The 112,500-nt window shown below is 39.2% G+C and carries 81 protein-coding genes, 1 rRNA gene and 3 pseudogenes (1 of these 85 only partly in view); 29 read left to right on the top strand and 56 right to left on the bottom strand.

Annotated features, from left to right (window positions below; genetic code table 11):
- Both DPX34_RS13465 and DPX34_RS13460 read right to left on the bottom strand, forming a co-directional pair.
- Window positions 1-19, bottom strand: a 16S ribosomal RNA gene (locus tag DPX34_RS13465) (it extends 1,511 nt beyond the left edge of the window).
- A gap of 570 nt (window positions 20-589) precedes the next feature.
- Window positions 590-1,720, bottom strand: a complete 1,131-nt coding sequence (locus DPX34_RS13460; RefSeq protein WP_157964729.1) for a glycosyl hydrolase — start codon at window positions 1,718-1,720, stop codon at window positions 590-592.
- 265 nt (window positions 1,721-1,985) lie between these two features.
- On the opposite strand from DPX34_RS13460, the gene DPX34_RS13455 reads away from it, so the two are divergent.
- Together DPX34_RS13455 and DPX34_RS13450 are read left to right on the top strand one after the other, a co-directional pair.
- Entirely contained in the window at window positions 1,986-2,714 is a 729-nt protein-coding gene (locus DPX34_RS13455) for a YebC/PmpR family DNA-binding transcriptional regulator (RefSeq protein WP_111978966.1), read from the top strand.
- A gap of 169 nt (window positions 2,715-2,883) precedes the next feature.
- Window positions 2,884-3,216, top strand: coding sequence for an RNA-binding S4 domain-containing protein (locus DPX34_RS13450; RefSeq protein WP_111978965.1), 333 nt, complete (start codon window positions 2,884-2,886; stop codon window positions 3,214-3,216).
- A 260-nt stretch (window positions 3,217-3,476) separates the two neighbouring features.
- On the opposite strand, the gene purL is transcribed toward DPX34_RS13450, so the two are convergent.
- Window positions 3,477-7,373 (bottom strand): phosphoribosylformylglycinamidine synthase, encoded by a 3,897-nt coding sequence (gene purL, locus DPX34_RS13445; RefSeq protein WP_111978964.1) that lies wholly within the window; start codon window positions 7,371-7,373, stop codon window positions 3,477-3,479.
- 433 nt (window positions 7,374-7,806) lie between these two features.
- Here purL and mltF point away from each other — a divergent pair, with 433 nt between their 5' ends.
- Window positions 7,807-9,288, top strand: coding sequence for a membrane-bound lytic murein transglycosylase MltF (gene mltF, locus DPX34_RS13440; protein WP_232824736.1), 1,482 nt, complete (start codon window positions 7,807-7,809; stop codon window positions 9,286-9,288).
- A 151-nt stretch (window positions 9,289-9,439) separates the two neighbouring features.
- Window positions 9,440-9,565 carry a hypothetical protein gene (locus DPX34_RS22315; RefSeq protein WP_269815526.1) on the top strand — a complete coding sequence of 42 codons (126 nt, stop codon included), beginning with the start codon at window positions 9,440-9,442 and terminating at the stop codon, window positions 9,563-9,565.
- A gap of 38 nt (window positions 9,566-9,603) precedes the next feature.
- Here the strand turns inward: DPX34_RS22315 and tadA are convergent, their stop codons facing one another.
- Window positions 9,604-10,107 (bottom strand): tRNA adenosine(34) deaminase TadA, encoded by a 504-nt coding sequence (tadA, locus tag DPX34_RS13435; protein ID WP_111978963.1) that lies wholly within the window; start codon window positions 10,105-10,107, stop codon window positions 9,604-9,606.
- A 139-nt stretch (window positions 10,108-10,246) separates the two neighbouring features.
- Between tadA and DPX34_RS13430 the strand changes: the two genes are divergently transcribed.
- Window positions 10,247-10,675, top strand: coding sequence for a DUF3010 family protein (locus DPX34_RS13430; RefSeq protein ID WP_111978962.1), 429 nt, complete (start codon window positions 10,247-10,249; stop codon window positions 10,673-10,675).
- Window positions 10,676-10,803: 128 nt separating this feature from the next.
- Here the strand turns inward: DPX34_RS13430 and DPX34_RS22045 are convergent, their stop codons facing one another.
- The 13 genes and pseudogenes from DPX34_RS22045 to DPX34_RS13370 form a co-directional block, all read right to left on the bottom strand.
- Window positions 10,804-13,209, bottom strand: coding sequence for a methyl-accepting chemotaxis protein (locus tag DPX34_RS22045; RefSeq protein WP_438938520.1), 2,406 nt, complete (start codon window positions 13,207-13,209; stop codon window positions 10,804-10,806).
- 159 nt (window positions 13,210-13,368) lie between these two features.
- Window positions 13,369-14,025: pseudogene (locus DPX34_RS22355) on the bottom strand (HAMP domain-containing protein); the annotation flags it as partial.
- Window positions 14,026-14,930: 905 nt separating this feature from the next.
- Complete coding sequence (locus tag DPX34_RS13420; protein ID WP_232824735.1) at window positions 14,931-15,755, bottom strand: type IV pili methyl-accepting chemotaxis transducer N-terminal domain-containing protein; 825 nt, start codon at window positions 15,753-15,755, stop codon at window positions 14,931-14,933.
- Between the two features lie 135 nt (window positions 15,756-15,890).
- Entirely contained in the window at window positions 15,891-19,388 is a 3,498-nt protein-coding gene (locus DPX34_RS13415; protein WP_111978959.1) for a methyl-accepting chemotaxis protein, read from the bottom strand.
- Between the two features lie 110 nt (window positions 19,389-19,498).
- The gene (locus DPX34_RS13410; protein ID WP_111978958.1) at window positions 19,499-19,993 is read right to left on the bottom strand and encodes a chemotaxis protein CheW; all 495 of its coding nucleotides are present in this window, start codon (window positions 19,991-19,993) and stop codon (window positions 19,499-19,501) included.
- A 3-nt stretch (window positions 19,994-19,996) separates the two neighbouring features.
- The gene (locus DPX34_RS13405; protein WP_111978957.1) at window positions 19,997-22,102 is read right to left on the bottom strand and encodes a chemotaxis protein CheA; all 2,106 of its coding nucleotides are present in this window, start codon (window positions 22,100-22,102) and stop codon (window positions 19,997-19,999) included.
- A 4-nt stretch (window positions 22,103-22,106) separates the two neighbouring features.
- Window positions 22,107-22,469, bottom strand: coding sequence for a response regulator (locus tag DPX34_RS13400; protein WP_111978956.1), 363 nt, complete (start codon window positions 22,467-22,469; stop codon window positions 22,107-22,109).
- A 28-nt stretch (window positions 22,470-22,497) separates the two neighbouring features.
- Complete coding sequence (locus tag DPX34_RS13395) at window positions 22,498-22,776, bottom strand: STAS domain-containing protein (RefSeq protein ID WP_111978955.1); 279 nt, start codon at window positions 22,774-22,776, stop codon at window positions 22,498-22,500.
- A 97-nt stretch (window positions 22,777-22,873) separates the two neighbouring features.
- Window positions 22,874-23,494 carry an SCO family protein gene (locus DPX34_RS13390; protein ID WP_111978954.1) on the bottom strand — a complete coding sequence of 207 codons (621 nt, stop codon included), beginning with the start codon at window positions 23,492-23,494 and terminating at the stop codon, window positions 22,874-22,876.
- Window positions 23,487-24,389 (bottom strand): heme o synthase, encoded by a 903-nt coding sequence (gene cyoE / locus DPX34_RS13385; protein ID WP_111978953.1) that lies wholly within the window; start codon window positions 24,387-24,389, stop codon window positions 23,487-23,489. The genes DPX34_RS13390 and cyoE overlap by 8 nt, the downstream gene beginning before the upstream one ends.
- Complete coding sequence (locus tag DPX34_RS13380; RefSeq protein WP_111978952.1) at window positions 24,382-25,401, bottom strand: COX15/CtaA family protein; 1,020 nt, start codon at window positions 25,399-25,401, stop codon at window positions 24,382-24,384. Before DPX34_RS13380 ends, cyoE begins: the two co-directional genes overlap by 8 nt.
- Before the next feature lie 3 nt (window positions 25,402-25,404).
- A complete protein-coding gene (locus DPX34_RS13375) occupies window positions 25,405-25,941 on the bottom strand; it encodes a redox-active disulfide-containing membrane protein (protein ID WP_111978951.1) in 537 nt (178 codons plus the stop codon).
- Window positions 25,920-26,651: an SURF1 family protein gene (locus DPX34_RS13370; RefSeq protein ID WP_157964728.1), complete on the bottom strand. Its 732-nt coding sequence runs from the start codon at window positions 26,649-26,651 to the stop codon at window positions 25,920-25,922. The genes DPX34_RS13375 and DPX34_RS13370 overlap by 22 nt, the downstream gene beginning before the upstream one ends.
- A 30-nt stretch (window positions 26,652-26,681) precedes the next feature.
- Here DPX34_RS13370 and DPX34_RS13365 point away from each other — a divergent pair, with 30 nt between their 5' ends.
- Entirely contained in the window at window positions 26,682-26,888 is a 207-nt protein-coding gene (locus DPX34_RS13365; protein WP_111978949.1) for a DUF2909 family protein, read from the top strand.
- Between the two features lie 77 nt (window positions 26,889-26,965).
- On the opposite strand, the gene DPX34_RS13360 is transcribed toward DPX34_RS13365, so the two are convergent.
- From DPX34_RS13360 to lexA, 5 genes are all read right to left on the bottom strand, one after another.
- On the bottom strand, window positions 26,966-27,847 hold the full coding sequence (locus tag DPX34_RS13360; RefSeq protein ID WP_111978948.1) for a cytochrome c oxidase subunit 3: 882 nt from the start codon (window positions 27,845-27,847) through the stop codon (window positions 26,966-26,968).
- A complete protein-coding gene (locus DPX34_RS13355) occupies window positions 27,831-28,406 on the bottom strand; it encodes a cytochrome c oxidase assembly protein (RefSeq protein ID WP_111978947.1) in 576 nt (191 codons plus the stop codon). The genes DPX34_RS13360 and DPX34_RS13355 overlap by 17 nt, the downstream gene beginning before the upstream one ends.
- Window positions 28,406-29,995 carry a cytochrome c oxidase subunit I gene (gene ctaD / locus DPX34_RS13350; protein WP_111978946.1) on the bottom strand — a complete coding sequence of 530 codons (1,590 nt, stop codon included), beginning with the start codon at window positions 29,993-29,995 and terminating at the stop codon, window positions 28,406-28,408. The genes DPX34_RS13355 and ctaD overlap by 1 nt, the downstream gene beginning before the upstream one ends.
- 18 nt (window positions 29,996-30,013) lie before the next feature.
- Window positions 30,014-31,171 (bottom strand): cytochrome c oxidase subunit II, encoded by a 1,158-nt coding sequence (gene coxB, locus DPX34_RS13345; RefSeq protein ID WP_438938518.1) that lies wholly within the window; start codon window positions 31,169-31,171, stop codon window positions 30,014-30,016.
- Window positions 31,172-31,571: 400 nt separating this feature from the next.
- Window positions 31,572-32,192, bottom strand: coding sequence for a transcriptional repressor LexA (gene lexA, locus DPX34_RS13340; protein ID WP_111978942.1), 621 nt, complete (start codon window positions 32,190-32,192; stop codon window positions 31,572-31,574).
- A gap of 238 nt (window positions 32,193-32,430) precedes the next feature.
- Between lexA and plsB the strand changes: the two genes are divergently transcribed.
- From plsB to DPX34_RS13310, 6 genes are all read left to right on the top strand, one after another.
- The gene (gene plsB, locus DPX34_RS13335; protein ID WP_111978940.1) at window positions 32,431-34,866 is read left to right on the top strand and encodes a glycerol-3-phosphate 1-O-acyltransferase PlsB; all 2,436 of its coding nucleotides are present in this window, start codon (window positions 32,431-32,433) and stop codon (window positions 34,864-34,866) included.
- A 668-nt stretch (window positions 34,867-35,534) separates the two neighbouring features.
- A complete protein-coding gene (gene leuA / locus DPX34_RS13330) occupies window positions 35,535-37,085 on the top strand; it encodes a 2-isopropylmalate synthase (RefSeq protein ID WP_111978938.1) in 1,551 nt (516 codons plus the stop codon).
- Between the two features lie 59 nt (window positions 37,086-37,144).
- A complete protein-coding gene (leuB, locus tag DPX34_RS13325; protein ID WP_111978936.1) occupies window positions 37,145-38,233 on the top strand; it encodes a 3-isopropylmalate dehydrogenase in 1,089 nt (362 codons plus the stop codon).
- 134 nt (window positions 38,234-38,367) lie between these two features.
- Window positions 38,368-39,780, top strand: a complete 1,413-nt coding sequence (gene leuC / locus DPX34_RS13320; RefSeq protein WP_111978934.1) for a 3-isopropylmalate dehydratase large subunit — start codon at window positions 38,368-38,370, stop codon at window positions 39,778-39,780.
- Window positions 39,780-40,382: a 3-isopropylmalate dehydratase small subunit gene (gene leuD, locus DPX34_RS13315; RefSeq protein WP_111978932.1), complete on the top strand. Its 603-nt coding sequence runs from the start codon at window positions 39,780-39,782 to the stop codon at window positions 40,380-40,382. Before leuC ends, leuD begins: the two co-directional genes overlap by 1 nt.
- Window positions 40,383-40,661: 279 nt before the next feature.
- The gene (locus DPX34_RS13310) at window positions 40,662-41,843 is read left to right on the top strand and encodes an HD-GYP domain-containing protein (protein WP_111978930.1); all 1,182 of its coding nucleotides are present in this window, start codon (window positions 40,662-40,664) and stop codon (window positions 41,841-41,843) included.
- A gap of 37 nt (window positions 41,844-41,880) precedes the next feature.
- Here the strand turns inward: DPX34_RS13310 and DPX34_RS13305 are convergent, their stop codons facing one another.
- The 9 genes from DPX34_RS13305 to cobA form a co-directional block, all read right to left on the bottom strand.
- The gene (locus DPX34_RS13305) at window positions 41,881-42,714 is read right to left on the bottom strand and encodes a DUF481 domain-containing protein (protein ID WP_157964727.1); all 834 of its coding nucleotides are present in this window, start codon (window positions 42,712-42,714) and stop codon (window positions 41,881-41,883) included.
- A 256-nt stretch (window positions 42,715-42,970) separates the two neighbouring features.
- Entirely contained in the window at window positions 42,971-44,152 is a 1,182-nt protein-coding gene (locus tag DPX34_RS13300; protein WP_111978927.1) for a phosphoglycerate kinase, read from the bottom strand.
- Between the two features lie 29 nt (window positions 44,153-44,181).
- On the bottom strand, window positions 44,182-45,216 hold the full coding sequence (gene epd, locus DPX34_RS13295; protein WP_111978925.1) for an erythrose-4-phosphate dehydrogenase: 1,035 nt from the start codon (window positions 45,214-45,216) through the stop codon (window positions 44,182-44,184).
- A 199-nt stretch (window positions 45,217-45,415) separates the two neighbouring features.
- Window positions 45,416-47,407, bottom strand: a complete 1,992-nt coding sequence (tkt, locus tag DPX34_RS13290; protein ID WP_111978923.1) for a transketolase — start codon at window positions 47,405-47,407, stop codon at window positions 45,416-45,418.
- Window positions 47,408-47,812: 405 nt separating this feature from the next.
- Window positions 47,813-49,534, bottom strand: a complete 1,722-nt coding sequence (locus tag DPX34_RS13285; protein ID WP_111978922.1) for a bifunctional protein-serine/threonine kinase/phosphatase — start codon at window positions 49,532-49,534, stop codon at window positions 47,813-47,815.
- An 89-nt stretch (window positions 49,535-49,623) separates the two neighbouring features.
- Window positions 49,624-51,102 carry a NarK family nitrate/nitrite MFS transporter gene (locus tag DPX34_RS13280; protein WP_111978920.1) on the bottom strand — a complete coding sequence of 493 codons (1,479 nt, stop codon included), beginning with the start codon at window positions 51,100-51,102 and terminating at the stop codon, window positions 49,624-49,626.
- 33 nt (window positions 51,103-51,135) lie between these two features.
- Window positions 51,136-51,462 (bottom strand): nitrite reductase small subunit NirD, encoded by a 327-nt coding sequence (nirD, locus tag DPX34_RS13275; protein ID WP_111978918.1) that lies wholly within the window; start codon window positions 51,460-51,462, stop codon window positions 51,136-51,138.
- 109 nt (window positions 51,463-51,571) lie between these two features.
- Window positions 51,572-54,127 (bottom strand): nitrite reductase large subunit NirB, encoded by a 2,556-nt coding sequence (gene nirB / locus DPX34_RS13270; RefSeq protein ID WP_111978916.1) that lies wholly within the window; start codon window positions 54,125-54,127, stop codon window positions 51,572-51,574.
- 16 nt (window positions 54,128-54,143) lie between these two features.
- A complete protein-coding gene (gene cobA, locus DPX34_RS13265; RefSeq protein WP_111978915.1) occupies window positions 54,144-54,974 on the bottom strand; it encodes a uroporphyrinogen-III C-methyltransferase in 831 nt (276 codons plus the stop codon).
- Between the two features lie 440 nt (window positions 54,975-55,414).
- Here cobA and DPX34_RS13260 point away from each other — a divergent pair, with 440 nt between their 5' ends.
- Complete coding sequence (locus tag DPX34_RS13260; RefSeq protein ID WP_111978914.1) at window positions 55,415-58,093, top strand: molybdopterin-dependent oxidoreductase; 2,679 nt, start codon at window positions 55,415-55,417, stop codon at window positions 58,091-58,093.
- 98 nt (window positions 58,094-58,191) lie between these two features.
- On the opposite strand, the gene DPX34_RS13255 is transcribed toward DPX34_RS13260, so the two are convergent.
- The 4 genes from DPX34_RS13255 to DPX34_RS13240 all read right to left on the bottom strand — a co-directional run bounded on the left by DPX34_RS13255 (window position 58,192) and on the right by DPX34_RS13240 (window position 62,524).
- A complete protein-coding gene (locus DPX34_RS13255) occupies window positions 58,192-58,671 on the bottom strand; it encodes a C1orf53 family protein (protein WP_232824734.1) in 480 nt (159 codons plus the stop codon).
- Complete coding sequence (locus DPX34_RS13250) at window positions 58,671-60,455, bottom strand: ABC transporter transmembrane domain-containing protein (RefSeq protein ID WP_111978913.1); 1,785 nt, start codon at window positions 60,453-60,455, stop codon at window positions 58,671-58,673. Before DPX34_RS13250 ends, DPX34_RS13255 begins: the two co-directional genes overlap by 1 nt.
- Window positions 60,456-60,470: 15 nt before the next feature.
- Window positions 60,471-61,109 carry a 3'-5' exonuclease gene (locus DPX34_RS13245; protein WP_111978912.1) on the bottom strand — a complete coding sequence of 213 codons (639 nt, stop codon included), beginning with the start codon at window positions 61,107-61,109 and terminating at the stop codon, window positions 60,471-60,473.
- Between the two features lie 560 nt (window positions 61,110-61,669).
- A complete protein-coding gene (locus tag DPX34_RS13240; RefSeq protein WP_157964726.1) occupies window positions 61,670-62,524 on the bottom strand; it encodes an inositol monophosphatase family protein in 855 nt (284 codons plus the stop codon).
- Between the two features lie 384 nt (window positions 62,525-62,908).
- Here DPX34_RS13240 and DPX34_RS13235 point away from each other — a divergent pair, with 384 nt between their 5' ends.
- Both DPX34_RS13235 and DPX34_RS13230 read left to right on the top strand, forming a co-directional pair.
- Window positions 62,909-65,302 (top strand): TonB-dependent receptor plug domain-containing protein, encoded by a 2,394-nt coding sequence (locus DPX34_RS13235; RefSeq protein WP_111978909.1) that lies wholly within the window; start codon window positions 62,909-62,911, stop codon window positions 65,300-65,302.
- Window positions 65,303-65,601: 299 nt separating this feature from the next.
- On the top strand, window positions 65,602-67,149 hold the full coding sequence (locus DPX34_RS13230) for a BNR-4 repeat-containing protein (RefSeq protein ID WP_111978908.1): 1,548 nt from the start codon (window positions 65,602-65,604) through the stop codon (window positions 67,147-67,149).
- Between the two features lie 422 nt (window positions 67,150-67,571).
- Here the strand turns inward: DPX34_RS13230 and DPX34_RS13225 are convergent, their stop codons facing one another.
- From DPX34_RS13225 to DPX34_RS13200, 6 genes and pseudogenes are all read right to left on the bottom strand, one after another.
- On the bottom strand, window positions 67,572-68,483 hold the full coding sequence (locus DPX34_RS13225; RefSeq protein ID WP_111978907.1) for a transporter substrate-binding domain-containing protein: 912 nt from the start codon (window positions 68,481-68,483) through the stop codon (window positions 67,572-67,574).
- A 381-nt stretch (window positions 68,484-68,864) separates the two neighbouring features.
- Window positions 68,865-69,281 (bottom strand): annotated as a pseudogene (locus tag DPX34_RS13220) (transposase); the annotation flags it as partial.
- Window positions 69,282-69,521: 240 nt separating this feature from the next.
- Window positions 69,522-69,731 (bottom strand): BrnA antitoxin family protein, encoded by a 210-nt coding sequence (locus DPX34_RS13215; RefSeq protein ID WP_111978904.1) that lies wholly within the window; start codon window positions 69,729-69,731, stop codon window positions 69,522-69,524.
- Window positions 69,724-69,975: pseudogene (locus DPX34_RS13210) on the bottom strand (BrnT family toxin); the annotation flags it as partial. The pseudogene DPX34_RS13210 and the gene DPX34_RS13215, both read right to left, overlap by 8 nt.
- A gap of 690 nt (window positions 69,976-70,665) precedes the next feature.
- Window positions 70,666-71,418, bottom strand: coding sequence for a hypothetical protein (locus DPX34_RS13205; RefSeq protein WP_111978902.1), 753 nt, complete (start codon window positions 71,416-71,418; stop codon window positions 70,666-70,668).
- A gap of 70 nt (window positions 71,419-71,488) precedes the next feature.
- The gene (locus DPX34_RS13200) at window positions 71,489-71,944 is read right to left on the bottom strand and encodes a hypothetical protein (protein ID WP_157964725.1); all 456 of its coding nucleotides are present in this window, start codon (window positions 71,942-71,944) and stop codon (window positions 71,489-71,491) included.
- A 377-nt stretch (window positions 71,945-72,321) separates the two neighbouring features.
- Here DPX34_RS13200 and DPX34_RS13195 point away from each other — a divergent pair, with 377 nt between their 5' ends.
- Window positions 72,322-73,986, top strand: coding sequence for an apiosidase-like domain-containing protein (locus DPX34_RS13195; RefSeq protein ID WP_198673705.1), 1,665 nt, complete (start codon window positions 72,322-72,324; stop codon window positions 73,984-73,986).
- A 170-nt stretch (window positions 73,987-74,156) separates the two neighbouring features.
- Here DPX34_RS13195 and DPX34_RS13190 read toward each other — a convergent pair whose 3' ends face one another.
- Window positions 74,157-76,610, bottom strand: a complete 2,454-nt coding sequence (locus tag DPX34_RS13190) for an alpha-galactosidase (protein ID WP_232824733.1) — start codon at window positions 76,608-76,610, stop codon at window positions 74,157-74,159.
- A 439-nt stretch (window positions 76,611-77,049) separates the two neighbouring features.
- Here DPX34_RS13190 and DPX34_RS13185 point away from each other — a divergent pair, with 439 nt between their 5' ends.
- From DPX34_RS13185 to DPX34_RS13175, 3 genes are all read left to right on the top strand, one after another.
- Window positions 77,050-77,322 (top strand): putative quinol monooxygenase, encoded by a 273-nt coding sequence (locus DPX34_RS13185; RefSeq protein WP_232824732.1) that lies wholly within the window; start codon window positions 77,050-77,052, stop codon window positions 77,320-77,322.
- A 413-nt stretch (window positions 77,323-77,735) separates the two neighbouring features.
- Window positions 77,736-79,082 carry a GH1 family beta-glucosidase gene (locus tag DPX34_RS13180; RefSeq protein WP_111978897.1) on the top strand — a complete coding sequence of 449 codons (1,347 nt, stop codon included), beginning with the start codon at window positions 77,736-77,738 and terminating at the stop codon, window positions 79,080-79,082.
- Between the two features lie 110 nt (window positions 79,083-79,192).
- Window positions 79,193-80,542 carry a glycoside-pentoside-hexuronide (GPH):cation symporter gene (locus tag DPX34_RS13175; protein WP_111978896.1) on the top strand — a complete coding sequence of 450 codons (1,350 nt, stop codon included), beginning with the start codon at window positions 79,193-79,195 and terminating at the stop codon, window positions 80,540-80,542.
- 589 nt (window positions 80,543-81,131) lie between these two features.
- On the opposite strand, the gene DPX34_RS13170 is transcribed toward DPX34_RS13175, so the two are convergent.
- Together DPX34_RS13170 and DPX34_RS13165 are read right to left on the bottom strand one after the other, a co-directional pair.
- The gene (locus DPX34_RS13170; protein ID WP_111978894.1) at window positions 81,132-82,517 is read right to left on the bottom strand and encodes a hypothetical protein; all 1,386 of its coding nucleotides are present in this window, start codon (window positions 82,515-82,517) and stop codon (window positions 81,132-81,134) included.
- Window positions 82,518-82,679: a hypothetical protein gene (locus DPX34_RS13165; RefSeq protein WP_157964724.1), complete on the bottom strand. Its 162-nt coding sequence runs from the start codon at window positions 82,677-82,679 to the stop codon at window positions 82,518-82,520.
- Window positions 82,680-82,800: 121 nt separating this feature from the next.
- Between DPX34_RS13165 and DPX34_RS21755 the strand changes: the two genes are divergently transcribed.
- On the top strand, window positions 82,801-82,995 hold the full coding sequence (locus DPX34_RS21755) for a hypothetical protein (protein ID WP_157964723.1): 195 nt from the start codon (window positions 82,801-82,803) through the stop codon (window positions 82,993-82,995).
- Window positions 82,996-83,377: 382 nt separating this feature from the next.
- Here DPX34_RS21755 and DPX34_RS13160 read toward each other — a convergent pair whose 3' ends face one another.
- The 10 genes from DPX34_RS13160 to DPX34_RS13115 form a co-directional block, all read right to left on the bottom strand.
- Window positions 83,378-83,830, bottom strand: a complete 453-nt coding sequence (locus tag DPX34_RS13160; protein WP_157964722.1) for a hypothetical protein — start codon at window positions 83,828-83,830, stop codon at window positions 83,378-83,380.
- A gap of 139 nt (window positions 83,831-83,969) precedes the next feature.
- On the bottom strand, window positions 83,970-84,215 hold the full coding sequence (locus tag DPX34_RS13155) for a hypothetical protein (RefSeq protein WP_111978891.1): 246 nt from the start codon (window positions 84,213-84,215) through the stop codon (window positions 83,970-83,972).
- Between the two features lie 311 nt (window positions 84,216-84,526).
- On the bottom strand, window positions 84,527-86,014 hold the full coding sequence (locus DPX34_RS13150) for a tryptophan halogenase family protein (protein ID WP_111978890.1): 1,488 nt from the start codon (window positions 86,012-86,014) through the stop codon (window positions 84,527-84,529).
- Between the two features lie 57 nt (window positions 86,015-86,071).
- Entirely contained in the window at window positions 86,072-87,094 is a 1,023-nt protein-coding gene (locus tag DPX34_RS13145; protein WP_232824731.1) for a cupin-like domain-containing protein, read from the bottom strand.
- Window positions 87,095-87,178: 84 nt separating this feature from the next.
- The gene (locus DPX34_RS13140; RefSeq protein ID WP_111978889.1) at window positions 87,179-87,913 is read right to left on the bottom strand and encodes a SapC family protein; all 735 of its coding nucleotides are present in this window, start codon (window positions 87,911-87,913) and stop codon (window positions 87,179-87,181) included.
- A 126-nt stretch (window positions 87,914-88,039) separates the two neighbouring features.
- On the bottom strand, window positions 88,040-89,584 hold the full coding sequence (locus DPX34_RS13135; protein ID WP_111978968.1) for a tryptophan halogenase family protein: 1,545 nt from the start codon (window positions 89,582-89,584) through the stop codon (window positions 88,040-88,042).
- A 175-nt stretch (window positions 89,585-89,759) separates the two neighbouring features.
- A complete protein-coding gene (locus DPX34_RS13130) occupies window positions 89,760-92,876 on the bottom strand; it encodes a TonB-dependent receptor (protein ID WP_438938519.1) in 3,117 nt (1,038 codons plus the stop codon).
- A gap of 267 nt (window positions 92,877-93,143) precedes the next feature.
- Window positions 93,144-94,160, bottom strand: coding sequence for a LacI family DNA-binding transcriptional regulator (locus DPX34_RS13125; protein WP_111978887.1), 1,017 nt, complete (start codon window positions 94,158-94,160; stop codon window positions 93,144-93,146).
- Between the two features lie 469 nt (window positions 94,161-94,629).
- Window positions 94,630-96,660: a hypothetical protein gene (locus tag DPX34_RS13120; protein ID WP_111978886.1), complete on the bottom strand. Its 2,031-nt coding sequence runs from the start codon at window positions 96,658-96,660 to the stop codon at window positions 94,630-94,632.
- A 106-nt stretch (window positions 96,661-96,766) separates the two neighbouring features.
- Window positions 96,767-100,402 carry a TonB-dependent receptor gene (locus tag DPX34_RS13115; protein ID WP_111978885.1) on the bottom strand — a complete coding sequence of 1,212 codons (3,636 nt, stop codon included), beginning with the start codon at window positions 100,400-100,402 and terminating at the stop codon, window positions 96,767-96,769.
- Window positions 100,403-100,900: 498 nt separating this feature from the next.
- On the opposite strand from DPX34_RS13115, the gene DPX34_RS13110 reads away from it, so the two are divergent.
- The 6 genes from DPX34_RS13110 to DPX34_RS13085 all read left to right on the top strand — a co-directional run bounded on the left by DPX34_RS13110 (window position 100,901) and on the right by DPX34_RS13085 (window position 107,775).
- Window positions 100,901-101,506, top strand: coding sequence for a GntR family transcriptional regulator (locus DPX34_RS13110; RefSeq protein WP_111978884.1), 606 nt, complete (start codon window positions 100,901-100,903; stop codon window positions 101,504-101,506).
- A gap of 184 nt (window positions 101,507-101,690) precedes the next feature.
- Window positions 101,691-102,716: a LacI family DNA-binding transcriptional regulator gene (locus tag DPX34_RS13105; protein WP_111978883.1), complete on the top strand. Its 1,026-nt coding sequence runs from the start codon at window positions 101,691-101,693 to the stop codon at window positions 102,714-102,716.
- Between the two features lie 802 nt (window positions 102,717-103,518).
- Window positions 103,519-104,502, top strand: coding sequence for a cytochrome-c peroxidase (locus tag DPX34_RS13100; RefSeq protein WP_111978882.1), 984 nt, complete (start codon window positions 103,519-103,521; stop codon window positions 104,500-104,502).
- Between the two features lie 24 nt (window positions 104,503-104,526).
- The gene (locus DPX34_RS13095) at window positions 104,527-105,153 is read left to right on the top strand and encodes a cupredoxin domain-containing protein (protein ID WP_111978881.1); all 627 of its coding nucleotides are present in this window, start codon (window positions 104,527-104,529) and stop codon (window positions 105,151-105,153) included.
- 15 nt (window positions 105,154-105,168) lie between these two features.
- A complete protein-coding gene (locus DPX34_RS13090) occupies window positions 105,169-105,744 on the top strand; it encodes a cytochrome P460 family protein (RefSeq protein ID WP_111978880.1) in 576 nt (191 codons plus the stop codon).
- Window positions 105,745-107,775 carry a HAMP domain-containing methyl-accepting chemotaxis protein gene (locus tag DPX34_RS13085; protein ID WP_111978879.1) on the top strand — a complete coding sequence of 677 codons (2,031 nt, stop codon included), beginning with the start codon at window positions 105,745-105,747 and terminating at the stop codon, window positions 107,773-107,775.
- An 88-nt stretch (window positions 107,776-107,863) separates the two neighbouring features.
- On the opposite strand, the gene DPX34_RS13080 is transcribed toward DPX34_RS13085, so the two are convergent.
- Window positions 107,864-108,151 (bottom strand): hypothetical protein, encoded by a 288-nt coding sequence (locus DPX34_RS13080; RefSeq protein ID WP_111978878.1) that lies wholly within the window; start codon window positions 108,149-108,151, stop codon window positions 107,864-107,866.
- A 163-nt stretch (window positions 108,152-108,314) separates the two neighbouring features.
- Complete coding sequence (locus DPX34_RS13075) at window positions 108,315-108,662, bottom strand: hypothetical protein (protein ID WP_111978877.1); 348 nt, start codon at window positions 108,660-108,662, stop codon at window positions 108,315-108,317.
- Window positions 108,663-108,899: 237 nt separating this feature from the next.
- Here DPX34_RS13075 and DPX34_RS13070 point away from each other — a divergent pair, with 237 nt between their 5' ends.
- The 3 genes from DPX34_RS13070 to DPX34_RS13055 all read left to right on the top strand — a co-directional run bounded on the left by DPX34_RS13070 (window position 108,900) and on the right by DPX34_RS13055 (window position 112,478).
- Entirely contained in the window at window positions 108,900-109,466 is a 567-nt protein-coding gene (locus DPX34_RS13070) for a YfaZ family outer membrane protein (protein ID WP_111978876.1), read from the top strand.
- A gap of 390 nt (window positions 109,467-109,856) precedes the next feature.
- The gene (locus DPX34_RS13065) at window positions 109,857-112,007 is read left to right on the top strand and encodes an ATP-binding protein (protein WP_111978875.1); all 2,151 of its coding nucleotides are present in this window, start codon (window positions 109,857-109,859) and stop codon (window positions 112,005-112,007) included.
- A 183-nt stretch (window positions 112,008-112,190) separates the two neighbouring features.
- A complete protein-coding gene (locus DPX34_RS13055; protein WP_111978753.1) occupies window positions 112,191-112,478 on the top strand; it encodes a transposase in 288 nt (95 codons plus the stop codon).
- Window positions 112,479-112,500 lie beyond the last annotated feature (22 nt).

Genomic DNA, 112,500 nt, shown 5'->3' with positions numbered 1-112,500 from the left:
TGATCAAACTCTTCAAAAAAAGTAAATCTGGGTCTCAATGAATTCTGATTTGCAAACAAATAAATTAATATTCGTTTTGTTTTGACCGTGTAAGTCACTCAGAGAACATTAAGTTAATTTTATATACTTAATATTTGCGAGTGCTCACACAGATAAGTAAGCTACCAAATTGTTAAAGAGCCATCTTTCGATGTTCGCTGCAAGAGTTGCCTCGTTGAGCGGGATGCGAATAATACGCTTCCTATTTTCAATGTCAACACTTTATTTTAAATTGTTTTTTAGCTTTCTAAAAAACTGTCTAAACTGTGTTTCATTCGGAGTAAGCATTTTACATTAAAACCTTAACCCGACTGACTTAGCGGCGTTGCCTGCCTTGTCTGTGGGGGCGCATTATAGGGATTTAATCTCACCCGTCAACACTCTTTTTCAATTAAATTAATCTTTTTTTACATTGATTAAATAGCACTCACTCGGTGTTGTAAAATACAGCTTTTGATATAAAAATGTTATTTTTTAGTTCACATTTGATAACAGGTTTAGATTAACTATCTCTATGTTGTTTCTTTATCGCAATGAAGGGACGAGATAATTACTCCCAGCCGATAGCCTTTAATACTTCTTCTTGTTTAAACCATGTGCCATCTGTTATTTCACTAATCCATTCTTGTTTAATTTTTTCACTTAATTGTATGCGGGAATCTGTTTGATTAAAAAATTCGACGTCTTGCCACATTGATTTGGCATCCCAATCATCATTTATATAGGCAAGCATTCTGATATTTGGATTTTTGTCGATTCGTTTAAATAATGGAGAAAACCAATTAGTCCATGCCCGTTGACCATCTGCATCATTATCTTTGCTTAAATCAAAATCAACGGGGGTTGCTTCGGCAATCATAACCGGCTTTTTGTGTTTTAGTGCTAAGCTTAATAAACCTTCACCTGAACTTTTAAAATGTGAATATGCCATCCAATCAACAAATTCATCACCTGGGTAAAACTTTAGCAGTTCGCTTTCATTACCTATTCCATCAGTCTGCCATACATAAGCACAATTTTTCACGCCTTGTGCGTCAAGCTGACTCACTATATACCTAAAGGTATTAATATAGCCTTTAGGATCAAGTGGATGTTTAGTCCATTCCGCATTAAATTCATAACCAATGCGTAAAAAAGTCGGTACGTTCGTTTTTACTATCCAATTTGCTAATGTATGTAAACTTCTATCATATTTACCGCTTTGTATTGCTTCATAGTCATTAGAAATAAAATAACCAATTGATAATAAAGGAGTTGTATGAGAAAAACCGGTATGATTGACCGTTAATTTAGCATTTTTAACTTCGCCTAAATTATTGAACGTTTCAGTCAAGCCTCTGTTATCTTGTATATGCAGGTAAGTTGTTAAACCTACTGGTAAATCATCTAATTCTGGATCGTCCATATAACCCTGGTCATATACCGATCCTTTTTCAACAATCCCACCAATAGCGACCATGTCTTGTCCCACGATCAACATAGTTTGATCGCCCATCGGCTCAAACAAGGGTAAACGAGATGTCACGGGATAATTTATCAAGCCATCTTCATCTAGCTCTGGTAAATCTACATCTCCAATATTTAGTTCTTGAGTGTTAGTTGTATCTGCATGATTAGGGATAAATTGATCCTCATTGCTACCACAATTAACCAATGTAAAACAAAATAGTATTTTACTCATTACAATAATATTCCTGACACGCGACATAATTAAGCCCTACTGTAAAAATCAGTCTTTCAGTTAAACAAGATTAAATGCCTAACAAAATTACTATTTATTGTTTTCATTGCGTGTTTTTTTACTCACCCACTTACATTAACCAGTAAAAAATTTAACGTACAAATCACTAAATGAACCTCTATAGGCGGTACTAGCCAATATAGGCAATAAACTGCTAGAATTACGGCATTATTTTTTCGGGTAAAGTTAACAAGAGCATTCTTTAATGGGCAGAAGTTTTGAAAACCGCAAAGCGTCAATGGCTAAAACACAAGGCGCAAAAACAAAAGTTTATTCTAAATACGGAAAAGAAATATACGTATGCGCTAAAAATGGTGGCGGCGATCCAGATAGCAATTTGGCCCTACGTCAGTTAATTACTAAAGCGAAGAAAGACCAAGTTCCAACTCACGTTATCGACAAAGCTATTGATAAAGCCGCTGGCGGAGGTGGTGAAGACTACGAAAATACACGCTATGAAGGTTTCGGCCCTGGTGGCTGTATGGTTATCATTGATTGTTTAACAGATAATACTAATCGAACAATTAAAGACGTACGACAAGCATTCACTAAAACGGATTCAAAAATTGGTGCGCCGGGTTCGGCCATACATATGTTTGATCACCAAGCTGTATTCCAATTTGAAGGCGAAGATGAAGAAGCGGTATTAGAAGCCTTAATGATGGCCGACGTAGATGTTGCAGATATCGAATGTGAAGATGGTATTATTACGGTTTTAGCTGCGCATACTGAATTCTTTAAAACGAAAACAGCATTAAACGAAACCTATCCTGATTTGGAATTAAAAGTAGAAGAAATAACTTACGTTCCGCAAACATCGGTTACCGTTACTGGTGATGATATTCCATTATTTGAGAAGTTCTTAAATATGCTTGATGATAGTGATGATGTACAAGAAGTTTACCACAATGCGACAGTCGAAGGTGAAGCGTAACTTCCGACGACTGCCATAAAATCAAACTGATAAAATAGAAGCTTGATTTACGGTGATAATTTCTCGCAATAAATAACTTTAAAACCAGCGTTTATCGCTGGTTTTTTTATTTAGCTTATGACTATCTTTTAAAAAGATAGATATAGCGACTGACGATTAAGGTTAAAAAATGTCTATTATTTATATCAACCGCGAACCGGTTGAACTGTATAAAATACTTAAATTTGAAAATTTAGTTGAAGGTGGTGGGGAAGCTAAAATTTTAATATCTGAAGGCTATGTTGCCGTAAATGGTGAAATCGAAACGCAAAAACGCAAAAAGATTTATGATGGAGATGTTATAGAATTTGATGAATTGCGCTATGAAATAAAACGTGAAGAAGGTGTTTTACCTGCAGAAAAGCCATCTGAAGCACAGCAAGCTGCCAATAAAAAAGTTAAACAAGAACAAGACGCAATAAAAGCAGCGATAAAACCTCGCCGCGGCAGTATTAAATTTTAATCTGATGCATCATAAGTAAGTTAGTGCATAACAAGGCTAGCTTGCTTTTAATTATTCAGCCGCGCGACTCAGAATGACGAGCCCTTCTGCGCCATCAATAATTAAGAACCTTCATATTCATTTAGTCGCGTTATCGTCAATAACATGACCTAAACTCTATATACTTAATACTATTATCCGACATAAAATATAAAAGCCCCGTTGTATCTTTTAACAGGGCTGAATATCAAAATACAACTTTGCCTAAAACGGCTCAGTATTTAAGCAGTAAATACACGAGCATTACGGAACATGCGAACCCAAGGGCTATCTTCTTTCCAGTCATCTGGATGCCAAGAGTTTGTTACAGAGCGGAATACACGTTCAGGATGCGGCATCATCGCTAATGCACGACCGTCGGCAGATGCAACCCCTGTAATACCTTCTGGTGAACCATTTGGATTAGCCGGATAATTCTCAGTCACTTGACCATAGTTATTCACATAACGTAAGGCAACTGCGCCTGATTTATTAAACGCGTCGAACGCCGCTTGATTAGCAAATTCAGCACGACCTTCACCATGAGAAACCGCAATCCCCATACGAGACCCCGTCATACCATCAAAGAATATCGAATGACTATCTTGAACTTCAACTAAGCTGTAACGCGCTTCAAAACGTTCTGAATTATTACGCACGAAACGAGGCCAAGCTTCAGCACCCGGTATTAATTCTTTTAACGTTGATAACATTTGGCAACCATTACAAATACCTAATGAAAATGTATTATCGCGATTAAAATATTGCTGGAACTGGTTACGTGCACGTTCGTTAAATAAAATAGATTTAGCCCAACCTTCGCCAGCCCCTAGTACATCACCATAAGAGAAGCCACCACAAGCAACTAAACCATGGAAATCATCAAGCGCAATACGACCTTCAAGAATATCACTCATGTGCACATCATGTGATTCAAAACCGGCACGATTAAACACCGCTGCCATTTCAACATGAGAGTTAACACCTTGCTCACGTAACACTGCAACCTTAGGCTGTAAGCCTTTTGCAATATAAGGAGCAGCTACATCTTCATTAATATCAAACGATAAGTTAGCGTGTAGTCCCGGATCAGCTACATCCGCTTTAGCATCATGTTCTTGTTGAGCGCAAGCAGGGTTATCACGAAGGCCTTGCATTTTATGAGTCGTTTCAGCCCACATTTGACGATAAGTAACGCGGAGTTCGTTAATAATAGTTGCATCATCGCCTTGTGTGATCACAATGCGATCATCATCGTTCAAAGTACCTAAGTCATGAACTAAATCAACAATACCATGCTGTTCAAAAACAGCTAATACCGCATCAAGCTCATCAGCCTTAACTTGAACAACAGCACCGAGTTCTTCACTAAATAAACTATTAACGGGGTGATCGTTTAATTCAGCAATATCAACACTAATACCGGTTTTGCCAGCAAAAGCCATTTCAGCTAATGTCACAAATAAACCACCGTCAGAACGGTCATGATAAGCTAATAGTTTACTATCGCTAACTAACGCTTGAATCGCATTAAAGAAACCTTTAAGTGCTTGAGCATCATCAACATCAGGCGTTGTTTCACCTAACTGCTTATATACTTGGGTTAAACATGAGCCACCTAAACGGTTTTTACCTGCGCCAAGATCAATAAGTAATAAACGGCTATCGCCTTTGTCCGTTCTAAGCTGTGGGGTAACTGTTTTACGCACGTCATTTACACGACCAAATGCAGTAATAATTAACGAAAGAGGAGAAGTTACAGAGCAATCTTCACCATCTTGTTTCCATGCTGTTTTCATTGACATAGAGTCTTTACCAACCGGAATAGTTATTCCTAATGTTGGACATAGCTCTTCGCCAATAGCTTTTACGGCAGCATACAAACCCGCATCTTCACCTGGATGTCCAGCAGGGCTCATCCAGTTTGCTGATAATTTAACGCGCTTTAAATCGCCAATATCAGAGGCTGCAATATTAGTTAATGATTCAGCAACAGCCAAACGAGCCGAAGCGGCAAAGTTTAGCAAAGCAACCGGCGTGCGCTCACCAATAGCCATTGATTCACCATGATAAGTATCAAGTGCCGCGGCGGTTACCGCAACATCAGCAACAGGTACTTGCCAAGGGCCAACCATTTGATCACGGGTTACCATACTTGTTACAGAGCGATCACCAATGGTGATTAAGAAGGTTTTTTCGGCAATGGTCGGTAGGCGTAATAAACGAGCGGCAGCATCTTGCACAGAGATAGTTGATGAATCAAAATTATCACCTTTAGCCTGTAATGACGTTGCCTCACGGCTCATTTTAGGCGCTTTACCTAATAAAACGTCCAGTGGTAAATCAATTGGCGTATTATCAAAATGTGAATCAGCCAGCGATAAATGATGCTCTTCTGTTGCTTCACCTATAATGGCATATTGTGCTCGTTCGCGTTTACAAATCTCTTCAAATTTAGCAAGGTCTTTTTTATCAACGGCTAATACATAACGCTCTTGAGATTCGTTACACCAAATTTCGAGCGGCGACATGCCCGGCTCATCATTCGGTACATCACGTAAATTAAATTTACCACCAACACCACCATCATGTACTAACTCAGGCATGGCATTTGAAAGCCCACCAGCACCAACATCATGAATAAATGAAATAGGGTTTGCATCCCCTAACTGCCAACACTTATCGATAACTTCTTGACAACGACGTTCCATTTCAGGGTTTTCACGTTGCACTGAAGCAAAATCTAAATCTTCAGCCGACTCACCAGACGCCATTGATGAAGCGGCACCGCCACCTAAACCAATGTTCATCGCTGGGCCACCTAAAACAATTAAGTGAGCGCCAACAGGGATCGAACCTTTATCGGTATGGCTTGCTTTAATATTACCTAAACCACCCGCCAGCATAATCGGTTTGTGATAACCACGCACTTCTTCACCTGCATGGCTATTTACTTTTTCTTCGTATGTGCGGAAATATCCCGTGATCGCAGGTCGGCCAAATTCATTGTTAAACGCCGCACCACCTAATGGTGCTTCAAGCATAATTTCAAGTGGGGTAACAATACGATCAGGCTTACCAAAGTTTTCTTCCCAAGGTTGTTCAAAACCAGGAATACGTAAATTTGAAGTCGTAAAACCAACTAAACCCGCTTTAGGTTTAGAGCCTCGACCGGTTGCACCTTCATCTCGAATTTCACCACCCGAACCTGTTGCAGCGCCAGGGTAAGGAGAAATAGCGGTTGGGTGATTATGCGTTTCAACTTTCATGAGAATATCAATCGACTCATGATTGTACTCATAAATACCACTTTCAGGATTAGGATAAAAACGACCCGCTTCGCTACCTTGCATAACCGCCGCATTATCTGAATAAGCAGATGTTACATAATCAGGTGTTGTTTCCATGGTATTTTTGATCATTTTGAACAATGATTTAGGCTGTTTTTCACCGTCAATTGTCCAATCCGCATTGAAAATCTTATGACGACAATGCTCAGAGTTTGCTTGCGCGAACATGTAAAGTTCGATGTCATTAGGATTACGATCTAATTTAGTAAAATTAGTCACTAAATAATCGATTTCATCTTCCGCTAATGCAAGGCCTAGTCGAGTATTAGCTTCTACTAATGCTTCGCGGCCGCCGTTAATGATATCAACAGAAGTATGTGGAGCCGGTTCAGCGTGAGCAAACAAAGCTTCGGCTTGAGATAACTCGACAAAGCGCACTTCCATCATGCGGTCATGGATCAACCCCAACAATGCTTTAGTTTGCTCACTCGAAAGTGAAGCGGAGGTTTCAACATAATAAGCAATACCACGTTCAACGCGTTTAACAGCTGTTAAGCCACAGTTTTTAGCAATGTTAGTGGCTTTAGATGACCAAGGTGAAATGGTGCCTGGTCGTGGTGTTATTAAAAATAATTCACCAATAGGGTCGTGTTCTTGAATAGTCGGACCATACGTTAACAGCTTTTGTAACTTAGCTTGCTCATCAGCCGATAATTCAGCATTTACATCAGCAAAATGCATGTATTCAGCATAAATATTAGTTACTGGAATTTGTAGCTCTTCAAAGCTGGCTAAAAGCTTATTAACACGAAACTCAGAAAGAGCTGGGGCACCACGAAGGATTTCCATAAACAAAATCACCTAAAGAAAAATAAATAGAATTTGGTATTGTTCACAACATTTGCAAGCTAACCTTCCACAGCAAAAAATGATGTAGGGCGCAAACGTTTAAAGTTTGAACAAATTTGGTGGCGTATTATAGCCGCAAAACTGCGCTTTTAAAACCAAGTAACCAAACACCGATAGACTATTTTATTCATGTTTATGTATCACATTTAAAAACAACAGCAAACCAAGAAAAAAGTCCACCGCCAAGTGAGATAAAAACAAAGAAATAACAAACCTTTACGTTATAGCCAAAAGGCATTCTTAAGGTTAAATAGATCTCAATATTAATGTTACGTTAATGTAAAAAAGCGTATAACTGACTCATATTTGGTTTGACCTAACCTATTCGCTTAGTTAATCTGCGGGCTCATCATCTGTATACATAGGTTCGTTCGTGATTTTAAGTCAGACTCAAAACAAATTATCGATATCCATTCAAGTTCGTTTATGCTTGATTATCTTTACTATTTTTTGTTTTTCAGGCTGCAATAACGACAAACCTTTAAATCATGCAGAACGCATAAAAAAAGCGGGCGAAATAAAAATTGGCACCCTGTATGGCCAAACAACCTATTACATCAATGCGGATGGCCCAGCGGGCTTTGAATATGAATTAATGGCCGGTTTTGCCGAATACCTTGGCGTAAAACTCAATGTTGTGCCTGCGTACCATTTGCGTGAAATATTTCCGCGCTTACAACGACAAGAAATCGATTTTATTGCTGCTGGTATAACCGTAACACCAGAACGACTTACACATTTTCGTTTTGCACCGCCCTATAAAAACATCAGTCAAAAATTAGTATTCAAACAAGGAAACACCCGGCCAAGAACATTAAATGATCTAAATGGCACGCTCGTTGTTACGCAAGATAGCAGCCATGCAGAATGGCTCACGGTACAAAAAGAAGCATATCCAGATTTAACATGGCAAGAAACGGCAGAGCAAGATCCAGAAGAGTTGATGCAAGCGGTTATCAATGAAGAAATAGCTTATACCATTGTCGATTCTCATCATTTAGCGGTCAACCGACGAGTTTCGCCAGAATTAAGCATCGGCTTTACATTCAAAGATGAAGAACAATTAGCCTGGGCATTTAATCAATCACAAGATGATTCTTTATATGCCTTATTTATTGAATACTTCGGCATGTTAAATCAGACCGCAACATTGACGACCTTAGAAGATAAATATTATGGCCATGTGGATAAGTTTAACTATGTTGATACTCGTAAATTTCTACAGTCCGTCGAGAAAAAACTACCTAAATATGAGCAATGGTTTATGCAGTACGCCGAGCAATATGATCTTGATTGGCGTTTATTAGCCGCCATTAGTTATCAAGAAAGTCATTGGAACCCTCGCGCTAAATCACCAACAGGGGTGCGCGGAATTATGATGCTCACTCAACCAACCGCTAAACAAGTTGGCGTAACGAACAGACTCGATGCACAAGATAATATTCGAGGCGGTGCAAAGTATATCGCAAGCTTAATAAAGCGGATCCCTGACAGAATAACAAATCCCGACCGACTTTGGTTTGCGCTCGCGTCCTATAATATCGGTTTAGGGCATTTAGAAGACGCGCGCGTTTTAACTCAGCGAGATGGTGGTGATCCAGATAAATGGGTCGATGTTCGAGAGCGCTTACCTTGGTTACACAAAAAGCGTTATTATAAAACGACTAAATATGGCTACGCACGTGGTAATGAAGCCATAACTTACGTTGCCAATATTCGTCGTTATTATGATTCACTTGTTTGGCTCGCGACACTTGAAGAAAGAAACAACGTAAACGATCAAGCAGTGCCCGAGGTCGATGAAGAAAAACAACAAACAGCCCCCGTTTTAGACAGCAAAAAGGCCGAAATTTAAGCCAAAATGCGAAATAACGGACAAAAGCAGGCATTTAACGCATACCGATTTGCACTCACACCGGATAGGTGATAATTTGAACAATACCTTCATTAAATTGTAATAATAAAAGGTTTAAATCTAGATACATAAATAAAGGAGATACAACTATATGTATAAACGAAATGTAAAAAGCGCAACACAGCGCAAACGATTATTAAAGAAGACACATTCAAAAGTAGTTTGGCGTCGAATTAACTTTGCCAACAAAACCATGAGTGAGTTAGATGAAGCCTAAACGCTTTTGATAACCCGCTCTTACCGACCTTAACAATATTAACCCTCTTTTCTTTTTTGCTTTTTCAACGCTTTAATCTCAGCTCTTCTACGTTTAAAAAAATCAGAAATTTTTTGACTACACTCTTCAGCTAATACACCCGACGTATACTCTATTTGGTGATTAAGCTGCGAATGTGCAACCAAATTCATAATAGACCCAACCGATCCCGTTTTTGCATCTGTAGCACCGAAGACTAAACGTTTTATTCGACTATGAACAAGCAGCCCCGCACACATAGAACAAGGCTCTAATGTGACATAAAGCGTACAATCAGGTAAGCGATAGTTATTAAGTTCGGCACCAGCAGCCCTTATAGCGACCATCTCAGCATGAGCAGACGGATCGCTTAACAAAATAGATTGATTATACCCAGTTGATACCAAATTATTATTACAAACAACAACAGCCCCCACCGGGATTTCATTTATACCTTCAGCGTTATCAGCTTGCGCTAGTGCTAAACGCATCCAATATGCATCATCATGCTCTATATTATCCAATCGAACCCCAGCTTGAATCTAAAAGGCGTCATTTTAGCGCTGACCTCATCATTTTTCAGCTTTAAACTCGCAATTATTTTCCTGCAAGCGGGTTCCCTGTTAAACTTCTCTGTATATATAGATTAACGGAACAACATCAATGAGAGTATGTGGCGTAGAATTTAAGGGCAACGATGCCGTCATTTCAATTTTAGAAGATAACAAAGGTTTATTTAATATACTCGACGTGCGTGTCGCTAGAGTCGCGGTAGAAAATGCAGAAGACGCTGAAGCGATGCAAAAATTTCAGTTTTCTTTTAAAAAATTAATGCAAGATTATCAGGTTGATAAAGTCATTATTAGAGCTCGTCCGATGCGTGGCAAATTTGCAGGCGCCGCAGTCGGCTTTAAATTAGAAGCAGCCGTTCAATTGTGCACAGATCTCGATGTTGAATTAATTCAGCCAACTGAAATAAAAGCATTATCAAAACGAAATCCTTTACCTATCGACTTTAAAGAAACAGGTTTAAAAGTATTTCAAGAAGCCGCATTTACAGTTGCTTACCTATACTTAATGCAAAATTCATAATGATGAATTGTGTATAAAATAAGCCCTAAACAAAGTATTGTTTAGGGCTTATTTATATCACGTTATTACCACTGTTTAGTCATTCCCATCATCGTTAACAAGTGTTCTGCTATTAACAACGATTAGCGTTAAAAATCATCCCAATCATCATCGCCTTTGAAAGAAAGCGCAGTCGCGGGCTTATCGTTATAAGAAGAGTGAGAAGAACCGTTCATTTTATTGTCTTTTGATGCGCTCCCTTGTTCAATATAGTTTTGTTCACTATTTCGTAACGTTTGATCAAGTGTAAAAAACGCTAAAAGCTGACGCATCGATCGAGCTTGCTCTGACATGGATTCTCCAGCGGCAGCGGCTTCTTCAACTAAAGCGGCATTTTGTTGTGTCATAGAATCCATTTGAGAGATCGCTTTATTAACCTGTTCAATACCCGCACTTTGTTCTCGCGAAGCGACCGAGATCCCTGCAATCGTCTCACCAACTTTTTCAACCGCTTGCACTATTTCTTGCAGCGTTTTACCAGACTCATTCACTAAACGGGTACCGCCCTCAACTTTAGCAACACTATCTCGAATTAAGTCTTTTATCTCTTTTGCCGCTTCAGCTGAGCGCTGAGCTAAATTTCTGACTTCACCCGCAACAACAGCAAAACCACGACCTTGCTCACCGGCTCTTGCCGCTTCAACAGCGGCATTCAAGGCAAGTAAATTGGTTTGAAATGCAATTTCATCAATAACACCAATAATATCGGCAATTCGTTTACTCGCCTCATTGATTTCAGCCATGCTGGTTACCGCTCGCTCAACAACTTCACCACCTAAAGAAGCTTTAGATTGTGCATCGGTAGCTAACTCATTCGCTAGCGTCGCATTATCAGCATTTTGTTTAACCGTACTCGTCATTTCTTCCATTGATGACGCCGTTTCTTCCAATGACGACGCTTGTTCCTCTGTTCTTTGACTTAAATCAGCATTGCCTTGTGCTATCTCATTCGCACCTGATGCAACCGTGGTCGCCGATTGGTTTACTTGACTAATAATCTCAGTTAATTTCACTGCTGTGGCATTCGCATCATTTTTTAACTTAGCAAATGCGCCTTGGTATTCCCCGTTTATTCGCTTAGTTAAGTTGCCATGCACCATCGCATCAAGCATGTCGACGGTTTCATTAACGATAGCTTCACTCGAGCTAACTAAAGTGTTTAATCCGTTACTCAAACCAGCAAAAAAGCCTGATTTACCATCCGTCGGTATCCGTTGAGTTAAATCACCAGAAGAAGCTTGATGCACCAAATTATCAATTTCTTGTTCAATCGCAATCTCGGCCGTACGATCTGTCCACTCAACAACGGTCCCAATTCGCTCACCTTCTTTATTTGTCATTGGGTTAGCAACTAACTTGAAAGTTAAAAGCCCAACCTTGATTTCGGTACTAAAGGTATTCGTTAACGAACTAATCACTGATTGCTGATGTTTTGGTGATCGATGAAAATCATCCATATTTTGTCCCATCAACTCTTGAGCTTTAAATTGAGGTAAAGCTTTTTGAATTTCAGGTTCTGCACTGCGCATCATATTTTCAATGGCAGAGTTTAAATAAATGATTTTGTTATTCGCATCTGCAATCATTGTATTGGTCGATACACAATCTAAAGCCTGTCGAACACGCAGGTTTTCATTTGCAATATCAAGATCTTTTGCCGCTCTCGCTAACTCTTCGGTTAAATCTCGCCATTCAACAACGGTTCCAACCCGTCCACCTTCATCTGAAAAGACCGGTGTTGCGGTTAAATCAAAGGTTAACCCCGCTATTTTAATTTGTGTCTGATAAACCTGAGTTAAATCTGCCAGCATCTTCCGCTGGTGTGAAGAGGATGTATGAAAATCATCGATACAACGCCCCATAAGAGATTCAACACTAAAAGATGGAAGTTGAGTTTTCAGTTTATCTTCATTATCTTTAAGCATATCGATAACCGAGTTATTCAAATAGATAATATTAAGGTCAACATCAGCCATCATGACATTAGCTTGGCAACGATCAAGAGCGGTTTTAACGCGTGCATTATCAGCTGCAATTTCAGCGTCAGCACGTGCTTTTAGTGTTTCATCAGTTAAATCACGCCACTCATACACACACCCCATTTTTTGCTTGTCAGCGTCATATATAGGTGAAATAACAACATCAATGACTAAACCATCAAATTCTAAATTAACGACATAAGATGCATGAACCTGATTAATTGGTTTAAATAAACCGAGGCTCAAAGCATGTAAATTTGCGATAGCCGCATCGACAATTTTATTAGGGTTAAACGTTGGCACGAGCTTTTGAATGTTTGTTGCGTATTGATTAAATAAACAATTGAGAGCTTCATTTTCATAAATAATGAAACCATCCGTATTGACAACCATAACCGCCGCATTACAGGCATCTAGCGCTCGCTTAATTCTTAGCGCAGCTTGGGCTTGTTGTTTTGCTTTTTGAGCAACAACTTCCGATTCTTGTTGTGCAACAGAAGCATCACGAGCCGACATTTCAGCTTGTTCAGCAGATGCCTTGGCTTTTTCACCAAGGGCTAATGCATCTTTTTCTGATTTTTTTGCTTCTTTGGCAGCAAGTTCAGCTTGCTGGGCGGCTTCTTGCGCGATTGCCTGTTGCTCTTTGGTCTGACGTCCAGATTCCTCTATAGCATGCACCGCGTTATTCACATTACTCTCAAGCAAGGCCATATCGCCCGCTAAGTTTAAAGTTATACGCTGCCCCATGATTCCTTTACTTGTTTCATCTAAAACCTGACTTACAGAAGAAAAAGTAGATTGCAAATTATCCATTAATTGATTTAATGCTTTTGCCATTTGGCCAATTTCATTATTACTTGCATATTGGCTGCGATGATGTAATTGGCCTGTGTTTTCAACCGTACTCAATAATGCAGAAATAGCCTGAATTGGCTTTGCAATATTTTTAGCAAACAACAAACCCAACACCACAATTAAAAACAGCGCCACCGCCGCAATAATAAAGCTCGTATTAGTTAGTTGATGAGTTGCTTCTAAGGCTTCTTCAGTCTTTATTTCAACATTAATAAACCACTTCAACCCAGCAATATTTAGCGCACCATAGGCGATAACCGCAGGTTTGCCATCTGCATTTACGCCCAGCTCTGCACCTTCCTTACCACTAATCGCGTTATTAATCGATTCAGTGGTTAATTTTGCGAGCGGGTCATCTTTAAAACTAGCCGCTAAAGTTCGATGTTTAACATTTAAACTTGAATCACTACGGGGGAGCGCATCAGCACCATACAGATAAGCATCACCAGATTCACCCAGCCCTTGCCTATTACCCATAATGTCTTGGATCGGACCATAAGGTAATTGAAAAACGAGAACGCCGGTTAATCCACCGTCACTGTATATAGGCGTTCCAATAAACGATGCAGGCGCATTATATGAAGGAAGATAACTTTTATAATCATGCAAAATAGTTTGCTTTTTAGCAATAACATCTTTAACCGTATTGGCAAAATTGGTATTTTTATAAGGCCCACTAAACAAAGAGGTTGCAAAATCAAGCTCTTTAAAAACCGAATAAACGATCGTCCCATTTTCAGGTTCGACTAAAAATATGTCATAAAAACCATAACGGTAAAGGGTGTTATTAAATAATTCATGGTAGGTATTATGAACCCGCGAATAAGTCGATTCATCAAACGCTCTTTGCAAACTATTTTTTTCGCCTAATGGATGCTCATTTTTTGCAATATAGTACGACTGTAAAGCAATAGCGTTTTCACTTAAAGAACTGAACATGTCATCAACTGGCGCTTCGGCCGCGTTTTCTTCTAAAAATTTGGGTGCAAATTGTTCTTCGTAATAAGAAAGTAACTCTGACTTCAATTCAACCGTATCGAGTTGAGCTAAATCATTATCCGTTCGGAATTTGACAAACGAGGCCTTAAACGCATTCATCGCACCAACCACACTTGGCTTTTCCGCTAAACTTTCGATATTCTCTCGTGTATTTTGTACGTACGCTTCAAGTGAGCTAATTCGTGCATCACGGATTGATACTAAATTTTGCTTCACAAGGGACGTTAACGAATCAGTCGCGATATTAGTGGCCGTTATACCTAAAAATAACATCGGAATGAGTCCAAAAAAGCTAAATGCTAAAACTAATTTCTGCCACAATTTTAAATTTTCAAGATAGGCGATCATTTATTACGACCTTTTAAATTATGTTAAACACAAAATTACTTAATAAATTGCACTGTTTTATTGGCTGAAAATAAAACATGCATGCTCTTAGATTGAATATGCTTAATTGTCGCATCATCACAAACGGCGTACGCGATATCCAATAAAGGCGCGAGTGAATCAATATATGCTTGCCAATGAGAGCGGGTTGCATTTAATAGCTGAAGTTCATTATGTGATGCAACTTTCTTCAAACGTAAATAATCATTGCCCACAATGAGCCCTTCAATAATATTATTGAATTCATTTATTGTGTTTATCGCTGAGTTTTTATTTTTGAAAAAATGGTAGTGGTAACAAACAGACAACGCTTGAGTCGCTATTTTTTGACTTAACATCCGTAATTTACCGGTTAAATTTACCCTTTGTAATAAGCTTTTGTTTTGCTGCGAGCTATTCGCTGATGATAAATCAATTACATATTGATGAGACAAAGCCAGTAATTTTGCCGTATTTTGCATAACGAGCTCAACTGAAGCTAAATCAGCCTTTTCCTCATTAATGATCTTCATGATGTTATCTGAGGTTGGTTGCCACAACGTTTGTATTTGAGCTAATTGCGGTTGCAATGCATCAGGTGATTTAGGAATGTTAAGCTTTAAATTTCCATTTCTTAAATGAATCAAAGAAACATCAAACAATGCATGGCTTTGCTGTAAGGCATTAAAAATAGATTTATTTGTTTGGCCAGAAGCAACAAGCAACACGTCTTTTGCTATTTTTTGCGTTAACATACGTTGCCTGCCCGCAATATCAATAGCTTCAAGGGTTTGAGCTTTCACATTTGTCACAAACAGTAATAGCAATATAAAATATTTCATGATAGGTATTTTATAAGTCCTTTTCATCACTCTGCATCTTAAAAACAAGGATATAAATTGCCCTTCAAGTAAAAAAAAGCTAAAGCAATATATGAAATGCTTTAGCTTTTTAGTCAATGAAGCGTTAATACATTATTAAAACTCTTCCCATTCGTCATCACTTTCAGAGAACGATAATCCAGTATTTTGAGTCTTAGGTTTTGGATCAAACTGTCGACTACTTGGTTTAGCCAAAGGTTCTCGGCTTACATATTCAACGTGTCGGCTATCGCCACCCGCCTCTACGGTAAAGAATGATAATAATTGGCGCATGGCACGAGCTTGCTCAGACATCGACTCACCCGCTGCGGACGCCTCTTCAACCAGCGCTGCATTTTGCTGAGTCATTTCATCCATTTGTGTTATAGCTTTATTAACCTGTTCAATACCCGCACTCTGTTCATTCGACGCAACAGAAATATCAGCGATCATTTGGCTTACTTTTTCTACTGCCTGCACGATATCTTTCAGTGTCGAACCCGATTCATTCACCAATGACGAGCCATCTTCAACTTTAGCAACACTATCGCGAATTAAGTCTTTAATTTCTTTCGCGGCTTCAGCTGAACGCTGCGCTAAGTTACGGACTTCACCAGCAACAACAGCAAAACCTCGACCTTGCTCTCCGGCTCTGGCGGCTTCAACCGCGGCGTTAAGCGCCAGTAAATTAGTTTGGAACGCAATTTCATCAATAACACCAATAATGTCAGCGATTTTATTACTTGCTTCATTTATTTCGCTCATGCTCTTAACCGCACGCTCAACAACTTGCCCTCCGGTTACCGCTTTGCTTTGCGCATCTGAAGCCAGTTCGTTAGCGATTGATGCATTATCTGCATTTTGTTTAACCGTACTGGTCATCTCTTCCATTGACGCTGCAGTTTCTTCAAGTGATGACGCTTGCTCTTCTGTGCGTTGGCTTAAATCAGCATTGCCTTGTGCTATTTCATCAGCACCAGATGCCACCGTATTCGCGGACTGATTAACACGGGCAATAATCTCAGTTAGTTTAGTGACGGTCGCATTGGCATCTTCTTTTAACTTACCAAATCCACCTTGATAATCCCCCTCTATTCTTTTAGTTAAATTACCATGTGCCATCGCATCTAGCATTTCAACGGTGTCGTTTATCACTCCCTCACATACACCAACTAAACGATTTAAACCGGTGCTTAATCCTTCAAAGAAACCAGACTTATCATCTGTTTTTATTCTGATCGATAAATCACCTGCAACCGCACTTTCAACAAGATGATCAATTTCTTTCTCAATTGAAACCTCAGCAGTACGATCGCCCCACTCTACAACGGTGCCAATTCGAGAGCCTTCATCACTCACGATGGGGTTGGCAACCAAACTAAAGCGGCGTGCCCCAACATTGATCTCAGTAGCAAATGTTGCCGATAAAGACTCGATTAAACGATGCTGGTGAGCTGGATTTTTATGGAAAACATCCATTTTTTGACCGAGTAAGTTATTCGCATCAAAATTAGGCAACGCTTGACGGATATCATTTTCAGCCGTCCGCATCATTGAATGAATGGCAGAGTTCATATAAATAATTTCATTATCAGCATTGGCGATCATGGTATTGGTCGTTACATTATCAAGCGCTTGTTTAACTCTTGAGTTTTCATCCGCTAAACGTTTTTGTTCCGTACTTAATACGAGAGCCTCTGTAATGTCATCCCACTCAACCACGGTGCCTAATTTGTTATTTTTTTCATCAAACACCGGTGTCGCAGTCAAATTAAAGGTTAACCCAGCAACCGTAATTTTAGTTTTGTATACATCTTTTAGCGCTTCTAACATGCCACGCTGATGTGCTGGTTTTTTATGGAAACTATCAACACAAGTGCCAATCAACTGACTTGCATTAAAGCTCGGCAATGCGGTTTTCAATTGCGCTTCATTTCGTTGCATCATATCTGCAACGGATTCATTTAAGTAAATAATGTTGAGATCATTATCCGCCATCATGACATTGGCTTGGCAACGGTCTAACGCTATTTTTATGCGTGCATTGTCTGCAGCCAATTTATCGTCTAACGCTTGCTTCGCTATCGCAGCGGTTACATCATCCCATTCAACGACAGTCCCTAATCTTGCGCCTTCATCATCAAAAACAGGTGTCGCAATCAAATCAAACGTTAAACCAGCAAGACTTAAACGAGTTTGATATACATCAGTTAATCCCGCTAATAAGCTTCGCTGATGAGCGGGGTTTTTATGAAAATCATCAACACATGTTCCAATTAAATCATTTGCATTAAAACGCGGTAATACCGTTTGTAATTGCGCCTGATTATGCTGCATCATCGCTTGAACAGAATCATTCAAGTAAACAATGTTTAAATCATTATCAGCCATCATTACATTGGCTTGGCATTTATCAAGAGCCGCTTTTATACGCGCATTCTCGGCTGCTATTTTAGCTAACGCATCTTTATGAGCTAGCTCTTCGGTCATATCAAGCCATTCAACAACCGTACCGATGCGTTCACCTTCTAAACTATGCCAAGGCGTCGCGATAAGTCTAAATGTTAAATTTCCTGCTTTAATATGAGTCGTATAGGGTTGTGCTAATGCTTTTAGCATTGTTCGTTGATGAGAAGGATTTTTATGGAAAATATCAACATTGGTTCCGACTAAGCTATCGGCATTAAAATTAGGTAAAACGGTTTTCAGCTCAACTTCACGCGATTTCAACATTTTCATGTTTTCATCATTTACAAACACAATGTTTAAATCGTTATCAGCAATCATTACATTGGCCTGACAAACATTAAGCGCATTAGCCAGGTCAGCGGTTTGCTTCGCTTTAACGTCTGATTTTTTTTGCTCTGTTATATCAGTTGCATATTTTACAACTTTAAATGGTTTACCACTCATATCAAAAATAGGATTGTAAGAAGCCTTTATCCATACTTCTTTGTTACCCTTGCCGATACGCTTAAAGTCGCCTGAAACAAATTCACCTCGATTTAAACGCTGCCAAAATTCTTTATATTCGGTGCTTTGTGCATATTCGGGTTCTACAAAAAGGCTATGATGCCGTCCTTGTATTTCTGACAAACTATAACCCACAGTTGATGTGAAATTGTCATTTGCGGTGAGTATATTACCTTCTAAATCAAACTCAATAACCGCTTGAGATTTACTTATCGCATTAATTTGGCCTGTGTTTTCTACGTTTTTTAATTTACGAGCCGTCACATCTGTCGCAATTTTGATCACTTTAAGCAAATTGCCACTATCATCAACAACAGGGTTATAAGTCGCTTGGATCCAAATTTCTCGTCCGCCATTGCCAAAACGCTTATATTCGTCAGTATGAAATTCTTTACGATTTAATTTAGCCCAAAATTCTTTGTATTCAGCACTATTAGCATAGCTAGGCTCAACAAATAAACTGTGATGTCGACCTTGGATCTCATCAAACCGGTAACCCATAACAGAAAGAAAATTACTATTGGCCGAGAGAATCGTTCCATTCGGTTCAAACTCTATAATTGCCAACGATTTATCTAACGCTGACAATACATGATCGCTAACGGTTTTAGCTTCTTCGACTTGTTTACTAAACCATCCCATGCGTCTTACCACCTTATATTTGTTAATAGATACTGAAATTTTTACCTTCAGTTTTAAATAGCATCACTACCTTGCTAAAACACAATTTGTTAAATTGGCACTAAATAATGTCAATCTAATATGTTGTTCAGGTCTAATAAAATAAGCATCTTATTCTCAACTTGACCTAACCCTTGAATAAATTCACTGTTTTGATTATCACCAAGTTCAGGCGATACATTAATTTGACTTCGTTTCAGGGCATGTACATCAGAAACCGCATCGACGACTAACCCCATAATTTTATCTTTATCGTCTTGGCGTAATTTAACAACGATCACGACGGTAATTTGACTGTACTCGGCATTAGCCAAACCAAAACGCACGCGCAAATCGATAACGGGCACAACGGTGCCACGTAGGTTTAATACACCTCGAACATAATCAGATGAATTGGGAATAACAGTGCACTTTTCCCATCCTCTAATTTCTTGTACGCGAAGAATATCAACGCCGTACTCTTCACCATTCATTAAAAAAGTTAAGTACTGCTGAAACTCATCAAAATAGTCTTGCTCATTAACGGTTGACTCAACCAATCGAGCGTTCAGTTCATCTATATTCATAATTTATCTAGCTCCAGCATCTTGTTTCCCCGCAAGAGCGTTTACCCGTACCGCTTTACGTAAACCGGCTAATTTGACTAAACCAATGATGTCGATAATTAAGGATACCGTGCCATCACCAAGAATGGTTGCCCCTGAAATACCATCAACTTTACGATAATTAGCTTCTAAACTCTTAATTACAACTTGCTGCTGCCCAAGCAATTCATCAACCCAAATACCAACTTTGCCATTGTCGCTTTCAACAACAACGAGTAGCCCTTCAGTTAATTTAGAGCAATCGGCTTGGTGATTAAAAGCTTGATGTAAACGAATAATCGGTACGTATTCATCACGAAGGCGCAAGACATCATATTCACCGCCAACATTATTAACTTTGCTTGGGTCAATCTGTAATGACTCAATAATATTGATGAGTGGAATGATGTAGATATGATCGGCTACGCGAATTAATTGGCCATCTAATATTGCTAACGTTAGGGGTAAGCGAATAGTAAATGTAGAGCCCTTTCCTTTTACCGATTGCAATTCAACAGAACCATTTAATGCTTGAATATTACGTCGAACAACATCCATCCCAACACCGCGGCCAGATAGGTCACTGACTTCATCGGCAGTCGAAAACCCAGGTTCAAAAATAAGTTCATTAATTTGCTGTTCGCTTAAGTCATCTGATTCTTTTATCAAGCCATTTTCGATGGCTTTCGATTTAATTTTGTCAGTATTTAAGCCTTTGCCATCATCGACAATTTCAACAACAACATTACCACCTTGATGATAAGCATTTAAAGTTAACGTACCGGTTTCTTCTTTACCCGTTGCCAATCTTTCTTCAGGTATTTCAATACCATGGTCCATCGAGTTTCGAACTAAATGCACCATCGGGTCAGAAATTTTTTCCATTACCGTTTTATCTAATTCGGTATTTTCACCGCGTAAAACTAAATTGATTTTTTTATTTAACTTTTTACTGGTGTCTCGAACTAAACGAGGAAACCGACTAAAAACAAAACTAATAGGCAACATACGAATACGCATAACACTTTCTTGTAAATCACGCGTATTGTGCGCAAGCTGCGCCATGCCTTCTTGAATACTAGCTAGCTTGCTTTTATCAAATTCACCATCCGTTAATTGCGTTAACATAGCTTGTGTAATAACAAGCTCACCAACCATATTGATTAACGAATCGACTTTATCAATACTGACTCGAATAGAACTAGATTCGGTAGCTTTAGATTGAGTTGCTTCTTTTTTAGGAGCCGGCGGTGGAGTAACTACTGCACTTGATTCAGTTGATGCATTAGTCAGATTTTCAGGCTTTGAATCTTGGGTGTTTTCTGTTTCGACAGGCAGTCTGTCACCAGCATCGTCTTTATTATCAACCAAATTTGATGACTGAGTAATTTCAATTTCTGATTCATCAATGATCCAATCAAAAATTTCAGCAATATCTTCTTCTTTACATTGCGATGTGAGATCGATTTGCCAGCTTAAATATAAATTATCAGGCTCAACTGCATTAAGCATCGGCACTAAACTTACATCTATTGCTATTTTTGCATCACCCAGCTCCGCAATTTCTTGCAGCATAAAAATAGGCTCGTTACCTGTTTTTAGTATATCAATACCGGGCTTTAAAGAGATATGCCAATGCGTATCAAGAGTTGAGGTAGCAGGTGTAACGTCGCTTGGTGCTTCATCATCACCTGGAGTCTCATCGCCATTGAGTATTTTTTCAAAAGCTAACTTGAGCGGTTGAGCTAATTCAACATCGGGCTCTTCGTTATTGCGCAAACAATTAAGCATGTCACGCATGCAGTCAACTGACTGTAAAAACAAATCAATTTGGTGCTGGGTAAGCAGTCGTCTGCCGTCGCGTATTTGATCAAGCAGTGTTTCTATAACATGCGTAAATTCAGAAACCGAATTAAAGCCAAAAGTACCACTACCTCCTTTTATTGAATGAGCAGCACGGAAGATTGTATTAATGGTTTCATTATCAGGCGTACCAGGCTCTAAACCCAGCAGTTCGGATTCCATGGCATCTAAGCCTTCAAAGCTTTCTTCAAAGAAAACTTCGTAAAACTGACTGAGGTCAACGCTCATAAATTTATCTCAAAACTTTATTTATCGTTGCTAATAATTGGTCTGGATTAAACGGCTTTACGATCCAACCTGTCGCACCAGCCGCTTTACCTGCTGATTTTTTATCTAAACCTGATTCCGTTGTTAACATCAGCATGGGTGTATATTTAAATTTATCGATTCCGCGTAATTCTTTAATTAACGTAATCCCATCCATGTTCGGCATGTTTACATCCGAGATAATGAGATCGAAATCTTGATTTTGAGCTATTGCTAAAGCATCTACACCATCTTTAGCATCTGTCACATCAAAACCCGCTTTTTTTAGAGTAAAAGACACCATCTGGCGCATCGATGCTGAATCGTCAACTGCAAGAATTTTTTTCATGTAGCAATTCCTATTAAAATGTTTTTTATTATTGAAGTGATAAATAGTCGGTAAGAGCAAGAGCTTTTACAGCAGAAACAAAGGCGGAACTTGGCGACTCCCAATGTATAGTTAAGTCGCTAACCGTAAGTGATTTTTTTAACGAGACCAAAAGCTGTATGACAGCGGAATCGATTTTAACAACTTGACTTGCGTCAATTGTAATTGAAGAGCCTAGTAAATAGACTTCGTTCAATTCATGTAGCAAAGTATCTGCTTGTGCAATTGTCGCGTTTTCGGTTAAAACAACCGTTATTTCATCAGCCATAATGATTAGTTATTCAATAGTTTAAGTTTGATTTACAAACTTTGTTATCACCCTAAATCAATATTAGAACGCCTGTGGAAATTTGCCATTTTTATAGTTAAATATTTTTTAAAAGTAGGATCAAACTTTTAAAATCAACCGATGGCGGCTGCTTTGTGAAATCAGGTTTGATTAATGCAGCTATGTTTCCTTCAGGGTTAATAAGTACGATTGAAGCTGAATGATTTACGAGGTAATTACTTTTATTTTCCCCTTCTGTCATTGAATAAACTAAGCCTAAACGCTGAGTAAAAGGTAATAATTGCGGGTGAGGCGCAGTCACGCCAATAAATTCAGGATGAAAGAAAGGTACGTATTCCTTTAAAACAGCAAGTGAGTCACGTTGTGGATCGGCGGATATCATCACCACTTGGACATTATCTTTTATTGCTTTTAATTCAGGATAAACAGCAGCTAGCGATAACATCGTTGTTGGGCAAATATCAGGGCAATGCGTGTAACCCAAAAACAAAAACGTCCAACGCCCAAGTAATTCGCTTTGCTGAAAATTCATTCCCGTATGCTGACTTAAATTAAACTCGCCTACAGGTCGAACAGGCTGATAAACCCTGATATTTTCTAAATTATCAGCGGGATCAGATTTAAATAAAAAAACCTGACTTAAGCTTCCTAAAAGCAAAGCAATAAGTAAAACAACAACATAAATTTTATTAGACATATAACATCATAAAGTGATCAACAAGTAAGGCAATAAACAATACCATTAAATGAGAAATTGAAAACTTAAATAATTTATAAGCTAAACCATCATATTCATTAAACTTTAATTGAATAGCCAAATATAAAAAATAGCTATTAAGTAAAACCGCACTCATTAAATATAAAAGACCCGACAAACCAAATAGCCAAGGAAACAATCCAACAACAAAGAGTAAAATGGAGTACAACACAATCATTGTTTTAGTAAACGCTTTACCGTGGGTCACAGGCAACATAGGGATCTTAGCTTTGGCGTAATCTTTTTCTCGATGGATCGCTAATGCCCAAAAATGAGGAGGCGTCCATGTGAAAACAATAATGACCAACAAAAAAGCATTGGGATCAATTTGATTCGTTATTGCGGTCCAACCAAGTAAAGGCGGCATAGCACCTGCGAGCCCACCAATCACAATATTTTGTGGCGTCGCTCGCTTTAAATATAAAGTGTAGATAACCGCATAACCGACTAGAGATGCCAAGGTTAAATGAGCCGTTAGCCAATTAACCATTAACCCTAAAATAAGATAACCTAAAGAGCCAATAATACCCGCAAAAATCATCGCATTAGTTTGACCAATACGCCCTTTAGCAACAGGCCGGTTATAGGTTCTAGCCATTAATAAATCAATACGATAATCGACAACATGGTTAATTGCAGCGGCAGCAGAAGCAAGCAGGCCAATGCCAATTAAACTCATTAACATTAAACCGATATCCGGTAGCGTCGGTAAAGCGAGCATCATACCGACTAAAGCGGTTAACAATATCAATAAAACCACTTTGGGCTTGGTAATTTCAACGTAATCATTAACGATTGATACGAGCTCTTGTGTATACGCTTGTTTATTAAGCATGCTCAACTCCTTGTTGGTTCGACTCACCTTTAAAACCAGCATTAAGTAAATAAAATGAAAAAACTAACGACGTTAATAACAAAAGTGCAAAAGCATTATGACTAACAGCAACAGCTAAAGGTAATGTAAACAAAATATTACTGACCCCTAAAGCGACCTGAGTGACTAACAAAACGCTTGTAATCAGAGTTAATTTTTTTATCACAACTGAAGACAGCCATCGATACTGTAAAATTAAAAACACAATAACAGCGACAGAAGTAATAATAGCCCAAACTCGGTGACTCACATGGATCGTTAACCGAGCGGCGTAATCGAGTACACCATACTCATATGATTCTGCAACGGGACTAATCAAAGAAAATGCTTGTGCCGGTTTTAACTGTTGCAACCAATCCCCTTGGCAAATGGGTAAATCCGTGCAAACCAAAGCGGCATAATTAGAAGAAGTCCATCCGCCTAATAATATTTGAATAACCAAAACCGCTAAAACGGTGATCGCACCTAATTTTAAATATTTAATTTTTGGAGGGCTAGGCGGTGAAAAAAGCTTAATTTCAAACGCGTTTAAACGAAACCACAGCAATGCGAGCAAGCAAAAAATACTAAATCCCCCTGCTAAATGCCCCATTACAACAACCGGCATTAAATTAAGCGTTACCGTCCACATACCGAGTGCAGCTTGAAAAATAACAACCGCTAACAATAAGGCAGTATGTTTTCGATACTTACGCAAACGCCAAGCCCAAATAGCGATCGCCAAGATGAATAAACCCAAAGTACCGGCCACATAACGATGGATCATTTCGTTCCATGCTTTATTCACTTCAATTTTTCGTTCAGGGAAAGCTTGCTGAGCCTGAGCCATATCAGCAGGCTTTGGCACCGTCAGCATACCATAACACCCAGGCCAATCAGGGCAACCTAGCCCGGCATCGGTTAAACGCGTAAACGCGCCAAGAATCACAACAATCAAGGTTAAAACAAGTGAAAAGGCGACGAGTTTTTTCATTAACTACCCAACCTTAGAAAGCTTTAGCATTTTATTTAAATCTCGCAACATATCGCGAGCAGCCATAATGGCATCTTGCTTTTCGATTCCTACGTGATAACGCATCATGACATTACCTAATGGATCAGCAACATATAAAGCGTTGGGTTGATCAGCTAAAAAGTTAAATTTTTCATGTGTAATGTTAGTCAGTAAAGTGACATCATATTGAGTTAGCATTTCAGATTGTTCTGTCAGCACAATAGATGAAACACGGTCTACATTTTTACCTAATGCCACTCTAACTTGTTGCAAAGCATACAAACTATTTTGGCATTCACTATCACAGTTATTTTTCGCTTTATACATAATTAACCATTTACCATTTACACTTTGTGGTACGGCTAAAGCATGTTGGCGAATAGGCTGTAACAATTCACCTTTATTCGTACTTGCGGGTGTAAACCAATTCATTTTTAACATGACAAAAGCACAAACAACAGGCAATACAAATGCGACAATAATCATACCTAACTGCGTTATTTTTTTATTTTTAGGCATATCTGTTTAAATCTCCAACAAGTTAATAAAAATAGAGTGGCGGCTAATGCAAACCATTGCACAGCATAAGCTTGGTGTTTCTCAGGCGACATCACCACAGGATGCCAATGAGATTTAAATTGCGTAAAACCACTATCATCTTGTAGTAAGACAAAAGGCTGTAAGATTAAGTCTAGCTCGTTAGCGATTTTTGCAACGGATAATTGATGCATTCTTTTTGGATAAGTACTACCGATTAAAGCGTCACTCATAAATGGGTTTTGTTCAGGAAAATGTACAATGGCGTTAAAACTAATAACATCAGCGGGGGGCTGCACGCGTTCAGCAGGGTTAAGTTGAATATCTGCAGCTATCCAGCCTAAATTCACTAACGCGGGTAAATGCCCCTGAGGATAAAAAAGCCCTATTACATCAAACCCTAATTGACCATCTACTATTTTATTTTCTATCAGCCAAGTGTATCGAACATCAAATGAACCTTTCACACGAACGGGAAAGTCTTGCTGTAATTCGGCGGGTAACGGTAAATGCAACAAATCTTGCTGTCCAAGACTGACCAATTGCTCTATTCGGAGTAATCTCGATTCTTTTTCAATAGAGCGCTCAAGCTGCCACCACCCAAGCTTGATTAAAATGCACAAAAGCAAAAAAATAATAACGACAGGGATAACTTGGATTTTCTGACAAAATGCGCCTACAGTAATTTGCAAGGCAACCTCTTTTTTATTAGTTAGCAGATTATGATCATTAAAATATTGATAGTTATATTATTTTTACTTGTTGTTTTTAGCTTATTTAAAGCACTTTTTATTATGTTAAAAGATGATAAAGCCGTTTCTATGAGTCAGGTTTTAGGAAAACGTTTAATTAGTTCTATTACTATTTTAGCCATTATTCTCATTTTTGCGTCATTAGGTGTCATACAACTCAACCCGACACCTATTTAATTTTAAACACGTCTACCAGATTAAATTTGACTACGATTTTGCTGGTTAACAAATCATTATTAACCAGTGCTTTACCATTAGATAATATAAACAAAGATAAATAACCCAAGCCAAACAACATCAACAAAATGCCAATACCAACTGGCGGCTTGAAAAGCGAAATGATTATCGGGACTAAAATGTCCTTTCATAACCCGCAGCAACATAACAATCAAAAATAGAGTTCCCATCGTAACGTGCATACCATGAAAGCCCGTTAGTAAATAAAACGTGTTACCGTAAATTCCCGAATCTAATTTTAAATCCATATCTTGATATGCATGCATATACTCAAGCACTTGCAAGCCTAAAAAAACACAACCAAAAGCGACCGTTGCGGCTAACAAAAGCGTTAGTTGAGTGCGCTTGTTTTTTTCTAGCCCAACATGAGCATAATGCAGGGTTACAGAAGAGGCTAATAGAATGAGCGTATTAATTAAGGGTAAGCCTCCCCAGCCCATCGCTGTTGTTTCGGTGCCATCAGGCGTTTTAATTAATGGCCAAATAACCTCAAACGCGGGCCATAATACTTCATGAGTCATTGCATTGTTATCAGCCCCTCCAAGCCAAGGTACGGATAATATGCGAGCGTAAAAAAGCGCACCAAAAAAAGCACAGAAAAACATGACTTCAGAAAATATAAACCAAATCATACCTTGTCGATAAGAGCGCCCTAATTGAGCATTGTACATCCCTGACATCGATTCTTTAACTTGGTCTCGAAACCAACCAAACATCATGAGTAACACCGAGATGATGCCAATAATTAAGACTATTTTCCCCCAACCGGGATCTCCTGATTGATGTATTTTAGCCACCGTTGTTCCGGCACCCAACGCAATTAAAAAAAGTGAAAAAGCCCCGACGATAGGCCACGGACTTTGTGCCGGTACATAATATTTATCAGAGTGATTCGACATTTCTCTTGCCCTCTTGAGAAACAGAAACAACCGCTCCCGTTCCTACTTTATATAAGGTATATGAAACAGTTAACAGCGATATAGAGTGAGGTAAGTCACGATCTAAATAAAACTTCATCGGATAAGTAACCGTTTCATTTGCTTCGAGTTCTTGCTGTTGAAAACAAAAACATTCCGTTTTATTCAAAAACAATGATGCTTGTCCTGGCGATACAGAAGGAATAGCTTGCGCATAAGCTTGTACATCACTTGGATTTTTTACCGTAAAAGCCACTTCAGATAATTGCCCAGGGTGTAATTGCACACGTTTAGTTAAGGCTTCAAACGTCATATTATTACCATTGGCAATCCGTGTAATAAATTCAACCGTAACCAAACGACTTTCATCAACCGTTTGCAGCTCGTCTTCAGATGCATTCACGACAACACGCCCGTTAATTCCGGTAATTTGACAAAAAACATCATATAAAGGCACAAGCGCAAAGCCAAAACCAAACATAAAGGCAACCGCTATACATAAACGATAAATCAGCTTTTTATTATCTGGCTTGGTTTCCATTATTTGATTTCCGGTGGCTTATCAAACGTGTGATATGGCGCTGGTGATGGTACTTGCCACTCTAGCCCCTCTGCACCTTCCCATACTTGAGTGTCAACCGGTTTGCCTTTTTTACGACACGCTTTAATCAATAGCGCTAAAAAAATAAGCTGCGATAACCCAAATGCAAAACCACCAATACTGATCCATTGATTAAAATCAGCAAATTGAATTGAATAATCCGGTATCCGACGAGGCATGCCGGCTAATCCCACAAAATGCATAGGAAAGAACAATAAATTAACCGAGATTAGTGAGCACCAAAAATGCGCTCTAGCCAGTGTTACGTCGTACATCACCCCCGTCCATTTTGGTAACCAATAATAGGTACCCGCAATAATAGAGAAAATAGCGCCAGTCACTAACACGTAGTGGAAATGTGCAACAACAAAATAAGTATCATGATATTGGAAATCAGCAGGCGTAATAGCCAGCATCAAACCGGAAAAGCCCCCAATAGTAAAAAGAATAATAAAAGCAATGGCAAATAGCATGGGTACTTCATAGGAAATAGAGCCACGCCACATCGTCGCCACCCAGTTAAAAACTTTCACCCCTGTCGGCACTGAAATAAGCATGGTGCAATACATAAAAAACAGTTCGCCAAATACCGGCATGCCAGTGGTAAACATATGGTGCGCCCATACCACAAAAGACAACAATGCAATGGATGCTGTTGCATATACCATCGACGAGTAACCAAATAATTTTTTACGGCTAAACGTCGGTACAATAGCAGATATCACACCAAAAGCCGGTAATATCATGATATACACTTCAGGGTGACCGAAGAACCAAAATATATGCTGAAACATAACGGGGTCACCGCCGCCCGCCGCATCAAAAAAGCTAGTTCCAAAAAACTTGTCAGTTAAAACCATGGTTACAACGCCTGCGAGTACAGGCATAACGGCAATAAGCAAAAATGCAGTAATAAACCATGTCCATACGAATAACGGCATTTTCATCCAAGTCATGCCAGGCGCACGCATGTTCCATATTGTAACAATGACATTGATCGCCCCCATAATGGATGAAATACCCATGATATGAACAGAAAATACAAACAAGGCCGTTGAATCACCTGAATAAGTAGTCGAAAGTGGCGCATAAAATGTCCATCCAAAAGCGGGTCCACCGCCCTCCATAAACAAAGACATGAGTAAGATAAGAAAAGCGAAAGGCAAAATCCAAAAGCTAAGGTTATTCATGCGAGGTAACGCCATATCCGGCGCACCAATCATTAAAGGGATCATCCAATTAGCTAAACCCGTAAACGCAGGCATCACGGCACCAAATACCATTATCAAACCATGTACCGTTGTCATTTGATTAAAAAAGTGAGGCTCTACAATTTGCAAACCCGGCTGAAATAACTCAGCACGGATCACCATCGCCATCGCCCCACCAATTAAAAACATAATAAAGGCAAACCATAAATAAAGTGTGCCAATATCCTTATGGTTTGTTGTATATAACCAACGCTTTATACCAGTGGGTATTGCGTGGTGTTCATCATGATCATCTTGCTCTTGAACGAGAGTTGTCATTATTATTCACCGCTCTTATTAGTTATTTTGCATGAATTCAAAAATATCTTTTACTTGCACTAAATCACCCGTGTTATTACCCCACGCATTACGTTCATAGGTTATAACCGCAGCCATTTCTTTTTTCGTCATTTGCTTACCAAAGGCCTGCATCGCGGTACCACCAACACCATTAATAACAACTTCGATATGTTGTTTAATATCACCAACCGCAATTGCACTCCCTGCTAACCCCGGAAATACGCCAGGTAATCCCATGCCATTAGGTTGGTGACAAGCCGCACATTTGGCCATGTAAGCTCTTTCACCTTCTGCCATTAATTCATCAAACGACATATTCATAGCCAGTAAGCGTTGCTCTTCTTCTTTTGCGGCTTGGCGACGAGAGACGTCTTGACTAAGCCAAAGCTCAAACTCGGCAGGCTCTTTAGCAATAACAACAACAGGCATAAAGCCATGATCTTTACCGCATAACTCGGCACACTGGCCACGGTAAATACCCGGTACATCTACGTTGGTCCATGCTTCATTAATAAAGCCCGGGTTAGCGTCTTTTTTAACCGCAAAATCAGGCACCCACCAAGAATGGATCACATCATCTGAAGTCATCAAAAATCGTACTTTTTTGCCCGTAGGAATAACCAAAGGTCGATCAACTTCAAGTAAATAGTTTTTACCTTTTGCCCATTGGTTGTTTATTTGCTCAGTTGGCGTTGCCAAAATACTGTAAAAATCAATATCATGATCCATATACTTGTAATGCCATTTCCATTGCGAGCCCGTCACTAAAATAGATAAATCAGGCTCACTCGCATCCTCCATCGCGATAAGGGTTTTTGTCGCAGGTATTGCCATTACAATTAAAATAATAAATGGGATAACGGTCCACGCGATTTCAACTTTTACACTCTCATGAAAATTCGCCGCTTTATGACCATTTGATTTACGATGAAAAAACATAGCCCAAAACATTAAACCAAACACAACCACACCGATCGCGGTACAGATCAAAAAAATCTGCATGTGTAAATCATAAACATCTGCGCTTATAGAAGTAACACCTCGGGTCATATTTAAAGGCATTGGTTCAGAACTTTCAGCCGCAAAAGCAAAACTGAATACATTAGATAATATGAGGGATATTGATATTTGTAGAATTGATACCTTGTTCTTCACCAAACAACTCCTCTTGTCGGCTAGAGAACTCAATCCGTATTAACATTTGTGACACGAATGAGTTTTAGCGTTCCAACTTTATTTTTATTAGATCTCTCGCTAAATACCTTCCAAATAACAAACTAGATAGCGATAGTGTTTTATTTTTATACAGGCTACTAATAGAAATTAGTCAACGAAGTGTTGTTCGTCCAACTTTTTTACGATTATTTAACATTAATTTAAAAACTAAAGTAATAACAAAAACAAGATAAAATTGGGAAGAGAGGAATAAGATATTAAAGACAAGAAAAATGAAAAAGGAATGACGAGGTATCAAATTTATATGCCTCAGGTATTAAAAGATGCAAGCTCCGCAACTTATAATTATTGAGGCATATAAATGATATAAATAAGTAGGTTACATCCAGGTCGTATTTCGGATCACACCAACCGCAATACCTTCAATTTCAAATGAAGTTGAATTAAGATCAACTTTGATAGGTGAAAATTCCGTGTTTTCAGCATGTAATTGAATAAGCGATCCGGTTTGCTCAAAGCGTTTTACCGTTACATCATCTTCAACGCGAGCAACAACAACTTGACCATTTCTAACTTGCGTCGTTTTATGTACGGCTAATAAATCACCATCCATAATCCCAATATCTTTCATACTTTCACCTTCTACACGCAACAAAAAATCAGCGCTAGGTTTAAATAAACTAGGATCAACTTGATAACGACTTTCAACATGCTCTTGCGCTAAAATAGGCGTACCAGCTGCAACTTTACCAACAAGGGGTAATCCCATTTCCACATTATTTTCATTCGCAGCGACTAAACGAATACCACGACTTGTGCCAGGCATAATTTGAATAGCCCCTTTACGCGCTAAAGCTTTTAAATGTTCTTCTGCGGCATTTGGCGATTTAAAACCGAGAGTCGTTGCAATTTCAGCTCGAGTTGGCGGCATGCCCGTATCATTAATATTATTTTTTATCAGTTGTAAAATTTCAGCTTGTCTTGGCGTTAATGGTTTCATAACAACATCCTATACCTTTAGTTAACTGTTAGTATATACAGGCTGTATAAAATCGCAAACTTGGAACCAATAATTATGCTTTGTATTAATATTGCACAGATAAAGTTCATTAATTATATTTGTTACGTATTTATCTATACGGCAGAACACATGAATATATAATTAATATGGTCAGATCCATGCTACGTGTTATCATAAGTGTTATATGAACATTGCTTTTTTTCTTAAAAAATAAATTATGAACGCTTTAAATTCTTTGCTTATTAACATCGTTAAATGGCCTTTTAGACCTTTGATCCGCACGAAAGTCATTCCTGCAAAACTCAGTGAATTATTGAGTGTTGATAACGATCGTTCAATTTTTTATGTTTTAAAAGAGCAATCACTATCTGATTTATTAGCGTTGCAGCGCGTGTGCAAAAAACAAAATTTACCCGACCCGTTTTCTCCTGTTAATTTAGAAGGTAAAGAATACACCCGCTACATTTGCTTAGATAAACTACCATCATCACTTCACCTTAAACGTAGCCCGACAGATGCTGAGCCGCAAGTTCATCAACTCTTAACGCAGCATAAAGAAAATCAATCGTTGGATGCACAATTAATACCGGTATTTTCGACTTGGGGCCGCTACCCCGGTAAAACAAAATCTGAAGCAGATCTGGTTTTTAATGACCAGAAAAAACCGAATGCATTAAAAAAATTCTTTATTGTTTTATTTTCAGGTCGACATAATTTAATTCAATTTAGCCAACCGTTATCTTTACGTGAAATTGCAGATGATCATGGTACCGATCATAAAATAGCGCACAAACTTTTACGGGTAGCACGTTTTCACTTTCAACGTCAACGGCTCGCTATTGCAGGACCTAAGTTATGGGATCGTTCTCTACTCATAAATGGCTTACTCGCTTCTCCTGCCTTAAAAAAAGTAATTGAAGATGAAGCCAAAACTAAAAACATTAGCACTCAAGAAGCCCGTGAACTCGCTAAAGGGTACTTAAATGAAATGGCGGCAGACTATCGCGAAAGTGTCGTTCGAGTCGGCGATAAATTGCTAACATGGATTTGGAATAAGCTTTATCATGGCATTCATATTAAAAACGTAGAAAACGTGCGTAAGTTAGCTCACGAAGGACACGAAATTGTTTATGTGCCTTGTCATCGAAGTCATATGGATTATTTACTTTTAACCTATGTTATCTATCACGAAGGTTTAGTGCCACCGCATATTGCAGCAGGCATCAATCTCAACTTTTGGCCAATGGGCCCTATATTTAGAAAAGGCGGTGCATTCTTTATGCGTCGTTCATTCCGAGGTAACAAGCTCTATTCCGCAGCGTTTAGAGAATATCTAGTTCAGCTAATGAGCAGGGGTTATGCCGTAAAATATTACCCTGAATCTGGCCGCTCGCGTACAGGCCGCTTATTAAAACCGAAAACGGGGATGCTTGCGATGACCGTACAATCGGCATTGCGGGGTCTTGACCGTCCTATTTCTTTAGTGCCTGTTTATATTGGGTATGAGCATGTAATGGAAGTAAGCACTTACATGAAAGAGTTAAGAGGCGAAGCAAAAGAAAAAGAATCGGTTTGGCAAGTCCTTGGTATTCTCAAAAAATTACGTCACTTTGGTCAAGGTTATGTCAACTTTGGTGAACCCATTAATTTGAACAAAGCGTTAACGGCAGCGAATCCGACTTGGCGTGACAATATTCACCCAACGACAATGCAAAAACCGACTTGGTTTCCAAGCTTTGTCAACGAAATGAGTCAGCAAGTCATGAGCCACATCAATCAAGCGGCGGCTCTTAATGGGGTGAATTTAACCGCCCTCTCTTTGTTAGCGGCGCCAAAACACTCATTATTTAGAGACGATTTAGAAACTCAACTCAAACTGTGTATCGCATTAGTTGAAAAGGACGCTCCTTTTCCACAATTAACATTACCGCCTGATACACATCAAAAAGTATTGCTCGACCACGCCATTGGCATGGAAAAATATAAAGTAGAAAAGGGTAAAACGGATATTATCTCACTGAGTGATGATGAAGCCATTTTACAAACTTACTACCGCAATAACATATTGCATGTCTATTTATTACCCTCACTCGCCGCAGCCTGCTTGATTTCACATAACGAATGCACACGAGACATGATACTCGCGCAATGGAAAATTATTTTAGGTGTGATGGCCGGTGAGTATTTTTTACGTTTTTCAGATGATGAGCTGCGCTTACATCTTGAGCATATAATAACAACTTTACTCAATCATAAATTGTTAACGCAAGAAGGCGATAAACTCACGGCGATTAAACACACGGAAGCAAAATATCAACAATTGCACCTTTTAAGTGTTTACGCGCAAGAAACCCTACAACGATACGCTATTGTTATCGCTGCATTTGAAGGCAAAAAAGCAATAACTCGGATTGATTTAGAACGCTCGGCACTCGATCATGCAAAACAACTTGCTAGGTTACACGATATTAAAGGGCCTGAATTTGTCGATAAAAGTATATTGAGCCAATTTGTTTTGAAATTACGCGAGCTTGATTATTTAGAATCAAACGATGAAGGCTTACTGCTCTCGACTGCACATTTAGATGCTTTACAAGACATCGTATACGCCCTAATTGAAGGTGACGTGTTAAATACCATACGTCACCCATAAACTATAGTCAAAGCGATCGGGTTTTAGGGGCCAGTTTCTAGTTCCAGACGAAACCGAAGTACTTACATCCATGTAAGCAAAGCCGTCAAAGCTACCGCGTCCTGCTCTCGCCCCTTACCTGCATCCATGCAGGCAAGCTTCGAGACCCCATGAGCATATACTCTACTATGTGATTGGGGCGAGTATGCGCTGACAATGAACCATAAAACCTGAGCGAGAAGACTATACATGCTGAAAACGCGATTTCGATTTAAACTGAGGTCGCGCGCCCTGAAAACCATTCGCTGTTTGTCAAACCATAACATTTCATGAATATTGACGACTCAATATACTAAAAAAATCTTGTTATATAACCCTTAGCTCTGATTATTAGCAAAGCGTTATTAAATTGCTGTAAATATTATTTGACTTCAAAGCCTGAAAAAACAAAAATACACCTATAAGTATTTAATTAATTCGACTTAGGACTTTTTTCTGTGAATACCTTCTTTTTATACGTTAACTTACTCAACCTGTCTCTCTTAAGAGCACGGGTGACTTGTTTCGTATAGAATATATCTACTGAGTCGAAACAAAAACCCGTGCCATGAGCGCGGGTTTTTTGTATATCCCCGCGGTGTGGCCATAAACCAAACTAAGCTAAATCAACCGCAATATTGGAGCTACCTATGTCAGACCAAGTTATAATTTTTGATACGACCTTACGAGATGGTGAACAAGCTTTAGCCGCAAGTCTTTCTGTTCGCGAAAAATTACAAATTGCCTTAGCCTTAGAGCGTCTTGGTGTTGATGTTATGGAAGCAGGTTTTCCTGTTTCAAGCCCGGGTGATTTTAAATCGGTTCGCACCATTGCAGAACATGTTAAAGGGTCGGTTATTTGTGGCTTAGCTCGAGCGGTTGAAAAAGATATCGACGCTTGTGGCGAATCATTAAGTGTTGCTGAACGCTTTCGTATTCACACCTTTATTTCAACATCAACTGTACACGTAGAATCTAAATTACGTCGCAGCTTTGAAGATGTATTAAATATGGGGGTGAACGCTGTAAAACACGCACGTAAATACACTGACGATGTTGAGTTTTCATGTGAAGATGCCGGCAGAACACCGATTGATAATCTTTGTCGTATGGTAGAAGCGGCAATCGATGCGGGTGCCACAACCGTAAACATTCCAGATACCGTTGGTTATACCATTCCAAGTGAATTTGGTGGCATTATTACCGACTTATTCAACCGTGTACCTAACATTGATAAAGCCGTGATTTCGGTACATTGCCATAACGATTTAGGTTTAGCCGTCGCTAACTCTATCGCGGCTGTTCAGGCAGGCGCAAGGCAAATAGAATGTACCATTAACGGTATTGGTGAACGCGCTGGTAACTGCTCGTTAGAAGAAGTCGCCATGATTTTAAATACGCGAAAAGATATTACCAAGGTATCAACGGGCATTAATACACAAGAAATTTATAAAACGTCACGTTTAGTGAGTCAATTATGTAATATGCCAGTGCAATCGAACAAAGCGATTGTCGGGGCTAATGCATTTAGTCACTCTTCTGGGATCCACCAAGATGGCGTATTAAAAAATAAAAATACGTACGAAATTATTACGCCACAAAGCATTGGCAAAAGCGAAACCAGTTTAAACATGACGTCACGCAGCGGACGTCATGTTATTAAACATCGCATGAGCGAACTAGGCTATAGCGATAAAGACTACGATTTAGATAATTTATATGAAAGCTTTTTAGTATTAGCCGATCGTAAAGGCCAAGTATTTGATTACGATTTAGAAGCCTTATTATATTTCAATCAACAACAAAAAGATGAACAGCATTATAAGTTGTTACATTTAAACGCCATATCTGGCACGCCTAAAACAGCAACAGCCGGTGTATTATTGCAAGTTGGCGATCAAGAGATAGAACAAGCGGCTAACGGTAATGGTCCGGTAGACGCCAGTTATCGCGCAATTTTAAATGCCGCGAACATTCCGGTTGAAATAGTTGATTATAAATTAGGTACAAAAACAGGCGGCGAAGATGCACAAGGCCATGCCAATATCATCGCAACCTACAAAGGTAAACGCTATCACGGCTTTGGTTTATCAACGGATATTGTTGATGCATCAGCAAAAGCGTTATTACATGTATTAAATTTAACGTATAGAGCCGATCAGGTAGAAGAGAAAAAACAAGCAAAACAGCAAGGCGAATAACGTCTAATTTAATAAATGCAGCTCGTTTTGCATAAAGAATAAATTGAAAGGAAAAAGAAATGGCGAACAACTTAAAATTTGCAGTACTGCCTGGCGATGGCATAGGCCCAGAAGTAATGGCCGAAGCCATTAAAGTATTAAACGCAACTGCAGCTAAGTTTGACTTTACGCTTGAGCATAGTGAGTTTGATGTAGGTGGGATCGCAATTGATAATCAAGGTAAAGCACTACCTGAATCAACGGTAAAAGGTTGTGAAGATGCCGACGCTATTTTGTTTGGTTCGATCGGTGGCCCAAAATGGGAAAACTTACCGCCCGCTGAACAACCAGAACGCGCAGCTCTACTCGGCTTACGAGGCCATTTTGATCTGTTTTCTAATTTACGCCCTGCGCGTATATACAAAGGTTTAGAAAACCTTTCACCTTTACGTGAAGATATTGCTAAATCAGGTTTTGATACCTTGGTTGTACGTGAGCTGACTTCAGGTATTTATTTTGGTACACCTAAAGGTCGCGAAGGCGAAGGCGAAGAATTAAATGCATATGACACGATGCGCTATTCACGTCGTGAAATTCGTCGAATTGCAAAAATCGCATTTGAAGCCGCGCAAAAACGTGGCAACAAGGTAACATCGGTAGATAAAGCCAATGTACTCCAAGCCTCTGTATTATGGCGTGAAGTTGTTGAAGAAGTGGCTAAAGACTTCCCAGATGTAACACTAGAACATATCTATATTGATAATGCAGCCATGCAATTAATTCGCTACCCTGCACAATTTGACGTTATGCTTTGTTCAAACTTGTTTGGCGATATAATTTCTGATGAATGTGCAATGATCACCGGCTCAATGGGGTTGTTACCTTCTGCATCAATTAATGAAGCAGGCTTTGGTATGTATGAACCCGCAGGTGGTTCGGCTCCCGATATCGCAGGCCAAGGCATTGCTAACCCCATCGCGCAAATATTATCTGCGGCGATGATGTTACGCTTTAGCTTTAATCAAGATGCAGCAGCAGAAGCGATTGAAACCGCGGTTGTCAAAACATTAGAAGACGGTTGTGTTACCGCTGAGTTATTACCAGCCGATAAAAAAGCCCAAGCTAAATCAACAAAAGAAGTCGGCGATTACATCGCTTCTTTGATTTAAGTTTAAAAAATTTAATCTCAAAGAATGCTCTTTGAAATCATGTAATTCCTTCACGCTCAATTTATATTGAGCGTGTTCGTATTCACCTCCTTACTTTCAGTAAGCGAAAAGAATATAAGCTACCGGAGAACACAATGGCAAAAACATTGTATGACAAGATTTACGACGAACATATTGTTCGTTCAGAAGTCGGTGAAACACCTTTAATTTACATCGATCGCCAATTGGTACACGAAGTGACATCACCACAGGCCTTTTCAGGTTTACGCGTTGCGAATCGCCCTGTACGTCAATTGACTAAAACTTTAGCCACAATGGATCACAATGTATCAACGCAATCATTAGCGATTGATGCTGCAGGTCCACAAGCTAAAATTCAAATGCAAACATTACAAAAAAACTGTGAAGAATTTGGCGTCCAACTTCATGGTATTGGCGATGTAAAACAAGGTATCGTTCACGTAATGGGGCCTGAATTAGGCTTTACATTACCCGGCACAACAATTGTTTGTGGTGATTCACATACTGCAACACATGGTGCATTTGGTGCCTTAGCATTTGGCATTGGTACCTCAGAAGTTGAACACGTTTTAGCGACACAAACATTAAAACAAAATAAATATAAAACCATGCGTGTTGAAGTTGAAGGCACTTTAGGTTTTGGTGTGACAGCGAAAGACATCATCTTAGCGATTATTGGTAAAATAGGCATGGATGGCGCCACCGGTCATGTTGTTGAATATTGCGGCAGCGCAATCGAAGCGACCTCAATAGAAGAACGCATGACCATTTGTAATATGAGTATTGAAGCAGGTGCCAAGGCAGGTTTAATCGCGCCTGATCAAACAACAATTGATTATTTAAAAGGTCGCGATTTATCACCAAAAGGTGCCGATTGGGATGTGGCGGTTGATTATTGGTTAAATGAATTAAAAACCGATGAAGGTGCCGAATTCGATCAATATGTAAGTTTAAAAGCTGAAGACATTCAGCCTCAGGTAACTTGGGGTACTAACCCGGGTCAAGTCATCGGTGTAAATGAAGCCGTACCAACACCTAGTCATATCAGCAACCCAGTTGAGCGAGCATCAGCAGAAGCCGCTTTAAAATATATGAATGTGGCAGCAGGTTCAGCCTTAACGGATTTAAGCGTTGATAAAGTGTTTATTGGTTCATGTACTAATAGCCGTATTGAAGATTTACGAGCTGCCGCTAAAATAGCCGAAAGCCGTCAAGTCGCCAATGGTATACAAGCGATTGTCGTGCCCGGTTCAGGCCAAGTTAAAAAACAAGCTGAAGAAGAAGGCTTAGACGTTATATTTAAAGCGGCGGGCTTTGAGTGGCGTTTACCAGGTTGCTCTATGTGCTTAGCCATGAATGACGATAGATTAGGTGATGGTGAACGATGTGCATCAACATCAAATCGTAACTTTGAAGGCCGTCAAGGCCGTGGTGGACGCACTCACTTAGTGAGCCCTGCTATGGCAGCGGCCGCCGCGGTAACAGGACACTTTGTTGATGTGCGTACATTATTGGAGGCAAAATAATGTCGGGTATGACTCTTATTACAGGTAAAGCAGCGCCATTAGATAAATCAAATGTTGATACTGATGCGATCATTCCAAAGCAATTTTTACAACGTGTAGAAAAAACCGGTTTTGGCATTCATTTATTTCATGATTGGCGTTATCTTGATCTTGAAGGAACAACAGAAAACCCTGCGTTTGAATTAAACAAACCAGAACATAAAGGCGCGAATGTCTTACTCTCGCGTGAAAACTTTGGCTGTGGTTCAAGTCGAGAGCATGCACCTTGGGCCATTAAAGATTACGGTTTTGATATTGTTATTGCGACTAGCTTTGCTGATATTTTTTATGGCAACTGCATGAACAATCAAATTTTACCTATCATCTTAGCGGATGCGCAAATCAATGAATTGTTTAAAGCGGTAGCGGCTGATCCGCAAACACAATTTAATATTGATTTACCAAACCAAACCGTGACAGTAAATAGTGTTGTGTACAACTTTGAAATAAATGCATTCCATAAAGAATGTTTAGTTAAAGGTTTAGATTCAATTGGCTGGACACTCCAATTTGAAGCAGACATAACGACATACGAAGCAAAAATTCCAAGCTGGCGTAAATAATAGCCGAGCTTTAATATCTGTACCTTATGAATCAATACTCGTAAGGTACAGTATTTTTTAATTTCCCGCCCTTTTTTAATTCCAGATATTTTTCGTTAAATTCTTTATTCTTTGCTAAAGTTAAGAAGAACTTTGATGATCACAATTACGAGCTTGCGCAATCATAGACAGTTGAAATAAATATATAATCAACTATCTCTAAAGTTTTACATGCATGCAAATATAAATAAATTAGATCATGTCGCCTTAACGCCCCCATAAAATGGTAAGCACTGAAATATGCAAATAATTTCAATTGATGAACTTCATACCGGTATGTACGTTGTTGAAGTCGTTGAAACGATCAACAAGGTAAAAATAAAAACGAAAGGTTGGGTGAAGACCGATAAATCGATCGCAATGCTCAAGCGTAAAGGTATTTTAAAAATAGCGATTGACCCGTCAAAAACAATTATTGATGAACCTAACGAGCAACCTGAAAAAGCACCTGAACCCACAAATAAAATTAAACCTGTCGCATTAGAAAACGAACTGCATCGAGCTAAAAAGCTTTATCAAGAAGCAAAAGAACTACAGAAAAAAGCCATTGGCGACATACAATCAGGACTCAAGCTAGATGTAGAGCCGATTAAAGAAGCTACAAAAAAGTTTATTGATTCAATATTTCGCAACCAAGATGCACTCGCTTGTATGACTCGCATTCGTGAAAAAGACGAATACTTACTAGAACATTCTTTAAATGTTTCCATTTTAATGGGGATATTTGCACGACACCTAGCTCTTGATACCGAGACCATAAACCAACTGGCAACAGGCGCATTCTTTCATGACATCGGCAAAACAAAAATACCGGATGAAATTTTGCATAAACCAGGGAAGTTGAGCGATGCTGAATTTGAATTCATGAAAAAACATGCCCAATTTAGTTTAGATATTTTACATGAAACAGAAGGGTTAAGTGATATTTCAAAGCAAGTTGCCGCCGAGCATCATGAAAAATTAGATGGCTCAGGTTACCCCAACAACCTAAAAGGCGATGAAATAAGCCAATGGGGTAGAATGATCACGATTGTTGACATATACGATGCGATGACTGCAGAAAGGGTATATAAAAAAGGCATGACATCAACTAATGCGTTTAAAGTAATGAAATCAATGACACCGCATCAGTTAGACGAAGAATTATTGAATAGCTTTATTCAATGCATTGGCGTTTATCCAGTCGGAACTTTAGTTAAACTAGAAAGCGGTAAGTTAGCAATAGTTACAAAGTCCAATAAAATAGCACCACTAAAACCACGCATCAAAGTGTTTTATCATACAACACATAAACATTTTACCGATATGAAAGAAATCGATTTAGCACGCGCAGGTGAAACAGAATCGATTGAATCGAGCGTAAAACCAGAACAATTTAAAATTGACTTAAATCGCTTTTTTAGACAAGCATTTGTTATGTAACTTGGGTATGAGGCTTTAGCTAAAAGCCTTAGTTATATTAAAAAGTATAAACTAAAGTAGCACCTGTAACGGTATCGGTTTTATCAAAGCCATCTTTAACAGTAGAGTTATGAATAAACTTAATTGATGCTTTTAATGCTAATGAGCCGTTAATTTTAGAGGTGATCGCGGTATCCGATACCGTTTTAGTATTATCTTCTAAGTTACCCTCAACACTCAGTCGTTGGGTAAAATAAGCGGTATCACTGAGTTTTCGTTCATATTTAGCCGCTGAATATAATTGAAAGTAACTATCTGATACTTTTACTTTTTCATTTTGGCCTGTTTCTTCATTTAACTCATTTTGAAATGTCGCATCAAATGCCATACCCGGCCCCATTGATAAATCTAAAAATGATTCATCAGAACGTAGCAAACGAGTATTGTAACCAAACGTTAATGTCGCTTGATAATCAAAACTCGAAAAACGATCTTTATCATAAGAGACACGAGCGAAGATAGCTTGATTTTTTTGTGTGACTTTATAGTTACTTTGTACTGCTATATTATATTTATGTGCAGTCGTGTTTTTCTCTGTTACTTTTATATTTTCATTGGTGTCAGGGTCAACAACCGTTTTATCTTTTTCATCGGTTTTATATAGCAAATCAAAATTAACAGTGGTACGAAACATTTGAGCATCATACTCAAAATCTGTTTTCAGTTTAGCTAATGTCCCCGTCGTATTACCGGATGTATCCGTAATACCCAGTTCAGACGATGCACGCCAAGGTCGCTTATCTTCTGATTGAACATTAGCTTGGCCAAAAGCACTGACCGACATCCCTAACAACAATGCCGATAAACTAACGCCCCTACAACTGAACTTCATGCCTAAACCCATATACTCAAATGAATGGCGGCCATTTTAAGCAAATTTGACCGATAAATAAATACGATTAACTGATTAAATATAATTCATTAGCTTTATGAGCAATTCTTTATTAACCCCCTAGATAAGAAAATATATATTTATTATATAACCGATAAACAAGCACCATAAAAACAAAAAACCCAGTGTTTAAACACTGGGTTTTAGAATATTTAATCACAAAATACAAATTACCATCGCATTTTGAAATTTTAAATTATTTAGCGCCTTTAGCTCTTTGTTCTAGAATTTCAACAGCAGGTAACACTTTACCTTCTACAAATTCTAAGAAAGCCCCACCACCAGTCGAGATGTATGACACTTGATCTGCTAAATCGAATTTATCGATAGCAGCTAACGTATCACCCCCACCCGCAATCGAGAACGCTTCGCTTTCAGCAATTGCACGAGCCACAACTTCAGTGCCTTTAGCAAATGCATCAAACTCGAATACGCCACATGGGCCATTCCATAAAATAGTTTTAGCCCCTTTTAAAATTTCAGCCGCACGAGCAGCCGATTTAGGGCCATAATCGATAATTTCTTCATCCGATTGGATTTCGCTTGGATCTTTAACCGTAACAGCTGAATCATGACTCCAATCACTAAAGCCATCTTTAGTCGTTGTTACGTCTTGAGCATAAATCACTTCAGTTTCTTTACACAAACGTTGTGCTTCAGGAATTAAGTCGGCTTCATATAATGAGTTACCCACTTCAAAACCGGCAGCAGCAACGAAAGTGTTAGAGATCCCCCCACCCACAATCATCACGTCAGCAATTTTTGATAATGAATCTAAAACAGTCAATTTAGTTGACACTTTAGAGCCACCAACAACCGCAACTAAAGGTCTAGCAGGATTATCTAATGCTTTACCTAAAGCCGCTAATTCAACCGACAATAAAGGACCAGCAGCTGCAACGGGTGCATATTTAGCAACACCATGTGTAGACGCTTGAGCACGATGAGCAGTACCAAATGCATCCATAACAAACACATCACATAAAGCTGCTAATTTTTTAGCTAATACATCGTCATTGCTTTTTTCACCCGTATTGAAACGAACATTTTCAAAAACGGCGACTTCACCGGCTTTAGCTTCATAACCCTCAAGGTAATCACTAACTAAAGAAACAGGTGCATCTAAAGTTTCACTTAAATAATCAGCAACAGGTTTTAAAGACGCTTCGGCATCAAACGTTCCTTCTTCAGGACGGCCTAAGTGAGACATTATCATGACCGCTGCGCCTTTTTCTAAAGCGAGCTTAATTGTCGGTAATGATAAATCAATGCGCACTGCACTGGTGATTTCGCCATTTTCAAGTGGAACATTCAAATCTTGGCGAATTAATACTTTTTTACCGCTTAAATCTAAATCCGTCATTTTTATTACTGACATATTTTTTTCCTTTTGTGTGCAAAGTGCATTTACTTTTTAATCATGATTTGTGCGGTATCTAACATGCGGTTTGCAAAACCCCATTCGTTATCACACCACGCTAATATTTTTATCAATCGCTTATGACTAACGCGCGTTTGTGTTCCATCGATAATAGAAGAACGCGGATCATGCATAAAATCAACAGAAACTAATGGTCTGTTGGTATAACCCAGAACCCCTTCGAACAATGTCTCAGCAGCCTGTTTTAATAAGTTGTTCACTTGTACAACCGTGACGTCTTCCGCTACCGTTACACTTAAATCCATCGCCGTCACATTTATAGTAGGCACCCGTACTGCTATCGCTTCAAAGCGCTCAGCTAAGTGCGGTAAAATACGCTCTATGCCCGCTGCTAAACGTGTATCCACCGGTATAATTGAATGTCCGGCAGCACGAGTTAAACGCAAATCATCGCTGTAAGCATCAATCACTTGTTGATCATTCATTGATGAATGGATTGTCGTTACCGTACCTGATTCAACAGTAAAAGCATCATCAAGCGCTTTAATCACCGGTACAATACAATTTGTCGTACAAGAGCCATTCGAAACAATACGCTGAGTTGGCAATAAGCTGTCATGGTTAACACCATAAATGATGGTATTTTCAACATGAGAATCAGCAGGGTGAGAAAACAAAACTTTAGACGCTCCCGCTCTTATATGCAAAAAGCCTTCTTCAAAGGTTTTATATACACCCGTACATTCTAAAACGAGATCAATACCAAGATTATCCCAAGGTAATTGATCTAAACGTCGCTCCGACAATAAATAAATCATTTGCCCGGCAACCGTTAATCGCTCTTCATTAACACTAACCGGAAAGTTAAAACGACCATGGGTCGAATCAAACTCTAATAAGTGAGCGATCGCGTCAGGGGCAGCCAATTCATTAATAGCAACAACCCGGATTGTATCTTGCAGGCCATTTTCAAAAATAGCCCTGAGTAGGTTTCGGCCAACTCGACCAAAGCCATTAATAGCAACTCGAATAATAACGGTATCCTCATTTGAACCGCGAATAGAGTTTCATTATATACTGAGTCGATATTTATACCTAAATCCATTCTGAGTATATTCAATATAAGTGACGCTCGTACTTAAATGAACTTAGGTATAAATGATAAATATGACAGAGATGTGCTTTACGCACAGATTACCTATCAAGAAAAAAAATAAGCCGGATAAATACCCGGCTTATATCAATTCAAGCCTTTAATAATTAAAGCGCTTTTACTTTTGCAACAACATTGTCAACGGTAAAGCCAAAGTGTTTGTATAACTCGCCACCCGGTGCAGATTCACCAAATGTAGACATACCCACAACATCACCACCAAAGCCAACGTATTTAGCCCAGTAATCAACGTGTGCAGCTTCAATAGCCACACGCTTAGTTACAGAAGCCGGTAATACTGATTCTTTATAAGCCGCATCTTGTGCATCAAATACATCAGTAGATGGCATTGAAACAACATTAACCTTAACACCGTCAGCCGCTAATGCCGCAGCAGAATCAACGGCTAAACCGACTTCTGAACCCGTAGCAATTAAGATAACGTCAGGCGTTTGGCCACAATCAACCAGCACATAAGCACCTTTTTTGATGTTAGCAACTTGCTCTTCTGTACGCGGTTGAGCAGGTAAACCTTGACGAGAGAAAATCAAAGATGTTGGGCCAGTACGACGCTCAACAGCGTGTTTCCAAGCCGTTGCCGATTCAGTACCATCAGCCGGACGCCATGTAGACATATTTGGTGTCATGCGTAAATTAGCTAATTGCTCAACAGGTTGATGAGTAGGACCATCTTCACCTTGACCAATTGAATCATGGGTATAAACAAATATGTTTTGGATACCCATCAATGCAGACATACGGACAGCGTTACGCGCGTATTCCATAAACATCATGAAGGTCGCACCGTAGTTAATAAAACCACCGTGTAAAGAGATACCGTTCATGATACCGCTCATACCAAATTCACGTACACCGTAGAAAATGTAATTACCCGCAGCATCAACTTGAATACCTTTAGAACCAGACCATAACGTTAAGTTAGACCCCGCTAAGTCAGCAGAACCACCTAACATTTCAGGTAAAATAGCACCAAACGCTTCAATGGTATTTTGTGACGCTTTACGTGAAGCGACATTTTCAGCTTTAGCTTGAGTTGCAGCAATAAAGGCATCTGCTTTTTCAGAGAAACCAGCTGGTAATTCATTATTAACTACACGACGAGTAAACTCTGCCGCTAGTTCTGGATACGCAGCAGTATAAGCTTCAAATTTTGCATTCCAAGACGCTTCTAAATCAGCACCTTTCGCTTTACCATCCCATTCAGCTTGAATATCCGCTGGGATTTCAAATGGCGCATGTGGCCATTTTAAGAATTCACGTGCAGCTGCAATTTCTTCATCACCTAATGGCGCACCATGACAATCATGACTACCTGATTTGTTAGGTGAACCAAAACCAATAATTGTTTTACAACAAATCATTGTCGGCTTATCAGTGATCGATTTAGCTTCTGCGATCGCCGCGGCGATGGCTTCAGGGTTATGTCCATCAACATCAGCAATAACATGCCAGCCATAAGATTCAAAACGCGCAGGCACATTTTCAGTAAACCAACCTTCAACGTGACCATCGATAGAAATACCGTTGTCATCCCAGAAAGCAATTAACTTACCTAAACCAAGAGTACCCGCTAATGAACAAGATTCATGCGAGATACCTTCCATTAAACAACCGTCACCTAAGAAACAGTAAGTGAAATGATCAACAATATCATGGTCTTCACGGTTAAATTGAGCCGCTAAAGTGCGCTCAGCGATCGCCATACCAACCGCATTAGAAACACCCGCACCTAATGGGCCAGTCGTTGTTTCAACACCTTTTGTGTAGCCGTATTCAGGATGACCCGGTGTTTGTGAATGTAATTGACGGAATTGCTTTAATTCATCAATCGGTAAATCATAACCAGATAAATGAAGTAAAGAATAAATAAGCATAGAGCCATGGCCGTTTGATAAAACAAAACGGTCACGGTTTACAAAATCAGGGTTTGCAGGGTTGTGCTGTAAGAAATCACCCCATAAAACTTCTGCGATATCGGCCATACCCATTGGTGCACCTGGGTGACCAGATTTAGCTTTTTGTACTGCGTCCATGCTTAAAGCACGGATAGCATTTGCGCGATCTTGACGTGATGCCATGACAACTCCTCTTATATTATTATAAATAATTGTATTTGTGTTCACTTCTCTTAGTGGACGCTATTGTCGCTTACGCCACCATAGGGTGCAAATAAATATATGGCCTAGGACATAGCGAAATTTGGATTTGTAATAACTATTTTTACTAATTTGATTCAGCACGTTAAATTTTTGCTAGATCGCACCAAAATAGTTCAAAAATAGCCTTAGCCTTGTATTTTTCATTCTTAAAATAGGAAAAACAGCCCACAACCATAAATAAAGTGAATATTGAATATTCACTGAGTGTATGGAAAACACATTTAAAACCACCTATTAGTCATACTATTTGGTTTTATAATCAGTTAAAAAATACATTTATGTCATAAAAATATAAACTTGAGCGATTAACCACTATACCTTTATTCATTTAAGTAGGGTAAATAGTAAAATAGCATTCACTAAAAGCATAATAAAACTCACCGATTTCCAAAACCGCAATGGATCTCGTTGCATAAAAGGCATTTGCTCATGCTTGCTCACTAAACTAATGTTCGGCTTTTGAATGTCTGCTAAAAACTCTGAATAAGCAGATTGACGGTTCGCAGGGTTAGGGTCGCACGCCTTCGCCAACGCTAAATCCATCCACTTAGGTACATCTTTACGATATACGGAAAGCTCGGAATAGACCCATGCCGAGTAGGTATCAGGCATGTTATTACGCAAATCATTCAAGTTATACGGTAATTTACCGGATAACATTTCATAAGCCATTAATGCCAGTGAATACATATCCGATCTAAAATCACCGACTCGATGGCGTCCACGTTCGACTATAAACTCAGGTGCGATGTAATCAACTGAACCGACTGGAATATCTTCTTTAATAGCCGAGTTGATCTCTTCAATACCTTCTACTCTAACCGTGCCAAAATCGATTATTTTAATTTGGCCAAATCGATCTACTATAATATTTTCAGGCTTAATATCACGATGAAGCATACCATTACGTTGGAAATGCCTAAGTCCTTTACAGATCTCTATCGTCATTTTACGCACTTGCTCTAACGACGGTTTAGGATTATCGACCATCCACTGACGTAAATTTTGACCGTCTAAGTATTCACATAAGTGATACATAAAACGACTATTTTCAGAGCGAGGAAAAACCTTCATGATATGTGTATGATTTAAACGCTTGCCAATCCATTCTTCACGTAGAAAACCATCTAAATAAAGTGAATCATCGTTGTAATAATCACTGGGGGTTTTTAATACGTATTGCTTACCATGATCATCTTCAACTAAATACACATGACTGCGCGTCCCCGAAAACAACACCCGACAAACTTGATAACCTTCAAGTGATTGACCAATCTCAAGCACTGGTGGGATCGCAAGAGAAGAGATCTGTTTATGAGCTTCATTAATGTCTTCATGGGGAATGTGTTCTACCTGCAAAATCACACAAGATAGATTATCATCACTGCCATTCACGACGGCTTGCTTACATAAAGCCGCAGCACAAGCTTCTAAACTATCATGTGATGCCAGCGCTTCATCAACTTCTTTAAAACTGACAAAGCGATGAAAACCATCTGTCGTCAAAAAGAATAAATCACCATCAACCAAATCAACCTGATGAAAATCAACTTCAAGGTGGCTATCAATACCTAAAGCACGGGTTAGGATATCTTGGTCACGTGTCGCATGCACATGATCTCGGGTGATCGAATGCCAACGCTTGCCTTCTTTGCGATAAACACGGCTGTCACCCACATGAAAAATATAAGCTGTGCATGATTTAAAAACAATTGAACTAAAAGTCGAGACTAAAGCGTCGGCATGTAGATTACGATTTTGATTGTACAACCAAGAATTGAGCGCCGTAATAACCCGCGCAGAAGACTGGCCGACACTCCAAGTATCAGGCGTCGCATAATAATCAGAAATAAACTGTGTAACCGCGATTTGAGCTGCTTCTTGCGAACGCTCACTACTACTCACACCATCCGCAATCGCAGCAACAACACCTTTATGCTTAAGCATGCTGCCAGAGGCCACTTTAACGGCAAACGCATCTTGGTTTACCACTTTAATACCAGCGCTTGAATAACCACCCACATTAACTTTTAATTCTTTTGTCATTGCTAGCACCTTAAAAAGACTCTATTAAAACAACAAAAGCCGGCGATGCCGGCTTTTGTATCATTAACTAAAGTAGTAACTACATCACATTAGTGACTAGAAGATACTTCAATTAATTCAACCGTACCATCTTCACGTACTTCTGTCATATGACCAGAAGGCTCTTCCATTAATAATAAGGTAAGGAAACCTAATACCGCCGTACAAGAAATCACTAAGAAGAATGTTGATGCATCAACCATAGAGAAAACGGTTAAGTATACAACAGCACCTACGTTACCATATGCACCTGTCATACCGGCAATTTGACCCGTTAAGCGACGCTTAATTAAAGGCACAACCGCAAATACAGCGCCTTCACCCGCTTGTACGAAGAATGAACAAGCCATCGCACAAACTATCGCAAGTACTAAAGGCCATTCAGAGTTAATACAACTCATTGCAAAATAACCAATCGCTAAACCAGCGGTTAAAATAAGTAAAGTTTTCTTACGACCAAAACGGTCAGAAATCATGCCGCCACCTGGACGAGACATTAAATTCATGAATGCATAGGCAGAGGCAACCAAACCAGCCATCACCATCGATAAACCAAAGGTGTCAGCGAAGAACATCGGTAACATTGAAATAACCGCTAATTCAGAACCAAACGTCGCAAAATAAAGAACATTTAATACCGCAACTTGTTTAAATTTGTACTGATGCATTTCAGGTACAGGGTTTTTAAACATCTCTTTATTAACGTCATACGCTTTATAAACATCTAAAACAAATAACAAAGCTAGGAACACATACGAAGCTAACGCACCGGTTTCACCAATTAATGAAACGCCTTCAGGTGATAATTTCCACGTTAATAATGCGAGGGCAAAATACATAGGCAACTTCATGATAATCATGAAAACAAAATCGCCTTTGCTTGTTACTTCCATACCGCCAACATTTTTTGGACGGAAATAAGTCGAACCTTTTGGCGTATCTGTAACGCTGAAATAATAGATAAAACCAAAAACAAAGCTCATTGCACCTGTAACGGCAACCGCATAACGCCAACCGTCATCACCACCTAGCCATAAAGCAATTAATGGTAAAGTCATCGCACCCGCAGCTGAACCAAAGTTACCCCAACCACCGTATACGCCTTCAGCCGTACCCAGTTGATTATGAGGGAACCATTCACTTACCATACGAATACCGATAACAAAACCAGCACCAATAAAACCAAGTAATAAACGTGAAATTGCTGCCATTTCAAATGAGGTTGAAAAAGCAAACATAAAACACGGCACAGAACAAACAATGAGTAAGATAGAATAAACTTTACGGGGGCCAAATTTATCGGTCAACATACCGATAATGACACGCGCAGGGATCGTTAATGCCACGTTTAAAATAAGTAACGTTTTAACTTGCGATTTAGTTAAGCCCAATGTTTCAGCAATGGCTGACATTAACGGCGCATGGTTAAACCACACAAAAAATGTAATAAAGAAGGCAATCCACGACATGTGGAGTATCTTCATTTTACCTGTGAATGAAAACAGGTTGAATTTGCTATCGGCAGTCATTCTGACTCTCCAGAAGTATTTAAATATTGAATATTAAGAATTTGCTAATTGAACTTCGCCGTCTTGCACGCGTACTTCAAAAGCCTTAACAGAATGCTCAGGTTCTTCTAAGCATTCACCGGTTGCTAAAACAAAGTGCTGCTTATATAAAGGCGATGCGACCGTGAATACCCCTTTAACATCGGCAATTAAACCACGTGAAAGCACATTCGCTTTGCCAATAGGATCATGATTTGAAATCGCATAAACTTTTTGCTCTGACTTTTCTAAAAAAATCGCAACTTGTTGGCCTTCGTGTAATGCACATACACCGGTATCTGCAACTAAATCGGTAAATTTACAAACTGTTGTCCAGCTCATGGGGAATAACCTCTAAAATAATTTTGTACACACCATGTAAACAATACATGCTATAAAAAATAGTCTATAAGGCTCAGGTATCGATGCTGAGCCTTATCAAAAATGATATTTATACTTCAGTGACTATTATCTCTTCACCTTTCGCTGCACGTTCACGCTCATCATCAGTCATGATACGACCTTTTTCTTGACCACGTAGCTCAACATAAGCCAAGTTATCATCTGTTGCATCAGAGTTAATGAAATGAGCAAAACGTTTCAAGCGCTCAGGGTTATTAATAGTCGCTTTCCATTCACACTCATAAGTATCGATAACTTTTTGCATATCGGCTTCAAGTGAAGCACCAATATTCAATTTATCGTCGATAACAACTTCTTTAAGGTACTCAACGCCACCTTCTAAGTTATCCATCCAAACAGAAGTACGTTGCAAACGATCTGCCGTATGACAGTAGAACATAACAACACGGTCAATATACTTAATGAGTGTCTCATCATCTAAATCTGACGCAAATAAATCGGCATGACGAGGTTTCATTCCACCATTACCACACACATAAAGGTTCCAACCTTTATCAGTCGCAATCACACCTATATCTTTACCTTGCGCTTCAGCACACTCACGTGTACAACCCGAAACACCCATTTTGAATTTATGTGGCGAGCGTAAACCTTTATAACGTAGCTCTAAGTTAACCGCCATTGAGACAGAATCTAGCATGCCATAACGACACCAAGTGCTACCCACACATGATTTAACCGTACGTAATGACTTACCATAAGCTTGACCGGTTTCGAAACCAGCATTAACCAAGCGCTCCCAAATAACAGGCAATTCATGTAATTGCGCACCGAAGAAATCGATACGTTGGCCACCGGTAATCTTAGTGTAAAGGTTAAAGTCGCGACCTATTTCACCCAAAACAATTAATTGTTCAGGCTTAATTTCACCACCCGCAATACGTGGAACAACAGAATAAGTACCGTCACGTTGCATGTTGCCTAAGAAGATATCATTGGTATCTTGTAAGCTAATGTTGTCATCAGTTAATACATATTCGTTATTTTTAGTCGCTAACATTGAACCAATTGTTGGTTTACAAATTTCACAACCACGACCCGTACCATGACTTTCAATTAACTCGTCAAATGTATTAATATCTTTACTGCGAACAATATCGAATAACTCTTTACGGCTATATTCAAAATGTTCACAAAGATCAGTATTAACTTCAATACCTAATTTGCCTAACTCATTATTAAGGACTTGGCCGACCATAGCAGCACAACCACCACAACCCGTACCAGCTTTAGTACAAGATTTAAGGTCACCTAATTCATGACAACCACCTTGAATAGCTTCAACTAGGTCACCTTTAGTTACATCGTGACATGAACAAATCATAGCTGAATCAGGTAATGCATCAACACCTAAAGCAGGCGCGCCTTCAGTTGTTGGTAAAATCATAGCTTCAGGCGAACCGGGGATGTCCATGCCTTCAAGCATCATTGGTAACATAGTGCTGTAAGCTTCAACATCACCGACTAATACGGCACCAATAATTTTCTTATTGTCAGGTGAAACAACTAAACGCTTATACACTTCCGCTTTATCGTCTGAATAGGTATAGCTTAGTGAACCTTCAGTACGGCCATGACAATCACCAATACTTGCTACGTCTATACCTAATAATTTAAGCTTGGTGCTCATATCGGCACCTTTAAACTCTTCGTCACCACCAGTAAGGTGCGAAACAGCAACTTTAGCCATAGTGTAACCAGGCGCAACTAGACCAAAAATACGGCCTTGCCATAAAGCACACTCACCAATTGCATAAATATTCTCATCAGATGTTTGACAGCTATCGTTTACAACAATACCGCCACGCTCACCAATTTCTAAATCAAATTGACGCGCTAACTCATCTTGTGGGCGAATACCCGCAGAGAATAAAATCATGTCAGTTTCAAGGAAAGAGCCATCAGCAAAGTTCATGCGGTAGCGACTTGTTTCGCCAGCAACAATCTCTTTAGTATTCTTTTCAGTGTGAACACCCACTCCTAAATTTTCTATTTTGTTACGTAATAAAGTTCCGCCGCCTTCATCTAACTGAACAGCCATTAAGCGTGGAGCAAATTCAACAACGTGAGTATCAACACCTAAATTAGTTAAAGCATTTGCCGCTTCAAGCCCTAATAGGCCACCACCAACAACAACACCGGTCTTACTTACTTTAGATGACGCTGTAATCGCTTCTAAATCTTCAATCGTACGATAAACCAAGCAATGATCTTGATCTTTACCAGGGATTGGCGGGACAAACGGGAATGACCCCGTTGCCAATACTAACTTGTCGTAGCTTTCTACACGACCGCTAGCCGTTGTAATAGTCTTAGCGGCTTTATCAATCGTGATTACTTTATCTTTAACAATAAAACGAACGCCATGCTCGTCATAATAATCGCCCGAAGTCAGCATTAAGTCGTCAGCAGTTTTACCTGCGAAATAATATGAAAGACCAACACGGTCATATGCAAGGCGTGGTTCTTCTGAAAATGTAACGACTTCAAAGTTTTCATAATCTGGATGGTGGATTAAGTTATCAATAAACTTATGCCCGACCATTCCGTTACCAACAACAATAATTTTTTGTTTAGTAGCCATAGTGTAGATCTCCCCGTTAGGCTGATAATTGCATTTCGGCTAATACTTCGTGGTCGAAGCTCGAAATAGATGAATGATGTTGAGTTGTACCAAACCAGTGCAAAGGCTCAGCTAGAGAAACGACTTGACCCACAACCACCAAAGAAGGTGATTGCAGCTCGTTTGCTTTAGCAACGTCACTGAGTTCGGCTAGCGTTGTAGTGAAAACACGCTGAGATTGCTGACAACCTCTTTCAATTAAGGCAGCTGGCGTATCAGCAGACAATCCGAAGCGGGTAAGCTCACTTGTAATAAGTGGTAATTTGCTTAATCCCATATAAAAAACAAGCGTGTGGTTTAAGGCCGCCATCGCTTGCCAATCTAAATCTAAACTTTTTTCACCATGTGCGGTTACAAATGTACAACCTTGTGAAATTCCACGGTGAGTAACAGGAATACCTGCATAAGTGCTTGCACCAATACCAGCGGTGATACCGGGTACAATTTCAACATCAATGTTGCGTGCCTTAAGGGCTAAAACTTCTTCTCCACCGCGACCAAAAACAAAAGGGTCACCGCCTTTTAAGCGACAAATAGAATACCCTTGCTGTGCGCGATCGATTAATAAATGATTAATTTCATCTTGTGTTAAATAGTGTTGGCCTTTCGCTTTACCAACATAGAGTGCAACTGACTCTTTAGGAAAAAGACTGCGTATTTCAGTACTAACAAGATTATCATATATAATAATGTCAGCGGTCTGAATAGACCTTAATGCTTTTACGGTTAGTAAATCTGCATCGCCAGGTCCAGCACCAACTAAAGCAACTTTGCCATAGTTTGAATTTATCTTCGTTGATTTATTCATAACTGCCTACTCAAAATAATCATGCACCCTTTTGGCTGCATGTCTTGAGTCAGATAAAGCAATTACAATACCAACTTTGTTAAATATTTTTACATGAAAAATAAAAGATATAACTTTCAATTACTTAAACTAAAACTTTGTTTTATTTGGCAATCTAACATTAAATTAATACTATAGATGTAGAAAACTTTTCTATACCTCTTTCACCACCACAGTGGTGCGATGCACCAATACAATGCGCAAAAACGGGATTATGAATATATAATGAGATTAATGCTCATTATTTATTCACCAACTAAGGGAAATTCAATAGCACGAAAACCATAATACCCCTTTAAAATCAAATGGATACAAAAAACCAGTCTAGGTATTATAAATATTGGTTTATAAATTGCATTTACATCCCGCAATACAACGACGTAGATGAGAAGAGTTTGACGATGGCTGAAGCAAAAATGATAAATACTACCTGTGCGTACTGTGGCGTAGGGTGTGGTATTAAAGCAGAGATTTTAAATAACAAAGTAACCATAGAAGGTGATGAAAACCACCCTGCCAATTATGGAAAGCTCTGCTCAAAAGGTTTAGCCTTAGGCGAAACATTGAGTCAAACAGGACGCCTGCTGCACCCGGTTATTGATAATAAGCAGGTTGAATGGAATCAAGCGATTAATGCAGCCGCAGAAGGCTTAAGTAAAACAATCAAAGAACATGGCGTCAACTCTGTCGCTTTTTACGTTTCTGGCCAGTTATTAACTGAAGACTATTACGTAGCAAACAAGTTAATTAAAGGGTTCATTGGTAACAACAATATTGATACAAACTCACGTTTATGTATGTCATCGGCAGTAGTGGGCCACAAACGTGCATTTGGTGAAGATATCGTTCCAATTTGTTACGACGATTTAGATCATGCCGAAGTCATCACGCTCGTTGGTTCAAACCTGGCTTGGGCACACCCTATTTTATTTCAACGTATTAAAGCCGCTAAAGCCAAAAACCCAAATGTTAAGCTCATTGTTGTTGATCCTCGTCGTACCGATAGTTGCGATATAGCCGATTTACATCTTGCTATTAAACCGGGCACTGATGTCGCTTTATTCAATCGTCTATTAATCGAAATCGAGCGCAAGGGCAAAATAAATCAAGATTATACCGCTCAACATACGAATGGCCTTGACGCCGCATTAGCCAGCGCAAAAGCCGAATACACAAATGATGACGACTTAATCGAATTACTCGGTGTAACTGAAAAAGAGCTAAGCGCCTTTTTATATTTATACACTGAAACAGATAAACCATTGACAGCCTTCACTATGGGCGTAAATCAATCAACGCACGGTAGTGATAAAGTAAACAGTATCATTAACTGTCACCTTGCGACCGGGACGATAGGTTATGAAGGTGCAGGTCCATTCTCGGTAACAGGCCAACCAAACGCAATGGGCGGACGAGAAGTGGGTGGCTTAGCCAATATGCTCGCCTCTCATATGGAATATACAAATGAAGATCACCGCGCGCTCGTCGGCGAATTCTGGAACACAGATAAAATCACGGATACAGCGGGTCTAAAAGCGGTTGATTTGTTTGAAAAAATTGAACAAGGTGAAATCAAAGCCGTTTGGGTAATGGCGACAAATCCAGTCGTTAGTTTGCCAAACGCCGATCAAGTTAAGCGCGCACTCGAAAAGTGCCCTCTTGTGATTGTTTCAGATTGCTACAGCGACACCGACACCATGCGCTTCGCCGATATAAAATTACCAGCACAAGGCTGGTCAGAAAAATCAGGCACGGTAACCAATTCAGAACGTCGAATTTCTCGTCAACGCAACTTGCTACCCGCCGCCGGTGAAGCCTTACCCGATTGGAAAATAATCAGTAAAGTCGCACAACAAATGGGCTACGCCGCTGAATTTAGTTATTTGCACGAAGCCGAGATATTTGCCGAACACGCCCGCTTATCCGCTTATAAAAATACCGGCGACCGTGCATTCAATATCGGTACACTCGGAAAAATAAGCCAAGATGAATATGACGCGCTAGCACCTTTTCAATGGCCAATGAATGATGAAAACCCTCAAGGTACCGCACGATTTTTCGCTGAAGGTGGTTTTAGTACGCCCGATAAAAAAGCAAACTTTATTGCGGTAACGTATCAAGATGCGGCACGTAAATGCAGCATCGAATACCCTTTCATTTTAAATACAGGCCGAATTCGTGATCAATGGCATACGATGACACGCACCGCCATGTCGAGCCGCTTAAACAATCACACACCAGAAGCATATATTAATGTTCATCCTGAAGATGCCAAAACATTAGGCTTGCAAGACAGAACACTTGCTTTGGTAAGCAGTGATTTAGGCTCTGCCACGCTTCGCGTTATCGTTAGTGAAACGGTTAGAGAAGGGGATACTTTTGCCCCCATGCATTGGACAGATGTGTTATCCAGCCAAGGCCGAATTAACACCGTCGTCAGTTCAGAATTTGATGCATTCTCGGGCCAACCTGAGTTTAAACATACCCCAGTTAAAATTGAGCCTTGGTTTTATCAAAGCGAAGCTATTTTAGTGACACGCGAAGAACTAGATTCGGTTGATGCTGAATATTGGGTTAAACAAAAAATCGAGCATGGTTATTTATATCGTATCGCCAGCCAACTTGATTCAAACACATTTGCCGAAAATCTCATTAACGCACATTGCCAAGTTGCACATCATCAAAAACTGAGTTTCAGTAACCCTAATTCGGGTTTAGTGCGTTTTGCCGCTCTTAATAATGCAGCCGTTGCCGCCTGTGTTATGGTTGCCCCACGTTTATTTGGCGGTCAGCATAAGCAAGATTTAGAGTGGTTGTCTGAGCTATTAGGCGAGCCATTAGAAACCGAAGAAATGGGGTCTATTTTATCGGGTGAAGCGCAAGGTCGTTATGCGGTTGGCCGCAAAGTCTGTGCTTGTAAAAACGTCGGTTACAAAACGATTTGCAATGCCATAAAAGATAAAAAATTATGCACACCTGAAGCGGTAAGCCAAGAAACTGAAGCCGGTACTGGTTGTGGTTCTTGTCTACCCGAAATCAGTACTATTTTAGAAGAAATTCAAATCGAGATGATTGATTAAAAACAGTCTCCCCCCGAATGCGCGGCTCTCTACTGGGGCTGCGCGTTCACCCTACTTTTATTAATAATAACGACACACCCCCTCATACCAACCTCAGGTTAATCAGCAGAGCCATAAGGGCAATGTTTACAACCATTACCACAACATGTACCTCTTTTTAAATGAAACCAACGACTAAACACATGAAACCCCTTCTCAATCGTAAAATCAATATGTTCGACTAAAGCAACACTATGTGGGTTTTCATTCCGATACCGCTTAGCAATAGCCAACAGCTCGGGTAATGTATGCTGCTGATACAAATGCGCTAATCGGCTGCCGGTTTGCTTATTCAAACACGTTTCGCAATAACAACTCGCGTGTTTAAAGTTTAAGTCGATAGGTAAAGGCGGTAGCTCTTTAATACGTGTTCGCGTCATACACCAACAAACACGCTTCGAGCTTTGACTATCAATATTTTGAAGATCCTTATCTTGAAGAGCAGTATTGTCAACATCAACACCTAAGTCATCATGGCCTCGTATTTTATCAACATCGCAACCAAATGCTTGGCCACATCCTTTACAAATGGTTTCCATTAATTTTTATTCGCTTTATCAAATTGTAATTCACACAAACGTTTATAAACACTCGACGATTCAAGTAAACCCGTATGCGTACCCGTTGCAATTATTTCGCCTTGCTCCATCACAACAATTAAGTCAGCATGCACCACCGTAGCTAATCGATGAGCAATAATTAACGTTGTGCGATTTTGCATAACGGTTTTTAATGCGGCTTGCACATGAAACTCACTCTCGGCATCTAATGCACTTGTCGCTTCATCTAACAATAAAATATCGGGGTTTTTCAAAATAGCTCTGGCAATCGCAATTCGTTGCTTTTGTCCACCCGATAATCGCACACCTTGCTCGCCTAAAAAGCTAGCATACCCTTGTGGCAACTGATCAATAAACTCATTGGCATGCGCTTGAGTTGCTGCATTTTTTATGTCGGCTTCGCTCGCCTGCGGTTTGCCATATTTAATGTTGTGCCATACGTCACTACTAAACAACACAGGGTGCTGCGATACCATCCCCATTGATTCTCGTAACGTCGTTAAACTAATATCAGTGATATTGCAGCCACTAAATTCAATGCGTCCAGACAAAGGGTCATAAAAGCGTTGTAACAATTCAAATAAAGTGGTTTTACCGGCACCCGAATGACCAACTAACGCAACCGTTTGTCCACGATAAATAGCCAAATTAATATTTTTTAAGGCGGGTACATCGGGCCTTGAAGGGTAACAAAAAGACACATTATTAAAGCTGATCACCGGCTGATTCATGACATCTTGCGCTAATAAACTCATTGGTTGATCGGGGTCAACAATCGCACTTTCAACTTTCAATAAATCAAGTAAACGAGAAGCAGCTCCCGCTGCTCGTTGCAATTCACCGTACACTTCGGCGATTGTCGCCATCGACATTGCAACCATGATGGCATAAAAAACAAAAGCCCCCAGCTCACCACCCGACATATTGCCTTCGAGCACATCCATGCCCCCAACCCAAAGCATGATACTAATAGAGGCAAATGTTAAAAAGATCACCGCCGCAATCAAATATGAACGCTGTTTAATGCGTTGTTTAGCCACATTAAACGCTTTTTCAACTTCGCCCGAAAAAGCGCCCTGCTCTTGTGCTTCGTGTGTATAACTCTGAACCACTTTGATATTTTGAATAATTTCGCCGGCATATGTGCCGATATCAGCAATCGCATCTTGACTGCTCACGGCTAATTTTTTGACTTTCCGGCCAAAAATAAACATCGGGATTAACACAATCGGTACGCTCGCTAAGACCAAAAGCGTTAATTTAAAGCTTGTTAACAGCAACATGAATAAACCACCAACGAGTGTTAATGCGCTGCGTAAAGCCATTGAAAATGAAGAGCCAACAATGGATTGCAACAATGTCGTATCGGTTGTTAAACGCGACATTAACTCACCGCTGCGGTTTTCTTCAAAATAACTCGGATGTAAATAAATGATTTTTTCGAAGACTGCTTTGCGCAAATCAGCACTCACCCGTTCACCTAACCACGACATCAAATAAAAGCGAACAAAAGTGCCTATCGCCAGTAAGCTAATCATGGCCACTAACATTAAAATCGTTTGACTTAATTGCTCTGCTGACCCCGCAATAAACCCTTGGTCAATCACCATTTTAACGCCCTGGCCCAAGGATAAACTAACACCCGCGGTTAACAATAAAGCAAGCAAAGCGCTTAATGCCATCCACTTATACTGCTTTACTAACGCAAATATCGGTAACAAACTTTTTAATGCACTTTGCGGATCTTGCGGTTCAGTTTTCATGATGAGCCTTTAGGGTTAGCCGTTAACGTGTACACGTATCCATTTTTCAATTACCTTGCCGATACTACCTTTTGGCGCTTTGCAGATCCGCATGATGAGTTTAAAAGGCACTTCAGCAAGTTGATATTCAATTTTTATATCTTCAATCATCTTGAGCCATAATTTAGCGGTCATTTCAGCATCAAATAACGCACGGTGAAAACCATCTTTGGCTGGAATATTTTTATACGTGATCAGCTCACCTAACTTATGGCTGGGCGCATTAGGATAAATACGTCGCGCCAACAATAGCGAACAGGCAAACTCACCACCGGTATGCGGGCTCGACACTAATTCAAGCTCATGTTCCAAAAAGCGCTTATCAAAAGAGGCATTATGCGCAACCAGGTTTGAACCTCGTATAAAATCGGCAAATTCATACATCACCGTTGAACATGAACGAGAGCCTTTTAACATGCTATTTGTAATGCCCGTGTAACCTTGTATAAAAGAGCTAATCAAAAAACCGGGGTCCATAAGCTCTTGAAATGTATCAACAACCTGCCCGCTCTCAATTTTAACGGCACCGATTTCAATGGCTCTATCACCTAAATTAGGCGATAAGCCAGTGGTTTCAAAATCGAGAATAATGAGTGAATCAGCTTGGGGTAGCATAAATAAAAGTTCCTAAGGGTTAGCTTGTTGAGCAAGAGTATCTCGTAAGTATATCGGGCAAAGAAATCGAACAGGTATAAAGATGCGCAAGTCTACACCAGAAAAGAAAATAACGAGCTTAAATATAAGATACCCAAGTTGGTTAGACCGAGCAGAACTTACTTGGGTATAACATGCTATAGTCAAAGCGATCGGGTTTTAGGGGCAGGTTTCTAGTTCCAGACGAAACCTAAGTACTTACATCCATGTAAGCAAAGCCGTCAAAGCTACCGCGTCCTGCTCTCGCCCCTTACCTGCATCCATGCAGGCAAGCTTCGAGACGCCATGAGCATATGCTCTACTATGTGATTGGGGCCGCCTAAATGGATTTAGGTGTTAGAACGACGCAGGAGCCAAAGTCGAGAGTAAGCGCTGACAATGAACCATAAAACCTGAGCGAGAAGACTATAAAATCAAACGATGTAAAAAATACCGATGCGATCCAATCGATTATTGAACAAGTCAAACCAACACAAAACGGCTATACGGCAATACGGTTCAGGCTAGCAAGAGTAAACTCGTTATTTTATGCAACTCGCCAGTTCTTCACTAAATGGCTGATCTTTCGACACAATCATCATTTGCTTTGAACGAGCTTGCCCTTGTTTAAATTTAGAAAAATCATAATCTTGTGTGATCTGAAAACTAAGCAGCGTGCCATCAATAAAACGTTGATCAAAACCTAAGTTACGTAAAATCGCACTGCCTGCTGCGGCGTCCCAAATATTTAACCCAGCACAAATACCCGCCATACGACCTAAAGCCAAATAAACATAAGGAAACACCACACTATAATAGGTAGTAACGCCTCGGTTAAGGCCTTCAACGGTTTTGGTCTTAGCAATTAATTGGTTAATAACTAAGACTCGCGATGGATGATCGCCATTATTTTTTAGTTCAGGTGAAACAACTTGCAATTCTTCAAAGCGGGGTAACTTGCCAACACCTTGACCATACAAGGTTTGGCCATTGTGAGTAATAATAGCCTCATATGTGCCTGGCAAAACAATACAACCATCAGATATTGTGCCTTCACAAGCAAAACCAATCGAAACTCCCCACAAAGGCACTAATGAAGCATAAGGTACCGTTCCGTCTATCGGGTCGATAATATAACAATTGCCGGCTAATGCTTGATCTAACTCAGCTTGGCTTAATTCTTTTATGGTTTCTTCACCAATAACAAACGTATTATTCTCTGGATCAGCTAATGCCGCAATTGCCGTATCTTCAACTAACTTATCAGCTTGCGTAACAATGGAGTTATCGGGTTTAATTTCGGTCGTTAATTTTTGTTGCTCAGCGACAGCAATATCTGCCAATTCACAGGCAATTTGATAAATAGATGGCGCGTTCCAATTAGATTTTTGTGACAAAACAGAGTCCTTATTTATTATTGGCTTGCAATGCTTTCATTGTAAGCGGTTTACCTGCAACATCAAACACCGCGAAAACGATATATACCCAATTGATAATGGCTTAGGCATAAAAACCAGTGCTCACTCTGCAATAAACGACTCTTTTGAACTGGGCGCATCAATCAGTTACATAAAAATTGATGATGAACCTAATACCACACTGCATGCATCTGTTCTCTTTATAGCTGACTTGCCCTCATTTTATTTTTAGTGCTTTTATTGGTTTATCTATAAAAGCATTAAAAACTAACCTAAAAAGTGACCTCAGCGCCTTTTTAGCCTATATTTAGCGGCATAAAAATACTATTCAATTAAATTTAAATAACCTTTAACGAGCTAGCCGTGTTAAAAAACTATCGACAATCATTACTTCGACCCTATTTAAGTTTGTTTTTTTTAGCGATGCCGTTAAATGCCGTATCAGCTGAAAATGCAAACGATATATTTCAAATGTCGCTCGAAGAATTAATGACGATAAAAATATCTACCAGCAGCTTATCAAAATCAAATTTCAAAGGTACCGCGTCAGCCGTTACGCTAATCAGACAAGAACAAATAATTTACTCACCTGCTAAAAATCTTACGGCATTATTAGAGCAATATGTTCCCGGCTTACTGGTTATGGCGCATTCCGAAGGTGATAAAATTGGCTTGCGGGGTCACATTGCTGCCGAAAACTACAAATTATTACTATTAGTTAATGGCAAAAATATCACGAATATGGTCTACGAAGGCGCAATTACAGAGCTAGACCAATGGGATCTACACGATATAGAAAAAATTGAAGTCGTTCGAGGTCCGGGCTCTGTCACGTATGGCTCAGGGGCGATAGCTGGCGTCATAAATATCATTACCAAAAGTGCTAATGATCAAGCACCACACTTCAATGTTAATTTATCAGCGAATGACAGCTACCGCAGTAAAGGCGGTAGCATACAGTTTAAAAAAACGTGGGATGAGCTTTCACTTTACTCTTTTTTATCACATCGAGAATCTGATGGTTTAAAAAATCCAGATTATTTTGTATTGGGTTACCAAGAAAATACCGACAATCGATATTTAGGCCAACGTCCGAACGATACGTTACCCGCGCAAGACTATTTAGCCGATACGTTTTCTAGGCCGCAGATAAAAGCGCATTTTGATTTAAATTATGGTGAAAATTTGAATGCCTGGTTACGGTATACCCAGTCAGGCCAAAGCCACCATTTTACAAATAAAAATATAGTGCAAGCTAATGGCAATCAAGAAAGACAAAATCGTCGCCAAGTCGGGTTACGCAGTTTTATTGCGTCAGTTAATCATAACTATGACCTTAACGCGTCTCTAAATATAAGCAATGCTTTTACATACGATAATCAAGAATATATTCGCTGGAACCACATTAGCAATCAGTCAGAATGGCAACACCCAAACAATATAAAAGATTATGCGTTTTCACAAGAACGCTTTACCGCCAATTCATTATTTAAATACACAGGATGGGCGCAATTTGATGTTGTAACCGGCATTGAATACACAAAAACATTAGTCCGATCGCCTTGGCACAAAAGTGACGACCATATCTGGATCAGAGAAGGCGCTAATTTAATTAGCAACTTAAATACGAGTGTTTATACCCAAGGTGCCTCTGCAACACCCCGATTAAATGAAAGCAATAGTATCGAAATTGGTAAAGGGATCACCACCGAAACCTACACACATTTACTCGAAGCAAGCTATAAAATATCTGACGTTAATAAAATTACTTACTCGCACCGAATTGATTCACCCGATATTGCCAGCACCATGTATTCACCCAGATTGGCTTGGGTTAATCAATTAGACTCGGATAATACACTGGTCGTTATCGCGCAACGCGCATTAAGAATGATGCCACTGCGAGCTCAACATGTATATAACTTACAAAACCAAGGTAGCCGTAATACCGATCATGAGTCGATTGATGGCGTTGAGGTTTCATTAAATAGTAAATTATTAGCGAATACCTCTATCAACGTAAGAGGTTATTACAACGATATTCATGCCATTGGTTTTACGGGCGGCGATTTACAATTTTTAAGTGATTATCAACTTTTTGGTATTGATGTAGAACTCAATTATAAAAAAGATAATATTGATTTCGTGTTAAACCATGCTTATATCAAACCGCTTGATGTAGAAATGAATGAAGCCTTAAAAAATGGCAGCAATAAAAACAACATCTCCTTTTCAGATTACAATTATCAATCGCGAGGCGACATCCCCCTTAGTTTAGAAAGCTACGGCGATGGTTTAAATAACATTCCCGAAAATGTCACTAAATTAATTGTCACCGCCAAGTTTTTAGACAATACAGTCGTTGCACAACTTAGTTCGCAGCTTTATTGGGGGTACGACGGCAGTTATGACGAAATGCACATGTACCAAAACGCTTACGATAACGTTGATACCAGCACATTATCCGCACAAGAGCATATTATTTTTCAAGAGCAGAAACGTATTTTTGAAAATGAGCGTCGGTTGTTAGACAATAATGATGCTTACAAATTTGATTACAACGTCAATATGTCGCTAACTTATCACTGGCAATTAGATAATGATCGACTCATTAATTGGTCGTTATTTATTGATAACATCACCCGTTCTAAAAAATTATATTATGTCAGCACGGGGTCTTCTCATGCTATACCTGAACGTTTGAAGTACCTTGAGCAACCCACTACGGTTGGTGTTAACGTTTCCTATTCATACTAGTTTTATGCTGCCAGGTTACTTCATATGCTCAACACGCATATTGAAGTGCTTGAGTATAAAAAACAGTCAAACCTGAATATAAAAGATTTAATATAAATATCTTGCAAAACCAGCGTTAAAATTTTAATAGCGAATCAAATCACCAAAGCTTTAAACATTTGTACAAATGCCACACCGGATATAAAATAAAATAGTTACCGAATAAAGTAATGACAAAATAACATTATGCAATCCACAACTGGGTTATGCTAAATCACAATACTTTCACTTGTCTCATAAACTAATGGAAACAATATTTAATGAATAGATTGAGTGTTTTACGCTTACTATCGCTCACAAGCTTGATAGCCTTAACGGTATTAACAGGATGTGCATCGCAAAAACCAACAAAGTCGGCAGAGGTTACATTAGTGAGCCAAACCAAAATCACCGATGGCGCTTTACACTTTGATGGCAAAAAATTAAACGGTAAAACCTTTGAAAACCCTGCAAAAGGTGACGCTTACGATTACTTTTTTGGGAAGAATATTTCAGCCCATGGTGATGCCGTTAAACCCTATAAACATTACGTATTCATGACCTGGTACAAAGGTGGAAAATCGAATAGGAATGTCATGCTGTCACGGTTAAATACGAAAACCGGCAGTGTTAAAACAATTGAGTTCCCGCATCGTCATACTGGTTTTCGGGGTGATCCATTGGTCGGTGAATCGCACAACACCATTGGTTTAGCGATTAGTCCTATCAACGGTACAATTCATATGGTGTACGACATGCACGCCTATCGTGATGATACGATCAATGACAGATTTAAAGGTCGTTTTATCAATGATTATTTCCGTTACTCCTACTCCGTTGTTGGCGCAGCAGAAGTTAGTGATGAGGCCTTTACATTAAATCAGTTTGTCAAAGATACCAGCGCTGTGAGTGAAGGCCCTGACGATTATAAACACCTAACCATGACTGGAAGCCTAGAAGACAAAGAAAATTTTGTTGCTTTAACTTATCCTAAATTTTATACCAGTGAAGATGGCTCCTTAATTCACTACATGCGTTGGGGTGGTAATAACAATGGTGCTTATTATTTCAATAAATATGACGCGGCCAATCAACGCTGGACTCGATTTACGCCATTCAACCATAAAGACCAAAAGACACATGGCCACCCATATAACTGGGGCTTGTATGGTTACATGAAGTACGTCAACGGCAAACTCAGAGTTGGTTTTCAGCAACGCAGTGCGAATAACAAAGACCGTTATAAATATCAAAATGGCGTCTATTACGCCTACTCAGATCATCCCGATGGCATGGGTAGCTGGAAGAACCACAAAGGGCAACCGATGACATGGCCTTTAGTAAACTCTGACGAAATTAAAGTGTTTGAGCCCGGTGATTACATAAGCCATCAAGAGCCAAATTCGGTGTATATCGTGGGTGGATTCGACTGGACCGTGACCAAAAATGAAGATATTCATTTCATTAGTAAAGTGCGTTCTTCTAAAGCTAAACGCCCAGATTTTGAAAACATTGCTATTCATGCATATAAGCCTGCGGGATCGGATGAATTTAAGATCTCTACCGATTTTACCGGTGGTGATTCAATTTATACTGCAGGGGATGACATTTTCATCATCGGTTTAAACAAGGGTTACCCTTACGTCGAAAAGGCCAAAGGCGGCACTAATGATTTTGTCCCGATGTACCAACAAAAAGGCGGTACCCAGTTTGATCACGGCACCATTCATATAAAAGATGGCAAAGCCTATTACTTTTTAATGGAGCGTGGCACGGGTAATTCACTGCCATTACACTTGCAAATTATTGATTTGGGACTTGAGCCATAACTCACACTAAACGTGACTAAAGCAGCTCATTAAGAGACGCACCGCCCTTAAAGGCTTACATCATTGGTGTAAGCCTTTTTAATTTTTACTACGTTCATTATGATTATGAAAAACAGACCCATCGTTTTGTAAACAGACATTCATTAATAATAACTATTTATTTTTTAAACTTAATACCCGTTCTAAAAGCTTAATTAAAAGGCCCGTATGTAGAATAATTAGCGCCCATATACCGCAGACGCCAAATATAAAGAATAATAAATTATCCTCTATGTCAAACATCGTGCAGGACAGGCATTATTAAACCTATAACTTTAAGTTAGCTACTTTATGAGAAGTTTAATTTTAGTAGGGTAAGCCGGATAGTTTGACATCACACGGTGCATATCACACGGTGCATATCAAATGATGGATCCTTACGCTTAATCGACAGATAAATTTAACGGTGTCCAACGATCAACCTGCTCATTAAAAAAGCCAGAGTCTATATAATACTGGCGGATCTTACCTTTAGACCGAAATTGCTTAATCGCCTTATTTAAGCTACGTATAATGACCTGACCACTCTGGCTATGTTTCGACACAATATAATGACGAGAATAAGGAACTGTTACTTTAACATTAGCGACGGGAACTAAACGAAAGTGCCCTTCTGGAAAGTTTTCAATTGGGGTTAAAGTATAAGCGAAATTGTCTTCTTGAAAATAAAAGGGCCATAAAACAAAATCAGCATAACCGCGCTTAACAAAGCTAAACATTTCAAATGCCGTTCGCTTAGAAATGTTTTTTCGCAGCGGCATCGCATTAAGCAAACGCCAATCATTGACCCAGAGTTTGTTTGATACGCCAACCAAACCGTTAAGATCATCCACGCTCATTATTTGTAACTGCTTAGCGCGATCAGGGCTGGTATATAAACCCAAAATATATTCATTTTTTCGGTAAATTGGCTCACTTTGCAAAACATGAGGGCTAACCGTATTAGACCACGTCGTTTCACCTATCATGTCGGCTTCGCCTTCTTCGACCATACGTACGGCGTGGCTATAATCAAATGCAGGAATAAATTGAAATTCAGTTTTAAAGTTAACGGCGTTAAACAACTGACATAAAAGATGGATTTCTATTGCACCGCGATACGGAGTGGTAAACGTTGTTTCTTGTTGTTTATAACAAGGTTGTTGTTTAACTAACTGTAAATACTTAGCACTGTGATAACGTGACGTCGCAATCTTAATTTTTTGGATATCAGCCAAGGCCATAGACACAAACGTGTTTAATAACAAACACACCGCCAATACATACCAGTAAACAGATACTTTTAACACAATCATACTAATGGCTAACTTTGCACAACGACATAATAAACACCTAATCCTACCTAAATTCAATAAAAAACCTTAAGGCTTATCTTTTAATATAGCGTTAATATGGTTATCTGCAGGAAATAATCAACTCCTCCCATAAAACCCATTATTTCGAGTATTTCACTTAGCTAAGCTAATATAAAATTTACCAACCTAAACAAGCAAAAACGTAGAACATCAACAATGATGAAAATAGTCACGCCTAAAAACCTAAATTCATCAATCCAACGTAATTTATGCGTATTTAACACCATCAAAATGAATAAATAAAACGATCAGCTCACTCATTTATCAAACACAATGTAGCCAAGATCGCTTTGATACTTCTTTTCTTAGAAAGGCTGTCCCAAACATGTGGCGACCAATTAAGCCTTCGCTATCGCATATCATTAATACTTGTGTGAACAGGGGTTCGATTTGATCTTTCATTTTCGCGACAAACCCCGCAATGCAGGTGTAGTGCGGTTGAATGTCGCCGGATAAACTCATGAACGTGATATTGGTTTGACACGCTAACGCAATTTTACGACTGGTGATGAGCCCACGTGAATAGGCGAACAAAATGATCTTTAACATAACAGCAGGCGGATAAGCTGCGGCACCGGTGTGATCGTTATGGTAATGGTCATCAAACCCCGATAAATCTAAATGATTATCGACAATATGAGACAACGCATATTCGAATGTACCGGGGATAATTTGGCGAGAAAAATCAATAGGGATAAATTTACTTTGGCAGGATAAGTCTGGTTTGTAATTAGCCATGAAATTGAATACCGAGTTGAATAATATCAATTAGATCACAACGAAGATCGGCGTTCAATACAAAATTTAGCGAAAGAATAAAAGGATCTGAAAGGCTTATTAAGTGCGGATTTTGTTCTAAAAAAGAGAAATTCTACAGCCTCAACGCCATCTTAAGCGGCAATAAAATAGCTGGCTAAAATTAGCGAGGGACGAGCAAAAGCCAGCTGTTTTTTGTCCGTTTAAGCAACTTAATTTTACCTACTGCCAGTTGAGTTTTAATTCTTTATGGCTTTGAGCACAATCTTTAAGGTAAAGGTTGATTAAATTTTGGTAAGGAACACCATTTTGATCTGATAACTGTTTGAAGTACTCAATTACATCTTGATCTAAACGGATAGTTATCTGTTTTTTAAGCTTTTTCACATACGGATTAGGCACGGAATTAGAAAAGTCATATTGATCACGCATATCGACACTCCTCGTATTGCTTGCGTTCATATTTATCTGCTTTTCTAGCAGAAATAATACGAATGTTATCATCCGGCTCTCGGTAACAATGACATACGGCTAAAGTTTTAAAGTCATTACTTTGACCGAGAATAATAAAACGTTCTTCGCTAAAAGAGCTATCGGGATCAGGTATTAAACGAGCATATGAATCAAAGAATACAGATTGAGCTTCATCGAAACTCACACCATGCTTTTTGATATTAGTACTGGCTTTTTAGGATCCCATTCAAAATTAATATCACTCATAAATTACAGTGTAGTTATATTATAATTAGGATGCAAAGTATGAAGTAAAACTAACACTCAATACCAATAATTCTTATAAGCCATTCATAAACAGCATTTAAAAAATATCCGTATTGCTTAAAATTTATTTAATAATGTCAGTACGTTAGCATCAATTTAACTTTACATTCACCTTAAATTAAGCCTATAAAAACAAGCCATTTACACTTTTGTGAAAGAACAGGCCATATTTGGCCTATTATGTAAAATTAAAATTTTATAAATATCAATAAAAACAATACGTTATTGAACACTCGTTATTTAATCGAGTCAAATTATTATTTACATACCGCGCCACCCTGATCGACCATGCAGGACAGGCACATATAAACCCATCAGCTCGCTCATTTATCAAACACAATGTAGCCAAGATCGCTTTGATACTTCTTTTCTTAGAAAGGCTGTCCCTTATAATTTGTTAAATTTATCTTTTCTTAGATAGCCTGTCCTCGATGAGCTTGTCCTCGATGAGCTCGCGAAAAAAACAGAAACCATTATTGGGGTGCAAAGGAGCTAATCGGCCGGTGCATGTTAAACATTTTCAGGAAACGCCCTGTGCGGAGCCGCATGCAGGGTGTTGTGGGGGCTGAGGGTTAGATACCCTTGGCTACCCGATTAAGCGCGATTTTCGCCTCACTAATGTAATAATAAAATGAACAATTTCATAAAACCAAACGCCAGGAATAAGTAACCCCATAAATGCTATAAGAAAATTATTCCAGCTTGTTACGCTCAAAAATGCGAGCAGCATAATCACAGACTGCCCCGTGATAGAAACAAATAACCACTTTATACCTTTGCTGCCAGCAATCCAATTATTGAACCATACTATGGAGAAAACTAGAAACACCAGAGACACAGCTAAACTTAGCCAATCACCGATTTTCCATAATATCATTTCCATGTGTTCATTTTGTGCCCGATTAGCCCATTCATTTTTTAATCCGCTCATAGAGCTATCAGCAATCTTGCTAAATTCGCGATGGAAGTACCTACCTTTTGGCTCATCTTCTACAAGCTGAATGTATTCTTCCGCATTTGAGAAAACGTATTCACTGGACCAATACCGATTCTCTATTTCAAGCTCATAAAGACCCTCTTCATTTGATAGGTTGCGAGCCGATATTTCAAATTCTAAAATCCTCTTTGCCCATTCTGGAGATTCTTGAATAGTTGATCTTCTCGAACATGCTCCATGCGAAGGCACCTCTCGTACATAAAAAAATTCGATACAACTTCCCGAATTACACTCGGCAATTATTCGGTCATGCATTTGCGCACAGGACAATGCATAAACTTCGAAAGGCAAAACAAATACTGCCAACACGAATACGAGGTTGTAAGTTTTTAGTAATTTCATAGCTAACGCCTCGTTAAGAGGCAAATAATATGTTGGCTAAAATAAGCGACGCAGGAGTAAAAGCCAACTGTTATTTGTCCTGCTTTAACGACTTATAGTACAAGTTACGCCGATGTTTTAAATACTTAAATAGCTCGTAACACAAAATAATTAAGTAACCACCTAAACATATTTGACCTATTAGAACCATACCCGGACGACCACAAGCACCACCTGGGCCGATTATCCCATAACTTTCGAGGTTAAATAGAATAAATGGAAAATAGCCAAACCCTAATACTAAAATTGCAGGCACCCACAACCTAGATCTTTGATGGGTCAACCTTATTAAAAGTGAAATAACCGCGATTAATAGAGAGGATAAAACAAGTAAATCAAATTGATTATTATGTTCTTCAATTAAACCTTTAGGTGGAACCATACAAGCTTGAGTTGTGTATGACAGAAAACTGAATGTAAAAAATACTAGAAACTTCACCACAACTCCTTTTGTAATATAACGCTTAATCATGCGCGATTTGCGCATTTTTCTACTCAATCCGCGCGCACTTTCATACTTTATGTATTTTTAACAAATAAGCTAACGCATTGCTATTTATATTGTTTATTTGCAAATAAAAATGCGCAACTTGCGCATTTTTTTGAATAGACCATGCAAGACAGGCACATATAAAACTCTGATTTAATTCGATAATACATAAGCGAATCGACTACACATCGATGACCACCCTTGAGGCGGTTCTTGAAGTGACTCTTTAAGTCACAGTATCAAAAAACCTCAATACACATCATCAATTACATCTAAAAGCTTTAACATAAATATAAAACCGGTTACACTTTGTATACAATTAACACTTTATCTTACTGACGTGTTTCACTGTTTACCAATAGAGCCCATAATTTATGCTTAAACCTACCGGTACTAAACAAACAACTTTTAATTTAAATGATTGTTTATTCATGATTTTATTTTTATTTGCGCTGCTACCCATGTTAGCCCACGCTCATATCAAGCAACATCAATATAATCCGCAGCCGGTTAATGCTCAGCAATGGCAAGTGACCGATATTATTTTTAAAGCTCAAACCACGGTTGAAAACCCTTTCGAAAAAAATGTTTTTGCCATTATTAAAGGTGAGAAAGAACAAACAATACCGCTATTTTATAATGGCGATAACCAATGGGTTTTACGCTATTCTAGCGCGTTCATTGGCGATTTTAATTATGAAATCACTAGCGACATTAAGGCCTTTAATTACTTAAGCGGTCAATTTAACATCACAAAAAATACCAAAGAAAACCGCCGTGGTGCCGTCGTACTTAATAGTGATGATAAGCAACATTTCTATTATCAAGATGGTAGCCATTATTCAAATATGGCATTTGAGTTAGATTGGTTATTTGCACTCGATTATGGCAATAAAACACTGAAAAAAACCAACCACTTGCTTGATCTAGTTGCTAAAAATGGTTTCAACCAAGTCGTTACTACCGTTTATTCACATGATGTATCTTGGGATAAAGATCCTATACTTAAAGATTACCCTGAATATGAATATGGCGGCAGACAAGATATTTTTCCTTTTTTAGGTTCCAACGAAAACCCTGATTTTAGTGCCCTTAACATTGAGTTTTTTAAACATTACGACCGCATTATGTCTTCACTGCACGAACGTGAAATTGTTAATCACTTAATGATTTATGTGTGGAATAAAATGGTCAATTGGCCGGCGTTAGGTTCAGCTGAAGATAATCGATACTTTGATTATATTATTAAACGCTATCAGGCTTTTCCAAATATCATTTGGGATGTTTCAAAAGAAGCGTTGCACTATGAAAATACCACCAAAGGCTATATCTCAGAGCGCATTAGTCGTATCCGTCAACAAGATGCTTTTAAACGATTAGTCACCGTGCATGATTTTGGTTTTTGCGCGAATCACCCTGATGAAGTCGATTTTATTTCGACCCAAGATTGGAAACATACACTCTATACCACTATGTTAAAGGTCAGAGCGCGTTTTCCAAATAAACCGATCGTTAATATTGAACACGGGGGTTATGAATTATCACCTATTCGTGTTTTTCCGGGTGCCTATGAAGACCCCGAAGTCACCTTACGCCGCAATTACATGAACTTATTTGCTGGTGTGTATCAAACCTATTACTGGCAAGGCACGTCATGGAATGTGGTTATTCATGATCCTTTTCAAACCGGATCTCATTTTTATAAACCCAAATTTGAGTATTATGCCGTCATGAGCAAGCTGCTCGACCAATTCAACTTTGCCGATTTTGCGCCAATGCCAAACCGTAACGGTTCAGGTTATAACTTAACCAACGAAAAAACCGGCACCGTGTTAGTGTTTGTGCCCAAAGAGAACTACTCTGTCACATTGGGGTATTTAGCCAAAGGTAAAGATAAGTACCGCCTTAAATGGCTTAATACATTAACCGGTGAGGTAAACGCTGAACACGAACCTGAAGTGCACAAAGGTTGGTTTAATAATTCGCCTTGGCGAGGACAAGCCGACACCATTGTTATTGCCACCAAAATAACAAACTAAGTTAGTCCGCTAACTTGAAAAAAACGCAAACAAACAAACAAACAAACAAACAAACAAACAAAAAGGCACCGTAGCTAAAATGCGCACGATGCCTTTTATAAACGATTATACTCAAGTCACTTCAACATGCTCGTTTAAAGTGCTTGGGGATGTTTGCCTAACCTAATTTTTTATTTAACAGCAACCTTTAAAAGTTTAACGCCACTTGGCTTTAAACTAAATTGTGGGTTGAGCTCGTTTTGAGTAAATAGATCCGTTACCTGAATCGCTTTGTTACCCATTAAGCCTAAGGTTAAGTCAGCGTCATGTTTGCCTAAGTTTAAAATACTGACTAAATAACTACCATCAGCTTGCTTAACAACACGCCAGTTACAACCTTTATGTTGAGTGCCATTTTCTTCTTTAAGCGTGACTTCGGGTAAACCCGCGGCCGATGCTTTAAGTGCAACTTGACGAATTTCATCAAGATCAGCTTCACCATTTAGATTAATCAGCTGGCCTTTACCTTGTGATAAAGACTGTTTATGTTTATTACCATACTCGTCTTTACTCAAACTAGCCGCTGAATCAACAATCACCGTGCCACCTTGATCTAAGTATGTTTGTAACGCAGCGAGTTCCGCTTGAGTAACAAACTCGGTTTGATACACCACAATGCTATCCCACAAGCTGTGATCTTGTTTTTTGATGATTTTTTCGGTGGCATAACCGACAGGGAAACCATCAAAGAAAACTTTTTCATACAGTTTAAATTGCGCAGACATGTGCTTAGGTTTGTTAATAGCCGATGTTTCAGAATGAAATAAACGGATTGGACGACGTTGTTCACGTAGCGCAATCACCTCTTCCGAGAAGCTGTTTAAATCATGCATAACTTGCGTATAAGCATTCGCAATATGAGGTTGCTGGTTATTTGAACCCGCAAATGAACCCGCTAACGCAGGGTCAAAAAAGTTCATTTCACCTTCAAGCCTATCTTCGGGTGAACCATCTGGGTCACGCGCCCAAAACCACGCTAAATTAGCATCCATACCTTGCAAAGTCGCCAACCAATAAACGCTATGCACGTAATCAACCGAGGTATCTAGCTCTCGCCACCAAGATGCAGATAAAAAGTGAGATTCTGAATTAAAATGAATTTTATTCGGCGCAACCGATTCCATAAAATCATACGATGTCGCAAGCTCTTCCCAATACCACGCATAGTGCGATTGCCACTCTTCATCTTTTTTAAAGTTCAACTTACGCTTCTCACGCGTTTGAGCATCGTCACCGATCATAGAAGTCAGCTCAGTTAACGCTTCAACATCAATACCGTGCGAACGCGTATCTTCACTGAACATGTTAGGCATAATTTTTAATGACGTGTGTGCATCAGGGTTACCTTTTCTTAATTCACCTTGTAAATAAGTGAACCAATCAATACTTCTATCCATGTGGTAACGATTCCAATCGTACCAAATAGGCGTGCCCCGGGTTGCACGATCAATTGGGATCTCAATTTCAACTTTATCAAAGCTAGCAAACTGGCTGCCCCAATTTTTATTTAACTGCTTAACATCGCCTGCATATTTTTTATCTAGCCACACTCTGAATTTATTGAGGGTGTAAGACGAAATCGAATTCATCTCTTTAAATTGGTGGCTCCAGTGATTTTTTTCAGAATACCAATGCGGCTCATTTGATAAAATATAGCCCATGCGTGATACTTTTTTATCTTTAGTTAACTCACCGGTTTTCTGCGCAATTTTACCCCAAACATCACGCACTAATGGGTTATCAATATCATAGCCTGTAAATAACGATCGGCCTTTACGGGCTTCAGGTTCTTGTTTTTCTATCCACTCAGGTAGGCCCATATTCCAATAAATTAAGAAACCAATATTTTCATCTGAAATACCCGTGACTTCTTTCATTAGCTCTTCATTCCAGCTGCCATCTTCGTTCAACAAGAATGAATTAATCGCTCGGTCATGATCAACGGGATAAAGGTTTTCGCCGCCATGATAAATTGCGCCTAAATGATCGTTATAAACACGCTCATCTGATAATGGACGGCCCACTGATTTAGAAAAATAATCGTAAAGAAAAATAGGCTTGCCATCGCTAACAAACATGTTGTCGCCTGCAACCGTATTTTGCCAATCAACTTTTTTAACCGGACGACGTTTAATTTCACCTGTTAATACTTGGCTCAATTCAGCAATACCCGCATCTAAAATCTCATTGACTTTAGTGCGTTGAAAATCTGGGATTTCATCAGCAAGTTGGTCTTTTTTAGCGCGGTAAGGGCTATAAGCTTCAAACATATACGCGACGGCATCACGATTGTTTTCATCCCAATCGGCATATTTTAAAAACTCTTTGGCGAACCACATTAATGTTTCTTCGCGAGTAATATCAATACCTTTTTCTTGCGCTTGCTGCATTTGCGCTGCGAGTGTCTCTAGTTTTTTCAGTGCACTAACAACCAAAGGGTTTTGGCTAGCAATAATAGACGCTTGCACATCAACCAAGTTTTGCTTTGGTGTTTGGGGTTTTGTCGCATCATCGCCACAGGCAATTAAGCTAAACGGTAGTAACCCGATCAAGACGGCACGGGATATTTTTTTTAACATCATCATTACTCTCCGAAAGTTTCACAGGATCCATAAGGACCTCGCAACAGAATTAAAGTGATCAGCGGTTACTCTTGTTAAAGATCTAACTTTTAATTTTATACCTTTATAAACATATCATGTTTATATTGTTAAAATAAGGAAAACTTTGTTCTATTTTTAAGTTAATGAAACATTTACTGACAATAATAGGCCTAACTTATAATACTCGTTAATATAGAGAGTCGATTTTATGTGATTGACGTGAATAATTTAGCGCATAAAAATAACCATAAAGGCATGAATACAAGTAACGTAAGAGGAATGGATATGGCGAAAGTGATATTATAGTCTTCTCGCTCAGGTTTTATGGTTCATTGTCAGCGCTTACTCGCCCCAATCACATAATAGAGCATATGCTCATGGGGTCTCGAAGCTTGACGGCTTCCCCTAAAACCCGATCGCTTTGACTATACAAGGGTACATTTTAATCCCCAGCTTAGCGTTAGCCAGTATTAAACACGAATTGATATTGCATACAAAACTGACTAAGCAAGAACCCGGCTGTTTAAAATTTGAAGTCACTCCCGATAAAACCCAGCCAAATAAGCTTAATGTTTATGAAGAATTTATTGATCAATGCGCCTTTGACCAACATCAAGCCAGAGTAAAAACCTCGCAATGGGGAAAAATGACGACTCAAGTAGAACGGCACTATCAAATAACATACATTGATTAATTTTAAAACGGGTGACCATATTCTTCAAAATGCATAAAAGCTCATGCCAATTTAAGCTTAAGTATTAATACGTTTAATTTTTATAATGCGTTAAGCCACCAAAAAATGTAAGCGATACCATTTTAAAGCCTAAATTGAATAAAAACTGACTTACTTAACAATAAAAAAACATTGTTAAATGATATAAATGTAACCACAAACCAATTACCCAAAATTAAACCATTTAAAATCAATATCTTAACATATGATAAAAATTTAAAATCACTTTTTAATAAGATAACGAAAAGCTTAAAACATAAATGTTAATAATATGTTTTAAATAATACGGTTGACTAAATGATGTGACAAACCTATGATAAACAAATGTAAGCGCTTTCAATTAAACTAATTTGATACAACGAGCAATAGACAATATGAAAATATCATTACCAGACCATTCAACGATGCGAACCAAAGAGTTTATATACGGCGTCGCGACGGCATCTTTCCAAGTTGAAGGTGACTCAGATTCTCGCCTACCTTGTATTTGGGATACCTTTTGCGCGACACCTAATAAAATAGCCGATGGCTCAGATGGGCATCAAGCCTGCGAACACATTAAACGTTGGGAAGATGATGTTGAATTAATCGATAGCTTAGGTGTTGATGCTTACCGCCTTTCTATCTCTTGGCCACGCGTTATGCACGAAAATGGCACATTAAACCAAAGTGGTGTTGATTTTTACATTGCATTACTCGATCGACTTATTGAAAAGGGTATCAAACCGTTTGTCACTTTGTATCATTGGGATTTACCACAATACTTAGAAGATCAAGGTGGATGGTTGAATCGTGAAACGGCTTATCATTTTAGAGATTACGCCGATTTAATCACCAAAGCGTTAGGTGACCGAGTGCATTCATATGCCACTTTAAATGAACCTTTTTGCAGCTCGTTTTTGGGCTACGAGATAGGCATTCATGCACCAGGCATAAAAAGCAAACAAAAAGGCCGTCAAGCGGCACATCATCTTTTATTAGCGCATGGTTTAGCCATGCCCGTGATCCAAAAAAATAGCCCTAATTCACTCAATGGCATCGTGCTTAACTTTACGCCCGCGTATCCCGAATCAACCAGCGAAGCAGACCAAAAAGCGGCCGATATTGCCAATGATTATTTTAACCAATGGTATATAAAACCGTTATTTGATGCCGCCTACCCAGACTTATTAAATCACTTACCCGAAAGTGATAGACCGGTTATACAAGCGGGTGATTTAGCGATTATTTCGGCACCACTTGATTTCCTTGGGGTAAATTTTTATACGCGCTCGGTTTACCGAGCTGTCGATAAAAATGAGCAAAGCGATTATGATTTTGTTGACGTTGATGTGCCTGATGTTGCTCGCACCGACATCGGCTGGGAAATATATCCACAAGCGTTTACCGATTTGCTTGTTGATCTCAACACGCGATACGATTTGCCACCTGTGTATATCACCGAAAATGGTGCCGCATTTGATGATAGTATCGATAAAGAGGATCCAACCCATGATGTTGCACGCATTGAATATTACAATAGCCATCTTAATGCGGTGCATAATGCAATTGAAAAAGGTGTTGATATAAAAGGTTATTTTGCTTGGAGCTTAATGGACAACTTTGAATGGGCTGAAGGCTATTTAAAACGTTTTGGTATTGTGCATGTTGATTATGTCAGCCAAAAACGAACTATCAAAAATAGTGGTAAAGCATATCAAGCATTTATAACCAACCGCTAACAAGCAAACCTCGACCCAGTGACCCTATACACAAGTAATTCTAGGTCCAAGTGACTGGTATAAAAATTAGCTTAACATAACAATAAATAACAAAGCGCCCGGAGAGCAACATGGTTAGTGTAAAAGAGAAAATAGCGTACGGCCTTGGCGATACTGCTAGTAACATCATTTTTCAAACAGTGATGTTATTTTTAACCTATTTTTATACCGATATTTTCGGCTTAGCACCGGCTGTTGTCGGGACTTTATTTTTAGTGGTGCGGGTATTTGATGCGATCACCGATCCACTCATGGGCGCATTAACCGACCGGACAAAAACGCGTTGGGGTAGCTTCAGGCCTTACATTTTATGGCTTTGTGTGCCTTTTGCATTAATTAGCGTATTAGCGTTCACAACCCCCGACTTATCAGATTCAGGCAAAATTATTTATGCCTATATCACGTATACCTTACTTATGATGGTTTACACCGCAGTCAATATTCCTTATTGCGCATTAGGTGGCGTGATCACCGCCAATGTTGACGAGCGTGTTTCAGTGCAATCGTACCGATTTGTATTTGCCATGCTTGGCGGCATTATAGTATCGGCCTTTACGCTACCCTTGGTTGAATATTTTGGCCAAGGCGATAAAGCATTAGGTTATCAACTTACCATCGGTGCCATGAGCTTAATGGGGCTAGTGATGTTTTTAATTTGCTTTATGGGTACAAAAGAACGTATTGCGGTACCGGCCGATCAAAACACCAATATCAAACAAGACTTAAAAGAATTATGGAAAAACGATCAATGGCGCGTGTTATTTATCGTGGGTGCAGTATTGCTAACTGGCATGGTTTTGCGTAACACCTTAGCTATTTTTTACGTGAAATATTATTTAGGCTTAGAAGATTTTATCACCACGTTCATCACCATAGGCATGGTGGGTAATATCATTGGTTGTGCACTTGCTCAACCACTGGCTAAACGCGTGAATAAAATTAAAGCTTATATCGTATTGCAACTTATCGCCGCGGTGATTTGTGTTGCAAGCTTTTTTGTAGCCCCCGATCAAAGCTATTTAGCTGCGGCAATGTTCTTTTTTTGGGGCTTTTTTATTAACATGGGTACACCGTTATTATGGTCTAAAATGGCCGACACGGTTGACTATGGTCAATGGAAATCAGGTGTGCGCATAACGGGTATGGTGCATTCGTCTGTTATATTTTCTATCAAGCTAGGGGTTGCCTTTGGTGGCGCGATTGGCGGCTGGTTATTGGCTTATTATGGTTATCAAGCTGATGTTAAACAAAGCACAGAAACGATGACGGGCATTGCATTATCGTTCACGATATTCCCTGCTATTGGCTCAATATTGGTCGCCTTATTAATGCGTGGCTATACGTTAGATTCAGCTAAATTAAAACAAATACAAGCCGATTTAAAACTGCAAGAGCACCCAGCGCTTAAACTAAAACAATAACTCCCCCCGTATGTTGGGCTAAGGCATGAAGCCCAACATACACCTTTCAACATACACTTTTTCAACGTTCAACAATCCCACGTCTTCAGCACAACAGATTCGCTCTCACCTGACTTTTTCACGTTTAAATAAGACAATCATGAAAACTATCTATGCCTGTCCGGCATAGCATTTTTAAATGTTTGAGTTTAAATGTTGGGGTTTAAATAACAGAGCAGTCTTAGCCACAGCATTCGCGTAGGTTGGCGCTAAGCTTGCGCAGCCCAACGTCACGCAAGGTGTGTATTAATATGACAATTTTAGGGTTAACCGTGTGTGTTGGGCTTCATGCTTCAGCCCAGCCTACTCGGTTTTAAATGTTGAGGTTTAAAGAACAGAGCAATCTTAGCCAAAGCATTCCCGTAGGTTCGCGCTAAGCTTGCGAAGCCCAACGTCACGCAAGGTGTTTATTAACATGACCATTTTAGGGTTAACCGTGTGTGTTGGGCTTCATGCTTCAGCCCAACCTACTCGAGCAAAACAGGTATAGTTAAACCTATAACCTGAACGGGACAGACATCATCATTAAACCGGCTATCAACAAAACAGCTTAAATCGTTGTTAGCTGATAGTGAATGTTTGCTGGGTGCTTTCCTGCGCTACTGGTCACTTGCATAAAATCTAGCCAGTCTTCCATACGCTTTTTTAATGTTTCAAATAACTCGTTAAAGCGACCTAACTCTGATTCTGGTATTTGCATATCAATATAAACAACAGCGTTAAATTGACTGTTACGAGTGTCAATACCATCATATATACTTGCACCGAAGTCTGTATATATTTTACGCAACTCCACTTCACCAATACGAATAACGGAGTCGGCATTATCACCTTTTAACGTAAGTTGGTAGCTTTGGGTTCCATCTGGGTTATTGACTGTTGTGCGGGTATACTCTGGCTCATTAACGTATTCAATAATGTCATCGTTCAATACCTGAGTCCTGTTGATACGAATAACGCCGTACTCGGCCAACCGCCTAGAGCAAACCGGAATAAAAATATCATCGCCAACCAAATAAGGGTGGTACTGACTATTTAATATAAAATTATTTGGGAAGACGAGTATCCCTAATTGCTGCGTCAGCTCTAAGTCAAAAAGATAGGCTTTTTCATCACTATAGTTAAATAGGTAAGCATAGTTGCCATCACACCATACAATATTATTACCATAATTTTCCCCTGCTTGGGTGTCACGGATTAATTCTCCAGTTTCAGCATTAAGCGCTGCTACTTCGTTTCGATGGGCGACATAAATAATGTCTTTATGTACATAAAAATCTTGAATTGAGTGGAAGAATTCGTAATACCAGTTTTCTGTTCCGTCATTTAAATCGAGTGAGGCAATGGCACCGTTAAGTCGAACTCTATCTGGAGGGCAGCCTGCGGGATTGCGGTCTGAGCCTAGTGAAGCAATAAGATCGTTCCTTTTGCTGTTGGTATAAACTTTATTTTTGCTTGTTGGACGCCACTGTTTACTATATGTGTACGTCCATGCTTTTCCTTTTGCAAACTCTAATTTTGAAACAGATTTTTTCCAATCAAGTTCAATTATCTCTCCACCTGTTTGAGTAATTCCGTTTTGAGATTTGAAATCCCAAAATCGATTTGTTTCCGAGTCAACTACAATCCAACCTTCTTTATTTCTTAGATTTGGATAATAACTAAATATATATCGCCTCGAGCTACATATCTGCTTTTTAATCTTTTTAGGTGGGGTTTCGCTGCTGTGCTCGAACTCTCCACTATCTGGTAAAAATTTAAGGACTTCCTCGTTATTTACCCAAAAATTAAAATTGGAACGAGTGAATACTCCATAATCATGTCCAGAATAAAGAGTAAATACACCACTTTCTGACATTAGCGACATTGCCGACAACAAATAATTTGAAGTCGTAATAATGTCAAGTATTGGCTCACTATTGCGTATAATTTTCATTTAGTAGTCACCGACTTCAAATATTGCGTCTAAATTGCCAGCCAAACTAGCATAAAGTTCATCCAATTCGTCATCTGAATAACGTTTCCTTGTGCTCTTTATTATTTGGTCAAAATTATCATTCAAAGCTTTCTTCGCAACACTTCTTATTTCTTCAAGCATTCCAGATGCCCGTTTATCAAACATCCACTTGATAGGTGTACCATTGGCAGATCGAGTAGGACAGGCATATATAACCTTTTGATTTTATTTGATATTAAATAAGTTCATCGACTATGCATCAATGACTGTCCCGCATGAACACTTCAGAAACGATGACGGGCATTGCATTATCGTTCACGATATTCCCTTCCCTGCTATTGGCTCAATATTGGTCGCCTTATTAATGCGTGGCTATACGTTAGATTCAGCTAAATTAAAACAAATACAAGCCGATTTAAAACTGCAAGAGCACCCAGCGCTTAAACTAAAACAATAACTCCCCCCGTATGTTGGGCTAAGGCATGAAGCCCAACATACACCTTTCAACATACACTTTTTCAACGTTCAACAATCCCACGTCTTCAGCACAACAGATTCGCTCTCACCTGACTTTTTCACGTTTAAATAAAACAATCATGAAAACTATCTATGCCTGTCCGGCATAGCACATGTCCGGCATAGCACAATAATCTAAGAAACGTGAATAAATCCCCCGATCAACTCACTCATTTATCAAACACAATGTAGCCAAAATCGGTTAAATCTTTCTTTTCTTAGAGCGACTGTCCCCGATAGTTTGTTAAATGAAGGTGACGTTATTTAAAAAGTAATATGCCACGGCTTTTGATACCTATATTGGCGATTTATCCCGTTCATCATCACGGCGTAGTATTCACTTCAATAACAGTAAAATCTTTCCTATTACACATAGAAGATCGTTCGTCTTTATATATATATAAGCGAAAATGCATCTCGTCATCCGAACATATATCTAGCTTTTTATCTGATGGCGCAACAACCTCTGTCGATACATGCCAAACTTCAGCGGGAAATAAAATTAACTCACTTAAACCCCAAGACATGCCAAATAGCACACCACTGCCTTGATATTTATTACTATCAAATACATAGCCTTTAACTTGATACGTATCGCAGCGCTCATAAAACACGCTTTTGCAAGAATGTAGCGGCTTCCCAAGCTGCTGAGTGATAGCCTTGCGCGAGTACTCGTCGGTTAGCGCTATATCACTGTACTGTGCGTTGCGCTGCATCATTGATGAGCAGCCAGTTAGCACCCAACTTAAAATAATTAAACTTAATAAATGCTTCATGGCACGCGCAATCCCTTCGTTAATCATCAAATGTTTGACTGTATGTGGTATCAACTAACTTTTTACAAATAGTATTATCTGTGGCCATAAAGTATTGCCAGTGTTCATAAACATAGTCGTAAGACCAATCCTCAAACCTTCATTTGTGTTGCGTGAACACCCTGTAAATTGGCACTTCTTGTTCTACCGAGTCAATAGCCTTACGCAAATATTGCCAAAATGTTGGATTATCTAAAATGCTTTGCTGTAAATGTGGAATAAACTTATAGTCTCCGCGCTCATAAACAGCCAATAACACGTTTAAATTTTCGAAATTTTCCTGTTCTATTTGTTTTAATAGATCATCAACATCAATCATCTCTAGTAACCCAAGTTGGTTAGCCATTCAATAGTTAAATGCTAACAAAGTTAGGTTTTCTAACCTGTCAATCTTGACTAGTTTGGGTTAGCGCTATTCAAGCCAATGAGTGAAGCTCTTCACGCCGGGCTATTCAACAGGGCAAGATTATAAGCGCTCAAAAATCGACCATTAGCAAACCGCTTCTTGTTTAAATTCTACGGTATAGTGTTTATTTTTTTTTAATCATATTCACCTCAATAATAGGATTATAATCCTTTATTGAAGTGTCCGGTTAATTCAACCACAACATTGTCTAAAAGGCGACATCAGCCTTTCTTAAACTAGCAACAAATAAACTAGCGACAAAAATGCTGTATAAACTCCGCGTGGCTGGGCAAGCTTTCAACGGTTGAATCAATATTGTGTTTGATATGTTGTAAAAAATTAGTCAGTTCTTCTTGGCTCATGTTATCAACAATAGGGTGATAACTTTGTGGTGTTAACCCTTGGCCTATCATGACTTGCATCCATGAGTCTTCAAACAACTCATTGTTTTCGCGGAATACCCGTCCGGTTTGTTTAAACAATTCAATTTTATGTTTAAGGGTATCGGGTATATCCATACTGCGGCAATGCTGCCAAAAGTCACTGTCTTTTCGCTCGGTGACACAATAGTGCAGAATAATAAAATCACGGATCCGTGCGGTATCAAATTTAGTTTGACGATTAAATTCGTCTACATCAGCTTGCTGCACCCCCTTTTGTGGAAACAAGCGAATTAACCGAATAATAGCCTGCTGAATTAAGTGAATACTGGTTGACTCAAGAGGCTCTAAAAAACCGCTTGATAAACCAATAGCGATGCAGTTTTTCTTCCAATGCTCACGTCGAGTGCCCGTTCTAAACTTTATAACACGAGGATCGGTTAAGGGTTCACCTTGCAAGTTGTTCAGTAACGTTTGACGCGCTTGATCATCGCTCGCGTATTGGCTGCTATAAACAATACCATTACCCACTCGATGCTGTAACGGAATACGCCACTGCCAACCAAATTGATGCGCAATTGATCGCGTATAAGGTATAGGCTTTTCAACCGCTTTGGTTTGCACTGCAATTGCGCTGTCACACGGCAACCAATGCGACCAATCTTCAAAGCCACAATGTAAAGCACCGCCCATTAACACCGCTCGTTGCCCTGTACAATCTAAAAATAAATCGCCTTCAATCACGTTACCTGACGCTAAGGTTAACGATTTAATATCACCTGATTCTGGCGCTAAGTTAACTTTTTGTATTTTGCCTTCAACTCGTTTCACGCCGTGTTTTTCGCTTAATTTGCGTAAAAATTTAGCATAAAGTGAAGCGTCGATATGGTAGGCATAATTCAAACCATTATTCGGTAATTGCGCAAACTTGTTTTGCTTGGCCGCAACTTGTTCAAGGCAATATTCACCAAATTCGCCAGCAATACCTTGCTCACGGCCTTTTTGCCAAAAATGCTGAAAACCAGCAGCCCAGCAGTCTTTACCGGTCACGCCAAATGCATGAATGTAGTCTTTATTGATATCGCGCCAATTCTCAAAATTAATACCGAGTTTGAATGTGCCTTGTACTTCGCGTAAAAATTCCGCTTCGTTTATTTTTAACAATTGATGATAATAAACAAGTGTAGGAATAGTCGCTTCGCCCACGCCTACCGTCGCGATTTCATCGGATTCGATTAACGTAATATCTAGATTTTTACCTATCAGCTTTGAAATTGCCGCGGCAGCCATCCAACCAGCAGTGCCGCCCCCTGCGATCACGACTTTTTTAATTTTTTGTTGTGGGTTATCGATTGGCATATTGGGTCTCCAATGACTTAATTCTTATTTGTTGTGTGAATGGATACATAACCAAGGTTATCGATTAAGGTTGTTGAGTAACATTGCGCGAATTTGCCGTGCTGCAATTGGGCTATGTTGCGCTAAAATACCTAACTGTTCTTCGGGTATATGTTTAAGCGCTTGTGGATCGTCATTAAATACATAGTAATCAAACATGGCTTTGCAAGCTTGTTTTTGCGGAGCCGGTAAATCACGAATATTCAGCAAAGCATGTAACAAGGCGTCTTGTGGCGACCCCATGTAGTTTGCTGTTTGCTGCCACCAATAATTAACCAATACATTAAACTCAGCTAAAGCTTCTACATGATGCCACCAAGAGCTTGGTATAAATACAGCATCGCCGGGTTCAAGATCGGCAATCAATGCACCTTCAAGCGCTTGAGCAAATTTGGGGTGTTGCTTAAAGTCAGGGTTGTGAAAATCAACCAAGCTAATCGCCTGCCCTGCCGGGGTTAAATCTAGCGGCCCAACATAAAGGTTTGCAAGCTGATCGGGCGGAAACAAAGTAAAGCGCCTTTGACCAGCCACACAACAGGCGATGTTTTGCGGAAAATCTTGGTGTGCCGCGATCCGACTTTTATTGCCCACCCAAATACTGACATGAGGCTGCATCTCATTTAACCAGGGTAAATTATTATGCTGGGTAAAAGTCGGTAACAATGAATCAATATGAGCCGACCCCACATAAAAAGTATGCGGGTTTTCTTTACCTTGTTGTTTTAATAGTTCAGTTAAAATGTGGTCAAATTTAACACTGTGTTTATTAAAATTAAGCGCGGTTAAATCATCATTATAAAAAAAACGACCATTGATTTCAGGCTCGCCAACAAAAGCGCCAATCGGCTTTCCTTGATATAAATCGGCAAGGTGTTGACAAAACTGCGCTGTAGATTGCTGTGCTAAAGCCACACTCGGCCAATGTGCGATTAAGCCTTTTAAAAGATAAGGTTGATCACCTTGTAAAACCGATGATAATGGTTCGGCAACTAAATCGACAGCCGTATCGCGGCAATCAATTATCGGCATTTTTTGAGTCATATTATCTTTAACCCGCTACATATAAAGCAAAGTAAGTGCTTACATTTTATTTAAAGTTAATAAAATTTAATGATTGATAGCCACTTATCGTGCAGCCGCTTTGTTAGTGAGTATTTTGTCTTTACGATTGATCAACTTTTTGATTTGTGAGTGCGAAGCAATCACCATATAGATTAAACGCAGTAAACCACTGCTATTTAATTGTGCCAATTGCTCTGCCGACAGTTCATGCAGTTTTTCTTCGTTGATGGTATAAAAACCACTTAACCGATTATTTGAACCATCGGTTAGTTGAATATCAAGATTAAACGCTTCAAGTAATTGCAGCTCAGCCATCTTTTGCATAAACAAAGCCGTTGTACTTTGCGAATCATCAATGGCTTTTAATATATTGCTGACATGATTTAGGTAATCTGAATTGCCTCCGTGCTCTAAAAAAACAGCGGTGCCGGTTTCAGTACCAACACGTGGGCTATCGAGATCGATATGGATCACGGAATTTTTATTACCTTCCGCATCTTCTTGAAAACCGATATAGAAAGGTTCACGCTCTACCATTAACGGAATGTAATCCGCGTCCCAACCACCGTCTTTTAAATATAAGTTCTCTTCTTTCTCAAAGCCAAACATCGCTAAGGCATAAAACTCACCGGACTCAGGGTGACGATTAAAAAAAATAGGATAGTCGGCTTGTACGTGCTGAAACTCAAACGGGAATACCAAGCTATACATCACGTTGTTACCCAATGCGGCAGACTTCGTAGTGTCGATTTTTAAGTTTGGATGATCAATATTATTAAGCAATGCTTGTTTAGCCATAATCAGTCTCTTATTGTTGTCATTTATTTTAAGTGTTTGTAAACACCTACTTCTTTTATATCTCTAACTAGCGTTGAGTTTTATTAAATAATAAAAATAGGAAAACCTTAATTTTCACTCTCAACTTTATCTTTTATATTGTGCACAAAGCTGCTCAATCAATTGCCTATTTTGCGGTAAACCGGCGACATATTTATCGATAGTTTGACGGTTTTGATTAAATAAAGCGTCAAGCATTTTAGGGTTTTGATCATGCTTTAGATGGTTGCTCATCTGTTTTTTAAAACCCATGCCATACAATACATACATGTAACTCGATGAAGGAAAAATCTCTTCTATTTCAGAAAAGTCATTATATGAAGGTTCTTGATAGCGCCATAACTCAAGCAATTGCTGTAAACGCTCAGGGATAGATTCAGCCATACAATGATCACGCCAATAAGCGGTATCGGTTCGTTCGGTTAACACATAATGTAATTTTAAAAATTCAATAATGCGCTGCCAACGCAAATTAAAACGTTGATTAAAGCGTTCGCCAATAATGGGCATTACGCTTAAATTTGCCGGTAAATCTTTGCTGATCATATTGGCTGAAAGCTCAACTAACGCTAACGCTGATGCTTCAAGCGGCTCAATAAAACCGGCAGACATGCCCACGCCAACACAGTTTTTATGCCAAAACTCTTGTCGATGGCCAGGGTTAAAACTAATTTTTCGTACGTTTACATTGGCGTCATCTAAGCTCTGGCCAATATAACGACGTAAGGTTTGCTCAGCGGCTTGGTCAGTCGTATGTTCACTTGAATAAACATACCCAACCCCTTTACGAGTCGGCAAGCCAATATCCCAAATCCAACCGGCGTCTTGCGCCGTAGACACCGTGTGCGTTTTAATGGGTGAATCAACCGCCGGATAAGGAATTTGAGCCGCTAAAGCACAGTCGTTAAATAATTGATGCCGACGGCTAACCAATGGCACTTGATAATGATCACCTAACAGAATCGCCGCAGACCCCGTGCAATCAATAAAAAGCTGGCCTTTAATATCGCCTTGCGCGCGCGTGGTCACCGAACCAATATAACCATCAACTCGGTTATTGATGGCCGTAACGTGATCACTTACATACCTGACACCCAACTTTTCACAACAATGCTGCTTAAGCAATTCAGAAAACTTACCGGCATTTAAGTGATAGCCATAATTAGCCACCGCACCATATTCTGGCGTTTGGATTTGCTTAGGTGCTAAACCCGCGTCACAAATAGCCGCTTGCGGGGATGCAAACTGGGCAAATGGCATATTGGTATAATGCGCTTGCCAATAATCAACCGCTTGGCACTTACCAATAAAATGCGGTAATACAAAAGGATGATAATAGCGATCGTCGGTAGCACCATTGCGCCATCCCACAAATTCAGAGCCTTGCTTGAAAGCGGCATCGCAACAGGCTAAAAATTGTAATTCACTGATGCCTATTTTTTCTAGCGTGCCACGCATGGTTGGCCATGTTCCTTCACCGACCCCAATTGTTTTAACATCGGGCGATTCAATCAAGGTCACGTTTATACCGTGTTCATGATAAGCACAATGATCGGCAGCCAAAATACCGGCCGTTAACCAACCCGCCGTGCCACCACCCACAACAACAATATCACTGACTTGATTGTCGATAAGTTCGCTTTTCACTTTATTCAAACGGTTTAAACCTTTTTAAAGAGTCGCTATTAACTTAAGCGTATAAGTTTAAGGTGAATAATTCTACTGGTTAAACGCAAATAGCCCCTGCTTAAATCAACGAGGGGCTATATTAACTTCTAATAATATTTAAGGTATTAAGCTTAGCTCATTAGAACTTATAACGTGCACCAACGTTAACACGCGTACCCGTTTGTTCAATGTTATAAGTCATTAACTGATGACGACCATAATCACGGGTATACTCGTCAGTTAAGTTAATCGCTTCAACAAAAAGACTTAAATGTTCGCTCACTTCGTAACTCACATTCGCATCAAGCTGGCCATATGCTTGCGTATAAACAGGTGCATCACCAATAGCATCAACCGTTGCGTTTAAGAAATCGTCACGCCAGTTATACGCTAAACGAATTTGCAAACCGTCTTTGTCATAAAAACCAACAAGGTTATATGAATCACTTAAACCAATAAGCGGTGCTTCTTGATTACCTAATGTACCGTTATCATAGGTTAAGTCACTATCAACAAATGTCGCATTAGCGATAAAACCAAAACCGGTATCAGCAAAAATATGTTGAATGGCCATTTCAAACCCATTCAAGCTCTTGTTATCTTGATTGACAGGGCTAGTTAACGTTACATTTACGTTATCATTTTCACTTGGGTGTCCCCAAATTTTAGCAGCCTCACCGGTATCTGCGTTAGCCGCTTCAATGTGCACACCGTCAGCACCACTTGTTTGGATAATTTGATTACGGATATCAGCTGGGCTATCAGCCCCGACAACCGCAACGGCATTATCAAAACGTGCGCCTTCTAATGGGCTATTTACATTAAATGGCGACGCCGCGCCTTCTAAATATTGACTCGATGGGGCAATAAAGGCATCAACACTCTTATCAAAATAACCAATCGATACATAACTACCTTCGTCGTAATACCACTCTACAGATAAATCAATGTTTGATGATTCGATTGGCAATAAGCCAGGGTTACCACTACTCGCTTTAGCTTGGTCAAAACGAACCTCATCTAAACGCACACCCGCCGTTAAGAACCCGTATGGCGCACGACCAATGGTTTTACTGTATGACGCTTTCACTAATAAATCATCAATCACTTCAGCTTGTATATCAATGTTAGGTAATACGTAATTATAGCTGCCAGTACCTTCACTAAAGACACTGTCACCACGTTGAATGGTAAATTCGTTATCCGCTATCCAACCAATGCGCTCCACTGCAGGTAAAAGCGTATTCGACGTCACATCGGTTTTTTCGTAACGTAAACCAGTGTAAATAGTGGTTGGAATTGACCCAATATCAAAAACAATTTTAGCTTGGGTAAAGGCACTTAACGACACTTCTTCTGTGCGGCGATCGGTTGTATATTTAGAAGGTGCGCAAATTTGTGTACCACATGGCCAAGCAGCATCAGCCTCGCTGCCATCAGCATTTAATGGCACACCATATTTAGAGCCCACAATATTGGCTATATCCGTAAAATTAACCGACCAAAATGAATTGATCATCTTGCTTTTATCGCCCGGCAAATTATCAAATCGATCAGCCATACTGCTTTGGCTAGCGAGTAGCAGGTCATTGGGTACATCATCGTATTGACCTACACCGCCCCACGTTGCACGCTCTGCCATGCCAAATGCATTGCGGTTATTCACGGTATTATGACCAATACCAAAATCAATACTTTCAACAATACCATCATCAAAAGAATAGGTGCCGTTAAACTGAATTTGATCTATATCTGAACGCATATATGAATTACGGAAACTGGTTCCCGTTGTGCGAACACGCTCTGGTGTTAAGTTACTAACGCCTGATAATGGGTTAGCTGTCGCGCCATCAAAATCACTAATATTATAAGCATTCGGGAATGTGATCGTCGCCACAGGGAACTCACTATTGAAATCAATTTCAGTCGCGCCACGAATGTTTGTCGCCATTTGGATCGTATTACTGTTACCGTAAATGGTATTAGGCTTGGCTTCAGCTGATGAGCTGTGCATATCTAACGTTAGCTTTAAGTTATCTGAAACTTGATATTCTAAATTAATACCCAACGATTTATTTTCGTTAACTTGGCCGCTTTGCTCAACCTGACTCACTAAATCTGAATAATTTAAATCACCCGTTTCATGACCAAACGGTGGCTCGTCACCCGATACATTGGTGTTGTTTTCTTTAATCTTAATAGGCGAGAATACGCCACCAACAGGACCACTCCACTCACTACTGCTATGACCAAAGTTCATCCAAACTGAATGTAAATTTTGTTGTGTTTCTACTTCATTTTTTGAGTACGTGTAATCAAGCGTGGCCGTTAAATCGTCAATAGGACGATATTGCAAGGTGAGTTGACCGTTTGTTCGAGTGCGATCAACTTCTTTAAAACCATAAACCAAATTTTGCGGAACCGCATAAATAGCAGACCCCGTAGGACGGTTCAGATGAGGATCAATAGAACCATCAGTTGGTGCTGCCGGTAAAGTACCCCAACCACCATCAGTGGCGTTAAATGGACGCCAACCGTTATCCACACCTGCACGAGCTGAACCGCTTTGACGGTTTTGGTAACTACCCACAAGTGCAACACCAATTTTGTCGCCGGCAAATGTATTGCTATAAAGACCTGATATTTCAGGAGTAAATGAGCTGCCAGTTTCACTCGACATATCATGCACGGCTTTAACACCCACACTTGCTTTCATGCCTGGGCTATTAAGTGGACGTAAAGTCGATAAATTAATCGTCGACCCGATGCCACCTGTCGCAATTGATGCACGACCCGTTTTGTAGACTTCAACCGCACTAATGCCTTCTGAGGCAAGATTACCAAAATCGAACGAGCGTGAATCAGACGCTTTGGTGGCTTCTAATTCTGCGGTAGGCATTTGACGATTATTTAACGTAACTAAGTTGTAATGAGGACCAAAACCACGCACGGTTACCTTGCTGCCCTCGCCATTAGAGCGATCAATCGATACACCACTAATACGCTGTAGTGATTCAGCTAAGTTAGTATCTGGAAACTTACCCATGTCTTCTGCCGAGATCGCATCAACAACCCCGACACTTTCACGTTTTAAATCCATTGACCGCATTAACGCGCCACGAATACCGGTAACTTGAATAACTTCGACTTCTTTTTCTTCTGCTGCTGTTGCATAACCTGTGCTAAGCGCACTTGCGCCAAGCACTAAAGAAAGGCTGGTCGCTAATTTTGTTTTATTGAATGTGGTTTTCATGATCTTGGTCCCCTGTATTTACGTCAATTGTAAGCGCTTTCATTTTATTGTTAAAAAAAACCACCTTTTGTACTGGTGGAATTTGAAAGCGCTTACAAAAATTAGTCTATAAACATTCTAAGGTCAACACTTATTTATGTTTTTTGTTAAAAAAAAGTATATTTATGTAACATCAAACTAAAAGCATAACGAAGATAAAGCGATAAAAACAAGTAAAGTCAATGATCTAACGTAGAGTCACTGTTTATTTAGTAAAAATGAATTTAATTTTTATTCGAGTTCACGAACAGACTCGCGGATCACTAAATCAGGCACATTCACTTCGGAGATAGGTTTTGAAGTGCTAAATTTAGGCTCAATATTGTACACACGCTTTAAAATTCGCGAAGCGGCTTCAACCCCAAAATCATAGGCGGGATTAATAACAGAAGATAAGGTTGGCGTGATCATGGCACAAAAACTAACATCATCAAAACCAATAATAGAGATGTCGTCAGGTACATTTAAGCCGTGCTCGTTAACCGCTTGAATGGCACCAAAAGCCATTTCATCATTACCGCAAATAATAGCCGTCAAATCCGTGTTTTTATTTAACAAAATATTGGCGACGCGATAACCGTCGTCTTGCGTAAACTCGCCTTGCTCAATTAATTCAGGCCTAAATGGAATATTATATTTAGCTAAAGCTTGCTGATACCCCCAAAAACGTTCACGTGCATCATGTTTAACTTGCGGCCCCAATAAACAAGCAATATTGTTATGTTTATGCTTAATTAACCACTCTGTGGCCAAAAAAGAACCTTGCACATTATCAATCGATAAGCAGTTATCATGCATCGATTTAACCATACGGTTTATCAAAATGACTTCGGTGTCACCTGTTTCTAGGCTTTCTAGGTATTCGTCCGACAAGGTTTCACAATGTAAAATAAGAGCGTCACATTGGCAACTGAGCAAATATTCAATGGCTTTCTTTTCTTGTTCTTCATCAGCATGACTGGCCACAATTAAAAATTGCTTGCCCGCCGTGCGAATAGCCCGTTCGGCCCCTGACATCATCGGACCATAAAAAGGGCCATGTAATTCAGAAACCATCATTCCAACACTGTTACTTTTATTTGAAGCTAAAGAGCGCGCAGCCGCATTAGGCCGGTAACCAAGCTCTTTCATGGCGGCCAATACTTTTTCTTTGGTCGCTTCGCGCACGTTTTCAGTACCATTCATCACACGTGAAACCGTGGCAAGTGACACACCAGCCAATTTAGAAACTTCAGTAATTGTAGACATAGGACTCGCTGTTGCTTAAATAAGATAAGTGAAGATTAGATGAAAAATGAAAAGGTTTACATTAAACAATGCAAAATTTAATAAAAAGGTAGAAAAAAGTCAATTAAAGCGGTTAGAAAAACGAGGAATAAAAAAGAAAAAAGCCTGTAAATAAACTATTTACAGGCTTTATAGTCTTCTCGCTCAGGTTTTATGGTTCATTGTCAGCGCTTACTCTCGACTTTGGCTCCTGCGTCGTTCTAACACCTAAATCCATTTAGGCGGCCCCAATCACATAGTAGAGCATATGCTCATGGGGTCTCGAAGCTTGCCTGCATGGATGCAGGTAAGGGGCGAGAGCAGGACGCGGTAGCTTTGACGGCTTTGCTTACATGGATGTAAGTACTTAGGTTTCGTCTGGAACTAGAAACCTGCCCCTAAAACCCGATCGCTTTGACTATATATTCATCGCGATTAAATCACTTTTTTGTTATTCAACTTCAATAACACGTACGTTATCGATGGCATAACGTGAATTAGGGTTACCCCAATGCATTGGATTGTATTTGATCACAACATCGCGTTGTGCCCAATCCGTCACATTCGTGTTAAAGGCATCTAAATCAACAATTTGTTGAATTTTAAATTGTTCGCCAACGGCAAAGTGACGCTCTTCAACATGGCGATTGTAGTTTTGTGCACGTGTAGCCGTAGCACCATCAACCGTTACCGTGGTATCGGCTTTATCTGCCAACGTTAAAATAGTGGGTATCGGCGTCGCGGTCGCTAAGACTTTAATATCCAGCAAGATAAGGTATTTTTTACCATTTTTTACCGTACCACTGGGTAAAGTTAACGTATGCAGGCCGGTTTTAACTTTTAAACTTGATGTGCCTGAAATCACCTCTGCTGGATCAGTGGTTATTTCACCCGCACTCCAACCACCGATTGTACCGGTTTCAAAGTCATGGCTGCCATCCGCTAAGTTAGCGACTAAGTTATTGCCCGCGTCTGATGAATAACGATAGACATTAACCGCATCAATTTGCGAATTATGAATTAAATCTAACGTTAATGTACGAGTTGCATCATCATTCATGCCCGTAGAGAATGCTGCCGCATTCATCTCTGGTGCCGCTTGAGCGTTGGCATAACGATAGGCGGCCTCAGTGATCACATTGTCGCCATCGGGTTTGGTGACAAACACTTTATAACCACCAAATTCATTACCGACATTACGGCCAATGTTTTCAACATAATAAGACGACATGCTTTCAACCACGAATGGCTTGGTTAATTTAACGCGACTGCCCGTTGAGGTTACCGCAAAGTGGCGATCGCCTTCCCATGCATTAGCATCAAGCGTCGATTCAGCGGTTACGCCTTCAATGCTTTCAACTGCCCAACCGTCATCTGCAGCACTTGCGCTTTCAAAACCACCGCCAGTAAGTAAGCCGGTTTGGGCTTTTTTAGTTACGTTTAAAGTGAAAGTATGGTTAGACGCTAACCCACCCGCATCGCGCATTTCATACATATATGTATAAGATGCCGTGTCGTTAACATTGGCTAAATGACGAGCGAAATCGATCGGGTCAACAACCAAGTTGTTACCATATGATTTATCAAACTTAATCGCTGGCGCGCCATTGGTTGGGGTGATCGTTGAATAATCAACCGTTATGGCATCACCATTATAATCAATCGCATAAGGCCCCACGGATAAATCAACCGACATAACACTATCCGTTGTGCTGATATCAGCACTGTATGCCGTTAAACCTGTTGGTGCTTCTGGCTCGGTTGATACCCCATTAATGTTAATACGCGCGGTTCGCTCTAGGCTATGGTTATGATCTTTAACTTGGTATTTGTATTCAAATACCACTTGGTCGCCACCTTTAATTGTATCTTTAAATGCACCAACGTTAATCGTGACCACATTATTGGCAACACTTGCGGCATTGTTAGGGTTAGCCACTTCACTAATGGCTTCTAAAACAATCTCTTCACCATCAGCATCGGTAATACCTTGCGCTAAATCAACGGTAATTGAGTCACCATCGGTTTCTGCATAACCTAATAGAATGTCGTCAAACACAGGCGCTTCATCGTAGCCCGCAACGTTAATCGTTAGCTTACGCGAAATCGTGTCAATGCCATCCGATAAATCGTATTCATACACAACGACTTTATTTTGGCCACTATCAAGGTGCGGCGCCATTTCTTCGGTGTTAACCGTAATATTGACATTTTCGTTACCAATACCAATTAAATCCGTCGCGTCGGTCCGTAAGTTTAATACTCTAACGTAATCGCCATCGGTATCAACAACACCATCAAGTAAGTGAACCGTTTCAAACTTAAGCAAATCGGTTTCGTTCATGTTTAACGTTAAATCACCGTTTGAAGTCGGTGCTGAATTTGTTGTTCGTTCTGTTGGACTGTAATCGTCGCCACAGCCCACTAACGTGGTCATAATTGCGCAAGCGAGTAGCGATTTTGAGGTTTTAAATACGTTCATCATCTGTACCATTTATAAAGTCATAAAGCAGTGCGATTGTATTAATCGCACCATTAAATTTAAAAGCCTTACGTTGAGTTAAAAACACACGTAAGAAACCCGAACACTAGAAGCGAACATTAACGCCTAAGCGGAATGTACGACCCACTTTGTACTCACGATAAGTACGATGCGTTGGTGCTTCACCGTCTAACGGGTTACCTTCATTGAATTCACCCCAGGTAACATCACCATTTTCGTCTTGCATACGCACAACCTCTAAATCACGGCTGGTGTAATATTGACGATATGATTCATCTGTTAAGTTGATCGCTTGAAGCGTAACGTTAACGCTGTTATTAACTTTATAAGTAGCCGATAAATCGAATGTATTTCGACCTTCATTCCAAATTGAACCGCCGTTCCAATTACGGCCTCTTGATGTTTGTCCATTAGGGTAATCAATGCCGACCAATGAATCAGTCGAACCACGGTAACTTAAGCGAACTTGATGACCTTTGTTTTCCCAGAAAGTGGTTAAGTTATAAGTGTGCTTAGGCGTGTCAGCAACGGGTAACGAAGGGAATACAACCGACGAATCAACTTCTGACACTTCTGCTTCATATTCACTTTGCTGGTAGGTGTAGTTCGCACTTGCGCCTAACCCACTCCATAAACCCGGTAAAAAATCGTAAGTTTGGCTATAACCAAACTCTAAACCACGCACTTCAGCCGACTTACTGTTTACTACACTGATAATTTCATATTCAGCACATAAATCTTTGTAGTCATCACTTAAGCTAAGTGGGTTTGAAGTTGGGTCAACAAAGCCCCAAACACCGGTGCTTGAAACACGTTGCGGCATACAATCGCTTAAACCTGAATTAGGCAAAGACTCATCGACTTGGATAGGTAAATCATCCGCACTGATCGAATCTAAATTACGGATGTCTTTTATGTATGAACGTACACGCTGCGTATCAACGAAGTTGCTCATGTTTTTAGCAAAGAACGCAACACTCAACATCGACGTATTATTGAAATACCATTCTAATGATAAATCTAAGTTGTTTGATGTTAATGGATCAAGCTTGGTATTGGTTTTTTCAATACGGTTATTTTGCGTTTTATTAACATTAACATTCCAATAACCGGCTTCAGTAATAGCCGCTCCCGGCTTAAGTAAATCGATTTCTGGACGTGTCATGGTTTTTGAAACCGCAAAACGGCCGACTAAACTGTCGCTCATCGCGATATTTAAATTCAAGCTAGGTAGTAAATTTGAATATTCATGTGAACCGCTAGCCGCATAAATAGGCTTGTTTTTTGCGACAATATTGTTATATGAATAATCACTTGCATCAACAACTGAGCCTTCACCATTCCACGAAATATCGGCGGTTGTTGCATCAGCCGCGCCCCAACCATAATATTGAGACGTTGAAATATCAGCATGACGCCACATAGTTAACCAATCAACTGGGTTTGCCACTTTGTCTTGTGTTTCTACACGCGCAACCCAAGAAGGTTCATGGCATGGACCTTGATCAGGAATGCGAGTCCAACCAGCTGGATCGGGACCTGAAGATGTATCCCAGCCTAAACCATCGATACGTTGGAATTTTTTCTCGTAGCCTTGTGTATTTTCAGGATCGGCATAAGCAATTGACGAACAAGCCGGTAAAGATTCATCACGTAAATTTTTCACATCGATTAACGACATAATACGTTCAAAATCGCCAGTACCACCAAAGAATGAAGCCCCCGCAAAACCGGTTGCTTCTACTTGCGTTTTAACATAGCGGAAACCCACATCACCAGTAACGATCCCGTCAAATAACTCAAGGTTAGTTTTAAAGTAAAGCGCTTGAGTATCGATATCTGCACTACGGGTTTTAGAAGGGTCAACCACACGTAACGTATCATCATCGGCAACAATGGCGTTTAATGCTTTAATTGGGTCTGGTGCATACCAACCCGATGTGGTGGCATGACGCGGGTAACCAAGCGACGCCATAAAATCATCGGGTATCGCTTCATCATCAGCGATATCAGAGCCGTTAATATTTTTAATAGTCCCGCCTTGAACCGCAACAACATTACCATTGGCATCAATAAAGTTTTCAGAACGCGTTAATGTTTCAAAACGATAAGCTTGATCATCAACATACTTACTACGCTGTGTTGTTTTACCACCGAATTCAATACTACGAATGCCTAATGCATCAACATCATATTCAAAATCGAGCGCTAAACTCGCTAATTCATCGTCAACGGTTCGATCAACTTCTCTGATCCATTCTAAGTTTTGAGCTTGTAAATCACTCGCGTGAAACCCAGTATTGGTCTTGTTATCTGTCCAAGCTAATGTGTATTCCCCATCAACGTCACCATCAACAAGAAGATCACCAAAATCAACCATTTGGTCGCCATGGCTAATTAAACATTTACCCGTTGTACAATCAAAACCAACCGGCACAACATCAGCGCCAACATCATAAAGAATAGTGGCATTGACATGCTTACCATTAGATAAAATAGCATTACCATTAGGCTTTGTTGTTGATTCACTTGATGAATAACCCGCTAAAAAATTCATGCGTAAGCTGTCGGTAATATCAAGTTTAAAATCGAGAGTTGAACTAAGGTTTTCGTTTATCGTACCGCCTACATTTTGCGCGATACCCCCACGACCAAAACGGTTTAAGTATTTAGTCACGGTTAAGGTATCGGTATCAACTGAGTACCAATCTTCTTCTGGATCAGTAAATGGCGCATCAGGGCGGCTGTCAATTGATTGCACCCCACGCACAAAGTTTGTATTACCTTTGTTGGTGGACGTTGTAATTGAAGACGTTTTATCTGATAAATCTTGACGGCTATACGTTACATCAAACATTAATTCACTGGTGTCTGACGGTAAAAATTGAATACCTAAACTCGCACCGGTACGATTACTCTCGTTTTCAGATAACAAGAAACGCGTTGCACTTGGCGCGACACCTCTAAATTCATTAATAACATCGCCGTTTTGATCTCGCGCAACTCTAAACGTTTGCGATGCTTCAAATCGTTCAACACGGTATTCATCTTTACGATAAGCATTAGTTTCAGAATAAGCAGAAAGAGAAACACCTAATGTTTCATCTAAAAACTTTTTAGTGAGTACACCCGATATTTTATAGTTATTTTCTTCTGACAAATCATTATATCGCCCTTGGATATTAAGCGACTTTATTTCGTTTTGCTTATTCAAAGGACGCAATGTTTTAAGATTTACATTGGCCCCTAATGAACCTTCATCATGATTCGCACTGGGTGTTTTAACAACTTCAAGGCGATCTAATATATCGGCTGAAAAAGAGCTCAAGTCAACTGATTGGCTGAAATCTGTACTCGTCAGTTGTTGACCGTTTAACGAGATATTATTTTGATTAGCGCCAGCACCACGAACAGTGATTGAAGACCCTTCACCGTTACGGCTAACAACCGAGACCCCGGTAACACGGCCGAGTGCGTCAGCAATATTTTGGTCAGTATTTTTACCAACGTCTTCTGCATTGATGGTATCCATTACGTTACCAGCAAAGCGTTTATCGTTAATCGATTTGATTAAACTACCTTTAATCCCCGTTACTTCGATAACTTCTATTTCTTCGTCTGCATTTTCTGCTTCATTAGCATAAGCCATCATCGCGCTGCAATTCGCTACAACCGCAAGTGACAAAGCGCTAAGCTTAAATCGTGTTCTTGTGTTTGACATGTGATACGTCTCCTAAAAATGATTCACTCTCGAAATAACGACTAGGTTAAATTCGACAATTAATTTATTCGCCTAGCTTTTATCCGTTAGCCACTCAGGCATTTATTAGTTCATCAATGCTCATTATCTTTCTGAAAATTTCACTTTTTTCTCTTACCTTGAAAGTATGAAGTTTCGTATACATTCAACACAGGCAAGCAATAGAAAACTATTAAGCAATTGCACAACGCTAACAACCATTGTTAACAATTAACCCTATAATGAAATTATTTGACACTTTATGCAACATAAAATAAACAAAAAGATGTATTTTTTATAAATAAACATCAAATAAGGGCTTTTTCAGCACTAAGCATTGACATTTAGCATGATCATTGTCGACAATCAACACAAACCAATAAACACATCTTTTAACATCAAAAAGAATCTTTTTGATTCTTTTAATAAGATTGTAAAAATGAGTTTTAATTTGCAGTTGAGTAAGCAGAGGAGCTTAATATGAATATGCGAAAAATCGTTTCGATACAGCATCAGATCGTCGACATAATAAGAAGTGAAATTATTTCAGGAGAGTTGCCCGCCGATAGCAAACTTACCCAGCAATACTTAGCTGAGCGTTTTGGTGTATCAAGAGGATCAGTAAGAGAAGTCTTGTTAATTCTAAGAAAAGAAGGGCTAACCTATACTAAAACCAGCACAGGGCATTATGTTGCGCCGCCACTAACCCCAAAGGTAAACACCTTCATTGAAGAAGTACGAAACCAGATAGAATACTTTGTTATTAAAGAGTTTTTAGAAAAATCAACTTATAAAGATATAGACATACTTAATGATATGATTCACGAAATGACAACTTGCTTTTCGAGAGCTGAATACACAGAGCTTGTTAAGCTTGATCTCGATTTTTATAAACACCATATCGAAAAAATTGGCGGCAGTACGTTGCTAAATGTATGGCAACCCTTAGTGCAAAGAGTGCAAAACGACACGAGTAGTACAAGTGCCAATAATGTGATAGAAAAATACACTAAGATACGCGCGAAGATCCAAAATAAATACCCAAAAACGAATAATAACACCTCGGTGGTTGCTTTAAGCGCTTAAGCTAAATCTCACATCAAAAAGAATCAAAAAGTATTTAGTTAATCAGGTGTTCAAGGAAAAATAACAAACATAAAAATGAAAAAAAAGTCATCTTTTTAACATTTTTCAGGCTAGGTTATTGCGATCAAGCGTGTCATAATTGATGCATAAATGTAATAAACAGATCGCGTTAATGGGAGTTTAAATGAAAATAACACTTGATGATGTTGCCAAAGAAGCAGGCGTGAGCCGTGCAACGGTCGACAGAGTGATTAATGGCCGAGGCAAAGTCAACCCAACGACCATTGAAAGAGTTAATCGTGCACTTTACAGCACGAACTATTTACTTAAACCCATTGAAAATGATTCTCACGATCAAACAACATACAACTTCGATTTTATATTTCCGATACCGCATACCCGTTTTTTAGATTTTTATTCTCGGCAAATTGAAGCGTTAAAAGATTCTTATACGGCTTCTCAAGTTAACGTCCGGATCCACCGCGTACCCGCATTTCAAGCAGATGATCTGGCACAAAAATTACTTGAAGTCGGAAAAGACACCGATGGCGTATCTTTTGTTGCACTTGAGCACCCTTTAGTTAAACAAGCCGTCGATACCTTAGTTGAAAAAGAGATCGGTGTGATCAGTTTTGTATCGGATATAACAGGCACTAATCGTTTAAGTTATGTGGGTATCGATAATCGCGCAGCAGGTCGAACCGCCGGTTTATTACTTGGCCGATTTTTAGAAAAAAATCAGATAGGTAAAGTGGCTTTATTTATTGGCAGCCACGCTTACCGTGGCCACGAAGAGCGCGAGTCAGGCTTTAGAAGCATGATCCGCGAGAAATACCCTAATCTCACCGTGATTGAAATGCCTGAATTACTTGATAATGACGAACGCGCCTTTGAAATAGCCCTTTCATCGCTTGAAGCAGAACCAGAGATAGTGGCCATTTATAATGTCGGCGGCGGTACAGAAGGGATAGTACAAGCGCTAAAACAATTGAATAAAGCAGATAGCATGATGTTTGTCGCGCATGAATTGTTTGATAATACCCGGATTCATTTACTCGACGGTACAATCGACGCCATCATTAACCAAGACATAAAACATGAAGTCTATAATGCCGTTGAAGTGTTACTGAGCCATAAAAAAGGTCGGAATATTAATAACGGTATTTTAAAACCCAAAGTCGAAATATTCTTAGCCGAGAACATGAGTTAACCGCTTTAGGTTAATGATATTTATAACAAAGTTCGCAAGCTATAGTCTTCTCGCTCAGGTTTTATGGTTCATTGTCAGCGCTTACTCTCGACTTTGGCTCCTGCGTCGTTCTAACACCTAAATCCATTTAGGCGGCCCCAATCACATAATAGAGCATATGCTCATGGGGTCTCGCCCCTTGCCTGCATGGATGCAGGTAAGGGGCGAGAGCAGGACGCGGTAGCTTTGACGGCTTTGCTTACATGGATGTAAGTACTTCGGTTTCGTCTGGAACTAGAAACCTGCCCCTAAAACCCGATCGCTTTGACTATATTAATTTCATTGTAGCTTGCATCAATTGACGACCATGAACTATCGCTTAACTCAAATAAAAATCATTTATTAACAAGACAAGTCCTCAATTACATTATCCTCACATATTCACAATATTGACTTACTAACGATCCTCAGCTTTGATAACAACCCTATCTATAATGGTGAATTCGACCTAAGTGAAAACCTTAGCCAGCTGATAATTATATAAATAACACAACATTATTGAACACCTCATACCCTACTTGAGATTAACTAATCAATTACCCATAACCTTCATATCAAAAATACTTTCGCGATCTGCCTGACATTGAGATTAAATAAATTGTCTATTTAAAATGCTCAGTGGCAAATTCATGAATATTTAATACACTTAAATAATCCTGTCTAATTTACTAAGCAAACTAGCTTTCGTGCTGCACTGTTAATTTTTTATTTTTATTGGGTATTAAAAATAACGTCATAAACGTATAAAAATCGTGAGAACAATATGTACAAACAATGCAAAGCAATTTTGATTATTAGTTTGTTAATAACTAATGTCGCTTTTGCTACAAGTAAATTAAGCACGCCGGATATTGATGATATCGAATATCCTGATGAAGAAGAACACAGTCAAAGTGAGATAGAATTAGGAAAAACCCTCTTTTTTGATACCCGCTTATCCAGTAATCAAAAGCAATCTTGTGCCACTTGCCATAATCCAGATCTAGGTTTTGGCGATGGTTTAAAAACAAGTTTAGGTACGATGGGCGAGCATGTCGGTCGTAATGCACCTCATTTATATAACTTAGCTTGGGGCGCGATCTTTTTTTGGGATGGCAGAGCCGCAACATTGGAAGAGCAAGCACTTGGCCCTATTGCAGCACCAGGCGAAATGAATTTACCGTTAACGGAGTTAATTCCTCGATTAGCCAAAGTTGACTTCTATCGTAAACAATTTTCAGATATTTACGATGACGGCCTCACGCTTAATAATGTGGGAAGAGCAATTGCCGCATTCGAACGCACAATTATAAGCACTAACTCCCCTTTTGATAAATACATAGCGGGTGATAAATCAGCCATGAGCCCTGCTGCAATCGCAGGCATGAAACTCTTTGAAGGAAAAGCAAGATGCGTAAAATGTCATGATGGCGCTAATTTCACAGATGATAGTTTTCATAATATCGGTGTAAGTGATGTGGCTGCCGATCAAGGCCGTGGTGGCATTATAAAATCAGCATCATTTAATGGTGCGTTCAAAACGCCAGGTTTACGTAACACGCTTCTCACCGCGCCTTACATGCACGATGGTTCAGAAGCGACATTAGAAGATGTTATTCGTTTTTATAATATGGGCGGCAAACATAAACAGAATCTAAGTAATCTTATTTTACCGCTTAATTTAACCGAAAATGAGATTCTAGAGTTAATCGCATTTTTAGGAGCGTTAACGGCCCATGTGCAAATTGAACGGCCACAAATACCTTAATAAAAAGAAATAAGGAATATTACGATGACAAAATTCAAATCTATCTTGATGGTTACAGGACTCTACACCCTGTCTTTTTTGGCTAGCGCTGATACGATTAAAGGCGAAATAACATTTATTAAATCACCAGCTAAAGCGGGCGTTATTTATGAAGTAAAACAAAATTTCAAAGCCGTTAGTGGAACCATTAATCAACAAGGTAAAAAATTTACCGAAATGCTTGGCGTCGCCTCTCCGAAGGGAGAGCTTGAACTAAAAAATAACGATGAATTTGAGCATAATATATTTGCTAACGACACTAAACAAAACGTGCAGTTTGATGTGGGTTTAATGCAACCCGGTAGCTCACAAAGCTTAATACCCACATGGGAACCAAATACCCTTGTTAGGATAGGCTGCAAAATACACCCTAAAATGCGAAGTTACATCGCTAATATCCCAAGTGATAATTACCTTGGTTTTGAATTCGAAAAAAAAATTAAAAACATCCCATTTGAATTAAACAAGATAGGCCCTAATAGCACACATTTTATGCTTTTATTAGCCGGTATGGATTCAGTCGAAATTCAACTAAATAAAGGTGAAAGCAAAACGTTTAAATTAACAAGGAAAGGGAAAGATAAAGGCTCGATCACGATATCACGCACATAAAAAAGGATTGAAAAAATGAATAAATTACAACTGTGCATTTTAGGAATTGTGTGCTCATTTTCGAGTTATGCTAACGATAAGCCTTACCAGAAAAGTGAATTTAAAATTCCGAAACTTTACAAACCAGATATCTCTCATTACCCTCAAAATTGGAAACGACTATCTGGCTACGAGTATTCAGCTCTGCATTGGAAACAATTTGTCGTTATTTATACGAATGGCTCTAAAGCCGCTTATGCGGCTAATCATCTAGAATTTATGCGCATTTTTGAAGAAGACTTAGACCCAGAAGAAGATGAAATAAATTACCACACCTATCCTGTAGGTACGATTTTATTAAAAGAAAGCTTCGAAAATGTAAACTCTCGACCCGAAAGATCACTTTTTCTTTCGGGAATGATTAAACGAGAGATAGGCTATGACCCAGAGTTTGGTGATTGGGAATATTTTCAATCAACACCTGAAGGGCAAATAATCAGTAAAGGTAACTCGCAAGATGCAGCGGTAAACGCAACTTGTATTAGCTGCCATCAAAATATTCCTGAGAAAGACTTCGTGTTTGCGTCTCATTATTCGGTAAAATCAGATTAAATGCTATTAACTAATAAATTAACCATAAAGCAAAAATTAACCTGGGGCTTTAGTGTCATTATTTCGGCGTTATTGCTGGTTGCGCTTGTTTCTTATTCCAGTTTAAAGTCTGCACAAACGAGTATTAATCCAATATTTGAGTCTGTACAACCTCAACTTTTACTATCAAAAGAGCTTGAAGTAAAAGTTAATTTGGCAGCCAGTGCATTAGCGAATTATTTATTAAGTAAAAATAAGCAAGATAAAGAATCATACGAGCAAGCGCTCAAAACTTCATTTAAATTATTAAACGAGCTTAAAAAGCTAACTCAAAATTCAAGCATAACCTCATTACCAAACGAAGTAAGAAAACTGGAAACACAAATAACAAAACTAACGCAATATAAATCAAAAATGTTGGTTTTGGCTTCTGATGATAAAGAAAACTTACCCGCCCTTAAAATAGCCAAAGAGCATTTAGAAATAATAGGTTTACGCATATTACAATTAACACAAGATATTGTTTATGGCTTTGAAGATGCTCTAGATGAAGATATAACGCATGCAGCCAATGAGCTTCGTTATAACTGGGCGATGACAATGAGTGAAATTCGCTCTTACATCGCCTTTAGAGACGAAAGCAGAATAGAACATATCAACTTATTTAAGCAAGGTACGGAACAAAACATTCAAGCCTTGCAAACATTCGAAGATGAGTTAGTCGATGAGCAGCTAGAAGCACTAGAAGAAATAAACGAATTAATACCAGAATATATCGATCATTGGCAACAAGCATTTGAAATACATAGCAGCGATAAATGGCGCTCAGATTCATATCTAATTCGCCATGAATACGGAGACACTTTAGCTAATGTCGCTGAACAAGTATCGACACTGAACCAACTCATGCAACAACAATCTAGCAATGCAGAAAAAGAGTTGATGGATAATTTTGTGTCTAGCCTTTCTTGGTTAATTATTATTGTTACGGCTTTTGGTACAATTGGTTTTGTTATTGCTTATATAACGGCAAAAAACATTTTATTCCCGATTAATAAACTCACCGAAATAGTTGATGATTTAGCCGAAGGTAATGCGGATTTATCGGTACGACTTGATACTAAGCGCAATGATGAAACAGCAGTATTAAGCAAAAGCTTTAATCGTGTATTAGATAATTTAGAGCAAATGTTTACTGAGATTTTAATCGTCTCGGAAGCCTTAATCGATAAGCAATGGCAAGCAAATGAAGAACTTGTTAACCTTAAAGTCCATTCTGATGGCACCTTTATTTTTTCAAAATCTACCCTTGATGCCGCCAAAGAATCACATAATGTAAGTGACGATATCGGCAGACAAACTTCGGCTGTTATTAGTGCGATACAAGTTGCTAAAGATGAAGCGACTAAAGGCACTTCTTACATGGAAAAAACCCATACTTACACTGAAAGTATGCAAGAAGATATGGAATTAGTGACCGGTGAAGTAAACGCAATCAGAGAATCAAGCCAAAAAATGTTAGGCATGATATCTAATATTAAAACCATCGCCGACCAAACCAATTTACTGGCACTTAATGCCGCTATCGAAGCCGCTAGAGCGGGTGAATCAGGTCGTGGGTTTGCCGTTGTAGCGGACGAAGTAAGAAGCTTAGCAGCCCAAACACAACGCACCGCGGTTAACATTGCAGAAATGCTAGACACTAATCACCAGCAAATAACGGGCTTGGTGAACCGCTTTGAAAGTCTTGCCGAAAATAGCCTCGGGATGCGGGATTTTATAGAGGAAACGAAAAAAAGCATTACCGAATTGGGTCGAGAGTTTGTGGACATTTTAGGTGCATCTGAAAAGATTGATGCCGCATCAGTTTTACAAATAGATAAAAGTAATTATGTTGAATCGGTGAGTAATGAGTTATCAGAGCTATGTACCACAAATGTTGATCATATTGAAGAATTAAGCAGAATAATGATTGAACTCGAAGCTCAATCCAAAGCGTTAGAACAAATTGTACAACGGTTCAGAAAAGCCAGTGATGTAGATTTATTCTAAGGTTAATCGTTTTAACGCATCGGTTAAAGTAATTAACCGATACCACAACCTAACTAATCAAACGTTTTAATAACAAAGATGGGTAACCCTAACTCAGCTTATGCATGTAGTTATCCCACTTAACCTTATCAATTTTTTTAAGCCGCGTTAAATCAGTATCTGCGGTATAAATACGCGCGTAGACCCGGCTATTGGTTTGTATATTATGGGCCGATTGATTGCTTTCTAGCGCTTCTGCAACACTCACTTTTGATAAGACTTTATTTATTTTTTCATTTTTGACTCGTTCAATGTGCAATAACCAAACGTTAGCTAGGGCGTGTTTATCTTTGTCGTATAGATTTTGTTCAATTCCAAAGCATTTTGATCGCGGCATTGGCTTGATGGCATAGTGGTTCTATGTCAAAAGCCAATAACAAAGAGCAAAACGTTTTGGATTGAACCCAAAGGGCAGCGCATTTGCACTATTTCTACTATGTTGCCCCACATGGATGTGGGGTAAGGTGACTTTGCAGGAGCATAAAGTCTTTATCGCTCTTTTATGTAGAATAACTACACCGCAATCGCTCTGCCTTGTATAAATCGTGCAAATACGGCTGCAAAAGCATACACAAAAGATAAACACGCCCTAGTTCTTCTAGTGCATCTTTTACGCTAGTAAAGTCACCTGTACCATTCGATAATTGAGCACCATAGTTTTCACTATCGCTTTCACCACTTATTTGCCATTGATGATGAATGCTCGTTGTCATCGTAAGCATATTTTGCGCAATTGAGGTTAACATGGTGCAACGAAAGTTAGCATTATCGGCCGTTGCGGCACCATCAATACCGTTCTTTTCATCATCGCCAGAACATGCGCTAAGTAAAGCAACACTTAATGCCAAAGCTATTTTTTATACTTAATTTTCATTGTTATCTCCAAACTTAATTGCCGCTGTTATATAAACAACGAATAAAATTGCAGATAATAATCACTTTCATTAACAATTAGGTCTGCATTAGTATTCAATAGTTAATATCATTAAAATAAATAATGCTTAAAAAAAATTTAAACTTCGCAACAACACAAGGCATACTAGGCGCAATTACAGACTTAACACATTTAACAACAGGTTTTGATCATGGAAAGCTTCAAACGCATTTTTAATACAGCGATAACCCTCGTTACACTCACAACAACCTATAACGTACAAGCGGCAAACTCTGTCGATTTAGCACTAAGTAACAAAACAGCTAAATTAACGTATGCCAGCACCAACCTTATTAATGATAAAAGTGTTGTCAGCGCGTCTTATTTACATCATTCACAAGATGATGAAAAAGCGAATTTAGTTGATATGGCGCTACTGGTTGGTGGCGTGCAAAAATTAAATAAACTTTTACTCGGTGGTAAAATTTTTTACGGCAATACCGATTCACTGCACGCACCTGGCTTAGCCTTAGGCGCACAAGCTGAATACAAAGTTGCACCGCAGTTATTTTTAAAAGGCCAAGCGTTTTATAGCCCAGCAGTCACTTCGTTTAGTGACTTAGAAAATTATCGTGAGGTCGAATTGCGGGTGGCTTACGAACCGTTTAGCGAAGCTGAAATTGCTTTAGGTTATCGTAATATTTCGCTTAAGATTGAAGACACCGGCAGTGTTGATATTCACAACGGTGCATTTTTAGCGTTAACCCTTAAGTTTTAAACACATACAAGCGCACTGGCTTTGTTATCTTATTTAACGTAGGCCAGTGCGCTTTTCATTAAAGACTTATTACACTCCTACTTCATCAGTGTTTTCACATATAGTCTTCTCGCTCAGGTTTTATGGTTTATTGTCAGCGCTTACTCGCCCCAATCACATAGTAGAGCATATGCTCATGGGGTCTCGAAGCTTGCCTGCATGGATGCAGGTAAGGGGCGAGAGCAGGACGCGGTAGCTTTGACGGCTGCCCCTAAAACCCGATCGCTTTGACTATAACACCTTTAAGGTAAGAAAATTTCATTTAGCAAAAAACGTTTTTAAGCCACTTGTTTATCCCAATTCATATTGAGCTGCTATATTTAAAAATACATAGCTGATAATTCACTTAATATGCAACCGACTTCCGAATCTAACCTACGAATTAGCTTAGAAAGCGTTAAAAACGATATCACCAATATTCTTTTAGCGGTATTTACTTTTGTCGGCTTTTTTGCTGTTTTAATGTCATCTTCTCGTGCTCTTACCATTGGCTTACAACCCGCGATGTTTTTTCAATTATTTGCTTGGATTGTTATTGCTAGCTTGTATTTTTTAAAGCATAAAATAAATTACAAAATAAGGGCTTTCACCGTTATTTTTTTATTGCTGGTCATGGGCTTAATCGGCATTTTAAATTTTGGTTTAGTGGGGAGTGGCATACTTATTTTATTTTTTTCTTGTGCAATTTCAGCCCTAATTATTAACGGTAAAGCCGGACTCATTTGTTTGATAACCAGCTCGGTTATGATTATGTCCACAGCCTTACTTTCATATTTTGAATATATCAATTTTGCCACCCCCATACACGAGCATGATGTGATCACGACTTGGATAGCCAAATTTGCGGCCTTTCTTATTTTTTCAACCGTTATTATTTTTGCTGCTAATAGACTTTTTCAATATTTAATTGATATTAATAAACAGTTGAAACGCGCTTTAAAGAAAAACATTGCCAGAGCAGATGAATCCGAAATGTTACTTGAGGCGGTATTAAATGCGGTACCTTATCGTATTTTTTGGAAAGACAATAATTTGAATTATATTGGCGCTAATGCCGCATTTAAAAAAGATGCCAACCTAGCTGCCGATTTCAAAATTAAAGGATTAAGTGATTTTGACTTGCCATGGGCAAAGACGGAATCAGAATTGTACAGAGCAGATGATCAAGAAGTCATCGATCAACGCCAAGCAAAATTAAACATTGAAGAACAACAAACCGATGCCCAAGGCAATACTTTTTACTTATTAACCAATAAAGTGCCTTTGTGCAGTGAGCAAGGCAAGCTAATTGGCATTTTAGGCGCTTATGATGAAATAACAGCCCGTAAAAATATGGAAATAGAATTACGCACAGCTAAAGAAAAAGCCGATGCCGCCAGTATTGCAAAATCAGCCTTTTTAGCCAATATGTCACATGAAATTAGAACCCCTCTTAATGGCGTATTTGGACTCATTGATTTGTGTTTAAACTCAAATTTAGATGCCCAGCAAAAGCAATATTTAAGTCAAGCGCAAAGCTCTGCCCGCCTGTTATTAACTATTCTTAACGATATTCTCGATATATCTAAAATTGAAGCCGGTAAATTCGAATTAGAATATCTCGATTTTGATTTAAAAGATGTGCTCAGCAAAATAAACCTATTTACCGCCCCCCTCGCTAACGCCAAAAATATCCAATTCTCAATGCATACTCATTTGGGTAAAAAAACGTGGTATAAAGGCGATCCAACGCGTATTAGCCAAATCTTGCTTAATTTAAGCAGTAACGCCATTAAATTCACCCATCAAGGCAAAGTCACCATCACAACAGGTATAACAGAAGCGAGCGATCGAACAAGCTTGCATATACAAATTTGTGATACCGGCATTGGCATTGCCGAACAGCATTTAACGAGCTTATTCGATAACTTTACTCAGGCTGATAATTCTATTTCTCGGCAATTTGGCGGAACAGGGTTGGGTTTATCAATCGTAAAAAAAATATGTGAATTAATGGGCGGGAAAATTGAAGTCAGTAGTCAAGTTAACGTTGGTTCAACCTTTGATGTTTATTTGCCACTTGAGACCGCGATCCCTTCGGCTCCGAATAATACCAATAACACTAATAACAAAGAGGAAATGGATTTAACCGGACTTACGATACTCGTAGTTGAAGATAATGCGATTAACGCCATGATAGTACATGAAATGTTAGAGCATGCAGGCGCAAGCGTGATCGAAGCTGAGAATGGCCTTGAAGCACTTAATCGATTACACGATCATTTAAATATTTCACTCGTTTTAATGGATATTCAAATGCCCAAAATGGATGGCTGCGAAACCATAAAAATAATTAGAGCTAAAGAAAAATGGGCAAATTTAGCGATTATCGCTTTAACAGCTAATGTGATGTCGAGTGAGATAAAACACTATTATGAGCTTGGTTTTAATGCGCATATCGGCAAGCCTTACGAACGAATAAAGTTGTTAAGTACAATCAATACACTAGTAAATAAACGTTAAAATTGAAGTTGTCAAAAACGTATAACACTATAAACAAGGTATCTGAAAATCGACATGATAATGCTCATCATGTCGTACCCATGATCGCTTTTTAGAGAAATTAATATGAGATTTTAAATAGTGTTGTGGTTGAATTAACCGGACACTTCAATAAAGGATTATAATCCCATTATTGAGGTGAATATGATTAAAAAAACAAATAAACACTATACCGTAGAATTTAAACAAGAAGCGGTTGCTTTAGTGATTGAGCAAGACTATTCAATTGCTCAGGCAGCTTCTGCGCTAGGTATTACTGATAAAATACTTTACAACTGGGTTGCCAAGCATAAAAAACAAGCTGAGGGCACCACATTATCAACAGATGAGCGGGCTGAATTAATACAACTCAGAAAGGATAATAAACGCTTACAAATGGAACGTGAAATTTTAAAAAAGGCTTCAGCCTTTTTTGCGAAAGAAATGAAGTAAGGTATTCATTTATTGCTGAGCT

It is taken from the genome of Algibacillus agarilyticus, from assembly GCF_003286125.1.
Classification (GTDB): domain Bacteria; phylum Pseudomonadota; class Gammaproteobacteria; order Enterobacterales; family Alteromonadaceae; genus Algibacillus; species Algibacillus agarilyticus.
This window is presented reverse-complemented; position numbering and strand designations above follow the sequence as displayed.

Bases quoted from the DNA above. Each gene is read 5' to 3' on its own strand.
- DPX34_RS13115 (WP_111978885.1), bottom strand. From the start codon at position 100,402: ATGTCAAACACAAGAACACGATTTAAGCTTAGCGCTTTGTCACTTGCG.
- DPX34_RS13280 (WP_111978920.1), bottom strand. From the start codon at position 51,102: ATGACTGCCGATAGCAAATTCAACCTGTTTTCATTCACAGGTAAAATG.
- DPX34_RS13090 (WP_111978880.1), top strand. From the start codon at position 105,169: ATGAATAAATTACAACTGTGCATTTTAGGAATTGTGTGCTCATTTTCG.
- DPX34_RS13225 (WP_111978907.1), bottom strand. From the start codon at position 68,483: ATGATTGTGTTAAAAGTATCTGTTTACTGGTATGTATTGGCGGTGTGT.
- DPX34_RS13400 (WP_111978956.1), bottom strand. From the start codon at position 22,469: ATGAAAAAAATTCTTGCAGTTGACGATTCAGCATCGATGCGCCAGATG.
- DPX34_RS13070 (WP_111978876.1), top strand. From the start codon at position 108,900: ATGGAAAGCTTCAAACGCATTTTTAATACAGCGATAACCCTCGTTACA.
- purL (WP_111978964.1), bottom strand. From the start codon at position 7,373: ATGGAAATCCTTCGTGGTGCCCCAGCTCTTTCTGAGTTTCGTGTTAAT.
- leuA (WP_111978938.1), top strand. From the start codon at position 35,535: ATGTCAGACCAAGTTATAATTTTTGATACGACCTTACGAGATGGTGAA.
- DPX34_RS13095 (WP_111978881.1), top strand. From the start codon at position 104,527: ATGACAAAATTCAAATCTATCTTGATGGTTACAGGACTCTACACCCTG.
- DPX34_RS13415 (WP_111978959.1), bottom strand. From the start codon at position 19,388: ATGGGATGGTTTAGTAAACAAGTCGAAGAAGCTAAAACCGTTAGCGAT.
- DPX34_RS13110 (WP_111978884.1), top strand. From the start codon at position 100,901: ATGAATATGCGAAAAATCGTTTCGATACAGCATCAGATCGTCGACATA.
- DPX34_RS13305 (WP_157964727.1), bottom strand. From the start codon at position 42,714: ATGAAGTTCAGTTGTAGGGGCGTTAGTTTATCGGCATTGTTGTTAGGG.
- DPX34_RS13080 (WP_111978878.1), bottom strand. From the start codon at position 108,151: ATGCCGCGATCAAAATGCTTTGGAATTGAACAAAATCTATACGACAAA.
- DPX34_RS13260 (WP_111978914.1), top strand. From the start codon at position 55,415: ATGGCTGAAGCAAAAATGATAAATACTACCTGTGCGTACTGTGGCGTA.
- DPX34_RS13450 (WP_111978965.1), top strand. From the start codon at position 2,884: ATGTCTATTATTTATATCAACCGCGAACCGGTTGAACTGTATAAAATA.
- DPX34_RS13395 (WP_111978955.1), bottom strand. From the start codon at position 22,776: ATGGCTGATGAAATAACGGTTGTTTTAACCGAAAACGCGACAATTGCA.
- DPX34_RS13215 (WP_111978904.1), bottom strand. From the start codon at position 69,731: ATGCGTGATCAATATGACTTTTCTAATTCCGTGCCTAATCCGTATGTG.
- DPX34_RS13310 (WP_111978930.1), top strand. From the start codon at position 40,662: ATGCAAATAATTTCAATTGATGAACTTCATACCGGTATGTACGTTGTT.
- DPX34_RS13205 (WP_111978902.1), bottom strand. From the start codon at position 71,418: ATGAAATTACTAAAAACTTACAACCTCGTATTCGTGTTGGCAGTATTT.
- DPX34_RS22315 (WP_269815526.1), top strand. From the start codon at position 9,440: ATGTATAAACGAAATGTAAAAAGCGCAACACAGCGCAAACGATTATTA.
- DPX34_RS13195 (WP_198673705.1), top strand. From the start codon at position 72,322: ATGCTTAAACCTACCGGTACTAAACAAACAACTTTTAATTTAAATGAT.
- DPX34_RS13460 (WP_157964729.1), bottom strand. From the start codon at position 1,720: ATGAGTAAAATACTATTTTGTTTTACATTGGTTAATTGTGGTAGCAAT.
- leuD (WP_111978932.1), top strand. From the start codon at position 39,780: ATGTCGGGTATGACTCTTATTACAGGTAAAGCAGCGCCATTAGATAAA.
- DPX34_RS13055 (WP_111978753.1), top strand. From the start codon at position 112,191: ATGATTAAAAAAACAAATAAACACTATACCGTAGAATTTAAACAAGAA.
- DPX34_RS13355 (WP_111978947.1), bottom strand. From the start codon at position 28,406: ATGGAAACCAAGCCAGATAATAAAAAGCTGATTTATCGTTTATGTATA.
- DPX34_RS13245 (WP_111978912.1), bottom strand. From the start codon at position 61,109: ATGCTACCCCAAGCTGATTCACTCATTATTCTCGATTTTGAAACCACT.
- DPX34_RS13170 (WP_111978894.1), bottom strand. From the start codon at position 82,517: ATGAAAATTATACGCAATAGTGAGCCAATACTTGACATTATTACGACT.
- DPX34_RS13375 (WP_111978951.1), bottom strand. From the start codon at position 25,941: ATGCCTAAAAATAAAAAAATAACGCAGTTAGGTATGATTATTGTCGCA.
- DPX34_RS13065 (WP_111978875.1), top strand. From the start codon at position 109,857: ATGCAACCGACTTCCGAATCTAACCTACGAATTAGCTTAGAAAGCGTT.
- DPX34_RS13160 (WP_157964722.1), bottom strand. From the start codon at position 83,830: ATGAAGCATTTATTAAGTTTAATTATTTTAAGTTGGGTGCTAACTGGC.
- DPX34_RS13380 (WP_111978952.1), bottom strand. From the start codon at position 25,401: ATGAAAAAACTCGTCGCCTTTTCACTTGTTTTAACCTTGATTGTTGTG.
- DPX34_RS13085 (WP_111978879.1), top strand. From the start codon at position 105,745: ATGCTATTAACTAATAAATTAACCATAAAGCAAAAATTAACCTGGGGC.
- DPX34_RS13390 (WP_111978954.1), bottom strand. From the start codon at position 23,494: ATGTCTAATAAAATTTATGTTGTTGTTTTACTTATTGCTTTGCTTTTA.
- DPX34_RS13300 (WP_111978927.1), bottom strand. From the start codon at position 44,152: ATGTCAGTAATAAAAATGACGGATTTAGATTTAAGCGGTAAAAAAGTA.
- DPX34_RS13410 (WP_111978958.1), bottom strand. From the start codon at position 19,993: ATGAATATAGATGAACTGAACGCTCGATTGGTTGAGTCAACCGTTAAT.
- DPX34_RS13200 (WP_157964725.1), bottom strand. From the start codon at position 71,944: ATGCGCAAATCGCGCATGATTAAGCGTTATATTACAAAAGGAGTTGTG.
- DPX34_RS13165 (WP_157964724.1), bottom strand. From the start codon at position 82,679: ATGCTTGAAGAAATAAGAAGTGTTGCGAAGAAAGCTTTGAATGATAAT.
- DPX34_RS13405 (WP_111978957.1), bottom strand. From the start codon at position 22,102: ATGAGCGTTGACCTCAGTCAGTTTTACGAAGTTTTCTTTGAAGAAAGC.
- DPX34_RS13175 (WP_111978896.1), top strand. From the start codon at position 79,193: ATGGTTAGTGTAAAAGAGAAAATAGCGTACGGCCTTGGCGATACTGCT.
- DPX34_RS13190 (WP_232824733.1), bottom strand. From the start codon at position 76,610: ATGATGATGTTAAAAAAAATATCCCGTGCCGTCTTGATCGGGTTACTA.
- ctaD (WP_111978946.1), bottom strand. From the start codon at position 29,995: ATGACAACTCTCGTTCAAGAGCAAGATGATCATGATGAACACCACGCA.
- DPX34_RS13100 (WP_111978882.1), top strand. From the start codon at position 103,519: ATGTACAAACAATGCAAAGCAATTTTGATTATTAGTTTGTTAATAACT.
- DPX34_RS13455 (WP_111978966.1), top strand. From the start codon at position 1,986: ATGGGCAGAAGTTTTGAAAACCGCAAAGCGTCAATGGCTAAAACACAA.
- DPX34_RS13155 (WP_111978891.1), bottom strand. From the start codon at position 84,215: ATGGCTAACCAACTTGGGTTACTAGAGATGATTGATGTTGATGATCTA.
- DPX34_RS21755 (WP_157964723.1), top strand. From the start codon at position 82,801: ATGACTGTCCCGCATGAACACTTCAGAAACGATGACGGGCATTGCATT.
- DPX34_RS13255 (WP_232824734.1), bottom strand. From the start codon at position 58,671: ATGGAAACCATTTGTAAAGGATGTGGCCAAGCATTTGGTTGCGATGTT.
- DPX34_RS13180 (WP_111978897.1), top strand. From the start codon at position 77,736: ATGAAAATATCATTACCAGACCATTCAACGATGCGAACCAAAGAGTTT.
- DPX34_RS13145 (WP_232824731.1), bottom strand. From the start codon at position 87,094: ATGACTCAAAAAATGCCGATAATTGATTGCCGCGATACGGCTGTCGAT.
- DPX34_RS13250 (WP_111978913.1), bottom strand. From the start codon at position 60,455: ATGAAAACTGAACCGCAAGATCCGCAAAGTGCATTAAAAAGTTTGTTA.
- tkt (WP_111978923.1), bottom strand. From the start codon at position 47,407: ATGGCATCACGTCAAGATCGCGCAAATGCTATCCGTGCTTTAAGCATG.
- DPX34_RS13150 (WP_111978890.1), bottom strand. From the start codon at position 86,014: ATGCCAATCGATAACCCACAACAAAAAATTAAAAAAGTCGTGATCGCA.
- DPX34_RS13140 (WP_111978889.1), bottom strand. From the start codon at position 87,913: ATGGCTAAACAAGCATTGCTTAATAATATTGATCATCCAAACTTAAAA.
- plsB (WP_111978940.1), top strand. From the start codon at position 32,431: ATGAACGCTTTAAATTCTTTGCTTATTAACATCGTTAAATGGCCTTTT.
- nirD (WP_111978918.1), bottom strand. From the start codon at position 51,462: ATGAGCTGGACAACAGTTTGTAAATTTACCGATTTAGTTGCAGATACC.
- DPX34_RS13230 (WP_111978908.1), top strand. From the start codon at position 65,602: ATGAATAGATTGAGTGTTTTACGCTTACTATCGCTCACAAGCTTGATA.
- cyoE (WP_111978953.1), bottom strand. From the start codon at position 24,389: ATGCTTAATAAACAAGCGTATACACAAGAGCTCGTATCAATCGTTAAT.
- DPX34_RS13285 (WP_111978922.1), bottom strand. From the start codon at position 49,534: ATGACAAAAGAATTAAAAGTTAATGTGGGTGGTTATTCAAGCGCTGGT.
- DPX34_RS13120 (WP_111978886.1), bottom strand. From the start codon at position 96,660: ATGAACGTATTTAAAACCTCAAAATCGCTACTCGCTTGCGCAATTATG.
- DPX34_RS13105 (WP_111978883.1), top strand. From the start codon at position 101,691: ATGAAAATAACACTTGATGATGTTGCCAAAGAAGCAGGCGTGAGCCGT.
- DPX34_RS13125 (WP_111978887.1), bottom strand. From the start codon at position 94,160: ATGTCTACAATTACTGAAGTTTCTAAATTGGCTGGTGTGTCACTTGCC.
- cobA (WP_111978915.1), bottom strand. From the start codon at position 54,974: ATGAATAAATCAACGAAGATAAATTCAAACTATGGCAAAGTTGCTTTA.
- nirB (WP_111978916.1), bottom strand. From the start codon at position 54,127: ATGGCTACTAAACAAAAAATTATTGTTGTTGGTAACGGAATGGTCGGG.
- DPX34_RS13430 (WP_111978962.1), top strand. From the start codon at position 10,247: ATGAGAGTATGTGGCGTAGAATTTAAGGGCAACGATGCCGTCATTTCA.
- DPX34_RS22045 (WP_438938520.1), bottom strand. From the start codon at position 13,209: ATGTCGGCTCGTGATGCTTCTGTTGCACAACAAGAATCGGAAGTTGTT.
- DPX34_RS13365 (WP_111978949.1), top strand. From the start codon at position 26,682: ATGATCATTAAAATATTGATAGTTATATTATTTTTACTTGTTGTTTTT.
- leuC (WP_111978934.1), top strand. From the start codon at position 38,368: ATGGCAAAAACATTGTATGACAAGATTTACGACGAACATATTGTTCGT.
- DPX34_RS13420 (WP_232824735.1), bottom strand. From the start codon at position 15,755: ATGAAATATTTTATATTGCTATTACTGTTTGTGACAAATGTGAAAGCT.
- lexA (WP_111978942.1), bottom strand. From the start codon at position 32,192: ATGAAACCATTAACGCCAAGACAAGCTGAAATTTTACAACTGATAAAA.
- DPX34_RS13360 (WP_111978948.1), bottom strand. From the start codon at position 27,847: ATGTCGAATCACTCTGATAAATATTATGTACCGGCACAAAGTCCGTGG.
- leuB (WP_111978936.1), top strand. From the start codon at position 37,145: ATGGCGAACAACTTAAAATTTGCAGTACTGCCTGGCGATGGCATAGGC.